The organism is Streptomyces rhizosphaerihabitans (assembly GCF_025399795.1).
Classification (GTDB): Bacteria; Actinomycetota; Actinomycetes; order Streptomycetales; family Streptomycetaceae; genus Streptomyces; species Streptomyces rhizosphaerihabitans.
On record NZ_JAODTZ010000005.1, the window covers coordinates 170,523 to 285,776 of the forward strand.

The following is a 115,254-nucleotide window of genomic DNA, read 5'->3' on the forward strand; positions in this document are numbered from 1 at the left end:
TTCGTGGACCTGCTGGCGGCCGCCGGCGTCCCGATGGCCGTGGCCTCCGGATCATCGCCCGAGGCCATCGAGGCGATCCTGGCAGGCACGGGCCTCGCCTCCCGGCTCACGACCGTCGTGTCGGCCGACGAGGTGGCGCACGGCAAGCCGGCCCCCGACGTGTTCCTGGAAGCGGCGCGCCGGCTGGGCGCCGCCCCGGCGGACTGCGTGGTCCTGGAGGACGCCGCGCCGGGCGCCGCCGCCGCTCGCGCGGCCGGCATGCGCTGCATCGCCGTCCCCTATGCCGCCGCACAGGCCGACGACCCCGCCTTCGCGCGGGCCGAGCTGGTGATGCGCGGCGGCCAGGCCGAGTTCACGGCACAGGCGGCGTACGACTGGCTGGCGAGCGGGGTCGCGCGTTCCTGAGCGGCGCACCTGCCACGACGGCCGTACCAGCCGTACCAGCCGTACCAGTCGTACCAGCCGTGACAGCCGTGACAGCCGTGACAGCAAGCGATACCGCGGGCTCCTTGCGGCCCGCCCGCCGCCGAGCCCGCCGCAACCGATTCATCTGGCCTCCGCCGTTGGTGTTCCGGTCCGGTCGTGATGGATCGGCGTCCCTGACCCGGTCAGCGGCATCCCCGTTCCGCCGCGCCCGGCCGCGACGATCTCAGCCGCGATGGACAACGCCGTCTCCTCGGGTGTACGGGCCCCGAGGTCGAGGCCGATCGGGGAGCGCAGCCGGGCCAACTCATCCTCGGTCAGGCCGACTTCGCGCAGACGTCGGTCGCGGTCCCGGTGGGTGCGGCGCGAGCCCATGGCACCGACGAACGCGACCGGCAGCCGCAACGCCACCTCCAGCAAAGGGACATCGAACTTCGCGTCGTGCGTGAGCACGCACACCACGGTGCGGTGGTCGGTCGCGGTACGCCGCAGGTAGCGGTGCGGCCAGTCGACCACGATGTCGTCCGCCTCGGGGAAGCGGCCGCGCGTGGCGAAGACAGGACGGGCGTCGCACACCGTCACGTGGTAGCCGAGGAACTTGCCCGTCCGCACCAACGCCGCCGCGAAGTCCACCGCCCCGAACACGATCATCCGGGGCGGCGGCACACTCGACTCGACGAACAGGGTCACCCCGCCGGGGCAACGGGAACCGTCCTCCGCGATCTCGACCGTGCCGGTACGCCCGGCATCGAGCATCGTCCGTGCTTCCCCGGCCGCGCTCCGGTCCAGCTCCGGACCGCCGCCCAGACCGCCGTCGTACGATCCGTCGGCACGCAACAGCAGCGCCCCGCCCAGTAGTTCGGCCGGTCCGCGGGCCACGCGGACGAGGGCTGCGGCCGCTCCCCGGACCACCGCCGCCGGCCACTTCGTGAGCACCGGCGCAGCGGCACGGACCGGCGTGACGAGCACGTCGATGACCCCGCCGCAGGTCAGGCCGACCGCGAACGCGTCCGCGTCGCTGTAGCCGAACCGCTCCAGCACCGTCCGACCGTCCCGGAGCGCCTGCGCGCACAGGTCGTACACCGCGCCCTCCACGCAACCGCCGGAGACGGAACCGACCGCCGTCCCCCCGGTGTCCACCGCGAGCGCGGCGCCGGGCCGACGCGGGGCGCTGCCGCCGACGGCCACCACCGTGGCCACGGCGAACTCCCGGTCCTCCTCGATCCACCGGCTCAACTCGCGGGCGATGTCAAGCATGTCCGCCCGCCCCCGCCGTCAGCACCCGGTCGGGCCGGATCGGCAGGGTCCGGTGGCGTACGCCGGTCGCGTGCCAGACCGCGTTGGCGATCGCGGCGGCGGCTCCCACGACCCCGATCTCGCCGATGCCCTTGATGCCGATCGGGTCGTGCGGATCGGGGTCGTCCAGCCAGTCGGCCTCGATGGCGGGTATGTCGGCGTGGGCGGAGAAGTGGTAGCCGGCGAGGTCGGCGCCGACATGTCCGCCGGAGGCCTGGTCCCGGATCGCCTCCTCGTGCAGGGCCATGGACAGTCCCCAGGTCATGCCGCCGATGAACTGGCCTCGTGCGGTCAGCGGGTTGACGATCCGGCCCGCCGCGAAGATGCCGAGCATCCGCCGCACGCGCACCTCTCCGCTGGTGACGTCGACGGCCACTTCGGCGAACTGGGCCCCGAAGGTGTGCCGTTCCATGTCCGGTAGCGCGCCGACGGCGGCCGAGGTGTCGGACCGCACGGTGATGCCCTCGGGCGGGACGGCCGCGCCCGGAACCAGCCGGTCCCGCAGTTCGCGCGCCGCGGCGATGATCGCCCAGGACCAGGAGCGGGTGCCCATCGAGCCACCGGCGATGATGGCGGACCCGAACTCGCTGTCCCCGATGCGCATCCGGATACGGTCCGGTGGCACCTCCAACGCGTCGGCGGCGACCAGGGTCAGCGCGGTCCGCGCACCCGTCCCGATGTCCATCGCGGTGACCCGTACGGTGAAAGTGCCGTCCGCCTCCGCCGTCACGGCCGCCGTCGAGGGGGCCGACAGGGTCGGGAACGCCGCTGCGGCCGTGCCGGTGCCGAGCAGCCAGCGGCCCTCGCGGCGAACGCCCGGCCGCGCGTCGCGGTCCGCCCAGCCGAACCGGCGGGCGCCCTCCTCGAAGCAGCCGCGGAGATTGCGGCCGCTGAACGGGAGTCCGGAGAGCGGGCCCACGGCCGGCTCGTTGCGGAGACGCAGGGCGATCGGGTCGATACCGCACTTCTCGGCGAGTTCGTCGAGCGCCGACTCCAGGGCGAACGACCCCGGCGCCTCCCCCGGGGCGCGCATCCAGGTCGGGGTGGGGACGTCGAGCGCGACCACCCGGGTGACGGTGTGGTGGGCGTCCGCGTCGTACAGCGGACGTCCGAAGTCGGCGCTGCGCTCGATGAATTCGTGCACCGTCGAGGTCAGACACTCCGCCTGGTGGTCGAGCGCCCGCAGCCGCCCGTCGGGGTCGGCACCGAGCCTGACGCGTTGCTCGGTGGGACTGCGGTAGCCGACGAGCGAGAACATCTGACGGCGGGTCAGTACGACGCGGACCGGGCGGCGCAGGACGGTCGCCGCCATTACCGCGAGCACCACGTGCGGCCGGGTCGCCTTGGATCCGAAGCCGCCGCCGACGTGTTCGGACCGCACCCGCACCGCGTCCGGGTCGAGCGAGAACAGCTTCGCGAGTTCGTCCGCCACCCACCTGCTGCCCTGGTTGGAGTCGATCACGTCGAGCCGGCCGCCGTCCCAGCGGGCGGTCGCCGCATGCGGTTCCATCGCACTGTGGTGCTCTTCGGGTGTGCTGTACCGCGCGTCCACCACGACGGCGGACGCGGCGAGTTCGGCCGCCACGTCGCCCTTGCCCTGCTCGGCCCCCTCCGGTGTGTACATCCCGGGGCGGTCGGCGAAGAACGCGACATCGTGCGGCTCCTCGTCGTACCGGACGACCAGCGCCTCGGCCGCTTCCCTCGCCTGCTCGGGCGTCTCGGCGACGACCAGCGCCACCGGTCGGCCGACGAACGGCACCCGTTCGTCCTGGAGGAGCTGAAGACCCCGGTCGGGCGGACCGAAGGGGGTCGTATAGGTTCCGTCGAGCCGGGGGGCGTTCCCGTGGTGCAGGACAGCGAGCACACCGGGCATGCCAAGGACGGGCGCGTCCTCGACGGAGCGGATGCGGCCCCGCGCGATCGTGGACAACACCAGCCATCCGTGCGCGAGTTCGGGGTGGGGGACCTCCGCGGCGTAGCGGGCCGTCCCGGTGACCTTGGCGACGCCCTCCACCCGCGTGTGCGCCGAGCCGACCGCCTTCGTCATGGTCGTGCTGTCGGTGGTGGCGCTCATCGTGAGGCCTCCTCTGCGAGTTCGGACAGGACGGCGACGACGAGGTTCCGCATCAGCTGGACCTTGTAGCCGTTGTGCGGCAGCGGTTCGGCGGCCGCCAGTTCGGCGTCCGCGGCGGCGGCGAAAGCCTCGGCACTCACCGGACCGCCGAGCAGGACCCGCTCCGCCTCCCGGGCCCGCCACGGCCGGGAAGCCACCGCCCCGAAGGCCAGGCGCACTTCGCGTACGACGCCGCCCCGGACATCGAGCGCGGCGGCGATCGAGCCGATGGCGAACGCGTACGACGCGCGCTCGCGAACCTTCCGGTAGCGGGACCGCTCGGCCAAGGGGCCGGGCGGAAGGGTGACGCCGGTGATCAGGGCGCCGGGCGGCAGCGCGGTCTCACGGTGCGGGGTGTCACCGACGGGCGGATACAGGTCGGTGAGCGGCAACTCACCTGTTCCGGAGGCAGTTTCGTAGGAGACGACCGCGTCGAACGCGGTGAGGGCGACCGCCATGTCGGACGGATGGGTCGCCACGCAGTGCGCGGAGGCGCCGAGGATCGCGTGGTTGTGGTGCTCGCCCGCGATGGCCGGACAACCGCTGCCGGGCGCCCTCTTGTTGCAGGGCTTCGCCAGGTCGGTGAAGTAGCCGCACCTGGTGCGCTGCAGCAGGTTTCCGCCGACCGTCGCCATGTTGCGCAACTGCCCCGAGGCACCGGCCAATACGGCCTGCGCCAACGCCGGGTAGCGGCGCCGCACTTCGGGGTGCGCGGCTAGATCGGCGTTGGTGACGGTGGCTCCGATCCGCAGGCCGGTAGCAGGGGTGAAGTCGATCCGGCCCAGGGGCAGTTCACGAATGTCCACGAGCCGGGCCGGCCGCTCGACCCCCGCCTTCATCAGGTCGACGAGATTGGTGCCGCCGCCGAGGAAGCGCGCGTCCGGGTCGCCTGCGAGCAGGGTGACCGCGGAGGAGACGTCGACGGCGCGCTCATAACCGAACTCCCTCATGCGACGCGCTCCTCGGTCTCGCCGAGCGGCGACTCGGCGGCACGCGCGACCGCCTGGGCGATCTGCACGTACGCGCCGCAGCGGCACAGATTGCCGCTCATGCGCTCCCGGATCTCCTCGGCGCTCAGCGGAGGCGGCTCCGCCTCCGGACGGACGTCGGCCGTCACGGCGCTCGGCCAGCCGTCCGCGTGCTCCGCGAGCATCCCGAGGGCCGAACAGATCTGCCCCGGAGTGCAGTAGCCGCACTGATAGCCGTCGAGTTCGAGGAAGGCCCGCTGCACCGGATGAAGCCGTTCGCCGTCCGCCACGCCTTCGATGGTGGTGATCGCCCGCCCCTCGGCGGCCACCGCGAGTTGCAGACAGGACAGCGCCCGGCGCCCGTCGATCAGCACCGTACAGGCGCCGCATTGCCCCTGATCACAGCCCTTCTTGGTGCCGGTGAGATCGAGGCGCTCGCGCAGGGCGTCGAGCAGGGTGGTGCGGTGGTCGACGGGCAGCGTGTACTTCTCGCCGTTGATGTTCAAAGTGATGGCACTGGACGTCGATGGGGCCATGGCCGGCCTTCTTTCGCGTGTGTGGTGCGCGTCGAAGCGTCGAATTCGTGATGGGTGAACAGAACTCGTACGGGAGCGTCGAGGTCGTACGTGAAATCGGGAGGTCCGCGGCCGAGAAACCCGCCGGGTGCGCAAGAATGCCGGTCGGCGACAGGTTCCGGCCATCCGCACGGAGCTGGTCAGCCACTAAAGTGGGCTCTAAGCGGACAGCTGTCCACTACCAGCGAACCTAGCGGACAGCTGTCCGGTTAGCAAGGGCGGTCCGGCCGTGGCCCCGGCAGGAATCCGGCCGTCGCTCCGGAAGGAGTACGCGTGCAGCCCAACAAGGACGCACCGGTGGGCGCGGGCGAGCCCGCACGTCCGGACGGACCTCTGCGCTCGGACGCGCAGCGCAATCGCGAACGCATCCTGGCCGTGGCCCTGGCGGAGCTGACCCGCTCGGCGGACACGCCGCTGAGCGCGATCGCGAAGAAGGCGGGGGTCGGACAGGGGACTTTCTACCGCAACTTCCCCCATCGAGAGGCCCTCGTTCTGGAGGTCTACCGCTACGAGGTGCAGCAGGTCGCCGACACGGCGCCGCACCTGCTCGCCACCCGCGCGCCGGACCGGGCGCTGCGGGAGTGGATGGACCGTCTCGCGCGCTACGCCATGGCCAAGGCGGGCCTGGCAGAAGCGCTGCGGACGGCCACCAGCGCACCCCGGGGCACGCTGACGAAACTCGGCCACGGGCCCATGAGTTCGGCTGTCGCGCTCCTTCTGAAGGCCAACGAGGACGCGGGCACCATCCGGCCGGGGGTGAGCCCCGACGACTTCATGCTCGCCATCGCGGGACTCTGGCAGCTCGACCCGCACGGGGACTGGCAGGCGCGCGCCCGACGCCTGCTGGACCTGGTGATGGACGGCCTGCGCGTGGGCGCGCCCGGACCGGGCACGCCCGCACAGGAGGACTGAGCCCGCGCTCGCGGCGCAGGGCACTGACCGGCTCACCGCCTGCGGGAGCAAGCCGCGGACCGGTCGCCGCCCGGGGGTGCAGGCCGCGGACCGGCCGCCGCCCCCGGGGCGGTGGGCGACGGAGCGGCCGGACCGGACCTGGAGGGCGGTCAGCGACGGAGCAGCCTGACGTGCGTCGCGGCCGGCGATCCGACCAGCTCGGCGACCTTGTAGCCGTCGATCCCGTCCCCCAGGTTGTCGAACAGGCGCTCGCCCCGGCCCAGGAGCCGCGGGACGACGGCCAGGTGCAGTTCGTCGATCAGCCCGGCACGCAGGTACTGCTGGACGGTGGCCGCTCCGCCGCCGATCCGGACGTCCTTGCCCGCCGCCGCCTCGAAGGCACGGGCGAGGACCGTCTCGATGGGTTCGTCCGTGAAGTGGAAGGTCGTTCCGCCCTCCATGACCACCGAGGGCCGCAGGTGGTGCGTGTGCACGAACACGTCGTTGTGGTAGGGAGGGTTGGGGCCCCACCAGCCTGTCCACGACTCGTCCTCCCACGGTCCGCGCTGGGGCCCGAACATATTGCGGCCCATGATGGTGGCGCCGATGTTCTCCTCGCTGCGCTCCACGTACTCGACGTCGATTCCCCCCTTGCCGTCGGCCAGGTCGCGCATCGCGGCGAACATCCATTCATGCATCCCTTCGAAGCCCTCGCCGAGCGGGTGTTCGAGACGCTGGTGGGGGCCGGCGGCATATCCGTCCACCGAAACGGTGATGTTGTGTACGCGCAGCTTGGGCATGACCGTGCTCCATGGGTTCGTGGTTTCCCGATCTCACCCGTGCGTCGAACGGGACACACCAGGATCGACAGCTTCTCCCGGAAAATCGCGACATCCCGCGCGACGCGGCCCGACGTCCATGTCGGCCGCACAACGCCCGATGCCGGCCTCCCGATGCCGGCATCGGCCGTCCGGCGCGGGCGGTGGGATCCGCGCGGGACGCGGCTCCCACCGTCAGCGAGCCGCCGAAGGAGGCGGCAGGCGCAGTTCCGCGAGGTCCGGCGGGATGGGGGTGTCGGGGCGGAAGAACGGGGCGGGCTCGCCGTCGGCGGCCGTTGCCGGTGCGTCGGTGAGGCGGAAGCGGTCGCGCAGCCGGCCGTAGAAGTCGGTGGGGTGCAGCCGGATGAGGCGCACCCGCTGCGGAGCCCGGAAGACACCGATCCAGTCGCCGGGGTCGAGTACACCGCGCAGCTGGCCGTCGATACTCACGGCTGCCTGGCCCGAGTGGGGCAGCACCCGCAGGGCGACGGGCTCGTCCGGCGCGGCGACCACGCTGCGGTTGAAGGTCATGTGCGGCGCGATCGGCGTGAAGACGACCGCGTCCATGTGCGGGGAGAGCACGGGACCGCCGGCGGCGAAACTGTAGGCCGTCGATCCGGTGGGGGTGGCGACGGCGAAGGCGTCCGCCGAGTAGGAGGCCAGCCGCCGTCCGGCGATGTAGACGCCGACACTGACCTGGCGGTCCCTGGCCAGTTTCTCCAGGACGACGTCGTTCAGGGCTGTGACGTCCAGGGCCACTCCCCAGCCGTCGCCCTCCGTCGTCTCGGCTCTGACCTGCGGCGGCGGCAGGGCGGGACCCCGTCCGTAGTGGAGCAGTGCCTCCATTCCCCCGGGGATCTCCAGGGCGCGGGAGGCCCGCATGGTCAGCGTCATGCGCTCCTCGACGGTGGCCTTCCCGTCGTGGACCGCCTGCAGCGCCCGTGTGACGTCGGCTGCCGGCACCTCGGTGAGGAACCCGACCTTGCCTAGGTCGACGCCCAGCACGTTCGCGCCGCTCTTGACGGCGATCCGGGCACCGCGCAGGAAGGTGCCGTCGCCGCCGAGCGTGACGACGAGGTCCGGGTTGCCGGCCGCTGCGGCTTCCGCGCGCCCGCCACGACGCTGCTGGTTCTTGGCCCAGACGTCGATCTCGGTGCACCGGATGCCTCGCGCGTCGCACCAGGCGTGTACGGCTCGGGCGACATCCCGGGCCGCCGTCCGCCCCTGGTGGACGACCAGGCCTACGCGGTGTACGGACACAGCAACCTCCACGTCCCCGTGAGACATGAGCACGTACCGCAGGCCCGGGGCCTGTGGCGGGCGGGCCGTGGCGGGCCACTTCCGGGCTCGGGCCCGGGACTGGACACGATCCTTCCACGAATGCGACATTCCGGTACCGGGAGAGGGCCGCCCGGCCGCGTCGGAACCGTCGGGGCCGAGGGGGAAATCCGCCGAGCGGGGCGACGGCCGTCGAGTTCCCGGTCGCCGGTTCCCGGCGCGTGCCACGTCGCGTTGCCGGCGAGCACATCGACGTATCTCCAGTGCGTTCGCAGTCGTGTTCCCGGTGAGTGCGTCGTCCTGTTCCCGGTGAGTGCGTCGGCTCCGGCCTCGAGGCCGGGGGCCGGGGTGGTGTCACGTTGGGACTCCAACTCCGCCCATGCGAAGCCGACTTCGCCGTGCACCCCGACCACGGGGGCGAGTTGTCGCCGCAGCCGGCTCCGGCCACAGCGTCCGCCGGACGGATTCCGGCCGTGTCCGTGCCGCCCGGACATGCCAACATCCTTGCCGTTCACGCGAGTTCGGGTGCGATGGACAGCCGGGCACCCGGCGCGGGAGCCGTCCCGCCCGCCGAGCGATTTCGGACACTTGGGCATCTCGCCGAACACTGAACGACTATCGTCTCGAATTGACGTCTCCTGAGCGACCTATAAGGCTCGGAGATCCCGTCACGGCCGCTTTCATCCGAATTGTGAAATAATCCGATAGCCCCCATGAAAGGTTTCTTTCGTGATCAACAGCAATCACGGGACTGATTACGAGAGCATCCGGCTCGACCGCAGAGGCCAGGCCGAAGCCTTCGACGCCATCGGCGACCGCTACGACGAGGCCTTTCCACACAAAGAAGGCCAGGTCACCGCAGGCGAGTGGCTGATCGAATCACTCGGCGCGGGATCACGGGTCCTGGATCTCGGCTGCGGCACGGGGGTGCCGACCTCGCACCAGATGACGGACGCCGGATTCGAGGTCGTGGGGGTCGACCTCTCCGGCGGCATGGTGAAGCTCGCGAGCACCTACGTCCCCGACGCGACGTTCCACCAACTGGACCTCGCCGACCTTCGGCCGGGCGGCCCGCGCGACCTCGGCCGGTTCGACGCCGTCGCCGCCTTCTTCTCGCTGCTGATGCTGCCGCGCGAGGAGATTCCGCTCGCCCTGCTGACCATTCGTCATCTTCTTGTTCCCGGTGGCCTGTTCGTCCTGTCGATGGTCGAGGCCGATGTGGACGACTTCTCGATCCCGTTCCTCGGGAACACGATCAGGGTCTCCGGTTACCTGCGGGAGGACCTGCACAAGGTCGTCGAGGAGGCGGGCTTCGAGATCGTCAAGGAGACGTCGTACACGTACGCCCCCGCGGTGGCCGATGTCCCGCCAGAGGAACAGGTGTTCCTCTGCTGCAGAAGGTGTGACTGAGGAGGCGGAGTCCGAGCCGCGGACCGCGCCACCCACCGGACGGGACAGAACGCGTGACCGAGCACCACACCCCCCACGAGGGCACCGCCCCGCCACAGGGCCGCCCCTCACCTTCCGCAGTGACGGACGGCCGCGTGCCGCAGACCGACCGCCTCCGGTATCTCGATGTGGCGACGCGGCGGATCGCCCGCGGGATGGATCTGGACGAGACGCTCCGGGAACTGCGGCAGGCAGCCGTGCCGGCGTTCGCGGACGCGATATTCATCCACCTCGACGATCCGCTGCCGGTGGGCACGGAGCGGTCGGCGGCACCCGTGGTGCTCCAACTGCACAGCGCCGACCGGGCGTTGCCGACGCCGCCGCACGGCGACGGGACCCCGCCACCGCCATCGCCCCCGTTCCCCGAAGTCGCCGAGCGGGTGGAACCTGTCGGCAGCGGACGGCTCGCGGAACTGCTGCGGGACGGACGTCCCGCGTTCGGTGACGCGCCGGGCAACGCGCCCGCCGTCGCCGAACTGCTCGCGGCGGGGGCGGACCCGCCGGGGACTCTGCCGCCGGGCCACCGCCTGATCATCGCCCCGCTGCACGGCAGCCATCACGTCATGGGAACGGTCGTCCTGCTCCGGAGCACGGACCGGCCCGTCTTCACCGGCGACGACCTGCTCGTCGCCTCGCAGCTTGCCACGCACACCGCGCTCGGGGTCCAGAAGGCGGTGATGTACGGCCACGAGGCAGCCGTGGCGGACACCCTCCAGCACACCATGCTCCCGTCGTCGCTGCCCGAACCCACCGGCGTCCGGCTGGCCAGCCGCTACCTGCCCGCCTCGAAGACCGCCCAGGTCGGCGGCGACTGGTACGACGCGATCCCGCTTCCCGGCAACCGCGTCGCCCTGATCGTCGGCGACGTCATGGGCCATTCCATGACGTCCGCCGCGATCATGGGCCAGCTGCGCACCATCGTGCAGACCCTCGCCGGTCTCGATCTGCCGCCCAACGAGGTCCTGCACCACCTCGACGAGCAGGCCCAGCGGCTGGGCAGCGACCACATCGCGACCTGCCTCTACGCGATCTACGACCCGATCTCGCACCGCCTGCTGATGGCGAACGCCGGCCACCCGCCCGCGGTACTGCTCCACGAGGACGGCCGCGCCGAAGTCCTCGGCGTCCCGCCCGGTGCTCCGATCGGCGTCGGCGGCGTCGTCTTCGAGTCGGTGGAGATGGCCGCGCCCACCGGGGCGACCCTGGTGCTGTACACCGACGGACTCGTCGAGTCCCGCGACACCGACATCGGAAGCGGCGTCGAGGCGCTGCGGGTCCGTCTCCAGAGCAGCGCCCAGAGGCTCGCCTCGTTGGAGGTGCTCTGCGATCACGTACTGGGCACCCTGAGCCCGGGGACCCGGGACGACGACATCGCCCTGCTCACCGCCCGGTTCGAGGGCTTCCCGCCGGACAGCGTCGGGTACTGGTACCTGGCCCCGCACCCCATGACCGCGGGGCAGGCGCGGCGGCTGACCCGCAGGGCCCTTCGCCGCTGGGGTCTCGAATCCCTGATCGACCCGACGGAACTCATGGTCAGCGAGGTCGTGACGAACGCCGTGCGGTTCGCCTCGCGACCCCTCTCGCTGCGACTGCTGCGCACCGACGTGCTCCGCTGCGAGGTGACCGACGACTCGCCCCAGGTGCCACGAATGCGCCACGCCGACCTCGGGGACGAGAGCGGCCGCGGCCTGTTCCTGGTCAATCAACTCGCCCTGCGCTGGGGCGCGACGAGACTGAGCAGCGGCAAGGTCGTCTGGTTCGAGCAGAAGATCCCGGCGAGGTAGCAGCCACTCCGCCCGGCGGGGTCCCGTGCCCTCCGGTCACGGCAGGACGGACTTCCGGGGTCACGGGTCACGCGGGTCACACCGTGACGGGATACGGGTCACGCGGTCAGACAACGCCGCGATTCTTGTCGTAGCGCCGAGGCATGCGACGGACGGCGAACCCGCCCACCAGCGCGACCTTCACCAGAACGACCGCGAGGAGACCGCCGACGGCCCATCCGGTCCACCGCCAGTTCGACAGGAGAACACCGCCCAGCCCCAGGTGTACGACCAGGACGAGTACGACGACGGCCACGAGGCCCATCGCCCTGAAGTGACCGCGGCGTGGCACGGCCTCCCCCGCCGGAGACTGGGCGGCAACTGCGGCGGCGACTGCGAGAGGCAGCGCGGGCGTCTCCGGGGATTGCCAGTGCACCCGCAGTCCGTCGCGTCGGCCGAACCTCTCGATGTGTCCGGCGACCAGATCCTGAAGCCGCCTCAGATCGTCGTCCGCGGCTGCCTCGACATGCAGAGACAGCACTCCGGGCGTGACCCGCAGAGTGATTCGACCCCAGGCGAGGACGACTTTCCCTTCGATGTCGGACCACTCGGCCTCCGCCTGCTCCGCGACGGTCCGCATGTCACGTAGCGCCTGCTCATCACCGCCCGCGTGGCCGTGGAGCCGGTGACCGAGGTGGCGGCCCTTGTTGGAGAAGTGCCGGCAGAGCTGGACGAGGTAGCGGCTCGGCCGGTCCGTCACGACGAGGGCTTCAGCGGTTGGCATGGGGTTCCTTTGTGCGGCCTGGTGACGTACAGCTCCTCCGGCCCACGCAGGACGGGACCGGGGGAGGGAGCGGAGCAAGGGAGCAGAGCAAGGGGAAGCAGGGCGGGTCTGGCCCTGTCGCGCTCTCCCGTCCGTCCTGACCGTCCGGGTTCCCGGACGCCTTCAGTTTTATCGAGACACATTGTCTCTGTCAATGCAAAGTGTCACGACAGCGCCGGACCGTACACTGAAGCCGTGCCCAAGCTCTGGAACGAGACGATCGACGCACACCGCGCCGCCGTACGGAATGCAGTCCTGGAAACCACCGCGACGCTGGTCGCCGAGAACGGACTGACGTCGGTGACGATGTCGCGGATCGCCAAGGACTCCGGGATCGGCCGCGCCACGCTGTACAAGTACTTCCCGGACGTCGACTCGATCCTTCTCGCCTGGCACGAGCGGCAGATCGGCCACCACCTCGACCACTTGGCCGAGGTCCGGGACCGGGCCGAGGGTGCCGGCGAGCGTCTCGAAGCAGTGCTGCGAGCCTTCGCCCTCATCTCCCGCGCATCACGCAGGCACCACGACGGCGACCTCGCGGCGTTCCTGCATCGCGACAGCCAGGTCGCCGAGGCGCAGCAGAGGCTCCACGGCATGATCGAGGAACTCCTGACCGAGGGCGCGCAGGCCGGAGTCATCCGCGGCGACATCGCGCCCGGTGAACTCGCGAGCTACTGCCTGCACGCCCTGACCGCCGCCGGCGACCTGCCGTCCGAGGCCGCGGTGCACCGCCTCGTCGCGGTCACCCTGGCCGGCATGCGTCCCAGCGCCACCGACACGGCGGAAGCTCCCCATCACACCGACGGCGGCACCACCCATCCGCCGCATCACCACGGCCCCGAAGGGCACCGCCGCTCCACCCATGGTCCGCTCGGCTGATTCTTGATCGACGGTTCCGGGGCACACATACCCATGCAGGGTATGGTGGCGGTCCTAGCTCGCAGGAAGTGCGGACGCCCCTGATGACGGTACGAAAGTTGCCCTGGGCCCGGTTCGGTGGCGCCGCCCGCTGGGGTCGCTGTCTGATCGTCACACCATGCCGCCTGGCCGCCTCACCGCTCCGCCATGAACTCCCCGACCCGACCGTCAGAACGATGTCGACGGCTCCGCCTCACATCATGTCGGAATCCGTCTGCCGACCTGCCGTTCCTCTCTCGACCGCGCACATAGGCCGCGCACCACGGCTTCCGGCGTCCCGCGACGCCGCCCAGCCGTGTGTGGACCGTCCCTGAACGCCTGTCGCGCATCGAGAAGAGGACTTTTCGTGAACAGCATCAACCGTCGCTCCGTCCTCGCCGGACTGGGAGCGGCAGGTACCGGCCTGCTCGCCGCCTACGGCAACGACGCCTCCAACAGTCCCTCCCTCCTCAGCCCCTCCGGTTCCCAGGTCGCCCACGCGGAGAAGAAGCGGAGCGGTACGGGCAGGGTTCAGAGCCTCAACGTGACCTCGGCGCCCGCCACCCTCGACCTGGGCGGCGGCGTCCTGGCCAAGTCCTGGGCCTTCAGCGGTCAGGTCCCCGGCAAGGAGATCCGTATCTCCGCCGGCGACACGCTCGCCGCCGAGCTGTCCAACCAGCTGCCGAACGCCACCACGACGTCCATCCACTGGCACGGCATCTCGCTGCCCGGCGACATGGACGGCGTACCGCCGGTCACCCAAGCCCCGGTGCGAGCCGGATCCAGCTTCACGTACCGCTTCATCACCAACACCCCTGGCACGTACTTCTTCCACCCGCACGTGGGCGTCCAGGTCGACCGCGGTCTGTACGCCCCGCTGATCGTCGAGGACCCCAAGGAGCCGCTGTCGTACGACGACGAGTGGGTCGTCGTCCTCGACGACTGGCTCGACGGCGTGACCGGGACGCCCGACGATGTCTTCGCCGAGCTCAGCCATCGCTCGCCCGGCATGGACATGAAAAGCACCGGCTCGAAGGGCCCGACGTCCTCACCGCCCCCGTCCCCGTCCGCGTCCTCCGGCGACGGCACGTCGACGAGGTTCAGGCTCAGCGGCGCCTCCAGCCCCCTGCTCGGCAGCGACGCCGGGGACGTGAACTACCCGTACCACCTGGTCAATGGGCGAGTGCCGACCGACCCGGCCGTCTACACCGGCAAGTCCGGCAAGCGTGTGCGCCTCAGGATCATCAACGCGGGCGCCGAGACCGCCTACCGGGTGGCGCTCGGGGGCCACAGGATGACCATCACCCACACCGACGGTTTCCCCGTCGAGCACCAGGAGGTCGACGCTCTGCTGATCGCCATGGGCGAGCGGTACGACGTTCTGGTCACCCTTCAGGACGGCGTCTTCCCGCTCGTCGCGGTCGCCGAGGGCAAGGACGTCGCCGGGATGGCTGTGGTGCGGACCGGATCGGGAAGGACGCCGGAGCCGACCGTGCGGCCGGCCGAACTGGACGGCCGGATGGTGACCGCCGCACAGCTGCGCGCGAGCGACGACGTACGGCTGGAGTCGAAGGATCCCGACCAGGTTATCCGCGTCGAACTGACCGGCAGCATGCGCGCGTACGACTGGGCCATCAACGGCAAGCAGTTCGACATGGCCGACCCGACCGCGAACCAGCTGCTCGTCCAGGAGGGCCAGCGGGTCCAACTCGACTTCGTCAACGCCACGAAGATGTGGCACCCGATGCACCTGCACGGCCACACCTACCAGCTCGACAGCACCGGCCCGCGCAAGGACACCACCATCGTGCTGCCCAGGTCGAAGGTGTCCGTCGTCTTCGATGCCGACAACCCCGGACAGTGGATGCTGCACTGCCACAACGCCTATCACAGCGAGGCCGGGATGATGGTGCTCTTGGCCTACGGAGCCTGAGCGTTCGGTTCCCCGCATGGGCGGAGCCGACCGACGGCGCTCGCTCTCCCGTCGTGCGGGCCACCGGGCGTGCCCCCAGTGGTCCGTACGACAGCCGATGCCCATGCCGCTCCCGTCCCGCCACCCGCCCTACCGCCCCGTCTTCCGCTCGCGCAGCCAGCTCTCGAACTCGACGGCGACGATCCGCTCGTCGTGCACGCCGGCCGCGTCGTCGGATGCCAGCCAGACGATGGGCGGGCCCATCACCGTGGGGTCCAGGAACGTCCGGCCCTCCCCCGGCACGGCGTCCGGGGGCAGCATCCCCGTGACGGTCGCGCCTCCGGGAAGCAGCCGGTTGACCGTGACACCGCTGTCCCGCAGGTCGGCGGCCATGATCCGGGACAGTGACTCGCTGCCGGCGCGCGAGGGCCCGTAGGGGACGAACCCGGCCCGGTGCATCGTCGTTTCGCTCACCGAGATGTTGACGATGCGACCGCCGCCGGGGGTGGCCAGCATCCGCGGTACGACCTCGCGCGCGACCAGGAAGTAGCCGGTCAGATTGGTCTCCACGACCGCACGGAAGCCGTCGACCGGTACCTCCCAGAAGCCCTGCGGGCGTGTCATGAAGTGCGGGTCGACGGTACGCATGCCGATCCCGGCGTTGTTCACCAGCATGTCGATGCCGCCGAGCCGCGTCTCCGCCAGGTCGACCGCCCTCGCCACCGAGGACTCGTCCCGCACGTCCAACTCGATGCCGATCGCACCCGGCAGCCCGGCGGCGACCGAACTCGCCCGACGACCGGATCGCCCGGTCAGCGCCACGGTCGCCCCCGCCTCGGCCAGAGCGGACGCCATGGCCAGTCCCAGCCCACTCGTCCCGCCGGTCACCAGCACCTTCATGGGGCTCCTCCCTCTCCGGGAACGACAGGCCCACGACACCGAGCCGGTCTCCTCAGCAACACCGCCGCACCGATCACCGTGACGCTAGGGCGTGGAGCGAACTCGAAGTCAAGCGACCGACCATGCCAAGGCCACGGCTCTGCATGGGCAGTTGGCACACCGAGGGCCACCGAGAACACCCGGGTTCACCCGGGTTCACCGGGGTTCACCGGGGTTCACCGGGGTTCACCGGGCATCCTGGCAGTCGCACGGGCCGGAGATCCATCAGCCACGACGTGATCACCGTGACCACGACCAGTTCGCCGGTGACGGAGCGGCCCAGCCAGACCGGCCAGGTCCCCTCGCCCTCGGTGCAGAAGGAGACCGGATCGCCACCGGTCTCCACGTCGGTGGCACGTAGGCAGCCGTCCGTGACGAACTCGGTGGCGCTCTCGTCGCCCTCCTCGTAGTGGCGTCGGATTTTCCCGGACAGCACCTTCCATCTCAAGGCGTCGGCGAAACCCGCCGCTGGCGCCGTCGGTGCCGAAGCCGTAGGCGTGGCCGTCCAGAAGGAATCGGAGCGTATATGCGTCGACAGGGCCCGCCGCGCCCGCCAAAGTGGCCTCCCATGACGAGCAGCGAACTGTGGAGCCGTGCGACCGCCGACCGCTACGACGCCGAGGAGAGCGAGAACTCCTCGGCCGCCGCTCTCGCACCGGCTCTCGCCTTCCTCGCCGAACTCGCCGGAGAAGGCCGGGCACTTGAGTTCGCCATCGGAACCGGACGAGTGGGCGTCCCGCTACGGGAAAGCGGCGTGCCGGTCGCGGGCATCGAACTGTCGGAGCACATGGCGGCCGTCCTGCGGCACAAGCTCGACGAGGACACGCTCCCGGTCACCATCGGGGACATGGCCACGACCGTCGTCCCCGGCGAGTTCACCTTGGTCTATCTCGTCTACAACACGATCACGAACCTGCTCACGCAGGACGAACAGGTCGAGTGCTTCCGCAACGCCGCACGCCATCTGACGCCTGGCGGCCGATTCGTCATCGAGCTCGGTGTTCCGCCGCTGCGGTTCTTGCCTCCCGGGCAGGTCGCAGTGCCGTTCGACGTCGCCGAACGGCACCTAGGCTTCGACACGTTCGACCTCGTCGAGCAGATCCTCGTCTCGCACCACCTCACCCGCGACGGCGACGACGGCCGCTATCGCCGCGACGCCTCCCGGCACCGGTACGCGTGGCCGGCGGAACTCGACCTGATGGCACGGATCGCGGGGCTCGAACTGGAACGGCGCGTTGCGGACTGGGACGGGGCGCCCTTCACCCAGGACTCCGCGAAGCACATCTCCGTGTGGCGCAGGCCGGCCTGAGGCCGTGGACCGGCCCCGCAGTCCTGGCCGCTCCCGGGCTACCCGAGAAACGACAACCGCACCTCACGGTTCGGATTGTCCCGGTTCGTGTCCACGAGGCACACCGACTGCCATGTCCCCAGCTCCAGACTTCCGTCCACCACCGGCAGCGTCGCGTGCGGCGGGACGATGGCGGGGAGGACGTGGTCGCGGCCGTGGCCGGGGCTGCCGTGACGGTGCTGCCAGCGGTCGTCCGCGGGAAGCAGGGAGTGCAGTGCGGTGAGGAGGTCGTCGTCACTGCCGGCGCCTGTCTCGATGATGGCGATTCCGGCGGTGGCGTGCGGGACGAAGACATTCAGGAGACCGTCGCGGCCCGCCGCGACCTCACGGAGGAAGGCCTCGCAGTCGCGGGTGAGGTCGACGACCGCCTCCGACGAACCGGAGGAGATGTTCAGGACCTGCGTGGTGAAGGCATCGGACATGCCTCAATCCTCTCCCATACGCCGGATTCCGCACACGATCGAGGCCGCCGCGGGGCCGGGCGGTGCGGTACCCGTGCACCCCGCAGACGTTGCGGGCGGCGCAGGCTCTCGCGCACGGTGCCGTCGGGGAACCGGACCCCGGCCCGGGACGACGGCGCGGTCAGCCCGTCGCGAGCGGCCCCCGACGCGGCTTCGTCGGGTGGCTCACACGAGGCGTCCGAGGGGAAGATCCCGGAACCCGGTCCGGTTGGTAGAAGCGTGAATGACACCGGGGTACGCGCGCGTGAAGTCGATGTGGTCGTCATCGGCGCCGGCCAGGCCGGTCTGGCCGCCGCCCATCACCTGCGGCGCACCGGCTTCGAGCCCGAGCGGGACTTCGTCGTGCTCGATCACGCGCCGCACCCCGGCGGAGCCTGGCAGTTCCGCTGGCCGTCGCTGACGTACGGCAAGGTGCACGGGATGCACTCCCTGCCCGGCATGGATCTCACGGACGCCGACCCGGACCGCCCGTCCTCCGAGGTCGTCTCGGAGTACTTCGACGCCTACGAGCGCGCCTTCGACCTACGGGTACGGAGGCCGGTCGACGTCACGGCGGTCCGGGAAGGACCCGGTGGGCGGCTACTCGTGGAGAGCGGCGACGGTACGTGGTCGGCCCGGGCGCTGATCAACGCGACGGGCACCTGGGACCGCCCGTTCTGGCCCCGCTATCCGGGCCAGGAGACCTTCCGCGGACGGCAGTTGCACACGGCGCAGTATCCGGGCCCGGAGTGGTTCGCCGGGCGGCGTGTGATCGTCGTGGGCGGCGGCGCCTCGGGCACCCAGCATCTGATGGAGATCGCTTCCCACGCGGCCGAGACCACCTGGGTCACCCGGCGCCCCCCGGTCTTCCGCGAGGGCCCCTTCACCGAGGAGTTCGGCCGGGCCGCCGTCGCTCTCGTCGAGGAGCGGGTCCGGCAGGGTCTCCCGCCCCGGAGCGTCGTCTCGGTCACCGGGCTGCCGCTGAACGACGCGATCCGGCAGGCGCTGGCCGACGGTGTGCTTGACCGGCGCCCGATGTTCGACCGGATCACCCCGGACGGCGTGAGGTGGCCGGACGGGCGGCACGTGGACGCCGACGTGATCCTGTGGGCGACCGGTTTCCGGGCCGCCATAGACCATCTGGCGCCGCTGCGGCTGCGCGAGCGCGGCGGCGGCATACGCGTCGAGGGAACGCGTGCGGTCGCCGATCCGCGGATCCACCTGGTCGGCTACGGGCCTTCGGCGAGCACGATCGGCGCCAACCGGGCCGGACGGGCCGCCGTGCGGGACATCCGGCGACTGCTGGCGGACGTGCCGGTCGCCGTGTGATGCCCGCCCTCCCATCAGTTCGTCGGAGTCACCGCGGATGTGACGGCGGATGTGACCGCGGGAGAAGTCAAGGGCGGGACCGCGGGAGAAGCCACGGGCGGGACCGCGGGAGAAGCCACGGGAGAAACGCTGGGAGAGGCCGCGGGTGGGGCCGTGGGGGAAACAACCGGAGAGTCCATGGGAGAGGCCGTTCGTGATGCCGTTCGTGATGCCGTGGGGGACGCGCTCCTGTGGTTCCGGTTGAACTCGGCGACGTTGCGCTGGTGCTCCTCGTAGCTGGCCGTGAAGCGCGTGTCGCCGGGCTTGACCGTGACGAAGTACAACCAGCCGCCCGGGGGCGGGTTGATCGCGACACGCATCGCCTCCTCGCCGGGGTTGGCGATCGGCGTGGGCGGCAGGCCCATGCGCCGATAGGAGTTGTACGGGCTGTTCAGCCTTGTGTCGGCCTGGCTGGTGCTCAAGGTGGAGCGGTTCAGTGCGTAGTTGATGGTCGAGTCCATCTGCAACGGCATACCGCGCTCCAGGCGGTTGTAGACGACCCGGGCCACCTTGCCCATGTCCGCCTTGGTCGCCGCTTCCGCCTGTGCGATGCTCGCGATGGTGACGGCCTGGTAGACGTTCATCGCGTTGCGCTGCGCGCCGGCCGCGATCGGCGCTCCGTTGAACTTCTTGTTCGCGGTGTCGACCATGAACCTCAGCATCGACTCGGGAGTCGCCTTCTCGCCGATCGGATAGGTCGCCGGGAAGAGATAGCCCTCAGGGTTGCCCCGGGCGTCGTTCGGAAGCTTCAGTTTGGCTTTGGCCAGGGACTTCTTGGCCGTGCCGGCGGGCACCCGGAGGGCCTTGTCGACAGCCGCGTAGACCTGTCCGGAGCGCCAGCCCTCCGGAATGACGAGCGACGTCGGGCGCGCGTCGCCGTCTCCCATGCTCAGCAGCGGCACCGCCACGGCGGTGGCCGCCACGACGGCTCCGGTCGCGATGAGGGCGCCCCGGCCCCGGCGCGTCAGTCGAATCGTGCTCCGTGGCGGAGTGTTCATCTGCATAACGGGCACGGTAGCCCTCTAATGCCCGCAAACCCGGCATATCGTCATCTTGTCGGCTCCAATTGGGCGTCCCGGTGGACGAGCGCGGCGTAGCGCCCCTCCTGCGCCAGCAGCTCTTCGTGCGTACCGCGCTCGACCGCGTGGCCCGAGTCGAGGACGACGATCTGGTCCGCGCTTCGGATCGTGGACAGCCGGTGCGCGATGGTGAGTGTGGTGCGGTTGGCCGACAGGGCGTCGATGGCCTCCTGGACGGCGTGCTCCGTGCGGGTGTCCAGGGCGCTGGTCGCCTCGTCGAGGATGAGCACGGGCGGATCGCGCAGGATCGTGCGGGCGATGGCGAGGCGCTGCTTCTCGCCGCCGGAGAACCGGTGGCCGCGCTCACCGACGACCGTGTCGTACCCGTCGGGCAGCGACGCGATGTGGTCGTGGATCTGGGCCGCCCGTGCCGCCCCGTGCAGTTCCTCGTCGGTGGCGTCCGGCTTGGCGAAGCGCAGGTTCTCGGCGACCGAGGCGTGGAAGAGGTACGTCTCCTGGGAGACGACGCCGATCGCGCGCGCGAGGGTGTCGAAGTCGAGGTCGCGGACGTCGACCCCGTCGAGGGTCACGCGCCCGCCCGTGACGTCGTACAGCCGCGGCACCAGGTAACTGAGCGTGGACTTGCCCGAGCCGGTCGGTCCGACGACGGCGAGGCTGCCGCCGGCCGGGACGGTGATGTCGATGCCGTCGAGGATCGGGGCGCCCTTGTCGTCGTAGCGGAACTCGACGTCCTCGAAGCGGATCTCACCCTTGACCTGGTCGAGGTGGACGGGGTTCTCGGGCTCGGTGATGTCGATGGGCAGGTCGAGGTACTCGAAGATGCGCTGGAACAGCGCGAGCGAGGTCTGGATCTGCACACCGGTGGACAGCAGGCTGACCGTCGGCCGGAACAGGCCCTGCTGGAGCGAGACGAAGGCGACGAGCGTGCCGATCGATATCGAGGGGCCGCCGAGCTGAAGGGCGACGCCCGCGGTCCAGTAGATGACGGCGGGCATGGCGGCCATGACGATGCCGATGACGGACATGCGCCAGCGTCCCGCCATGTTCGACCTCACTTCGAGGTCGACGAGGCCCTCGGACTCCTCCGCGAAGGACTTCGTCAGCGAGTCGGCCCGGCCCATGGTGCGCCCGAGCAGGATGCCGCTGACGGAGAGCGATTCGGTGACGGTGGCGGCCATCGCCGCCATCTGCTTCTGACGCTGGGTGGTGATCTTCTTGCGTTCGTTGCCGACCCTGCGGCTGATCCACACGAACACCGGCAGGAGAAGCAGGGAGACGAGGGTCAGGCGCCAGTCCAGGGCCACCATCGCGACGATCGTGGCGACCACACTGGTGAGGTTGGAGACCAGTGAGGTGGCGGTGGAGGTGACGGTCGCCTGCATGCCGCCGATGTCGTTGGCGATGCGGGACTGGACCTCGCCCGTGCGCGTCCTGGTGAAGAAGGCGAGCGACATGCGCTGGAGGCGGCCGTAGACCGCGGTGCGCAGATCGTGCATCACGCGCTGGCCGACGGTCGTGGAGATCAGGGTCTGCAGGACGCCGAAGACGCCGCTCAGGACGGCGCTCAGGATCATGCCGAGGGCGAGCAGGGTCAGCAGACCTGTACGCCCTTCGGGGATCGCGGTGTCCAGGATCGCCTTCAGCAGGAAGGGCGTGGCGACGCCCACCAGGGACGCGGCTCCCACCAGGACGCCGACGATCGCGAGGCGGCCACGGTAGGGCCGGAAGAGACTCAGGATGCGGCGCACTTGCCGTGGCTGTTCCTTGTCGGCAGGCGGGGGGCTCCAGGTCGGCTGTTCGGGACGCAATGGACTCCTAGGAAAACGGGACGACGGGGGAAATCGGACTACGAGGACATCAGTGAGGATCCGACGACTGACGGAGCCTAGCTCATTGTTACCTATACTCACAATGAACGGCATCCTGATATTGTTCCCGTATGACCACCCCCGATGCCGACGGCCTGCTCGCCGAGCAGTTGCTGCGTCTGACGCGCCGCGTGCACCGCATCCAGAAGCGCCATCTGGAGCAGCGCGAGCTGGGCATCACCCCCGCGCAGTCACGGCTGCTGCGTACGCTCGCGCATTACAGCTCACCGCCCCGAATGGCCGATCTCGCGGAGCGTCTCGAAGTGGTGCCGCGGGCTGTGACCACGCTGGTCGACGGCCTGGAGGCGAGCGGCAAGGTGCGCCGGGCACCCGATCCCACCAACCGCCGGGTGATCCGGATCGAGGTCACGGACGAGGGTCGCAAGGCGCTGAGGGAGCTGCGCGCCGCGCGCCGCGGCGCCGCGGAGGAGATCCTGGCTCCATTGACGGACGAGCAGCGCGAGGTGCTCGGCGGGCTGCTGGACACCTTGGTGGACGGCATGCCGAGGGTGGAGCACCGCTGCTGAGACGGCTCAGGGGGCGGAGGAACGCCGCCGAGACGGCTCGGCGCGGAGCACCGCTGCTGAGACGGCTCAGGGCGGAATGCCTCCCGCTGAGCCGGTTCTGGGCGGTGCCACGCCGCCGGGGCGGCTCGGGGTGGAATGCCGCCGCGGGCCGGTCGAGCACGGTGCACCGCGCCGCGCCGCCGGTCGGCAGCCGGGTGGCCGACTCGGTCGCCCGCCGCTGGACCGGTTGACGGCGCACCGCGGCGCCGCCGGTCAGCGGCCGACCCGGTAGGCCGGCGCCGCCGGTCGCCCGCGGCAGGCGGACGACCGGGCAGCGCTGCTCGGTGACCCCGTGAGGAGTGGTGCGCGATGCCTCTGCTGGAGCCCGACCCCGACGCACTGCGGCCCGACACGCGCCCCGAGGCCCCCGCGGCCGACCGGGTTCCCGAGGACCGGGCCGAGGGCACCCCCGAGCCGATGCGCGGTGAACTGACCGCACTGCTCGGCGCCGACAAGGTACTGACCGGGATCTCCGACCTCGTGCGGTACGCCTCCGACGCCAGCCCCTACCGCTTCGTGCCGCGGGTCGTCGTGGTCCCCGAGGACATCGACGACATCTCGGCCGTGCTCTCGTACGCGCACGGCAAGGGCCGCGAGGTGGTGTTCCGCGCGGCCGGGACCTCGCTCAACGGTCAGGCGCAGGGCGAGGACATCCTCGTCGACGTACGCCGGCACTGGACGGGGGTCGAGGTCCTCGACGGAGGCGCGCGGATCCGGATCGCTCCGGGCACGACCGTCGCCCGCGCCAACGCCGCGCTCGCCCGGCACGGGCGCGTGCTCGGTCCCGATCCGGCCAGCGCGATCGCCTGCACGGTCGGCGGCGTGGTCGCGAACAACGCCTCCGGAATGACCGCGGGCACCACCCGCAACGCGTACGTCACCCTCGCCTCGCTCACGTTCGTGCTGCCGACCGGCACGGTCGTGGACACGGCCGAGCCGGACGCGGACGAGCGTCTGGCACACGCGGAACCGGCCCTGTGCGCCGGGCTCATGGAGCTCAAGGCGGAGATCGGGTCGGACGCCGGACTGGTCGACCGCATCCGCGCCAAGTACGCGATCAAGAACACCAACGGCTACCGCCTGGACGCCTTCCTCGACGGTGCGACACCCGTCGAGATCCTGCGGGGCCTGATGGTCGGCTCGGAGGGCACCTTCGGCTTCATCTCGGAGGTCGTCTTCGACACCCTGCCCCTGGACCGCCGGGTGTCCGCCGCGCTGCTCTTCTTCGGCTCACTGCCGGCCGCGGCAGCCGCTGTGCCCCTGTTCACCGCCGCGGGCGCCTCGGCCGTGGAGCTGATGGACGGCAACACACTGCGTGCCTCGGTGAGCGTCGAGGGCGTGCCCGGCGACTGGGCCGCTCTGCCCGGTCCGACGACCGCGCTGCTCGTCGAGTTCCGCGCTCCGGACGAGGCCGCGCAGGAGGTCTACGAGGAGCGGGCCCGCGTGGTGCTGGAGGGGCTCCCCCTGGTGTCGCCCGTACCCTCGGTGACGAACTCGCTCACCCGCGATCAGCGGACCGTCGCCGGCTACTGGAAGGCCCGCAAGGCGTTCGTCACAGCGGTCGGCAGCGCTCGCCCGTCCGGTACGACGCTGATCACGGAGGACTTCGCGGTGCCGCCCGATCGGCTCGCCGAGGCCTGCGAGGCGCTGCTGGAACTCCAGACCCGGCACGGCTTCGACGCCGCCGTCGCGGGCCATGCCGCCCACGGCAATCTGCACTTCCTGCTGGCCTTCGACGCGTCCGAGCCGGCCGACGTGGAGCGGTACGCCGCCTTCATGGACGCGTTCTGCCGGCTCACCGTCGAACGCTTCGACGGCTCGCTGAAGGCCGAACACGCCACCGGACGCAACATCGCGCCCTTCCTGGAGCTCGAATGGGGGCCCAGGGCAACGGAGTTGATGTGGCGCACCAAACGGCTGATCGATCCGGACGGAGTGCTCGCGCCGCGGATCGTGCTCGACCGTGATCCGCGCGCTCACGTGCGGGGCCTGAAGACGATCCCGCGCGTCGAGACGATCGCCGATCCCTGCATCGAGTGCGGCTTCTGCGAACCGACCTGCCCCAGCAAGGACGTGACGACCACACCGCGCCAACGGATCGTGCTGCGACGGGAGATGATGCGCCAGCCCGGCGGCTCCCCGGTCGAGGACAGACTCCTGGAAGCGTACGGATACGACGCCGTGGACACGTGCGCGGGCGACTCGACCTGCAAGCTCGCCTGCCCGGTCGGCATCGACACGGGCGCTTTGATGAAGAAGTTCCGGCACGCGCGGCACTCACCGCGCGAGGAGAAGGCGGCCGCGCTGGCCGCGCGGCACTTCCGCGCGCTCGAGGGCTCCGCACGGCTGGCCGTCGCCGCCCTGGACCGGATCGGCGACCGGCGGGTGAACGCCGTGACGCGGGCCGTACGCAAGGCCGTACGCCCCGATCTCGTGCCTGAGTGGCTGCCACGGATGCCAGGAGCCGCCTCCGCCATGCCCGGTACCGCGCGCGTCGGGGCGGTCGCCGTCTACTACCCGGCCTGCGTCAACCGCATCTTCGGCGGTCCGGGAGACGTGTCGCTCGCCCAGGCCGTCGTCGCGGTCTCCGCACGCGCGGGAAAGCCCGTGTGGATTCCGGACGATGTGTCGGGGACGTGCTGCGCGACGATCTGGCACTCCAAGGGATACGACACGGGCAACGCCGTGATGGCCAACCGCGTCGTCGAGGCCGCCTGGGGCTGGACCGCCGGCGGCAGACTGCCGCTCGTCGTGGACGCCTCGTCCTGCACGCTCGGCATCGCGCGGGAGGTCGTACCGTATCTGACCGCCGACAACCGGGAGTTGCACGCCGGGCTGCTGGTCGTGGACTCGCTGGTGTGGGCCGCGGAGGAGCTCCTCCCCCACCTCACCGTGCACCGTACCCTCGGCTCCGCGGTGCTCCACCCGACCTGCTCCATGCGGCACTTGGACGACGAGGCACAGTTGCGCGCGGTGGCCGAGGCGTGCGCCGACGAGGTGGTGGTGCCCGACGACGCCGGGTGCTGCGCCTTCGCGGGCGACCGCGGAATGCTCCACAGGGAACTCACCGAGTCGGCCACACGCAAGGAGGCGGAGTTCGTGACCTCCCGCGACTTCGACGCGCATCTGTCGGCCAACCGCATGTGCGAGGTGGGCATGGACCACGCGACGGGCCGCGGCTACTACTCCGCCCTGCTGGCGCTGGAGCACGCCACCCGCCCCGGCGTCCGGCGGGCCGACCGGTCCTGATGCGAACCGGTCGGCCCGCCGGTAGCCGTGGCGCAGACCTCCGTCCGCTACTCGCCCTGGCCCCGGACGGCCGTGAGTCGCGCGGCCGGCCGGCGCGGGCGGCCGATGTCCGCGACGTCCCGCACACCGCGGACGGCCGGGCTCAACAGCGGACGCGGTCCTCCGTGAGCACCCCCTGCACGGTGACCAGGGAGCGGTCGTAGCAGCCGGCCGACCCGTACAGCCGATAGCGTTCGCTCGTCGTGGCGACCGCGTGGCGCTGGTCGCGCGGCACGTTCGCCGTGTACGTCGCGTCGCCCGTGTAGGTGTCGTCGAGCCGTGACCAAGCGGTGCGCAGGCCTCCCGCCGTCTCGGCCACGGCGGCCCGGTCGCCGAGCGTCAGGACGGTCCGCAGCCGGTCGTCCGCACCGAGGGTCGTCGTGCCGTCCATCGTGTACGTGCGCCGGGTTCGCGTCGTCGCGGCTGGTCCGCGTCCGTCGAATGTCACCGCCTCGTCGTCGGTCCATGTCGCCCTGAGGCCGTCCGTGTCCTCACCAGCGGTCCAGCGGTGCACGGAGCTGTGTGCCAGGGTGCGGCTGACCGTTGTCAGCACCCGGCCGTGCGAGGTGTCGAGGTATCCGGCGACCGTCAGCCGGTGCCTACCCGTGGTGTCGACTCGGTTCTCCGAACCGGGTGTGTACGTCGAGGAGTTGGCGAGGTCGCCCGCCTCGGCCCGGGTGAGGGCACCGCTCACGTGGGCGCGCCGCGCGTCCTGCCAGACGAGCACATTGACCGGCAGACTCCAACCGGTCTGCCCCTCGGGAACTCCCACGACGGAGACGTCGATCCGGTGCGGACGCCCGTCGTCGAGGAGTCCGGCGAACGGAGTCAGGTCGTACTCGATGGGCCTGACGTCGAAGGCGCGGGGCCCCGGAATCACGTACCAGAGGAAGGGGTTGGACCAGCCACCCGTCCACACGGTCGGGAACGGCTGGGCGATTCCGGCGAGTTGGCCGTCGACCTTGATCTGCACCTCGCGGTAGGGGCCGTTGTCCGCCTTGCAGGAGTACGGTGCCGTGTCCGGGACCGTCAGATACCAGAACTCCTCGCAGCCGCCCCCGGACCCGGTCGCGTACACCTCGGCGATCACGCGCTCGCTGTTGCGCGGGGTGGTCAGGGTGCCGTCCTGGAGGGTCAGGACGCGGTCGGGAGTCGTGGCGGGCCTGCCCGCGTAGAACGTCAGCGTGGCCTTGACGTCGAGAACGCCGGTGTACGTGTCGTCGACGACGTTTCCGATGAGCATCTCGACGTCGCGGCTCCGCCGGAACGTGTCGCTGTAGCGCGTCACGTCCTTCTCGACGGACCACGCGATCCCGTCGGGCGACGGCTCCGGGGTGGACGTACGGAGGATCTCCACTCCTCCGACGTGCAGATATCCGAGGCGGTCGAACTGGCGTCCCTTGACCTTGCCTTCGAGCCGGAGCACGACCTTGCTCCAGTGGTCGCCGCAGCCCGTCGGCGGGGTGTACGTGCCCGTGTAGGGCGTGAAGTCGCGGAACTGCGCCTCCGCGAGGGTCACTTCACAGGACGGTGCGGCGTACCTGCCGACAGGCGGGGCAGCGGTGACGGGGTCGTGCCAGTCGCTGCCGAACTCGGCGGGCACGTCGGTCGATCGAGCGTGGGCCGGCACGGCGGAGGCCGCGGGCACAGGAGCCGCGACGGACGCGGTGGCCGCCGGAGCCGGACCCGCTCCGAGGAGGGCGCTCGCCACGAGGACCACTCCGGTGAGCATGGACATGATGACCGGTTTACTCATGTGCGGTGTTCTACGGGGCCGTTGAGCTGACCGCAATGGTGCACCGGGCCGCTGGGCACCGCGCCCGGGGCTTGGGCAAGCTTGCGACTTTGGCGGCACCCGCAGGGACGAGCATGCGACTTGGGCGGCGCCCACCGCCTTGGACGGGCATGCGGCTCGGACGGAGCTCGCGGCTTGGACGGCATCCGCAGGGACGAGCATGCGACTTGGGCGGGCTTGGGCGACGGATCGGGGCGCGGCACACCGGGCCGACAGCGAACCCGGACCGCTCGGTGCCCCGCCTCGCGCCTCCGCCCGGTTCCGGCACGGGCCCCACCGGCTTCCGGCACGGACCCCCGGCCCGCTAAGCCTTCAGGTCCGCCTTGTCCCCCATCACCACGACAGGGTGCTGATCCGGGTCGAGTGTGCGCAGCAGGTATTCCATGGCGGGCTTGGACAGGCTCACGCACGCCGACGTGCCGCTTCCGTGGTCCATGTGCAGCCAGATACCGCCACCCTTCTCGTCGCCCCACGGGCGGGTCGGGTCGTCCGGCGGATTGCCCTTGAGTCGGTTGTAGTCGATGGCGATGACGTAGTCGAAGTCGTGCCAGTGCGACTTCGCCCAGTAGTGCGGCGCCTGGAAGCCCTGCGACTGCGTGTACGGCAGCCGGGCGCCCGGGTCGTCGAGCACTCCACCGGCGTCGCTGAGCGTGAACACTCCCACGGGGCTCCGCTTGTCGTCCTCGTGATGGTCGGCCGTCCAGCCCTTCTTCCCGTTGTGCGCGGCCCAGCTCCGGGTCTTCTCCCACGTCGTACCGGACTTCGTGTACAGCACGGCCGTGGAGTTCGCGGAGTCCTTGCCCTCGCCGTAGACCGCCAGGACCTGGCGGGAATCGGACGGAATCCGCCGCTGGAGCCGGTCACCCACATCGGGGATGCGTTTCGGGTCGACCGGTGGCACGCTCGTTCGGGCGACCGCGCCACCGGCCCCCGCCTGTCCCTTCGCACCGCTCCCGCTTCCGCCCCCCGAGCCACCGCAGGCCGAGAGGGTGACGGCGACGGCCCCGCAGACCATGACGGCGAGCCCCGTACGCATCGCACCGTTCTTTCGCATGCCGCCCATCCTCGCATCACGTCTCGGGCGAATCACCCTCCCCCGGCTTCCGGCCAGTCACGGTCGCTCCGGGCCGGTTCCTTGCCCCGGAGCGGAAAACCGTTTGCTTTCGACCACGCTGCGACGCGAACCTTTCACGGTTTGCTGCCGGCCCCCGCGGCCGGACGGTTGCCGAAATCCGCGGCTCCCTCCATTCCCTGACACGAGCCACTGGGACGTCATGCAGATCCAAGACCTTCCGTATCCCGACCCCGGTGTGCCCGACGCGCGCTCGGGTTCCCGATTCCTGTGGTGGCTCGGGCGGAATCAGCTCGGCGGACAGTTCAAGGCCCTGGCCTGGGGTCTGCTGCACTTCCTGGCCGTCTCCGCACTGCCGTTCTGCGTCGGTCTGGCCGTCCAGGCCGTCGTCGACCACTCCGGCACCCGGCTCGCCCTGACCGGCGCGCTGATGGTGTTGTGCGGCGTGTGCATCGCCCTGGGCGACACCATGCTGCACCGCACCGCGGTCACCAACTGGATCACCGCGGCCGCGCGCGTGCAGCAACTGCTGGCCCGCAGAACCGCGCTGCTGGGCTCCGCACTGACGCGTCGCGTCGCGGCGGGCGAGGTGGTCGCCGTATCCACCGGCGACGTCGAGAAGATCGGCTGGTTCGTGGAGGGCATGTCCCGGTTCACGGCGGCCGCCGTGACGGTGGTCCTGGTCTGCGTGGCCCTGGTCGTCTACCAGCCGGCGCTGGGCGTGATCGTCGCCGTGGGCGTGCCCGTGCTGGCGGTGTCCGTGCTGCCGCTGCTGCCCCGCGCCACCCGGCGCGCCGACTTCCAGCGGGAGAAGGCGGGCCGCGCCACCGAACTGGCCTCCGACACCGTCGCGGGCCTGCGGGTGCTCCGCGGCATCGGCGGCGAGGAGCTCTTCCTCGACCGCTATCGCCGCGCCTCCCAGGAGGTCCGCCGGGCCGCCGTGCGCAGCGCCCGTATGTGGGCGCTGATCTCGGCGATCCAGGTGCTGCTGCCCGGTCTGCTGATGATCGCCGTTGTCTGGCGCGGTGTGCACTTGGCCCGCGACGGACGGATCACGGTCGGCGAACTGGTCACCGTATACAGCGCGGTGATGCTACTCGCGTACCCTTTGCGGCATTTCGAAGAGATTGCCATGGCCTACTCCTTCTCGCGTCCGTCGGCCCGGCGAGCCGCCCGGATCCTGTCCCTGGAACGGGCCATGGACAGCGCTGGATCGCTCGCCGCGGACATCCCGGGCGGCGATCTGTACGACCCCGCGACCGGGCTGCTCGCTCCCGCGGGCCGGCTCACCGCCGTGGTGTGCGGCGACCCGGACGCGGCGGGGCTGCTGGCAGAGCGGCTCGGCGGCCATGCCGGCGAGCCGGGCGAGGAGGTGCCCGTCAGGGGCGCGCCGACCAGCAATTCGGTGGTCCTCGGGGGCGTACCGCTGGACGAACTGCCCCTGGAGTGCGCCCGTACCGCCGTCCTCGTCCAGGACAAGGACCCGGTGCTGCTGTCCGGCTCGCTGCGCGAGCTGCTCGACGTGCCCGCGTCGGGTCTCGTGAGCGCCGAGGCAGCCCTGTCCGCCGCGCAGTGCGGCGACGTGCTGGACGCGCTCGCCCAGGGCTCGCTGGACGCCGAGGACCCGATGGACGCCCGCATCACGGAACGCGGGCGCAGCCTGTCCGGCGGCCAGCGCCAGCGGCTCGCGCTGGCCCGGTCCCTGATCACGGATCCGGAGGTACTCGTCCTGGACGAGCCGACGTCCGCGGTCGACTCGCACACCGAGGCCCGGATCGCGGACGAAGTGCGCTCCCTGCGCGCCGGACGCACAACCGTGATCTTCACGTCCTCACCGCTCCTCCTGGACCAGGCGGACCGGGTCGTCCTGGTCCACGACGGCGAGGTCGTCGCGGTCGGCGTGCACCGCGAACTGGTGCACAGCGAACCGCGATACCGGGCCGTGGTGACCCGGGAGACCGAGGAAGAGTCCGCCGTCCAAGCCGCGGAACGGACCGCTCTCGGCGGCGTGCCCCTGGAGGACGCGGCCGTTCTGGACGGCGTACTGGAAGAAATCGAGGAGACCGCATGATCGGCGTGGCGCCACCGGCGTACGACCCGGCCGCCCCGACGACGGCGAACACGCTGCCTGTCGGCGCGCCCGCGACCGTACGCGCCTACGTGACCGAGCTGTTCCAACGGCACCGAAAGGCCTTCCTGCTCCTGGTCGCCGTCAACACCGTGGCCGTCGTGGCCTCGATGGCCGGGCCCTATCTGCTGGGCTCGGTCGTCGAACGCGTCTCGGACCACGCACGCGAACTCCATCTGGAGGCCACCGCAGCCTGTTTCGTCGTCGCGCTCGTCGTCCAGGCCGTGTTCGTACGGCAGGTGCGGCTGCGCGGTGCGATGCTCGGCGAGCGGATGCTTGCCGATCTGCGCGAGGACTTCCTCGTACGGTCGGTCGGTCTGCCGCCCGGCGTGCTGGAACGGGCCGGTACGGGCGACCTGCTGTCCCGCATCACCACCGACATCGACCGGCTCGCCAACGCGATGCGCGAGGCCGTGCCGCAGCTGGCCATCGGTGTGGTGTGGGCGGCGCTGCTGCTCGGCGGACTCGCCGTGACCGCCCCGGCGCTCGCCCCCGCCGTGCTTGTCGCCGTTCCCGTGCTGGTGGTGGGGTGCCGCTGGTACTTCAAGCGCGCGCCGTCCGCCTACCGCTCCGAGGCGGCCGGCTACGCCGCCGTCGCCGCCGTCCTCGCCGAGACGGTCGACGCCGGACGTACCGTCGAGGCCCACCGCCTGAGCAGGCGCCGCATCGAGCTGTCGGACCGTCGGGTCCAGGAATGGACGGCGTGGGAGCGGTACACGCTCTGGCTGCGGTCGGTTCTCTTCCCGGTTGTCAACGTCACGCATGTGACCGTGCTCTGCTCGGTCCTGATGATCGGCGGGTTCCTCGCGCTCCAGGGCTGGATCGGGGTGGGCCAGCTGACGACGGGCGCGCTGATCGCGCAGATGCTCGTCGACCCCGTAGGGCTGATCCTGCGCTGGTACGACGAGCTGCAGGTCGCCCAGGTCTCGCTGGCACGGCTGGTCGGTGTCCGGGACATCGAGCCGGACGCGGGCGATCCGGCCGTGGCTCCGGACGGACGTGACGTCCACGCGGACCGGGTGCACTTCGGCTACCACGAGGGCGTGGACGTGCTGCGGGAGGTCTCGCTGGCGGTCGCGCCCGGCACCCGGCTCGCCCTGGTCGGCCCGTCCGGCGCGGGCAAGTCCACACTGGGCAGGCTGCTCGCCGGGATCTACGCGCCCCGGGACGGCCGGATCACGCTCGGCGGCGCCGAACTGTCCCGGATGCCCGCTGAGGCGGTCCGCACGCACGTGGCCCTGGTCAACCAGGAGCACCACGTCTTCGTGGGCTCCCTGCGCGACAACCTCCTGCTCGCCGTCCCTCCATCCCGGCAGCGCACGGACGAGGAGGCTCCGGCCGATGGTGTCGACTCCGTCGACGCCCGGCTGTGGGCCGCTCTCGGCGCGGTCGACGCGGACGGCTGGGCCCGGGCGCTGGACGACGGTCTCGACACCGAGGTCGGCTCGGGCGGGTTCGCGCTCACTCCGGCCCAGGCCCAGCAGATCGCGCTGGCCCGGCTGGTACTGGCCGACCCGCACACCCTGGTCCTGGACGAGGCGACCTCGCTCCTGGATCCGCGGGCGGCCCGCCATCTGGAACGCTCGCTGGCCCGCGTCCTGGCGGGCCGAACCGTCGTCGCCATCGCCCACCGCCTCCACACCGCCCATGACGCCGACGTCATCGCCGTCGTGGAGAACGGCCGCATCAGCGAACTCGGCAGCCACGAGCAGCTGGTAGCGGCGGACGGAGCCTACGCGGCGCTGTGGAGGTCCTGGCACGGGTGAGCGGGGTGCCCTGCCGGGATCACCGGCCGGGCGGGGTGCCCTGCGGACACCACCGGCCGCCCCGTGTGAGCCGGATGCCGAGCGGGGCCACAGGACTGCCGCACACGAGCCGAGTGCCGACCGGAGCCACCTTGCCGCCGCACATGAGCCGAGTGCCGACCGGGGGCGTCCGGACCATGCGGCATCGGGCCGGTCCGTTCCCGCCCTCACGGCGGGCCGGACCGGCGCAGAACCGTCCGCTCGGCGCAGCGCGCCGGTGTCCTCCCGCAGCTCAGCGGCGTGGGCCGACGGCAACCGGCCCCGGTAGTGAGCTCGGCCGGTGCGGTCCGGCTTCTCGCCGGGAGCGGAGTCGCGCCCGCCCTCGGCGCACCCCGCAAGAGGGCGGCCGGGCCGGACGTCGGCCCTTGTGGCGCTGCTGGTCGGCCCCTGTGGCGTTGCGCGGTGCCGAAGGGGGGTGGAAGTCTGGACGTGGGCACCCGCTCGGGGGACTCCCGGGAACCACCCGGTTCGCGCGGGGCGACACCTGTGTCCTCGGGCCCGCGCGCCCGTCGTCGAGTACGGCGGCTCCGGTCCCGTCCTCACCCCCTGGAGGTACCCGTGGACAGCGCCGACGGATGGGGAGACGACGTCTACCAGCCCGACGGATCCGAGGTACAGGACGACGCGGGGCTGCTCGACGCCGAGGACACACTGGTCACCGACGGCGTCAGTGACCCCCTGGACCGTGGCTGGTCCCCGCCGGAGCGGCCGTGGGCGGTGGAGCACCGCGGGGTGACCGCCTCGGAACGCCGGGCGGGCGAGACCCTGGACCAGCGCCTCGCCGACGAACTGCCCGACATCGCCGAACCCGACGGAGACGGCATCGGCGACTGCCAGGGCACCGACGGAGAGCCCCTCGACAACGAAGTGGGTGCGCTGCGCTCCGGCCGTCTGGTGGCCCCGAACGAAGGAGCGCACGAGGACGAGGAGAGCGGGCTCATCGCCACGGACATCGGCATCGACGGCGCCGCGGCGTCGGCGGAGGAAGCCGCGATGCACATCGTCGACGAGGACGCCGTGTCCGGCTGACCGACCCCTGTATCGCGCCTGCCCCAAGGAGTTCCCATGCAGCAGGACAAGCAGCCCGACTACCACCCCGTGGTCTTCCGCGACCGCACCGCCGGCTACGCCTTCCTCACGCGCTCCACCGCGACGAGCGACCGGACCATCGATTGGGACGACGGCGAGACCTACCCGGTCGTGGATGTCGAGATCTCCTCGGAGAGCCACCCGTTCTACACGGGCAAGGCCCGCACGGTGGACTCGGAGGGCCGCATCGCCCAGTTCGAGCGACGGTTCGGAGGCGCGGAGCAGGGGTCCGGCACCGGGGAGAACGGCTGAGCGGTACGGGCGCCATCCCCTGAGTGATGGACGTCCCGCCGCCCGAGCCGGGCACCCGGACGGACCGCCGCTCCCGCCACCGCCCGCGGACACCGCGGGCCCGAGCCGCCCGGTGCCGGCCGGCGAGACCGATGAAGCCGAGCGCCGGGGCGGCCAGGGCGGCACCGGCCGCCGACGTGGCCCGGGAGGAGCCGAGCGCCGACGTGGCCCGGGGGCCGCCGAACTCAGATGAAGTTCAGAGCCGCCGCGCAGCCCACGGCGCCCAGCAGCATGAACACCGGCGTCAGCACCTTGAGCTCGACCCAGCTGCCCGCGCGAAAGCGCATCGCCTTGGGCGGGCCTATCGGGTACCAGCGCTTGCGGCCGACCGGGATGGGCCACAGGATCGGGCAGCCCGACACCGTCAGCGCGTCCCCGATGCAGTGCACCAGGGCGCCGAGGACGACCGGCAGTCCGAGCCACAGGTACTCCTGGCCCGGCGCCGTGAACAGCCAGTTCGCGCCGTTGCCCGGCTTGTCCAGGGTTTGCGCGAGGATCCACGAGGTCGTCGCGGCGAGCAGCCAGACCAGTATGTCGCTGCTGGAACCGCGGGCGGCCCGCCACAGCAGACCCTCGATGGCGAGCACCATGTGCACGAAGAGAATGGCCAGGACCGCCCAGCGGCCGCAGGTGATCGCCAGCACCGCAGTACCCGAGCCGATCATCACCGCCCACAGCCAGGTATGGGTCAGCGTGCGGTGACCGCCGCTGCGCCGGGGGTCGCCCGCCTTCCTGGTCCCCTTGTAGGCGGCATAGGAGAGCTTGTCGACGATCTCGCACAGCCTTCGCGACACCGGTCCGAAGGCGTTCGAGATGGTGGCGGCCTTGTGGTCCAGGTCCGGGGCGAGAGCGGCGCCGGCGCAGATCAGGGCGCCGACGAGCAGGACCGGCCAGGGCATGGTGTGGCCGGCTGCGGCGGCCGCCGCTCCGACGCCTAGCCAGGCCGCAGCCCCCGACAGTGAGTGTGCTGGTCCCATCATGGCCGTTCCCCGCCCCATTCCTCTTGTACCGCTGTCCAGTTGTCCGTGCACGCTGAAGCGTCGCCGGCGCCACAGCGTAGCGGTCGTGATCTTTCCCCGAGCATCCGATTCCCCCATCACGTGTATCGACAGGCAAGATGGGGGCGTGACCCTTATCGATCAGCTGCCGCAGACCGCAGACCCCGACGCCCTCTACGAAGCCTTCGAGTCGTGGGCCGGGGAACGCGGTCTCACGCTCTACCCCCATCAGGAGGAAGCGCTGATCGAGGTGGTCTCGGGTGCGAACGTGATTGTCTCGACACCCACAGGCTCGGGCAAGAGCATGATCGCCGCCGGTGCGCACTTCGCCGCGCTCGCCCGGGACGAGGTCACCTTCTACACGGCGCCGATCAAGGCGCTCGTCTCGGAGAAGTTCTTCGAGCTGTGCAAGATGTTCGGCACCGAGAACGTCGGCATGCTCACCGGCGACGCCTCCGTGAACGCCGACGCTCCGGTGATCTGCTGCACCGCCGAGGTCCTGGCGTCCATCGCGCTGCGGGACGGCAAGCACGCCGACGTCGGTCAGGTCGTCATGGACGAGTTCCACTTCTACGCCGAGGGCGACCGGGGCTGGGCCTGGCAGATCCCGATCCTGGAACTTCCCCAGGCGCAGTTCATCCTGATGTCGGCGACACTCGGCGACGTCTCGATGTTCGAGAAGGACCTCACACGACGCACCGGCCGCCCCACCTCGGTGGTCCGCTCGGCGATCCGGCCCGTCCCGCTGTCCTACGAGTACGTGCTCACTCCGCTGACGGAGACGCTCACCGAACTGCTCGCCACCAAGCAGGCCCCGGTCTACATCGTGCACTTCACCCAGGCGCAGGCCGTGGAGCGGGCGCAGGCGCTGATGAGCATCAACATGTGCACGCGCGAGGAGAAGGACCGGATCGCCGACCTGATCGGCAATTTCCGCTTCACCACCAAGTTCGGCCAGAACCTCTCGCGCTACGTACGTCATGGGATCGGTGTGCACCACGCCGGCATGCTGCCCAAGTACCGGCGGCTGGTGGAGAAGCTGGCCCAGGCCGGTCTCCTGAAGGTCATCTGCGGTACGGACACCCTCGGTGTCGGTGTCAACGTGCCCATCCGCACGGTGCTGTTCACCGCGCTGACGAAGTACGACGGCACGCGGGTGCGCACGCTGCGCGCCCGTGAGTTCCACCAGATCGCCGGCCGGGCCGGGCGCGCGGGGTTCGACACGGCGGGCTACGTCGTGGCTCAGGCGCCGGAGCACGTCATCGAGAACGAGAAGTCGCTCGCCAAGGCGGGCGACGATCCGAAGAAGCGCCGCAAGGTGGTGCGCAAGAAGGCTCCCGAGGGCTTCGTCGGCTGGACGGAGACCACCTTCGAGAAGCTCATCACCTCCGATCCCGAGCCGCTGACCTCGCGCTTCCGTGTGACGCACACCATGCTGCTCTCGGTGATCGCCCGGCCCGGCAACGCCTTCGAGGCGATGCGGCATCTGCTGGAGGACAACCACGAGCCGCGAAAGCAGCAGCTGCGGCACATCCGGCGGGCCATCGCGATCTATCGCTCGCTCCTCGACGGCGGCGTCGTCGAGAAGCTCGACGAGCCCGACCCGACCGGCCGCATCGTGCGGCTCACCGTCGATCTCCAGCAGGACTTCGCACTCAACCAGCCCCTGTCGACGTTCGCGCTCGCCGCGTTCGAGCTGCTGGACCTCGAATCCCCCTCGTACGCCCTGGACATGGTGTCCGTCGTGGAGTCCACGCTGGACGATCCTCGGCAGATCCTCGCGGCCCAGCAGAACAAAGCCCGTGGCGAGGCCGTGGCCGCGATGAAGTCCGACGGCGTCGAGTACGAGGAGCGCATGGAGCGGCTCCAGGACGTGTCGTACCCCAAGCCGCTGGAGGAGCTGCTCTTCCACGCGTACAACACCTACCGCACGAGCCATCCGTGGGTCGGCGACCACCCGCTGTCGCCGAAGTCCGTCATCCGTGACATGTACGAACGGGCAATGACCTTCACCGAGTTCGTCTCCAACTACGAGCTCGCCCGCACCGAGGGCATCGTCCTGCGCTACCTGGCCAGTGCCTACAAGGCCCTTGAGCACACCGTCCCGGACGACCTCAAGTCCGAGGACCTGGAGGATCTGATCGCCTGGCTCGGCGAGATGGTGCGCCAGGTCGACTCCAGCCTCCTCGACGAGTGGGAGCAGCTCGCCAACCCCGAGGTGGTGACGGCCGAAGAGGCCCAGGAGAAGGCCGACCAGGTCAAGCCGGTAACCTCGAACTCCCGTGCCTTCCGTGTTCTCGTCCGCAACGCGATGTTCCGCAGGGTCGAGCTGGCCGCGCTGGACCATGTCCGCGAACTCGGCGAGATGGACGCCGACGCCGGCTGGGACGCCGACGCGTGGGGCGAGGCGATGGACAAGTACTGGGACGAGTACGAGGACCTCGGTACCGGTCCCGACGCTCGTGGCCCCAAACTGCTGTCGATCGTGGAGGAGCCGCAGAACGGACTGTGGCGCGTCCGTCAGACGTTCGCGGACCCGAACGGCGACCACGACTGGGGCATCAGCGCGGAGGTCGACCTCGCGGCCTCCGACGCCGAGGGCCGTGCCATCGTCAAGGTCACCGACGTCGGACAGCTGTGAGCACAGGAGAATCCCACCGATGACGAACCCTGCCGAGAAGCTTGTCGACCTGCTCGACCTGGAGCAGATCGAGGTCAACATCTTCCGTGGCCGCAGCCCGCAGGAGTCCCTCCAGCGGGTCTTCGGCGGCCAGGTGGCGGGCCAGGCGCTGGTCGCCGCAGGCCGCACCACCGAGGGCGACCGGCCGGTGCACTCGCTGCACGCGTACTTCCTGCGTCCGGGCCGACCTGGCGTCCCGATCGTGTACCAGGTCGAACGGGTGCGGGACGGACGGTCGTTCACCACCCGCCGGGTCACCGCTGTGCAGCAGGGCCGCACGATCTTCAATCTGACCGCCTCCTTTCACAAGCCCGAGGAAGGGAGCTTCGAGCACCAGCTGCCGCCGGCCCGCGAGGTGCCGGACCCCGAGTCCCTGCCGACGGTGACGCAGGAGATCGAGGAGCATCTGGGCGTTCTTCCCGAAGCGCTGGAGCGCATGGCGCGACGCCAGCCGTTCGACATCCGCTACGTGGACCGGCTGCGCTGGACGCCCGAGGAGACCAAGGGCGCCGAGCCGCGCAGCGCGGTATGGATGCGTGCCGTCGGTCCGCTGGGCGACGACCCGCTCGTGCACACATGCGCTCTCACCTACGCGAGCGACATGACTCTCCTGGACGCTGTCCGCATACCCGTGGAACCGCTGTGGGGTCAGCGCGGTTTCGACATGGCGTCGCTGGACCACGCCATGTGGTTCCACCGGCCGTTCCGGGCGGACGAGTGGTTCCTGTACGACCAGGAGTCGCCGATCGCGACGGGCGGCCGCGGCCTGGCCCGCGGGCGCATCTACGACCGGGAGGGACGCCTGCTCGTCTCGGTCGTGCAGGAAGGCCTTTTCAGGGCGCTGTAGGCGGACGCGCGTCCGGGCTCCTGCGCCGCAGCCATCCCAGCAGTCTCCGTGACCGCATGGACTCCGTCGTCGTGAGCGGATCGTCCACGGCTGCGTGCCGTTCTCGCGCGGCGCGCGGAGCACTGGTCGGTGACGGCGGGGCTGCCGGCATCGGAGCCCCTGCCGGCCGGCCGACCAACGCTGTGGGCGCCGACTCCGGGGCTGCGACGATCGAGGCACGGGGTGTCGGGCGGGGCGCCGGGCGGTCCTCCCTCGCTTCGCAGACACTCTGACCCAGGTCGGCCCTGAGCCAGCTGATCTCGTCGGGGGCGTCAGCCGTCGTGATGCGCTCGGCGATCCGGGCCCCGGGCGAGTCCGGCGCGGCTTGTGAAACAGGCGCGGGCCGGAGGCGGTTGAGATGGGCGCGCTCGTAGGGATCCTTGACGATCTCGGCCACTTGGACCGGGCCGAGCAGGGACGCCACCACGGCGGCACGGGCCCAGGGGTCCTCCGTCTGCCTCAGCAGGAACCCCATGTGACGGCCACGCCAGTTGCGAGGACGGAGGTCCAGGCCTTCGTCCAGCTGATCGCGGAGACCTTCGGGCGTCCGGCCGCTCAGCAGCCGCGCATTCTGCTTGTCGGTCGCGAACTGCCGCAGTTCCTCGGCGAGGTAGAGCCAGACGACCACCCGGTAGCGGTTCAAATAGAATTTGACCGGCACCACCAGCCCCAGGCGCGCGAGGCGGGTGAACCGGGTGCTCGTGACACCCATGAGAGCGGCGCCCTCCGTGGTGCCGACGGCCTTCACCCGCTCGCGCAGCGCCTCCGGGAAGCCGGCTTCGGCGCGCACCCGGTCGATCTCCGCGCGAGCGACCCGGCGTCCCCCGCCTCCCTCGTCGGGAACCGAGCGCACGCAGCCGAGGTGCAGAGCGAGGTCGAACTCACCGCGCCTGAGCTCCAGTTCCCGTGCGGCCCGACTGAGCGAGGAGGTGGCGGACTGCGTGATGGTGCTGCCGGACATGACGGTCTCCCCTGTGCTGTCGGAGGCTCGCGCCGGTGTGCGCTCGCCTCGGGAAAAACCGTATCCGGCTCGTCGGACATCGTGGCGAGCCTGTGGAAAACTCCGGCCGCGACGGAATACCAGCAGGTCAGAGATCTGAAGCGGGCTTGCCTTCCGGCTGTCGCGCATCCACGCGAAGGTGTTCGCCGACGCGGTTCACCAGCAATGTCATCTCGTAGGCGACCTGGCCGATGTCCGCCTCCGCCCCGCTGAGAACGGACAGACAACTCCCGGCGCCGGCCGCGGTGACGAAGAGCACCGCGTCGTCGAACTCGACCATCGTCTGCCGTACTTGCCCGGCACCGAAATGGCGGCCGGAACCCTTGGCCAGGCTGTGCAGGCCCGACGACACCGCGGCGAGGTGTTCGGCGTCCTCACGCCGGAGCCCTGTGCTCGCGCCCGTCACCAGTCCGTCGTTGGACAGCACCAGCGCGTGCCGAACGTGCTCGACGCGCTCGGTGAGGTCGTCCAGCAGCCAGCCAAGTCCCGTGTTCTGTTCCATGATCCGGTCTCCCCGTGTGTCGTTCCCCCCTGGCCGGAGGATTCGACCAGCAAGCCTTCCCCACAGCCGCCGTCCGGGCAAGGCGGATGGGTGGCATGGCAGAGAAGATGGCCGACGAGCAGGCGCGAGCGGTCGCACCACAGGGAAGCCGAGCGATGGCGCCGGGGGCCGAGCGGGGCCGGAACCGATATCGGCGAGGGCCTCAGCCGACGGACTCGAGCAGCCGGGCGGTGTGTACCCTCCCGGCGTATTCGACGAGCCGGATCAACACCTCCTTCCCGGAGTCGCGGTCACGGGCGTCACACAGGACGACCGGCGTACCTCGGTCGAGGTCGAGAGCGCGGGACACGTCCTGGGCTCCGTACGCGCGAGCGTCCGCGAAGCAGTTGACAGCCACCACGAACGGGATGCGCCGGTGCTCGAAGTAGTCCACCGCGGGGAAGCAGTCCTCGAGCCGACGGGTGTCCGCGAGGACGACGGCGCCCAGGGCACCCGTCGACAACTCGTCCCACAGGAACCAGAAGCGGTCCTGGCCCGGTGTTCCGAAGAGATAGAGCGAAAGGCCGGACCTGATGGTGATGCGTCCGAAGTCCATGGCCACGGTCGTGGTGACCTTCCGGCCCACTCCGTCGGTGTCGTCCACCGACTGACCGGCCTCGCTCAGCAGTTCCTCGGTGCGCAGCGGTCGGATCTCGCTGACCGCGCCCACCAGGGTGGTCTTTCCCACGCCGAACCCACCGGCGACCAATATCTTCAATGCCAGGGCGGTCGAGTCGCCACCCGAGGCATCGGAGTTCTCGGAGACCATCGATCACTTCTCTCGGGAGTGCCGACAACTGTCGGCATCGGTGCGTCTGTACGGGTGCTCGAAGACAGCATCATGACAACTGCGGCTCCGGCGAACAGGATTGGACCGCACATTGCCTCTTGCGAGCGGAACACGCCCGTTCAGTGCCCAGGAGTGAACGCGAAGAGTCGCAGCGCCGACCGATGTGGATCACCTAAAGGGCCCTCAGTCCCTCGATCACCTCGCGGAGGATTCGTTCGTCAGGCAGTTGGGCGGGGGGCACCGGGCGGCTCACAGTGACGCAGCTCCGTTCCAGGAGGTCGCCCAGGAGCACTCTGACCACACCCACGGGAAGATCGGCTCCTGCGGCCAGTTCGGCGACCGACTGGGTCTCGGTACGGCACAGTTCGATCAGGGTCCGGTGCTCAGGTCCGAGCGAGGTGTCCTCGTCGGCTCCCGGCGCGGCTCTGTCGAGCGTGACCAGGGCGATCAGATCGAAGTGCATCCCGGCCGGACCGGCTTTGGTGCGGCCACCCGTCATGGCGTAAGGACGGACGAGTGGTCCCGCCTCCTGGTCGTACCACTGGCTGCCCGGCTGTGGCGGGGCGCCCGGTGTGTCCTCGGTCATCTGCACAGGCCGCCCTCGGTCATCCTGCCGCGGGGGGCTGCGCGGCGACCCGCGGCGGGGCGTGGAGATGCTCGCCGACGCGCTTGACCAGAAGCGCCATCTCGTATGCCACAAGGCCGATGTCGGCGGTGACGGCGGTCAGAACGGCGAGACACGAACCGTCCCCCGCCGCGGCGACGAACAGGAAGCCCTCGTCCATCTCCACCATCGTCTGGCGTACCCCGCCCGCGCCGAAGTGGCGGCCCGCTCCCTTGGCCAGACTGTGGAATCCGGAGGCGACGGCCGCGAGGTGTTCGGCGTCCTCGCGCCGCAGGGCAGTGGACGCGCCAACCGCCAGTCCGTCGTTCGACAGCACCACGGCGTGGCGTACTTCGGTCACGCGCACCACCATGTCGTCCAGCAGCCAGTCGAGTTCGCCGGACCGCTGGGCTCTTCCCGTGCTCGGGTCCTGGATCATGCGGGGTCCCTAAGAATGTAGGCGGTCCGGGAGGACCGGGTGTGGCTGATGCGGAGTTGCCGTTGATGGCTCAAGGAGAATGGCCGCCCGGTCCTCCGGGACGCTCCGACCACTGATTGAGAACTGCGGTCATCGCTAGTTAGGGACCTGTCGGCGGGGTGTTCTTCGGACCATGGAGTGCTGGTCACGAGAGACAGGGAGCGACAGGCTTGAGTGCGGCGCACAAGCGGATATGGGTCGGCGTCGATGCCGGCAAGGGGCATCACTGGGCGGTCGCGGTCGACGCCGACGGCGAGACGCTGTTCTCGACGAAGGTGATCAACGACGAGGCCCAGATCCTCACCCTCATCGACACGGCCCGCTCGCGGGCCGGTGAGGTGCGGTGGGCGGTGGACATCTCCGGCCGGGCATCCACCCTGCTGCTGGCCCTGCTGGTCGCTCACGGCCAACAGGTGGTTTACGTCCCCGGCCGCACCGTCAACCGGATGACCGGCGCCTACAAGGGCGAGGGAAAGACCGATGCGAAGGACGCCCGGGTCATCGCTGACCAGGCCCGCATGCGCAGGGACTTCGCCGCGCTGGACGCACCCCCGGAGCTGGTCTCCAGCCTTCGGGTGCTGACGAACTACCGGGCCGATCTGATCGCCGACCGGGTCAGGCTGATCAACCGGCTCCGTGACCTGCTGGTCGGCATCTGCCCCGCACTGGAGCGGGCTTTCGACTACTCCGCAGCCAAGGGCCCGGTCGTCCTGCTGACCGAGTACCAGACCCCGGCCGCCCTGCGCCGGATCGGCGTCAAGCGGCTGACGACCTGGCTGGAGCGCCGCAAGGTCCGCGGCGCCGACACCGTCGCGGCCAAGGCCGTCGAGGCTGCCCAGTGCCAGCAGATCGCGCTTCCCGGGGAAAAGCGGGCTGCGAAACTGGTCTGCGACCTGGCCCACCAGCTCCTCACCCTGGACGAGCGGATCAAGGACAACGACCGGGAAATCCGCGACACCTTCCGCACCGACGAACGCGCCGAGATCATCGAGTCCATGCCCGGCATGGGCCCCATCCTCGGCGCCGAGTTCATCTCCATCGTGGGTGACCTGTCCGGCTACCTCGATGCCGGACGTCTGGCCTCCCACGCGGGACTGGCCCCAGTCGCCCGAGACTCCGGCCGGCGGACCGGCAACTACCACCGGCCTAAGCGCTACAACCGGCGCCTGCGGCACATCTTCTACATGGCCGCACAGACTGCGATGATGCGGCCCGGCCCCTCCCGGGACTACTACCTCAAGAAGCGATCCGAGGGCCTGCTGCATACCCAGGCCCTGCTCTCGCTCGCCCGCCGCCGGGTCGACGTGCTCTGGGCGATGCTGCGTGACAAGAGGCTGTTCACCTCCACCCCGCCGGTCACGCAGACGGCTTGACACGGTCATTGAGATTCTCCTTCGCTGCTGTCGCTGCCCGCTTCGGGGCCGGGGGTGGCGCCGATGCCGGGTGACCGGCCGCCGCCGCGTACCCAGCCGGCCCGGTACGCGGCCATACGCGCCCGTACGAGTTCGGGTGTGCGCTCGTCGTCCGCCGTGGACACCGGAGCCTCCGTCGGCTCCTCGGAACGCTGTCCGCGCAGTTGGGGGGCGAGGTTCGCCTGGCGGACACGCCGTGGAAGTTCGTCGGAGCCCTCGGATTCGTCCTGGGCACGGTGCAGACGGAGCGCCGCGACTACCGGAGTCCCGGTCTCCTTCGAACCTCTCGCCGGGGGCAGGGTCTCCCGTGAACCGTTCGTCGGGCCTTCGGAGGCTTTCGGCCTCGGGGGGACCAGCGCGGGCCGTTCGCTGGGGGCCTGGACGGCGTCGTGCTCGGGAGCGGCCGACACGCGCGCGTACTGCCTTTCCAACGGCCTGTCCGTGTCGCCCTTGCGGAGGGAACGTTCCGCCGGGCCGTCGTACAGGAGCGCCGTGGGCAGCAGGACGACCGCGGTCGTGCCCCCGTAGGGCGAGGTCTGCAGGTGCACTCTGATGCCGTGCCTGGCCGAGAGTCTGCTGACCACGAAGAGGCCGAGCCGGTCGCTGTCGAACAGGTCGAGTGCCTCGGACTGCTCGATGCGCCGGTTGGCCTCGGCGATCCTCTCCTTGCCCATGCCCAGCCCGCGGTCCTCGACCTCGATCACGTAGCCGTTCCCGACCGGTTCGCCGGTGATCCGCACTCTGGTGTGCGGGGGCGAGAACTGGGCGGCGTTCTCGACGACTTCCGCCAGAAGATGGGTGAGGTCGGCGACCGCTCCGCCGACCACGGCCACCTCGGGAAGTTGCCGTACCTCCACGCGCGCGTAGTCCTCGACTTCGGAGACGGCCGCGCGGACCACGTTCGTCAGCGAGACGGGCCTTCGCCAGGCCCGCCCGGGGGCGGCTCCGGAAAGGATGATCAGACTCTCCGCGTGACGTCGCATCCGTGTGGTGAGGTGGTCGAGCCGGAACAGGTCGCTCAGTTCGTCCGGGTCCTCGGACCTGCGCTCCATGGCGTCCAGGAGATTCAGCTGGCGGTGCACGAGCACCTGGCTGCGCCGGGCGAGATTGACGAAGACCCCGGAGATGCCCCCGGCCAGCTCCGCGCGCTCGACCGCGGCACGCAGGGCGGCTCGGTGCACGGTGTTCAGAGCCTGGGCGACCTGTCCGGTCTCGTCCTCCGAGGGCCGTCCCAGCGGGGCCTCGTCGTCCACGTCGACCGCCTCGCCCGCGCGCAGTCTGCGCATGGCCTCGGGGAGCTTTCGGCGGGCGATGTCCAGTGCGCTGTCGCGCAGGCCGACGAGTTCGACGACGAGGTCACGTCCGATGCGTACCGAGATGATCAGCGAGGCGATGACTGCGGCGAGGCCGAAGAGGACCGCGGCACCAGCGGGGGTGAGCAGGGCGTGCCCGAGCGGGTCGGTCCCGTCCGCGACACCACGGCCCGCGTCGGCCTCGACCGTGCGCATCCCGTCGCTCACGCGCTCGTGAGCGATGTTCCAGACGGTCTCCGGCGCGGCGTCGAGGGCCTTGGCGCCGGGGCGCGAGACCAGCACCTTGTCCTCGACGGCGCGCACATCGTCGTACGCGCTCCCCTCCACGAGGTCGTTCCAGGCAGCTCCTTCGGGCCCGCCGAGATCCGGCGCGGCGGTGTCCGTCAGGGTGCGGCGGGTGCCTACTGCACCCGTGAACAGCCGTAGCCGCTCGCCGTCAAGGGTCCCGGCGAGCCGAGCCCCACCGAGCACGGCGTTCTCCTGGGCGAGCGCCTCCCCCGCCCGGGAGAATTCGAGCAGGACGCGCGCGTCGGAGTGCAGGCCCGCACCGGAGATGCCGGTGAGCGCTCCGTCGACACCGAACGCCGTCGAAATGGTTCTGGTGTACTCCCCGTACGCCTCGTCCCATCCGGTACGGCGTTCCAGTACGCCAGTGCGCAGCGACCGCAACCGCTCCGCCTCGGCGACGAAAGCGGTGAGCCGCCCGGCGACTCCGGCAGACAGGTCTGCGCCGTCGGCGACGGTGTTGTGGTCCCCCAGGCGGAGCTTCGCGACGGCGCGGTCGGTGAGCCGTGAGAGGTCCTTGAAGTCGCTGGGCGGCACCGTGGCGGGGTCGGTGGCGTAGCGGACGGCTTCCGCCCGTTCGGCCTGGAGCGCGGCGATCGCGGCGTCGACGGGGGCCCGGACCGTCGAGTCCACGCGTTGCAGCTGCCTCAGCCGCGCGACGTCCTGCGCCGTGCTCACCGTGGCGTAGGCCCACAGAGCGAGCAGGGAGACGATCGGCACCATCAGCAGGCTGACGATCTTGGCCCGGACGGTACGGGGCCTGATGTGCCACCGCACCGCGCGGGCGAGTGCTTCCGGCGAAGGCTCGGCGACGGGCTCGCCGATGTCCGCGCCCTCGTCGGCCGGCGGTCCCGCGTGCGCCCGCCGACCGCGCAACGGGGGCGGTGGCTGGACGCCGGCTCTGGTGGTCCTACGGGGTGTACGCATGGCCTCCTCGATCGGAGAGATTCGGGGCGTGCCGTCCGGGCCGCGGCGGCTCCGGAACCGCCGTCAGGGGGCGACGCTCTCGACCGGCCGCTGGGCCGACGCGGACGCTGCAGACCGGCCGGACATCGGGGACAGCGCGACGAACGCCGCCGTCAAGAAGAGGTAGGACCCGAGACCGACGGCGAGGGGGAAGATGAACTGCATCGCCGTGGCTCCGGGCAGTGAGCCGCCGGAGGGGTTCACACTTACGCTCACCGCCATCATTCCGGTGTAGTGCATGCTGCTCACCGCGCCGCCCATGACGAAGGAGGCGACGGCCACCGCCACGGGGGACCTGATGGCGAGGGCGGCCCACAGGGCAGCGGTCGCCGCGATCACTCCGATCACGACGGAGAGCCCGACGAGTGCCGGGTCGTAGCGCACCTGGCCGTGCAGCCGCAGCGCCGCCATCCCCAGGTAGTGCATGCTCGCGACGCCGAACCCGGTGGTGAGGCCGCCGAGGACGAGTGCGCGGTGCCGGTCGCGGCCGTAGCCGACGGCGAAGAGGCCCGCGCCGACGACACCCATGGCGACCAGCAGGCTGAAGATGGTCAGCGGCACGTTGTAGCGGATCTCCGTGCCGGTGACACCGAAGCCGAGCATCGCCACGAAGTGCATCGTCCAGATACCGGTGCCGATCGCGGAGGCCGCCGCGAGGAGCCAGTTGCGGCGCGACCGTCCGGTGGCGTCGAGTGCGCGGACCGCGCAGCGCAGCCCCAGCGCGGAGCCTATGCAGGCCATCGCGTACGACAGAACGGGGGTCAGCCAGCCGAAGGCGGCGTGGTCCATGTGTCCCATGACCCAGGGACGCTAGTGCGCGCTGGGGCGCACAACTGGGGCGCATTTCGAAAGCTGTTGCAAAGTGACGAAGAGGTGCACCTGAGCGATCGCGTCGGGCTCGAACGTGTGCGCCGCGTCATCCTTCGTGTCGGTGAGAGATCATGCGGCACATGAGCGACGACCACACACACGTCCAGGAGTTCTTCGGCGCGCGCGCCGCCGACTGGGACAGCCGGTTCCCCGACGACGGGCCCGCGTACGCGGCCGCTGTGGCGCGCATGCGACTGCACGCGGGTGACCGCGTGCTCGACGCGGGCTGCGGCACCGGGCGGGCCCTGACTCCGTTGCGAGCTGCCGTGGGCGGCACCGGGCTGGTCGTCGGAGCCGATCTGACGCCGGCCATGCTGGAGGCTGCGGTCCGGGCCGGACGGGCCCGCGACGGACAGCTGCTGCTGGCCGATGTCACCGCGCTGCCGCTGCGTACGAAGTCGCTGGACGCGGTGTTCGCGGCCGGACTCGTCGCCCACCTGCCGAACCCGGGTGAGAATCTGCGGGAGTTGGCCCGAGTGGTGCGGCCCGGCGGCACGCTGGCCCTCTTCCACCCGATCGGCCGGGCGGCTCTCGCGGCCCGCCAGGGACGGCAGATCACTCCGGACGACCTGCGTGCCGAGGCCAACCTAAGGCCCTTGCTGGCCGGTTCGGGCTGGGACATGACCTCGTACGTGGACGAGGACGCCCGCTTCCTCGCGCTGGCCGTACGCCGGGGATGACCGCCGACCGGATCCGGTGATCGGCCGTCAGGCCGTGTCGGCGACGGCCTCCGCGAACGCATCGGGGTTGTCGAACATGATGTTGTGTCCGGCGCCCGGCACGGTCACGACGCGCACCCCGGCCGTCTCCAGGCCTTCCGTGCCCGGCAGTTCACCACTGAGTTCGCCCTGGAGGTAGACGCGCTCCGCTGTCAGTCCGACGAGCATCTGACGCATCGTCGGACTGGTGCCCTGCCTGAGCCCCTTCGCCGTACGGTGCAGGGCGCGCGGATCGGCGAGGCGCATCGTCGCGGCCCAGGAGGGGCCGACCTTCTCGAGCACGCGCGCGTGACCGCCGTTCTCGACGTAATCGTCCTCCTCGTAGGAGGCGATGCCGCTGCTGCCCGGGGTGAGCGGAGGGTACGGATCGAGGTTGGCCTCCACGAGGACGAGCCGTGAGACGAGCTCGGGACGTCGATGGGCGAGCACGATGGCGACGGCACCGCCCATGCTGTGTGCGACCAGTTCCGCCCCGGCGACCTGAGCGGCGTCCAGAGCGACCGCCAGCGCCCCGGCGTGGTCCTCAAGGCTGTATCCGAAGTCCGCGGGCCGGTCACTGATGCCGTGGCCGGGCAGGTCGACAAACAGGGTGCGGCGTCCCGCCAGTTCGGGCCGGGCCGCGATGTGGGCGTTGTAGACCGTCGAGGCCGACCCCAGACCGTGCACGTACACACGCGCGGGTCCGCCGCCCGCCGCCTCGGTCCAGCGGATCATGCTTCCCCTGCCGTCGAACTCGGCCTGCCTCATAGCGCTCTCCCCTGTCGCCGTTCCTTCGTTCCCACTCCTCCACGAGGATACATCGGTTCCGATGTATAAAAGAAGCGATGTACAACGTCGGTGCGGCAGAATGTGTGCATGCTGGAGCTGGCCATCCTCGGATTTCTGCACGACACCCCGCTGCACGGCTATGAGCTGCGCAAACGCATCACCGCACTGACGGGCCATGTGAAACCGGTGGCGGAGAGCACGCTGTATCCCGCGATCAAGCGGCTGGAGAACGCGCAGTTGCTGGAACGGGCCACACAGCCCGGATCGGTGGCCGCCCCGCGTCACGTCCTGACACTCACGGAGGAGGGCGGGCGCGAACTGCGCCGCAGACTCGCGGACCCGGCGCGGCGGGACATCACGGACGAGAACCGCTGGTTCACGGTGCTCGCTTTCCTCCGGCACCTGGAGGACCCCGAGGCGCAGGCCGCCGTACTGCGCCGCAGGCTGGCGTTCCTGGAGGAACCCGCGAGCTTCTTCTACGACGGTGACCGACCACTGCGGGCCGAGGAGCTGGACGACCCCTTCCGGCGCGGCATCCTCACCATCGCGCGGGCCACCAGCCAGGCAGAACTGACCTGGCTGCGGACCACCCTCGACTCACTCGACGCGGCCGGCCACTGACCCGGACCAGAGCTTCACCGGGCCGCCCCTCTTCTGCCGCCGCGACTCCATCTCTACGTTGAGTAGCAGCAACTGCACGATCAGCGATCACGCAGGGGGATGGTGACCCGATGTCCGGCATATTCGGCAGACTCCGCACGATGGGGCGCAGGAAGACGGCCGAACGGCCCGAGGGGCGCCCGCAGGAGACAGCTCGCAAGGAGAGAAAGCGCACATACAACCTCTTCGAGGCTGCCGCGGCGTACGTGTCCGCGTGCGCGGAGGACAATCAGGAGCAGATCGACGAGGCGGCTGCCTGGGTGTCGCCGGAGGCGCTGTCCTTCGGGGTGAACGAGCTGGCCTGCCGGGCCGTCATCGCGCTCGCCAGGGAGCGCGACGAGTCGCCGCAGGCGGTCGCCCGTACGCTGCTCGGACTGCCCGCGGCCTGACCTGGGCGGGCCCGCGGGGGCGTTTCGCCCCTGTCCAGCCGGATAGCTGCAGCTCCGCACGCGTTTCGGGCCCGTGACAAGCGCCTTCCGGTCGCTTAGGGTGCGCCGACAGATGGAGCGATCGGGAGGCTGGAATGGCCGGGACGGACGAAGACGCCGTCGCCACCGGGGACGACGACGCGCTGTATGTGCTGACGGCGGTGTTGCTGACACCGGCGAAGTTCCCCAGCGTGCTCGGGGACGACTACCCGGAGGCATGCGCGACGCTCGACCTCGCGCCTCTCGCGGAGGGGTACGGGCTGGTGCTCGGCCAGGACGGAGAGGGTGCGCGGTGGACCGTCATCATCGACGACGTCTCCCTGGTCGCCGTCGCCATCGCGTCCTGGGACTGCGGAATGGAGCACGAGCTGTCGCCGGACGAGCGGACGGTCGTCGCCGCGCTGCCCGGCTGGCCCCTCGAAGTGGCCGTCTCGGCCCCCGGGGTCCCGGCTCCGCACGACCCGTCGGCCGAGCTCACGGACCGGCCTCCGCTCAGCCCGCCGGACACCGCCACCTGGGGTCCTGCCCAGCGGCGCCTCGGCGCGGACGAGATCGCGCTCCAGTGGGCGATGTGGCGCGAGCAGATCGACGACAGTGAGTTCGCGCCCTCGGACGGTGCCGAGCGGGCCCCGGACGACACCGAGGACGCTCCGGACAAGGACAGCAAGGGCGGAAACCGCTCCGGCATCCGCCGCGTTCTCGCCGAGGCGCGCTCGTACGTGGACACACCACCCCCACTGGGCCGTGTCCGCTCATCCTTCGCCACGAGCGACGCTCGCACCCTGCGCGCCGACGGCCCCGGCTGGTCTCTCGTCGCCAGGACCGACGACATCGCGTTCGTCCTGCTCGACGAGGAGCCCGGCGAGGTCCTGCCCGTCGGTCGCGGACCGGAGCTGCCCGGCCTCCTGGAGGCCCTGGACAAGATGGCGGTCCGCCCCAGCTGAGTGACCGCGTCACACGGGATCGGATCCCGTGTGACGCGGCCCTGATCAGTCCCCGGTTTCAGTTGTGTCTGTCTCCGGCCCTCACCAGCCGCGGTGAACGGAGGGGCTGCCGCCGGATGGGCGGCCGCTCCTCAGCGGCCGAGCTCCTTGCGGGTGGCACGACGCAGCCTGCGCCGCTGCGAGGGGTCCAGCGCCAGATACGCGGCCGCCGGAACTCCCAGCACGATCAGGAAGGCGGCCCACCAGGGCAGCCAGATCAACAGAATCAGGCCGACCGCCACACCTCCTGCGGCGATCTTCGCGTTCTTCGACATGTGTCGCCTCCTCCGCGGCTACTGCCGCTCTCTGTCCTGAGAACGGGTCCCCGTGTCCCACGGTTCCGGACCGCGACCCTGATACGTCCCTGACGCGTGCCCCCTACTCAACCCTGAGAGGCTCCCCGGTCTCACGCACAGGGCACAACAGGGCCTGCCTGCCTGCCTGCCTGCCGGTAGGAGTCGACGAGCCCGGTCTCCGCACAGGGAATACCCAACTCCAGACAGTGCGCACGCACCAGGGGATGAACGCGGCGCGATGAGATCCGGGCGCATGCCTCAAAGTGGCGTGGCGGCTCCGGGACGGGCGTGAAGGGGCCGAAGGCGCGGGATGGGTGGGGAACGGCGTCGGGGCGTGGCATCGCGACGGCTCCACGCTGAGGATGGCGTGGGCGACGCCCATGCCGTCCCGCACGCTCACCGGGAGAAAGTGTTTCTCGCCCGCGCAGCCGAGCCTTCCGGTGACCACGACCTTGTGGCCGATCACCTCCACGCTCAGGACGGATCCGACCGGCGCTGACGCGCTCAGACTGTGCCGCGGTCCGGTCGGCCGCACTGCACGGACGACGTGAACGCCGCCCCTGCCGTGACCTCGATCCGTGACGGAGAGAGGATCATGAAGCCTTTCGCGCCATGACCCTTTGTCTGAGTTTGCCTGTTTGTCGGCCATGCCGTCATTGTGCGCCTCCGCCACGGAGCCGGGAAGGCGGCGGGCCCTCGCGCGAGGGCCCGCCGGGTTCACACAGAGGCCGCTCGGCCCGGCGCCGAAACCGCTCTGAATCGGCTGCCCGGCCGGCGAACGTCGCGGTCGCGTGGCACTCGGTGCGGGACGTGGGGAGGCAGGACGCCTCGCCGTTAAGGGCCCGGCGGTACGGGGCGCGGCACTGTCGGCCCTCCAGGAGGAGTTGGCCGTCGGCGGAGAAGGACTGGCACGCGCGCGTGCCGCCCTGCGTGTGGCCGCGGCGAGGGCGAAGGGCGAGCACCCGAGGCTGCGGGCGGCCCACAGCCGCTGGACGGCGGTCGGTACGGCCGCGCACCTGCGGCCAGGACGCGACGGCAGGTGGTGGCCTCACGGCAAGGAGCAAGACTGCTGGACTCCAACGGGAACGCGGCGAGTGACCCTGCGCATGCCCTCGCCACGGCCGAGGACGAGCCGACGAGTGGTTGCCCCCCTGCGTTCATCTCCAGGTCGCACACTGTTCGGTGTCGGGGCCAACTCTGGCCGCTGTCAACGAACTTGTGCCTCAGGAGGCCTGATGTCCCCGCATGCCGTCGGCAGACGCCACGTCCACCGATCCGTCGTCCGGGGCGTGCCGCTCGCCGTGCTGGCTGCCTTCCTGGTGGCCGGCACCGCGAACGCGACGTCCGGACCCGCACAGCCGCACGTGACGCACACCGCGGCGCTCGGCGACCTCCCCCTCGGCGCGTTCAGCAACGCGCTGCTGCCCGGCACGGTGGACAACGACCGCGGTGTCGACCTCGGCGGCATCGGCAGCGACATCTACCCGGCCGGACGCCAGGGTGAATTCTGGACGGTCACCGACCGGGGACCCAACGGGCAGATCAAGGTGGACGGCAAGAAGCGCCGGACGTTCCCGGTTCCGGGCTTCGACCCGGCGATCGTGAAGATCCGGGTATGCGGTGACACCGTGAAGGTGCTCGACGCGATCCCGATCACCACGTCCTCGGGGAAGCCGGTCACCGGGCTGTCCAACCAGGCGGGACGCGACGAGGCCCCTTACTCCTACGACGCGCAGACCCCGCTCGCGTACAACCCGAACGGTCTGGACACCGAGGGCATCGTGCGGGCGAAGGACGGTTCGTTCTGGCTCGTCGACGAGTACAGCCCGTCGCTGGTCCATGTCTCCGCGCGCGGGAAGGTACTCGCACGCTATGTGCCCAAGGGTCTCAACCTGACCGGCACGGATTACCCGGTCGTCGAGGCGCTGCCCGCGATCCTGCTCCACCGCAAGGTCAACCGCGGCCTCGAAGGGCTCGCCCAACTCCCCGACGGTGACCTGGTGATGGCCCTGCAGAGCCCGCTCGCACTGCCGGACGGGGATGCGGGAGACGCGTCGCGCACCACACGGCTGCTGCGCTTCTCACCCAAGAAGCGGGCCGTGACCGCCGAGTACGCGTACCGCTTCGACCCGGTGAACGTGGTCGACCCGAGCGAGGACGACACGTCCGAGCTGAAGATCTCCTCCGTGGTGGCCGTCGGCCGCGACCGACTGCTCGTCGAGGAGCGCACCGACAAGGCGGCCCGTCTGCAGTCCGTACGGCTCACCCGCGACGCGGACATCCTCGGCGGCCCCTGGGACAGCGACACCACGTCGCCCTCCCTGGAGCAGCTGGACGACCCGGCATCGGCCGGAGTCCCGGTGCTGGGCAAGCGTCTCGTCGTCGACCTGGGCACCATCGCGGGGGTACCCGGCAAGATCGAGGGCGTCGCACGCGTGGACCACGGCACTCTCGCCCTCATCAACGACAACGACTTCGGGATGACCGACGGGGCGGGTGCCTTCGACACGCAGGGCCGGCTCGTGGACAGCGGTATCGAGACGACCGTCACCTACGTGCGGCTGCCGCATGGGATCTGATCCCGGAGCCCCTTGAACTCGGCACGCGTGCGTGGACGATGGACAGCGACCCCGCACGCGTGTCGCTCACTTCAGCGGCCCGGTGAGCTTGTGGGCGCCCTTTCCCAGGTCAGCGGCCAGGCTGCAGGCGACCTTGTCGATGCCGGTCCTGTAGCCGCCGGTGTCCGGATACTGCACGAGAGTGTCGCGCACCGTACCGGCGGTCTGGTCGGCCGCCTTTCGCTCCAGAGGAGCCTTGCACAGCGCGGACGCGGCCTTCTTGAGGGCGGCGTTCGTCGTGTAAGTGCCGTTGAGTTCGGAGACCTTCACGACCTCGGCGTCGTGCGGTTGGGTGCAGAGGCGCTTGGCGGCCTGTCCGGGAAAGCTGACGTCCGCGTCGAAACAATCGCCCTTCCGGAGCATGTAATAGGGCACCTCGTCGTCCGCGAGGGACGGGAGGAACGACTGCAGGTCGCTGGGCAGCAGCCCGCTGGGCAGGTCCGAGGGAAGCGACGGTACGACACTGGGCAAGCCCGAGGGAAGAAGCGACTGCAGCTCGGACGGGAGGCTCAGGGAGGGGCTCGGCGACCGCCCAGTGCTCTCGGTGGGGGACTTCTTGTCCTTGCCGCCGCCGCCCGCGGCCGCCACGGCCACGGCCACGATGACACCGACACCGACGATCACAGCGATGACGAGGAGCAGGGTGTTGCGGCGCCGCCCTCCGCGGTGACCGCCGGGCCCGTCCGGCGGTCCGGGCGGCGGGGGCGGCGGCCATCCCCCGTCGCCCTGCCCGGGAGGCCGATCGCCCCCTTGTGACGACTGACCGTAGTCCCCGGAGGGAGGGCCGCCGCCCCTCGGAGGAGCGCCGTAGCCGCCCGGGGGAGGACCGTAACCACCCGAGGACGGAGGGCCATAGCCGCCGGAGGACGGAGGACCGTAACCGCCGGAGTGCGGCGAGCTGTAGCCCCCGGAACGCGGGCCCTGAACATCACCCCCGGAAGGATGCGGGTCGCCCTGCGACCGTGGAGGCTGAGGCGGTTCGGGCGGCATGGCCATACCGCCAAGAGTCGCCTCGAACCGGTCATCGCGCGACCCCTATGCGGAAGTTGATGCGGACTCATGCCATGGATCGCATGATTCCGGGAAATTCCATGCGGGATCAGCCGTCAGGGAGGGCGGGCCGGACCCGCCGGAAGGCGGGTCCGTGCCCTTGGGGGCGGCCCGATCAGCCCCGCGCGCCCAGGAGATGGTCCATCGCCAGCTGGTCCAGCTGCTCGAACGCCATCCCGCGCGCGGCCGCGGCCTCGACGTCGAAGTCCTCGAAGGCGGCACGGTCGGCGAGCAGCGCCGCCAGGCCGTCCTCCGCGGTGGGCTGCGCCAGCTCGTGCAGACGCGAGGCGCGCAGCGCAGCCTGGACCTCGGGATCGGCCCGGAACGCCGCCGCACGCTCGCGCAGGATCAGGTAGTTGCGCATGCAGCCCTCCGCCGACGCCCAGACGCCGTCGAAGTCCTCGGTCCGCGGCGGCTTGAAGTCAAAGTGCTTCGGGCCCGCGTAACCGGCGCTCTCCAGGAGGTCGACCAGCCAGAACGCGGACCGCAGGTCGCCGGCTCCGAACCGCAGGTCCTGGTCGTACTTGATGCCGGACTGGCCATTGAGGTCGATGTGGAAGAGCTTGCCCGCCCACAGGGCCTGCGCGATGCCGTGCGTGAAGTTCAGCCCGGCCATCTGCTCGTGGCCGACCTCCGGGTTGACTCCGTACAGCTCCGGACGCTCCAGGCGCTCGATGAACGCAAGGGCGTGGCCGACGGTGGGGAGCAGGATGTCGCCGCGGGGCTCGTTCGGCTTGGGCTCGATCGCGAACTTCAGGTCGTAGCCCTGGGAGATCACGTACTCACCGAGGAGGTCGAAGGCCTCCTTCATGCGGTCGAGGGCGACGCGTACGTCCTTGGCCGCGCCGGACTCCGCTCCCTCCCGGCCGCCCCAGGCGACGTACGTCTCGGCGCCGAGCTCGACCGCCAGGTCGACGTTGCGGATGGTCTTGCGCAGTGCGTAGCGGCGCACGTCGCGGTCGTTCGAGGTGAACGCGCCGTCCTTGAAGACGGGGTGCGTGAACAGGTTGGTGGTGGCCATCGGCACCTTGAGGCCCGTGGCGTCCAGGGTCTGCCTGAACCGCTTGATGTGCGACTCACGCTCGCTGTCGGAGGACCCGAAGGGGATCAGGTCGTCGTCGTGGAAGGTCACTCCGTAGGCGCCGAGCTCGGCCAGGCGCTGCACCGTCTCGACCGGGTCCAGGGCGCGCCGGGTGGCATCGCCGAACGGGTCCCTTCCCTGCCAGCCGACGGTCCACAGGCCGAAGGTGAACCTGTCCTCGGGGGTGGGCTGGTAGTTCATGTCGCGGCTCCTTGCTAGCTCCGACGATTTCGTCATGGCGGTTTACAAATTAGTATGCGGGAGCTTATCTGGGAAGAGACGAAGTACGTAACCCTGGTCATGCCGGTCCAGGGACGAAGTGCGGGACCCGGGCCGTGACGGTCCGGGCGACCCCGTGACCAGCACAGATTCCGCAGACCCGCGGAAGAGGGAGAGCCGATGTCAGCAGCCGAGGGTCCGCTCGTCGTCGGGGTGGACTCGTCCACCCAGTCCACCAAGGCCCTGGTGGTCGACGCGTCGACCGGACAGGTGGTGGCGAGCGGACAGGCGCCGCACACCGTCTCCACCGGGGCGGGCCGCGAGAGCGATCCCCGCCAGTGGTGGGACGCGCTCTGTGAAGCTCTGCGCCAGTGCGGTGACGCCGCGCACGAAGCCGCGGCGGTGTCGATCGGCGGGCAGCAGCACGGGCTCGTGACACTCGACGTCCGGGGCGAGCCCGTACGCCCGGCCCTGTTGTGGAACGACGTGCGCTCGGCGCCGCAGGCGCGTCGGCTGGTCGAGGAGCTCGGCGGCCCGAAGTCCTGGGCCGAACGGACCGGCAGTGTGCCCGCCGCGTCCTTCACGGCCACGAAGTGGGCCTGGCTGGCCGAGCACGAGCCGGAGGCCGTACGGGCGACCGCGGCGGTCCGGCTGCCCCACGACTACCTCACCGAACGGCTCACCGGGCAGGGCACCACCGACCGCGGCGATGCCTCCGGCACGGGCTGGTGGGCCTCCGGGAGCGAGGCGTACGACGAGGAGGTTCTCGCGCACATCGGTCTCGACCCCGCCCTGCTCCCCCGCGTCGCCCGGCCGGGCGAGGTGGTCGGGACGGTGCACGCCAGGGGTGAGCTCCCGTTCTCCAGGGGCACTCTGGTGGCGGCCGGGACCGGGGACAACGCTGCAGCCGCGCTCGGCCTCGGGCTGCGCCCGGGAACGCCGGTGGTGAGCCTCGGTACCTCGGGCACGGTGTACGCCGTCTCGACGAACCGCCCCACCGACCCGTCCGGCACGGTGGCGGGGTTCGCGGACGCGCGCGGCGACTGGCTCCCGCTGGCCTGCACGCTGAACTGCACGCTGGCCGTCGACCGGATCGCCGCGCTGCTCGGCCTCGACCGCGAGGCCGTCGAGCCCGGCTCCTCGGTGACGCTGCTGCCCTATCTGGACGGCGAGCGCACACCGAACCTGCCGCACTCCGCCGGGCTGCTGCACGGACTCCGGCACGGCACGACGGGCGGGCAACTGCTCCAGGCCGCGTACGACGGCGCTGTGCACTCCCTGCTGGGCGCCCTCGACCTCGTGCTGGACGCGGACGCCGACCCCACGGCGCCGTTGCTGCTGATCGGCGGCGGCGCTCGGGGCAAGGCCTGGCAGCAGACCGTACGCCGGCTCTCGGGGCGGCCCGTTCAGGTGCCCGAGGCCAGAGAACTGGTCGCGCTCGGCGCCGCCGCCCAGGCGGCGGGCCTGCTGACGGGCGAGGACCCCGCGGCGGTCGCCCGGCGCTGGGGCACCGCCCGCGGGCCGGTGCTCGACGCCGTGGAGCGGGACGAGGAGACGCTCGCGAGGATCACCGAGGTACTCTCCGACGCGGCCCCGCTGCTCGAACGGGAGCCGGACAAGAACTGACCAGGACCGACCCGGCCGCCCCGGCGTGACCGGCTCTCATGAGTGGTGTCTCGCGTGAGCGGTACCGACCGGGGCCGCCCGGTGGGGCCCGCACGACGCGGAACCGCCCTGTGGGGACCGTGCACCGACACAGGCCGACGGGACCGGCCGGACGAGGATTGACGGAGGCATGACCGCACCACTGCACGAGGCCCACCCGACCGGTTCCGGCCGGCGACTGCCCGACACCCAGCAGGGCATGCGCCGCCGCAACCTCTCTCGGGTCATGCACACCGTCAGCGACGAGGGACCGTTGTCGCGTGCCGCCGTCGCCTCCCACATCGGCCTGACCCGGGCCGCCGTGTCCACCCTGGTCGACGAGCTGATCCGCGCGGGGCTTCTCGAGGAACTGGGGCCCGAGCGGCCCGGCAGAGTGGGGCGGCCCGGCTCCGCTCTCGCCGTCAGCGGGCACGGTCCCGCCGGAATCGGCGCGGAGGTGGGCGTCGACCATCTCGCGGTGTGCGCGGTCGATCTCCGCGGCGCCGTGCGGGCCCGCGCCGTACGCCACGGCACGAACCGCGGCCGGCCGGCCGGGCCCGTGATCCGGGAGCTGGCGGCGCTGGTGCGCCAGGTCGTCGCCGAAGCCGACCGGGAAGGGCTGTGGCCCGCGGGCCTCGCCGTCGCCGTCCCCGGACTCGTGGCACGCGACGCCCGGACCGTGGTCCGAGCCCCGAACCTCGACTGGCACGACACGGACCTCGGTGAGCTGCTGCCCTCCGAGCTGCCACTGACCGTGGACAACGAGGCGAACTTCGGCGGTCTCGCGGAGCTCTGGCTCGGTGACGCGACCCCACGCGACTTTCTGCACGTGTCCGCGGAGATCGGCATCGGTGCCGCGGTGCTCGTGGACGGGCGGCTGCTGCGCGGGACCCGCGGCTTCGCGGGCGAGTTGGGACATATACCAGTGCGTCCGGAGGGACCGGAGTGCCCGTGCGGCGGACGCGGGTGCCTCGAACAGTACGCGGGTGAGGAGGCCGTTCTGCGCGCCGCCGGTCTCGAACCGGGCGAGGACCGGGTCGGGCTGCTGTCCCGGCGCGCCGCCGAGGGTGATCCGAACGTACGCCGCGCCCTGCGCGACGCCGGAACCGCTCTGGGCATCGCCCTGACCGGAGCGGTCAACCTGCTGGACCCGGAGACGGTCGTGCTGGGCGGGGCCCTCGCCGGTCTCGCACCCTGGCTTCTCCCTTCGCTGGAGGGCGAGTTGGCACGACGCACGGCGGGCCCCGCCATCCCCGTGCACGTCTCCCGACTGGGATCCGAGGGGCCGCTGCTGGGAGCGGCGCATTCAGTGGTACGAGGGGTGCTCGACGACCCGGCGGCGGTGGCCGGACGGGCGTAGTCGGAACACGGCCGACGCCGCAGGCGGAAAACGGGGCCCGACAGGCGTGGGCGGAACGCGACCCGACGGGCGTGAGCGGAACACCGCCCGACGGTCGCGCGCAGGGCCATCCCTGCTGCTCACTTGGTCGTGTCCTTTCCGCCCCGCGTACGCTTCCACCACTCGCGGAACGACTCCGCCGGAACCGTGGGCAGCTCACGGGTCGCGCTCCACGCCCGGCCCGCACGTCAGGCGTCGAGGCTCGCGCATCGCACGAAGGCCGTTCCCTCTTGAGGGTTATCGGTGTGTCCACAATCCTCGGGCTGTCCACGGACTCGCGCCTCGCTCTTCCTGCCCAACCGGCAAGCGCCGTACCGTAATTCACGCGAGGCACAGCCGTCCTGCCGATGGCTGTGTTCCGGTCGAATCGGGGGGACACATGTCGGAGGGGGCAGTTCCGGGGCTGCGGCGCGAGGCGATCGGCCTGCGCGAGGTCCTGTTCCAGAGCATCACGGCCATGGCGCCGGCCGCGGCGGTCGCCGCGTCCATTCCGTCCGGCGCGGCGTTCGCGGGCGGCAGTCTGCCGCTGTCCGTACTGATCGCCCTGGTGGCCTGTCTGTTCACCGCGTCGTGCGTGGCCGAGCTGGCACGGGAAATGCCCGCCGCCGGGTCGGTGGCCACCTACACCGCACAGGGGCTGCATCCGTCCGTCGGATTCCTCGTGGGCTGGGGCTACGTGTTCGTCGAAGCCCTGGTGCCGCCTCTGCTGCTTCTTCAGCTCGGGTTCACCACGGCGGGCACACTGCACCAGGAATGGTCCTCGTATCCGGACGACCTCTGGTGGCCCTGGTCGCTCGCGGGCGCGGCGGTCATCGCGGTAGCGGGGTATCTGGGAGTACGTGCCTCGGCCCGCTTCGGAACCGTCCTCGGCGTCTTCGAAGTACTGGTCTTCCTCGTCTTCGCGGTGTGGCTGATCGCCAAAGCCGGCGGGAACAACACGCTGTCGGTGTTCGGGACATCCCACACCGCCACGGGGTACGAAGGGATCAGTGGTGTGTTCGCGGGGTCGGTGTACACCGTGCTCGCCTTCGCCGGGTTCGAGGCGGCGGCCCCGCTCGCGGAGGAGACCAAGGACCCACGCCGCACGATGCACCGGGCCGTCCTCGGCGCGGCGCTCGCGATCGGTCTCGTCTACGTCCTGACGACGTACGCCATGTCGGTGTACTTCGGGCCCGACCGGTTCGCGGGGTTCGGAGCCTCCGGCGCCGCCTCGTGGGAAGGCGTGGCACGCGCTTCGTTCGGGCTGTTCTGGGTGCTGGTGTTCCTCGCGGTGGTCAACTCGACGATCGCCAACGCCAACGCGTGCGCCACCGTCTCCACGCGAACGGCCTTCGCCCTGGCTCGGATTCGGATCTTCCCAGCGCTCTTCGCGCGCGTGCACCCGAAACACCGCTCCCCCGCGGCCGGGGTGGCCGTGCAGTGCGCCGTGGCCGTGGCGGCCATGCTGGGGCTCGGTCTGTCGTACGACCCCGTGACCGCGTTCCTGCTCCTCGCGACAGTGATCGTCACCGTGGTGATCGGCGTGTACATCGTGGTCAATCTCGCCTGCGCGGGCTACTTCCTGCGCCGCAGACGCGAGTTGTTCAAGCCCGTTCGGCATCTGGTGTTCCCGCTGCTCGGCATCATCGCCTTCGTTCCAGCGCTGCTGACGGCCGCGGGTCTGCCGGTCTTCGACTTCGTGACCGAGCTGACCGCGCCCGTGTCGTACGCCGGGCCGGTCGTGGGTGCCTGGATGTCGGCCGGTGTCGTGATATTGATCTTCCTGCTGCGCCGCCACCCGGGGCGCATAGCCGAGACCGCCCGTGTCCACTTCGACGAGAACTCCACCCCCGCCCCTTCGCAGAGCGGAGCCGTGCAGCCATGAGCGACCCCCGGATCCTGACCGTGCGCCCCGCGCCGGGCGAGTTCGCCTGGACGTTCGGCGGCGCGCCGCCCGTGGCACGCATCGCGCCGGGCACCGTGCTCGATCTCTACACCGAGGACTGCTTCGCCGGACGGGTCCGCTCCGAGAAGGACTTGGTGTCCGAGGTGTGCGAGTTCCCGTTTCTCAACCCGCAGACCGGTCCCTTCCATGTCGAGGGAGCGGAGCCGGGCGACACGGTCGCGGTCCACTTCGTCTCGATCGAGCCGGCCCGTGACTGGGCGGCGTCGACGACGGTCCCCCTCTTCGGCGCCCTGACCTCCACACACACCACCGCGTCCCTCCAGCCGCCGCTGCCGGAGACCGTGTGGATCTGGCAGCTCGACCGGGAGCGGCGGACCGCGCTGTTCAGCGCGCGGGACAGCGACATCCGGATCGAACTGCCGATGGATCCGATGCACGGCACCGTCGGTGTGGCGCCCGCGAATCTGGAGGTCCGTTCCGCTCTGGTGCCCGACGCGCACGGCGGAAACATGGACACGCCGGAGATGCGGGCCGGAGTGACCTGCTACCTCGGGGTGAACGTCGAGGGGGCCCTGCTCAGCCTCGGCGACGGGCACGCACGGCAGGGTGAGGGCGAGACCTGCGGAGTCGCCGTCGAATGCGCGATGAACACAGTGGTGATCGTCGAACTCCTCAAGGGAGTCGCCACCCCCTGGCCCCGCATCGAGTCCGACACCCACATCATCTCGACCGGCTCGGCACGCCCGCTGGAGGACGCTTTCCGGATATCCCAGCTCGACCTCGTGCAGTGGCTGGTGCGCGACTACGGGTTCAGCGAGCTGGACGCGTACCAGTTCGCGACGCAGACGGTCGAGTCTCCTGTCGCCAACGTCTGCGACACCAACTACACATGCGTCGCCAAGCTGCGCAAGGAATGGCTGCCCCCGCGTGAGACCCATCGCGGACTGCACGCCCGACTGCGTGAGACGGCCGCGTCGCTCCGGCACTGATCGAGCGGCCCGCGTGCGACAGGCCCTTGACCGACACGCCGCTCCCGACACCCGACTCCGGTTGTGACTCCCGGCTCCCGCCCCTCCGGTTCCCGGCCCCGCCCGGTTCCCGACTCCGGGCCCCCTCACAGCTTCTGGCTCGGGGGGCCCGGCTCCAGGGATCCAAGCCCCACGGTCCGGGGCTCCGGACCCAGAGTCCGCGCTCCCGGCTCCCAACTCGTTCGCCCAACCTGCAACCTTCAGGCCTCAGCCCACCGACGTAGAGCTCAAGCCCCCAACCCCCCACCGACGAAAGGCCAACTCTCCATGGAGCGAGCACGGTCGTTCCCGAGCCGGCGGCAGCTGCTCAAGGGCGCAGCCCTCGCGGCCCTCCCGTACGCGTTACTCCCCGATGCCAAGGCGACGGCGCAGTCGGCGGCCGTCGACTATCCGGGCGCCGAGTGGACTCCGGCGACCAGCTCCAACTACACGGCGTCCGATCGCCCCTACAGCTACGAACTCGACTATGTGATCATCCACGTCACACAAGCGACGTACACCACGACTCTGTCCATCTTCCAGAATCCGCAGAAGAAGGTGTCCGCCCACTACCTCGTACGCTCGGCCGACGGCCAAGTCGCCCAGTGCGTGAGAGAGCGCGACGTCGCCTGGCACGCGGGCAACTGGGACTACAACACCAGAAGTATCGGAATCGAGCACGAGGGCTGGGTGGACCAGCCGGCCTACTTCACCAACGCCCTCTACGAGGAGTCGGCCAAGCTCACCGCCACGATCTGCGACCAGTACGGGATCCCCAAGGACCGCGCCCACATCCTCGGTCACTACGAGGTGCCGGGCACCGATCACACCGATCCAGGGCCGAACTGGGACTGGACGCGCTACATCAGGCTCGTCAACTTCGCCTGACCAGGGGCGGCCTCGCGGTGGCCCGAGCGGACACGCCGCGAGGCACCGGCCGGAAGGGGAGCGTCACACGGGTTGTCGGGGCCCGCACCGGGAGTGACGATGGACCCAGCCGCATCGCCTTCCGGGAGGCCGAGTTGACCGATCCTTGGGTGGCCCTGGAACCGGGGACCGATCCCGCCGAGCGGGTTCGGCTGCTGCGCCGCGCGTACCAGTCGTTCACCGAGGCCGGGACGGTGCCGCGGCCGGTGCGTGCCGTGGTGGCGGAGTCGTGGCGGCGTTCGGCACGGGCGGGCGTCGTTCCGGAGGGCACCGCGAGGGTCGAACTCATGGACGGGGAACTCGGCTCCTACCGGGCGGAGCATCCGCTCGCGCGGGTGATGCCGCTGTTCCGGGAGCTCATGGGAACGTTCGCGGCGGACGGCGAGCATCTCCTGGCGGTCTGCGACGCGCAGTGCAGGCTCCTGTGGGTCGAGGGACATCCGGGGACGCGGCGGCAGGCCGGACGGATGAACTTCGTGCCGGGCGCGCGGTGGTCGGAGACGGCGGTCGGTACGAACGCGCCGGGCACGGCGGTCGCCGTCGACCGTCCGGTGCAGGTGTTCGCGGCCGAACACTTCATCCGGCGTGTGCAGCCCTGGACCTGTGCGGCGGCCCCCGTGCACGATCCGCGCACCGGGCGGGTACTCGGCGCGGTCGACATCACGGGCGGGGACGGGCTGGCCCATCCGCACAGCCTCGGCTTCGTACAGGCGGTGGCACGGGCCGCCGAGGCCCATCTGGCGCTGCTCGCACCGCCGCAGGCCATGGCCGGCGCCCTCCAACTGACCGCGCTGGGACGCGACGAGGCTCAACTCGTCGCGGACGGCAGGAAGATCAGGCTCAGCCGCAGGCACAGCGAGATCCTGGTCCTGCTGGCGCGGCATCCGGAAGGCCTGACGGGCGACGAGTTGCAGTGCGCGCTGTACGAGGACGAGTCGGTGACGCCGGTGACCTTGCGGGCCGAGTTGGCGCGGTTGCGCAGAATCCTCGGTCCGGGCCTGCTCGGATCGCGGCCCTACCGGCTCACCCGGCCGGTCGAGTCCGATGTGGCGGTGGTGGAGCGGCGGCTCGGCAGCGGCGCGGTGACGGCGGCCGCGGCGGTGTACGCCGGTCCGCTGCTGCCGGGTTCGACGGCGCCGTCGGTGGTGCGGCTGCGGCGAAGGCTCGCCGACGGGCTGCGGACGGCGATCATCGCCCGGCGGGACCCCGACCTGTTGGCCGACTGGGCCCGTGCGCCGTGGGGCGAGGACGATCTCGACGTCTGGCGGGCGCTGTCCGCGCTGCGCCCGGCGGCGGCCGTGCACGCGCGCCTGGCGGAGCTGGAGTCCGAGCAGGCCGCACCGGCCGGATGGGCGCACTCCGCACGCGTCGGCCGTATGCGACCGTCACCGCGCTGAACGGAACGGGCACGGCACCACCCTGTGGAACGGGCACGGTTCCACCTCCGGATCGGGCACGGCTCCACGTGCGGAGGGGACGTGGCCCCATCTGCGGGGCGGGGCCGAAGACTTCGGAGCCGCGCAACGTCGATGCAACGTCCGGGTTCCTAGCCTCGCGGCGAGAGCTGCCCAACGGCGGGCAGCACTTCTCCGGGAGGCAACCAGCATGACCCGTTACGCGGCGCCCGGCAGTGAAGGCGCGATCATCTCCTACCAGGCGCGTTACGACCACTTCATCGGAGGGGAGTACGTCGCGCCGGCTCGCGGACAGTACTTCGAGAACCCGAGCCCGTTGAACGGACAGCCGTTCACGGAGGTCGCGCGAGGCACCGCCGAGGACGTGGAACGCGCACTGGACGCGGCACACGCGGCGGCACCCGCCTGGGGGCGTACCTCGGTGACCGCGCGCGCCGACATCCTGCTCAAGATCGCCGACAGGATGGAGGCGAACCTGGAGAAACTGGCGGTCGCCGAGAGCTGGGAGAACGGCAAGCCGGTACGCGAGACCCTGGCGGCCGACATCCCGCTCGCGATCGACCACTTCCGCTACTTCGCGGGGGCGATCCGCGCCCAGGAGGGTTCGCTCGGCGAGGTCGACGACGACACCGTCGCGTACCACTTCCACGAACCGCTCGGCGTGGTCGCGCAGATCATCCCGTGGAACTTCCCCATTCTGATGGCGGTGTGGAAGCTCGCTCCGGCGCTGGCAGCGGGCAACGCGGTAGTGATCAAACCGGCCGAGCAGACGCCGGCGTCCATCCACTACTGGATGAGCCTGATCTCGGATCTGATCCCGCCGGGTGTGGTGAACATCGTCAACGGCTTCGGTGTGGAGGCGGGCAAGCCCCTGGCGTCGAGCCCGCGGGTAGCGAAGGTCGCGTTCACGGGCGAGACCACCACGGGGCGGCTGATCATGCAGTACGCCTCCGAGAACATCAAGCCGGTCACCCTGGAGCTCGGCGGCAAGTCCCCGAACATCTTCTTCGACGACGTGTGGGCGCAGAACGACGACTTCCGCGACAAGGCGCTCGAAGGCTTCACGATGTTCGCGCTCAACCAGGGCGAGGTCTGCACCTGCCCCTCGCGCGCCCTCGTCCAGCGCGGCCACTACCGCGAGTTCATGGAGGCGGCGGTCGCCCGCACCGAGCTCATCAAGCCCGGCAACCCGCTCGACACCGACACGATGATCGGCGCCCAGGCGTCCAACGACCAGTTGGAGAAGATCCTCTCCTATCTGGACATCGGTCGGCAGGAGGGCGCCAAGGTGCTCACCGGCGGTGAACGCATCGAGCACGACGGGGAGTTGAAGGGTGGATACTACGTCCAGCCGACGATCTTCGAGGGCGACAACCGGATGCGGATCTTCCAGGAGGAGATCTTCGGCCCGGTCGTCTCGGTGACGTCGTTCGACGACTTCGACGACGCCATCAAGATCGCGAACGACACGCTGTACGGGCTCGGGGCCGGCGTGTGGACGCGGGACATCAACACCGCATACCGGGCGGGCCGTTCCATCCAGGCCGGCCGGGTATGGACCAACTGTTACCACGCATATCCGGCACATGCCGCATTCGGGGGCTACAAGCAGTCCGGCATCGGCCGCGAGAACCACAAGATGATGCTGGAGCACTACCAGCAGACGAAGAATCTGCTGGTGAGCTACTCGCCGAAGAAGCTGGGCTTCTTCTAGGCCCTGAAGTCGGGTGCCTGAAGCCAACGTTGCACCTCAGGCACCCGACCGCCAAGGCCGCTTTCCACAACGAGACAGGGACGGTCTGACACCGCTCGGCCGCAGGCGGCAAGGATCCCGGACCGGCCACGGACCAGATTCGATCTCCCGGTCACCCAAGATCGACGCAGGGACGAGATCATGCAGGCCGACGGCACGTACGTCGCCACCGGCTCGACCTTGACGTGCAGAGCGGGCGCCGCCCCGAACAGCGGCGCCAGAGCCTCGTCTGCCCCCATGGGCGACCACCTGGCTCTCGTCGCCGTTCCAACCTGCGCTCCAGAGTCTCCATCGAACCCGGAACGGTTCACGCCGCGCTGAAGTGCATCTACGTGGCTCTGATGAGCCTGGACCCGACAGGGAAGGGCCGCAAGCGGTGGACCATGCGCTGGAAAGCACCCTCAACGCGTTCCGAATAGCCTTCGAAGGCCGCCTGGCCCCGAGCAACAACTGACACTCGACAACCAAGATCAGCCGTTTGCCGTTTCAAGCACCTTCTATTGCGCAACTCACGTGCGGCTGACTTCTATGGTGGCCAAAGCCTCCCGTACTACCGCCGTTCTCGGGTGGGTCGGACCGAGGATGCGCGTCTGCACGTCGAGAAGACTCCGGAGTTCTGCAATCGCCTCTTCGGCCCTGCCTTGGCCGATTAGCGTCTCGCCGAGCGCGAGTCGGGCGTCTCCTACGAGATGGTGCTCGGGCCCTAGCACTCGGTTCTCGACCTCGATGACCGCCCGCAGTTCTGCCTCTGCCTCCCTGTGACGTCCCTGCGCGCACACCGCCCGTGCAAGTTCGTAGCGGGCGTCGAGTACGTTCACGTGCTCTTCTCCCAACACCCGTAGTTCCGCCTCCAGCACGTCGCGTAACTCATCCTCTGCCTCCTGCACCCGGCCGAGTTCTGTCACGACCGAGGCGCGGTTGGCACGGGCTTGCAGCGTGTACGGGTGATGGGAGCCAAAGACACGCAGGCGGGTCTCGACGAGTTCGCTGTACATCTGCTCCGCCTCTGCGAAACGCTCCTGATAAGCGAGTTGCAGGCCCAGGTTGTTGTAGGTCATCAGGGTGTAGGGATGTTCAGGACCAAGCACCCGGGTCCGAGTGCGCAGTAGGTCGCGGTAGCCGGCCTCGGCTTCTGCATAACGTCCTCGCTCTCCGACAGCCCGCAGCAGCCAGTGACGCGTGGCCAGAGTCTCCGGATGCTCTGGCCCCAGCACCCTGAGTTGGTCACGCAACACATCGCGGCAGGCGCTCTCGGCCTCGGTCAGACGCCCCTGTTCCACAAGTAGATGTGCCGATTCATGGCGTGTAGCCAGCGTGGCGGGATGATCCGGACCCAAGGTGTTGAGTTGAGCCGTCAGAATGCCGCTCAACTGTGATTCCGCTTCAGCATGGCGTCCTTGGTACAAGGCGGCGAGGGCTCGTTGATATCGGAGACAGAGCACCGCCTCGTGATCCGGGCCGAGAGATTCCGCTTGACGCAGAGCGTCGCATGTCAGCGCTTCCGGGGCCGACCACGCCCCACTCCACCTCAACGCCGAGCAGCTGCTCACAACAGCCCATGCGATCGCGGCAAGACCCCTGTCGTCCAGTGCAGCCGGGGGAAGGCACAGCAGGGAACGCACATGGGGCAACAGCCGCAGCCAGATGGGCCAGTCCTCGGGGTCGTCCGGTCGTAGTCGACCGGTGGCAACTCGCAGTGCGCGGGCGGCTGCTGTCGTGACGTGAACGTCCAAGTGCTGCCGGCTGGCGGCCGCTACCATCGGGTGAACGACCACGCTGGCGACTTCGTTGGGATCAGGCGTTGCCCCCAACTCAAGTAGCCCCACGGAGAGCAAGGCCTCCAGTCCGCTTCGGACCGACGTATCTGCCATGCCGAGGCCGTCCCCCAGTACCTGCAGGTCCAGCAGCGCGGAGGTGATATCCGCAGATGAGGCAAAGCAGGAGAGGATCCTCAGCAGCGGTCGGGCCTGGGCTCTGTCCTGTGCTGCCAAGGCGTCGAGGGACAGCTCCCATGTATGCGTCACGCCCGATCGGGGACCACTCGCCTGACCCATGAGCAGGGGGAATCGATCGTCAAGTGCCTCCAGATAGGAGGTGAAGGTGCGTTCCAAGGCGAAGGGAGATCCCAGATACACCCCTGCTTGGTGAATGCCCAGTGGGAGGCCGCCGAGGCGTTGGGCAAGTGCTTGCGCCTCAGCCGGAGCACCAGCGCACGGAGCGAGATCCTGAAGGACCCGGGCGCCGGCTGCAGCGTCCAGGCAGGGAACTGGCACCACGGCACCGTGGCGGCCCCACTCTCTTCGATCCTTGACCCGGCTGGTCACAACAATCAGGCCGGTCAGCGTCGCGCGGAGCCAGCCGCTGCCGTCTCGCGCAGGGGCGTCACCGAGCGTCAAGGTGGCAGTATCGTCGGCATTGTCGAGGACGAGTAGCCATCCTCGCTCCGCCTCCAGGCGCTCCCACAGAACATCGGCTGGGTTGCGAACTCCAGCTCGTGCCTCTTCCACTTGTGCAGGCGGTGCGCCCAAGGTGAGAGCCAGGCCGAGGAGGGAACCCAACAGTGACCTCTACTCCGTGGCAGACACCCACCACACTTTGCGCCCTTGGCGTTTTGCGCGCTCTGCCAGCGCCAGAGCCAGCGTTGTCTTTCCTGCGCCTCCCATACCAGCCAGCACCTGAAAGCGGCCGTCCGGCGCGGAGAGTCGACTGCTCAACAGCTCCAGCACGTCATCTCGGCCGTGGATCTGCCCCAGCCGTCCAGTGGGAGGATGAAGAGTTCGCGCGATTGGCACCGCGCTGGGGGCCGATGGTGGGGAGGCATCAGGAGCTCCCAGGGGTGGTTCTCGCCTCGTGCGGTCTTCTGGGATCGGACCTGGGCCAGTAGCCGGTGCAGGATTGGATGGCTGTCGGCCCTGGACGAGCGCCACCACAACGCTTATCACGCCCGCGAAGGTTCCCACCACGGTGAGTGCTGTCACCAGGTCCACACAGTAACTGTAGGGGGATGGCAGGCACCGCAGCGAGGATGCCGGATCCTGATCGGAACTCACGCCCGGATAGCTGTTGTCCTTTCGATCTTGCGCGGTGCCGGTCCAACGCGGCTCCCGGTTGGATGATCCGCGGTGAGGAAGGGCCTCCTACAGCAGTCCGCGGGTATCAAAGATCGACAGGCAGGACGAGAACTTCGAGCCGCGCCAGGACGCGTCTTCAAAAGATCTTGAGTGGTGGATCATGGTCGGGTGATACGTCACCATGAACTGTCCGATGCCGAGTGGGAGTTCGTCGGACCGCTGCTGCCGGTGTCGCCACCGCACCGACGGCAGCACGGCGCGGAGGCCCCGCCGACGCGCAACGCGAGCGAGCGCGCCCCGGTCCCCGGCTGCGTCCGCGCCGCCCATCCCGCCCTCCCACTCCTCAACTCCAGCCAGGGACATGGGCAAAAGCAGCCACAACGGGGATGTCGGCACCCCGACCATGCTTGTACGCCCGTGGTGACCTGGGCGAACTCCAGGGCGCTGCGAGGGGCCGCGCAACATCTACCGCAACCCCCGACGCAACACCTGCCGCAACCCGACGCGGTCCCGTGCTCCTGGGCAGCCGAGGGCACCCGGGCGTTCTTCAAGCGGCCCGCGCTGCCCGAACCCTTCGCACTGGCGCTGCGAGCCGCCGAGAACAGCCTCGGCCCGCATCACATCCCCAACCCGGGTGTCCTGCCCGGCTGACAGGCCGGCACGCGGAAAGCGAACGCCCCGACGCCTGATCAGGCACAGGCGAAAGCCTCCTCGGGGACATCGTCGAGGACGAATCCGTTGTCGAGCCGGACGCGGACCGTGACGCGAAGCATCTGCCGCTGGTAGGCGACCCACTGCTCTTCCAAGGCCCCCACCTGCTCCTCAAGTTGCTTTCTGCTCGCCGACGGCATCTGGTGGCCGAAGTCGCCGAGGAGCGACTTGAGGCGCAGGTACTCACGGACCTCGTGGCTCTGCTGCCGGTCATGCTCGTCCACACGCTCGACAGTGCCCTCGATGCCTGCCGCCAGGGCCACAGAGCCGGCGAAGGCACCCGTCTCCTCCGCCGGCTCCCCGGCCGGGGTCACCGACCCGGCCAACCGGAGATCCGCCGCCAGCCGCACCCGTTGGCCCACGTTCAGCGTCATCGATCCTTCGTCCTCCTCGTCGGTCACCAGCGATCCGGTACACAGGGCGCCGCCAGGCGTACCGGAGAGAACAGGATCATCCCACCCCCACCCCCACCTCCGGTCCGACACGATCGAAGCCCTCGCCGACCCTCGCCTGCGCACCGCACGACGGGCGAACAGGAACCCGAAGACGGCCTGTCGGACGGTGGCGAGAACGACCTGGAGAACATCGAAGCTGAAGTGGAGCGGATGTCGGTGCGAGCGACGGAGGTGCTGCAGCTCAGCAAGGATCGTGACCCGGCCGCGCTGACGCAGTTCCTGCAGTTGCGTGCAATCGACCCTGAGGGCGCGTACTGGCGGCGGGGTATGGAGGCCGCTGCACGCCGACTGCGCGAGACGGGTAGCACCGAGCTACGGGTGCCGTTCACGTATGTCACCGGAGAACTGGGGGGCGCATCCGCCGGGGGGCTGGGTGGCGGATCAGCGCCGCTACCACGCCGACGGAACCCGGCCTCGAAGTCGCCCGCTCCTACGCCGCCGTCCACAGCCGCTTCCTCCCGCCGGCCACAGCGGATGTGGGAGGGAGCAGCGGTGGGGGTTCGCCAAGAACGCTCACACGGCCGCCAGGAAGACGGCGGAGAACGCCCAACAGCGTGCCCGCGAGGAAAAAAGCCAGACGTGTCCTATAGCGGTGAGCTGTCAGAGAGCCGTATGGCGGCTCTCGCGGAGATCGATCCGGGGTGGTGTCCGGCGTGGGAGATCGGGTGGCAGCGCAGCTACCGGCTCACCCTCGCCCACGTCCGCGCCGGAGGCCTGTTGCCCACGCAGGCGGGCGAGGTGGTCGTGCAGGGCGAAGACCTCGGGGCATGGATTGCCGGGCAGCGCGCGGGCCGGGACAAGCTGATGGCCGCGCAGCAGTACCTGCTCGAGACGATCGGTGTCGAGCCCGTGGCGGAGGGCGAGGCGATGGTGCCGGCCAAGCGGTCGCAGGATGAGCGGTGGGCCGTCAACCTCGCTGCCGCCCGGCAGTTCCACGCCCGCGAAGGTCATCTGCGGCCGGCCCGCAAGCACGCCGAGCTGGTCGATGGAGAAGAGATCAAGCTGGGCGCTTTTTTGGATAACGCCCGGCGAAGGGCCGGGAAGCTCGGTGAGCAGCGACGCGCGGCGCTGGATGAGTTGGGGATGCGCTGGTAGGCCTGTGGGTGCCGGCGAGGGGGCACTGCGAGGTGTTCTCCGTCCGGCGCCCTGGGAGGTTACGCCTTGACCGGGCTGCTACCCCGCTCCTTTGCGATGCGATCGCCGACCGCGATCGACTTCCACAGCCCACGGTCGATGCGCACCTTCATGAACTGGCCGTCCGCACGCCTCACCTTGACGAAGTGGTACATGTTCGCACCGTCGAGCATGCCCCGCGACTTGTCCTCGACAATGCCTTCCCAGGCATCGTCCGGTCCTGGTTTGTGAGATTTGAACATGCCGCAAGCCTACGGAGGTCGACAGGCGTGGTGCAGGGTCAAGAGGCACACATACTGCAGTACAGGTGTCGCACAAGCAGCCCTACAAATGTCCTGAGCAGCGCAACGACGACAGTCCTCAGGAACTGAACCGGCAGCCACGACACGCAAGCCATGGCCAACGACTTCCTCGGTGCAGTTGTCGACCTCGATGAACAGCAGCGGTACATCGTCCGGGGCGATCACAACGACGTCGGCGCGGGCGCTGCCGATAGCGGGGTTCTTCCAGGTGCCCTTCACCGCGAGCGCGACCTCGGTGGCGTAGGAGGTGAGGGCACCGATCTCCTTGGGTGCGTCGACGGCGGCCTGGGCGACGGCCTGGGCTTCGGCACGCTGCATTGTGAGCAGGGCGAGGTCGGGCTTGGGACGGATCATCGCGATGACCGTCTCGTTCACCGTCATCGCGTGGGGGCGCCCGAGCGGCACCGCCCATCTCCTCCGGCGCCCGGCCCACGTCGATCGCCGCAGCGGCCAGACCGGCCGCGGTGAGCAGACGGACCTCCTCACCGCCCCGGGACCGACCGCCGTCGACAACCAGGCCGTGACGCCGCAGATCGTTCGCCGCGCCACGGTGGGAGGCGGTGCGCGCTTCCTTCCGCGCCGACGCCGTCTCCTTCAACGTGTGCCGGAAGGTCAGGTGCGGCGAGGACAACCGCTGGATCTGGTCCGCGATCGCGACGTTCAAAACCCCAAGGACGCACAGCACGTCGCTGCGCAGACCGTCCGACGATCCCGCCTCGTCCGCCCTGCGCTCGCCTGGCATCAGCCGCGGCACCGGCTTCTGGGGGCCGCCGTTCCGCGTCTTCGCCCCCAGCCAGATCACCCTGCTCGTGCCCCGCTCCCCGCACCTGTCCACCTCGCCGTAGCCGTGGACGGGCCGGCACATCCGCCTGGAGCCGTCCACGAGTTGCGGGTACGGCGTCGGCAGACTCCCGGCCGAGCCCGGCTTGCACGCTGACTCCCTGTCGTAACGCGCCATGGACCAGATCATGCAGGCCTGCAGCACGTACGGCGCCGCGGGCTCGACCCTGACGTGCAGAGCGGGCGCCGCCCCGAACAGCGGCACCAGAGCCTCGCCTGCCCCATGGCCAACCGACTCCTCCCCCGGTACGCGCAGGCGTCGCTACGCCTACGCCCTCCGAGGAGCGCAGCCCTTGGAGCACACACCCTGGGCGTGAATCCCTGAGCCCGCAAGGAGACAGATCAAACCTTCACGTGCCGGGCCAGCCAGGACATCATGTCCCTGAGCTCCCCGATCGCTTCGAGGACGACGTCCACCGCCTCCGGGGTGTGCAGCCAGGCATCGCATCCCAGCGGTCGAGCGGCGATCAACGAGCGGTGCAGCAGGAGTTCGGCGCGGGGATGATCAGCTGGGTAGTCCCGGGGAACTCTCTTCATGAGATCCCCGGTGACCCCGTAGTTCCGGTCTCTCAAATCCTCGACAATGGCGACAAGTCTTCGACCACTGTCTTCCGCGGCTACCGCCTGCCGGAACATTTTGATCTGCTCGGGAACGGGGTACCACCAGGCCCCTTGGATCCGCAGGCCGTCGAGATCGAAGCGGAGGCCTATTTCGACATGGCGCGCAAGCCGGATCACCGCACTCTGGTGTTGCCACCACCAAGAATTTGTGCGGTAGTGCCAGACGGAGAAGTCCTCGTATTCCAGGTTGGTATCCGCGACTTCGTTCAGCAGCGCGATCATCGGCTGCCGTACCAGCCGCTCGCGATCCTTTCGGCACTCCTCACGCAGAGACTGCGAAGGCTCGCCCTGCAACCGCATCAGGACGTCGAACGCCCCCTCGGACCATCCCGCGAAACGTCCGCACATGCGGGTACCCTAGCCCGCCCCATCCGGTCGCCCTTCACCGTGGGAGGCGCAGGGCGACCGGATGGGGCGGCAGGTGAGTTTCGCCATCGTGGACGAGTAATCCCAGAAATGATAAGAGGCAACGCGCCGAGGACTGCCTATTCACCCTGATCCGACTCGTCCGTTGCGCAGGCTCGTCGAACAGGACCGAGACGAACATCCGGGCAAGCGGCGCAGGTCGGCCTGCGTGCCCGACGCGCAGAGCGCCAAGACTCCACCAGCGTCCTGGTCTCCAGCCAGGGCATCGGCATCGGGGAGAAGACCGTCGGCCGGCTACCGCCCCGGCTTCGCTCTCAGCGGGTCGTGCCGGACCAGTCCGCGTATCGGACGCGCTCGATCTCACGCACCGCGCCCAACGTTCCCCACTCGTCCTTGCCGAGCCGGGCCAACGGCCGCAGTCGGTCGATCTCGGGATGTCCGTTGACGAGCACCTTCTGGTCGACGGCAGCGTGGACCACGCGGCCGAAGACGACGGTGGAGTCACCCAGCCGCACGGTGCTGTGCAACTTGCACTCCAGTACGGCCGGTGAACCGGCGACGCGGGGCGGCCTGACCCGAAGACTCGGCTCGCGCTCGATGCCGAGGACATCGAACTCACTGACCCCCCGCGGAAAATCCGTGCTCGTGGCGTTGATCGCCTCGAAGTGCTCCTCGCCGGCGAAGTTCACGACGAACTCACCGGTCTCCTCGACGTTGCGGAGCGTGTCCTTGCGCTGAACCGAACTGAACTGCACGATCGGTGGCTCCACACACGCGATGGTGAAGAACGAGTGGGGCGCCAGGTTGTCCACACCATCAGCCCCGATCGTCGATACCCACGCGATCGGCCGGGGCACCACCAGAGCTGTGAGAAGCCCGTAGAAGGCCCGAGACGTCAACTGATCCGGGTCGAAAGCATTTCGCATCCCACCATTGTCGGTTGCCCGACCTGTCGATCCGTACGAAGGGGCCGCGCCCGCTGAGTGAGTTCGCTGCTGAGCCCCCACGGCTAAGGGCTGTCCCGTAATCCCCGGCGGGCGCACGACGACAGCTACGGCACTCCCCCAAGCTCTTCGAGCAGGGGGGACCCCCACGCCGCGTTGTCGGATCGCCCGAATACGCCCAGTATGAGGACGACCCTCCGCCTTGCGATGCACCGCATCTGACGCCGCGCGCTGATCCACCGGGGATTACGGGACAGCCCTTAGCGCCAACTGACAGGGTTGCGGTAGCTGGTGACGCACTCGAGGCGGCGCCAGCGGGCCTGGGGGTGGCCGTCGCCATGCGCGGAGCGCGGCTGCGCGGAGCGCGGCTGCGCGGAGCGCGGCTGCGCGGAGCGCTGGGCCGCTGCCACGCGGGCCAGCAGGACGGCGGTGAGCGCGGCGAGTTCGTCGTCGGCCGGCTCGCCTTTGACGATCTGGACTGTCGGCATGGTGCCGTGGCGGGGCCCCACTACGAGGCCCCGATCCACGCGACCTGGCGGCGCAACGCTCAGCACGCCCCCGGACTGCTGCCCTTCCTGGACGCCGCGCGAACGCTCCTGGGCCCGTGCCCCGCGACGGGCCGGCCCCAAGAAGATCACCCGATATACGACATACCGAATGCATCACGCCCCGGACTCGTGGGCCGTTGAGTCCGGTTGAGGTGGAGCGGCGCCGTTCGCGGGCGGCTGATCGGCGCTGCCATGTCGACCGGCAGGAGGTACGGCGATCCCCCCGCCACCCGCTTCCCTGCCGCCCGCGTGGCCCTGAAGCACTTCAGGGCCGCCCGGACCGGAGCAGGCAGGGGAAACCGCCGCTCACCGGCGAGGGGCTTCGTACCCTTCTCCACCACGGTCGTGTTCCCCATAAAGGTTCGGGTGTCGGCGACGGCCGAGGTCGCCTCGCTCGGGTCAACGTCGGCCCTGCGCATGCCGCAGACCTCCGCCGGCCGCAGGCCCGACAGCGACAGCAGAAAAGGTGCGTACAGGCGGTCGCCCTTCACCATGCGTGCGAAGGCATGGACCTCCGCACGTTCCAGGGCCGCACCAGCGCCTTCGTCTGACGCTCCGCCTTGCGCGCTTCCGAGGGATCGCGCCCCTCCAGCCACGTTCGCGGCGAGCAGGCGACGCGCGACTGCCCGGTTGGACAACTCCTTCAGCCGCGCAAGGGACATCACCCCGACGGTCGCGCCGCGAAGCCCCGGCACGACCCGCAAAAGGTGGAGGTCCGGGTCACGCCGACCACCTTCACCACGGACCGGTCGCTTCGCCGCGACGTTCGAGGAGTCCTCCCGCTGGCCGGAAATGAACGCGTCGAGCCGGACCGGCCGAAGACTCCGACGCAATTTCTTCACAAACGGTTTCTATGCGCCGCCTTCCGCGACTCGGCGATAATCTCCGCCGCACCGCACGCCGTCATGACATGCGAGGTTTTACCCGAATCAGCACACCGGATGCCCCCGGCATATACAACATCACCGCCGGAGGGGCAATTGAATTTTGATTCCAGCAGCCATCGCCGTCATGAATCAAGCCACGTAAATAGCTAGTGATCTGGGCCACACCGCCTTGCTCCGGCCAACTCCCGCTGGATAGCTTGATCACGACTCAGGGGGATGCGCTTACGTCGAGCTGCCGGGAACGGGAACCCTTTCGAACCGCGGCAGAATCATTCGTGGCCAAGTTACGGGGAAATAGAAATAATGTTAGGCGATTCTGCCGTGAATTCTACGCACAATACACTTCTCGATGCCTTCGCATCATCCGTCGAGCGCTTTCCTCAACGCCTCGCCGTGAAATTCAGAGAACAGACCCTCACCTATGAGGATCTCGACCGCCGCTCTGACGAGTTAGCAGCGGCCATTCAGGCCCACGCTTCCCTCTCCGACCAGCCGATCGCCATTCTGCTCGAGCGATCCCCGGAGATGGTGATCGCGGCACTCGCAGTTCTCAAAACCGGTTCCTGCTACGTCCCATTGGACCCGGAGTCCCCGAGCGCGAGGCTCGATGTGATCCTCGAGGATGCGGCACCCGCGCTCATCCTGACCTCGAACGTCCTGGTCAGCACAGCGCCGGCCGGACATACGGTCCTGTCCGTGGACGACGACCGGAACGACGCTCTGAAGCCTTTCCAGCCGCCCGTGGTCGCTCCGTCCGACCGCGCGTACATCATCTTCACCTCCGGAACAACTGGACGCCCCAAGGGCGTTCAGGTCACGCACGACAACGTTGTGCGGCTGTTCACCGCCGGCGACCCGCTCTTCGGTTTCGGGCCGGACGACGTCTGGTCCATGTTCCACTCCTTCGCCTTCGACTTCTCCGTGTGGGAAATATGGGGCGCTCTGCTGCACGGTGGAACTGTGGTGATCGTCCCGGGAGAAGTGGCAAAGGATCCGCAGAGATTCCGTGCGTTACTCCGTGACGAGCGGGTGACGATGCTGAGCCAGACACCCACGGCGTTCGCCCAGTTGATCGCCGAGGAATCACGGAACGAGGACAGACTTCCCCTCCGGTACGTGGTGTTCGGCGGAGAGGCCCTCAAATTCTCCGACCTGGCGCCCTGGTTCGAAAAGTACGGAGACTCCGCCCCCGAACTCGTCAACATGTACGGCATCACCGAAATCACGGTGCACGCCACTCACCGGCGGGTCACACAGGAGGATCTCGGCCGGGAAGGCAGCCTCATCGGCGTTCCCCTTCCCGATCTCGACATCCTTCTCCTGAACGAAGACCTCGGTCCCGTGCCTGACGGGGAGACCGGGGAGCTCGTGGTCACCGGCCCCGGCGTGGCCCTGGGATACCTCGCCCGGCCCGAGCTGACCGCGGAACGCTTCGTCGACGTCACCGCCCCGGACGGCCGCACGGTGCGCGGCTACCGTTCGGGCGACTTGGCGCGACGCCTGCCGGGTGGCGACCTGGAGTACCGCGGGCGGCGCGACGAGCAGGTCAAGATCCGGGGCTTCCGGATCGAACTCGGTGACATCGAGACGGCGTTGACCTCGCTTCCGGCTGTCGGACAGGCGGCCGTCGCCGTCAAGGACGTGGACGGCGAGCGGGAACTCGTGGGCTACGTGGTCCCTGCGCGCGGCGACGCACACGGAGACGCACCGGACGAACCCATGCTGCGCAGCCGACTGTCCGAACTGCTGCCCGCCTACATGGTGCCCGTGGCGTTCGTGACGATGGACGAACTGCCGATGACGGTCAACGGCAAGCTGGACCGGGCGGCGCTGCCGAAGCCGGACCGGAGGCTGCCCGAGTCCAGCAACGGCCGCGGAAGCAGGCCGACGGACGGAGCGGCCCCGCGGTCGCTGCGTGAAGAGCTGCTCTGCGAGCTGTTCGCACAGGTCCTCAACCGCCCCTCGGTGAACTCCGACGACGACTTCTTCGCCCTGGGCGGCCACTCCCTGATGGCGATCCGCCTGGTCAACCGCATCCGCGCATCGGTCGGCCTCGAGGTCGCGGTCAAGGATCTCTTCGAAGCCCGAACCCCCGCGGCGCTCGCGGCCGCAGGTGCGACGGACTCCAGCCGCCCGGCGCTGCGACCGCGCCCGCGCGGCAGCCGGAGCCCTCTGTCGTACGCACAGCAGCGGCTGTGGTTCCTGCAGCAGGTCCACGCAGGCTCCCCCGCGTACCACATTCCGCACGCCCTGCACCTGACGGGCCGTGTGGACACGGAGGCCCTCGGCGCGGCCCTGCGGGATGTCGTCCTGCGGCACGAAGTGCTACGGACCGTCTACCCGGAACAGGACGGCACGCCGTACCAGCACATCCTTCCGCCCGACGAGCTCGGCACGCCGCTGTCCGTCTCGCACACCACCCCCGACCGCCTCGACACCCGGGTGACGAACGCGGCACGGGCCGCATTCGACCTGGCCGCCGATCTTCCCCTGCGCGCGGAACTGTTCGTGCAGGACGAGGAGAAGAGCGTGCTCCTCCTCGTCCTGCACCACATCGCGGGCGACGGCTGGTCGCTCGAGCCCCTGGTAGGTGACCTGGCGCGTGCCTACACGGCGCGGCTGAGCGGACGGGCGCCGGACTGGGAGCCGCTGCCCGTCCAGTACGCCGACTACGCGGGGTGGCAGCAGGAACTCCTGGGCGACGAGGACGCTCCGGCCGCGCGTCTCTCCCGGCAACTCGGCTTCTGGACCGAGGCGTTGCGGGACTCCCCGGAAGAGCTCGACCTGCCCTTCGACCGGCCCCGCCCCACTGCCGCGGACTTCTCGGGCGATCTGGTCGGCATCGACCTGGACGAGGATCTGCACCGTGCGATCTCGCAGCTGGCGCGGACGACGGGCACGACCGTCAACATGGTCCTGCAAGCCGCCGTGGCCGGGCTGCTCACCCGCCTGGGAGCCGGCACGGACCTGCCGATCGGAACCGCTGTGGCCGGCCGGACGGACGATGCCCTGAGCAACCTGGTCGGCTTCTTCGTCAACAGCCTGGTGCTGCGCGCGGACACCTCCGGTGACCCGAGCTTCGTCGAACTGCTGCAGCGCATACGTGCCGTGAGCCTGGCCGCCTTCGACAACGAGGACCTGCCGTTCGAGCGGCTGGTGGAAACCCTCAACCCGACCCGTTCCGCGGCGCGTCACCCGCTGTTCCAGGTCATGGTCGCCTCGCAGAACAGCATGCCCGACGACTTCGGTCTGCCGGGACTCTCGGTGGACGCCCGCCCCGTGTCCGGCGGCACGGCCAAGTTCGATCTGTCGTTCAAGTTCGACGAGCGCCGCGACCTCGAAGGGAACGTGCTCGGCATCGGTGGCGGCCTGGAGTTCAGCACCGCCCTCTTCGACCGCGCGACGGCCGAGGCGATGGTCGGCAGGCTGGTCACGCTGTTGCGGGCCGCGTGCGCGGAGCCCGGCAGCCGGCTCAGCCAGGCCGACCTCCTCTCCGGCGAGGAGCGACGGCTGCTCGCGGAGTGGAACGACACGGCACAAGCCCCGGCCGTACTGCCCGACACCGCGGCGATGGTCGAGCGGCAGGCCGGGCTGACCCCGGACGCGGTGGCCCTGGTCCAGCGGAACACCCGCTGGACGTACCGTGAACTCGACGAGCGGGCCAACCAGTTCGCCCACCGGCTCGGCGAACTCGGCGTCTCCGCCGAAAGCCGGGTCGCCCTGTGTCTCTCCCGCGGCCCGGAGGCCGTCGCGGCGATTCTCGGCATCTGGAAGGCTGGGGCCGCCTATGTGCCGCTGGATCCCGAACACCCCGCGGAACGCCGTTCCTTCATGTTCGCCGACAGCGGCGCCTCGGTCCTGCTGACGGAGACGGACCTGGCCGGCGATTTCGACCTGCCCGCAACCGCGCATGTGCTGCGCGTGGACAGCGACGAGCGGCTGCGTACGGCGGCGCCGGACCGGCCCGCGATCGTGGCCCGTGCATCCGGCCTCGCGTACATCATCTACACCTCCGGCTCCACCGGCACGCCGAAGAGCGTGATGATCGAGCACCGCGGTGTGGTGAGCAGGCTGCGCGACGTCGTCGACCGCTTCCGGCTCACCCCCGGGGACATCAGCCTGCAGATCACCGCGCTGGGTTTCGACCCGTCCGTGCGTGAGCTCTTCGCCCCGCTGTCCGTCGGCGCCACGGTCGCGCTGCTTCCGCCGGAAGGCGCGCGGGACCCGCGGACCGTCATCGGTGAAGTCCGTACCGCACGGCCCTCGGTCATCCTGTTCATCGTGCCGTCGCTCCTCGAAGCCGTACTCGCGGAGGGGGCGGATCCGGCCGTCTTCTCCTGCTTGCGGCTCGTCGCCACCGGCGGCGAGGCCCTGCGCGCACCCGAAGCCGAAGCGCTGCTCGAGTCCTGGGGCTGCGAGGTCATGAACCAGTACGGCCCCACGGAGAACACGATGATGTCGTGCGTCCATGCCGTACGCCCGGAGGACCTGCGGACCCGTATTCCCGTCGGGCGGCCCCTGTCGGGCACCCGGGTGTACGTGCTCGACGAGCATCTCAATCCGGTTCCGCCGGGAGTCACCGGCGAGGTCTACCTGGCGGGCGTCGGCGTCGGCCGCGGGTATCTGGGGCGCGCCGGGCTCACCTCGGCCCACTTCGTGGCCGATCCGTTCGGCCCACCGGGTGAGCGCATGTACCGCAGCGGCGACCTGGCGCGCCGGCTCCGGGACGGTTCACTCGACTTCATCGGCCGTGCCGACGGTCAGGTCAAGCTCCGCGGCTTCAGGATCGAACTCGGCGAGATCGAGGAAGTCCTGGCGGAGCATCCGGCGGTATCGCGCGCGGCCGTGATCGTGCGCGAGGACCAGCCGGGCGACCGCCGTCTCGCGGCCTACGTCGTACCGGCCGGTGACAGCCCCGTGCCCGGCCCGGGTGAGCTCAGGGACCACCTGAGCGGCCGACTGCCGGACTACATGGTTCCGGCCGCGTACGTGGAGATGGAGACGCTGCCGCTGCGCGGCAACGGAAAGCTGAACCGCTCTCTGCTGCCCCGGCCGTCCCTCACCGGCACTGTCGGCTCCCGGGCCCCCCGGCATCCGCGCGAGGAAGTGATGTGCGGCCTGTTCGCCGAAGTGCTCGGCGTGCCGCATGTGGGCATCGACGACGACTTCTTCCAGCTCGGCGGTCATTCGCTGCTCGCCGCCCGCCTCATCTCCCGTGTGCGCACGACGCTGGGGCTCGAACTCTCCATGCGCAGCTTCTTCGAGGCCCCCACCGTGGCCGGTCTCGCCGAACGTGCGGGCGTGGACAGCGGAGCGGACGCGCTGGAGGTCGTCCTGCCGCTGCGCACCGGAGGGGACCTGCCGCCGCTGTTCTGCATCCACCCCGGAGGCGGCCTGGCCTGGAGCTACTCGAGCTTCATGAAGTACGTCCCGCCGGGCATGCCCTTCTACGGCATCCAGGCCCGGGGACTGCTGCACCCGGACGACATGCCGGCCACCGTCGAGGAGATGGCAGCGGCCTATGTGGCCGAGATCCGCCGCATCCAGCCGGAGGGCCCGTACCACCTGCTCGGCTGGTCCTTCGGCGGCATCGTCGCCTTCGACATGGCGACCCGGCTCCAGGCGGACGGCGCGGAGATCGGCCTGCTGGCCATGCTGGACTGCTATCCGGGCGTGCCCGACCACTACCGCGTCGACGAACAGAACATGGTCGCCGCGCTGTTGGACCCCTCCCGGCCGGGGGTGGTGCCGCAGGCGGGATCCAAGGAGATCTCCGGCGTGCTCGAGCTCCTGAAGCAGGACACCGGTGCGCTGGCGAGTCTCGACGAGGACCAGCTGGTGGCGCTGCTCACCGCCATGTCCCACAACCGGCACATCGTCAAGGACCATGTGCCCGGCCGCTTCGACGGCGATCTGCTGTTCTTCCTGGCCACCGAGGGCCGCAACGAAGGCGCGCCGATGCCCGACGTCTGGGAGCAGTACGTCAGCGGCGCCGTGCGCTGGCACGCCGTCGATTCCACTCACACCGCAATGAACCAGCCCGGGTCGCTGGCGCAGATGGGGCCGGTCCTGGCCGCGGCGCTGGCCGATCTCCACGCTTCCGACCGCAGCCATACGCAGGGGGACGCACGATGACCAATCCTTTCGACCACCCGGAGGGCCGGTTCCAGGTCCTGCTCAACGGTCAGGGCCAGCACTCGCTCTGGCCCGTGTTCGCCGAGGTACCGGCCGGCTGGACCGTGGTGCACCCGGCCGGCTCGCGGGATGCCTGCCTGGCCTACGTCGAGACCCACTGGACCGACCTGCGGCCGACGGCTCCGGCCCTGGCCTCCTCCCCTGCCAGTGAAGGGACCCGCAGCGCATGACGGGCGATTTCGCGATCCTCAAGGATCGCTCGGTACTGGCACTCTTCAGCGCCCGGTCCGTCTCACTCCTCGGTAACGCCATCACACCGATCGCCCTCGCTTTCACGGTGCTGCACCTGCCCGGGGGATCTCCCTCGATGCTGGGCGTGGTGCTGGCGGCGAGGCTGCTCAGCCAGGTCATGTTCGTCCTGCTGGGCGGTGCGTTCGCGGATCGGTGGCCCAAACTCCGCGTCATGATCTCCGCCGACATCGGCGCGGGACTCACCCAGGGCGTCGCGGCCACCCTGGTCATCACGGGGCACGCGACACCGTGGATTCTCGCCGGGTTCGCCGCGCTCAGCGGTGCGGCGACGGCCATCTTCGAGCCGGCGTCACGTTCGGCCATGCCCCAGCTGGTGTCCAACGACGCCCTGCAGTCCGCCAACGCCCTGCTGAAGCTGTCCATGCGCGGCGGCAGCATCCTCGGCGCCGCGCTGGGCGGTGTGCTGGTCTCCACCATGGGCGCGGACAAGACCATGCTCGTGCCCGCCGGGACCTTCCTGCTGTCGGCGCTGCTGCTGCTCGCCGTGAGGATCACCAATGCGGTGGTGCCCGCCAAGGGCCCGGCGCTGATCCAGCAGATCCGGGACGGCTGGAAGGAGTTCACGGCGAAGCAGTGGGTGTGGGTGATGGTCTCCCAGCTCGCCTTCGTGAACGTGCTGCTGGCCGGCAGCTTCTACGTCCTCGGTCCGGTGGTGGCCGACAAGTCCCTCGGCGGAGCCTCCGCATGGAGCACGGTCCTGGTCGCGCAGGCGGCGGGGTTCGTCGTCGGCAGCGGGGTCGCCATGAAGATCAGGCCGCGTCGCCCCGCGCAGGCGGCAGCCCTGCTGACCATGGGATTCCCCCTCTCGGTCCTGCTGATGGCGGCTGAGGCACCGCTCGCCGCCATCGCCGTGGCCACGTTCCTCGCCGGCGTGTGCATCGACGTCTACGAGGTGACCCTGGACACGGCACTGCAGAAGCACGTGCCGCCGGAGGCTCTTTCGCGCGTCATGTCCTACGAGTCGCTCGGATCCTTCGCTCTGGTCCCCCTCGGCATGGCGGGCGCGGGCCCCATGGCGGACCTGGTGGGGGTCGACACGGCCCTCTTCGGCGCCGCCGCACTGATCATGCTGGCGGGACCGGCCGTGCTCCTGCTCCGTTCCGTACGCAGCGTGACCGAGAAGACGGAGTCCGACCGGACGGCCGGCACCGCGGCCTCGGAGGTGGCGGCATGACTGCTCCCGCCCCCGCCAAGTTCACCCGGTCGCTGCTGCGACGCCCCTCGCAGGAGGCGGCGGCCCGTATCTTCTGCTTCCCGTACTCGGGCGTCGGCGCCTCGATGTTCAACCAGTGGCCCCGCATGATCGGCGACGTGGAGGTCTGCCCCGTTCAGCTGCCGTCGCGGGAGAACCGTATCCGCGACGACCACTTCGGGACGTACGAGGAGCTGGCCGAGGTTCTGGCCGAGGACCTGGCTCCTTATCTCGACCGGCCGTCGGTGTTCTTCGGGCACTGCGCCGGATCGCTGCCCGCGTTCGAAACGGCTCTGCGACTGGCCGCCCAAGGTCTGCCCACACCGGTCGAGGTCGTCGTATCGGCTCAGGTCGCGCCCCACGAGTGCCCCAACGACCGGTTCCTCCACATGACGGACGCGGAACTGTCGGAGGAGCTGAGCCGGCTCGTGGTCGCCCGGGGCGGTGCGCCGCATCCGATGCTGATCGAGCTGACCCTGAGCGTGCTGCACCGGGATCTCGAAGCCAACCGCGCCTATCACCGGCCGCAGGCGGTAACCGTCCCGTCGGGCATCACCGTTCTGCACTGGAGCGAGGACCCGGAGATCGAGCCGTCCCAGATGCACGGCTGGAGCACGTACTCGGAGCGCGTCACGTTCACCGAACTGCCCGGTGCCCACTACGCGTTCCTGTCCGCGCCTCCCGAACTGCTGCGGACGCTGCACTCGCTGGCCCTCCCCGAGGGTCAGCCGCCGGCACCGACGGCCGCAGCCCACGAAGGGAATCCGTCATGACCTGCACGATCGATGCCCTCTTCGCCCGCAGGGCAGCCGCATACCCCGACCGCATCGCCGTGCACGGTGACGACGGCCGACTGACCTACGCCGAACTCGACGCGCAGGCCGGCCGGTTGGCCCACCTGCTGGCCGAGTCCGGAGTGCGCCCCGGCGACGTCGTGGCGGTGTGCGCCGGCCGTTCCGCCCAGAGCATCGTCATGCTGCTCGCCGTCCTCAAAGCAGGGGCCGCCTACCTCGGGCTGGACTCCAAGCAGCCCGCGGCGCGACGTGACCTCATCCTGCGGGACGCCTCCGTAAGGGTGGTGCTCGCGGACAAGAGCTCCGCGACCGGCCTCGGTGGCGAGGACCGCACGGTCATCGTGCCCGGCGAGGAACAGGACGCGGCACGTGAACGCCCGCCCGCCCGGCCGACCCTGGGCTCCGGCTCCGACTCCGACTCCGACCGCACCGCGTACGTCGCGTACACCTCAGGGTCGACCGGTGTGCCAAAGGGTGTGTGCATACCCCACCGCGCCGTGCTGCGGCTCGTCGTCGGCGCCGACTTCATCAGCATGGACAGCACCGACACGTTCCTGCACTTCGCGCCCGTCGCATTCGATGCCTCGACGCTGGAGATCTGGGGCGCGCTGCTCAACGGCGGCACCCTCGCCGTCGCCCCCTCCGGTGACCTCTCCCTGACCGAACTGCTGCGCTTCGTACGCGATGAGCGGATCAGCGTCATGTGGCTCACCGCCGGCCTGTTCCACCGGGCCGTGGACCAGGGCCTGACGGACCTGCCCCACCTGCGTCATCTGCTCGCGGGCGGTGACGCCCTGTCGGTCGCGCACGTCAACCGTGCCGTGGCCGCGCTCCCCCACACCGCGGTGACCAACGGCTACGGGCCGACGGAGAACACCACCTTCACCACGACCCACACCATGCGGGAGCCGGTGGACAGCGCGACCGTACCCATCGGCCGGCCCGTCTCGGGCACGGGCGTCCTGGTACTCGACGACCGTCTCCGGCCCGTCCCTGACGGAGAGCCGGGCGAGCTCTACGCCACCGGAGAAGGTCTGGCCCACGGCTACCTCGACAGGCCCGGCATCACCGCGGAGCGCTTCGTCGCCAACCCCTACGCCGACGTCCCCGGCCGGCGCATGTACCGCACGGGCGACCTGGTGCGCCGACAGGCCGACGGAAGCCTGGAGTTCATCGGCCGCGGCGACGGCCAGGTGAAGATCCGCGGCTTCCGTATCGAGACCGGTGAGGTGGTCGCCGCGCTGACCAGCCTTCCCGGAGTGAGCCGGGCCGAGGTCGTCGCACAGCGCCGGCAGTCGGGCGACCGGCGTCTGATCGCCTACGTCGTGGGCGCCGAGGGCGCCAAGCCCTCCGCTCTGGAGATACGCAGGCGGCTCACCGAGATCCTGCCCGACTACGCCGTGCCCTCCCTGGTGCGTACGGTGGACGAACTGCCCCTCACCGCGAACGGCAAGGTGGACAGGGCGGCCCTCGAGCGCAGGGACACGGCTGAACGACCGGAGGTCAACGCCGACCACCGGGCTCCCGAGGGACATCTGGAGACCGCGGTCGCCGGCATGTGGTCGGACCATCTCGGATTCGACGGGATCGGCGCCGACGACGACTTCTTCGAGCTGGGCGGTCATTCACTGATGGCCGTGGCCATCATCGCCGAACTGCACCGGGAGTTCGGGGTCGAGATCTCGCCGATCGACTTCTACCTCGATCCCTCCCCTGCGGGTCTGGCCCGGTCCGTCGAGAAGGCGGGGGTCACGCCATGAGAATCCCGGAAGTCACCGAGACCGGCATGGCGGCCGTCGACCTGTCCCAGGTGAACCTTTTCGACGCGGACTTCCACGCCGTCCAGGATCCGCACACGGTCTGGGCGGTCATGCGCGAGCGCGCCCCGCTCCACCGCCAGGAGCTGCCGGACGGTCGTTCCTTCTGGTCGGTGACCCGGTACCACGACGCGTGCCGCGTGCTGGGCAACCACCGGGAGTTCACCTCCGAGCGCGGCAGTCTGCTGAACCAGCTCGGCCACGCCGAGGCGGCCTCCGGCAAGATGCTGGTCGCCACCGACCCTCCCCGCCACGGTGAACTCCGGCGGCCGCTGAACAAGCTGTTCACCGGCCGTGGACTGGTAAGGAGCGAGGACCGTATCCGGGAAGCGGTGCGGACCCTGCTCGCCCCGTCGCTCGACGGCGGCGAGTGGGATCTCGCGCAGCGAGCCACCATGCTGCCCATGGCCGTGGCCGGGACGCTGATGGACCTGCCGGAGCCGGACTGGGACGACCTGGTGCAGTGGACAGGCATGGCCGCCGCGCCGGACGACCCGGTCTTCATGATCCGCAACGCGCACGCCACCCTCGCCATCGCCCACCATCAGCTCTTCAAGTACTTCTCCGAGCAGTACGAGGCCCGCAAGGGTGCCGAGGGCGACGACGCGATCGGTGTGCTGATGACGATGCGCGACGGCGAACTCACCCCTGAGGAAGTCGTCGTCAACTGCTACAGCCTGCTGCTCGGGGCGAACGCGACCACCCCGCACACAGTGGCCGGTACGGTGCTGGCCCTGCTGGAACGACCCGAGCAGTTCCGGGCCGTCCGCGAGAACCCCGCCCTCGTCCCGGCGCTCGTCGAGGAGGGCCTGCGCTGGACCTCCCCGGCGAGCAGCTTCCTTCGCTACGCGGTGGAGGACGTCGAACTCAGCGGCGGCGTCGTGCCCCGCGGGGACGCGGTCGCCGTCTGGGTCGGCTCCGCCAACCGCGACGCGGACGTCTTCGCGGACCCGTACCGCTTCGATGTGACGCGGCAGGAGAACCGGCACATCGCGTTCGGGTACGGGGCGCACTACTGCCTGGGCGCCACGGTGGCACGCATCACCCTGCGCATCTTCTTCGAGGAAGTTCTCCGCTCCACCGAGGACATCACCCTGGCCGGCGAACCGCGCCACCTCGCATCGAACTTCGTCGCCGGTCTCACGAGCCTTCCCGTACGCGCCACACCGCGCCGCCCGGGGGCGGCCTTCGGCGGTCGGACGGAAACGGCACTGAGCGCATGAACGAGAGGACCAGCACCATGCAGAACACTGACGCCGACGTCCCGGCGGCAGCTGCGACGACCGATCTGCCCGCGACCCTGACGGCCGTCCTCAGCGAGCACCTGTCGGGGCAGGACGTCGGACCCGACGACGATTTCTACGCGCTCGGCGGCGACTCGCTCATCGCCCTGCGGGTCGTGGCGTCCGCGCAGCAACACGGCATCGCCATGACCCTCAAGGACCTGCTCTACTACCCCACGGTGCGCGAGCTCACCGAGTATCTGTCCTCGTCGGCGGCCGGGCCCCCGCCCGGCGCGGCGCAGTCCGCTCCCGGCCCGGCGGACGGCGACAGTCTCCTCGCCGCGGGCGATCTGGCCCTGGTGCCGACGGGTGTGGAGACGGCCCTGCCCGCCTCCACCCTGCAGGTCGGCATCATCTACCTCTGTGAGACCAGCGGCGACCCCGAGCTCTACCACTCGGTGGTCGGATGGGAGACGGTCGCCCCGTTCGACGAGGCCGTCTTCCGCTCGGCCCTCGGCCGGCTGTGCGAGCGCCACGCGGCGTTGCGCACCTCCTTCGACCTGGGCACCTTCTCCGAGTCCGTACAGCTGCAGTGGTCGGGCATCGAACTGCCCCTGAAGATCGAGCAGTTGCCGGAGTCCGATCCGGTCAAGGCGCGGGAGCTGGTCGACGCGTGGAAGGAGCACGGCCTCCAACTGCCCCTGGACTGGAGCCGCGCCCCGCTGTTCCGCTGTCATGTGGTGGCCCAGCCGGACTCCTTCCACATCGCGGTGGCCACCCACCACGCCGTCATCGACGGCTGGAGCTACGGCAGGCTGATCGTGGACCTTCTGGAGCTGTACGCCGCCGGCCTCAAGGACACGGAGGCCCGGCTACCCGAGCTGCCGGCCGCGGGGGAACGCGACTTCATCGTCGCTGAGCGCGAGTTGCTCGCCTCGGCGGAGGCCGCCGACTTCTGGCACCAGCGGGCGGACACCACTCCGTTGCTTTTCGAACGGGGCCAGTTCGGCGGCGCGGCCAACGCCGTGGCGAAGACCGGGTTCCCGCTGAGCCCCGAGGTTCTGCGCGGTCTGCGGAACACGGCCCGTACGGCCCGCACGTCTCTCAAGTCGGTCGCTCTCGCAGCGCATGTCCGGGCGCTGTCGGAGTGGACCGGGCGCCAGAAGGACCTGGTGACCGGTGTCGTCGTCAACACCCGGCCGGAAAGGGCGGGGTCGGACCTGATGGTCGGGCTGTACCTCAACACCGTCCCGTTGCGTTTCGTGTCTCTGGACGAGTCCTGGGCCGACATGGCACGCCACGCGTTCGACCTCGAGCGTGAGGCGGGTCCCTACCGCGCCTTCCCGCTGGCCCGGATCGAGAGCCGGCTGGAGCGGGCTCCGTTCGACACCGTGTTCAACTTCATGGACTTCCACGTCTACCAGGACCTTCCGGCCACGGTCGGTGTGGAGACCCGCTCCTGGTGGGTGCGGGGAAAGCCCAGCTTCCCCTTCCGTGTCGACTTCGAGGTCGAAGGTACCGAGGCGGGCAGCCGCGTCGTCGTCGCCTACGACCCCGCGCTGCTGGAGGAACGAAGCGCCGAACAGTACGCACTGCACTTCGAGTCCGCCCTGGCCGACGCCGCCTCGCAGGTGGTGGCATGAGCCGCGGAGGACGGACCCTGGCCGTCGTGTACGACGAAGGCGCGGCGTCCGCGGGAGAGATCGGTGTGGGACTGGGAGACCTGGGGCGTGTGGTCTTCCTCGTACCCGACACCCCCCACAACCGCCTGCTGCGCCCGGTCATGGAGAACCTGGGTGACGTCGTCGCGCTGTCCGGCTCGTCCCGGGAAGACATCGACCTCGTGCGAAAGGTGGCCCCGGACGCGGTACTCACCTACAGCGAGCGGATGATCCGCAAGACGGCCGAGCTCGCGGAGGCGATGGGGCTTCCCTCGCACTCCGCGGACGTGGCCCATGCCCTGACGGACAAGGTGCGCCAGCGTCGGATCCTGCGGACCCGGGGCGTCGACGAAGTCCGCTCCCATCCGTTGCGCTCGCCGGAGGAGTGGCCGACCGCGCTGGCGACGGTGTCCCTGCCCGCCATCATCAAGCCCGTCCAGGGTGGAGGCAGCCGGGACACCTATGCGGTGACGACGGACGCCGAGGCGGCGGAGGTGCTGGCGCTGCTCTTCTCGGGAGAGAACGAGACGGGCTCCACCGAGTTCACCGTCGAGGAGCTGCTGGAGGGCAGGCCGAGTCTGCCGTACGGCGACTACGTGTCGGTGGAGAGCGTGTGCACCGAGCAGGGCGTCGTCCACCTGGCCGTCACGGGCAAGTTCCCCCTCATGAAGCCGTTCCGGGAGCCGGGCAGGTTCTGGCCCGCCCACGTGCCCGAGGACGAGGAGCGGGCGATCCTGGACCTCACGTCCCGTGCGCTCCAGGCCCTCGACGTGACCTACGGCCTCACCCACACCGAGCTCAAGCTGACGGCCTCCGGCCCCCGCATCATCGAGATCAACGGTCGGCTGACCGGCCATATGAATCTCACGACGCGGAGCACGTTGGGGATCGACCTGGTACGCCTCGGCGGGCTGCTGGCGCTGGGCGAGCGGCCCGGCACGGGCCCGCTCGACTTCGGTGGGCAGGTGCACTTCCAGTTCAACACCATGGCTCCGACTCAGGCATGCCGACTGGAGCGCATACACGGGGCCACCGAGGTCCGCCGGATACCGGGAGTCGTCGGGTACCGGAACTACGCCAAGCCGGGCACGGCCATTCCCGGTGGCGTCATGACGTATCCACTCGATGTCATCTGGGGCACCTGCGACGATCACCCGTCCATGATCGAGGTGGTGCGGCAAGCGCTCCAGGCGCTGTCGTACGACTTCGCCTTTCCCGGCGGACCCGTCCGCCGCATCACGGCCGAGGTGCTCACGAACGCTGCGTGAGCCGGTATCAGTGCCGGGCCCTGAACCGGAGCGTCGGATCCGCTCGTTGACACACCCTCAGCCGGCTTCGTCCGGCAGCCGAACCGCCCCCCATGTGGTTCGGCTGTCGGTGAACGCCGTTTCCCTCCCGGGATCCTTGGACAGCGTCCGGACATGGTCGATCACCGCATCTTGCACGTCGGACGGATCCGGCTGGCCTGTCAGATCTCCGGTCCGCCGGAGGCTCGGCCGCTCGTCCTGCTGCACGCGCTCGGCAAGGATTCGACGGACTGGGACACCGTGACGCCCGTCTTCGCTCGGGACCGGCGGGTCCATGCCCTCGACCTCCGGGGACATGCCCGGAGCGACTGGCCGGGGTCCTACTCGCTGGAACTCATGCGGGACGACGTCCTCGGCTCCCTGGACGCGCTCGGACTGGCGAAGGTGGATTTGATCGGCCACTCCATGGGCGGGGTGGTCGCCTACCTGCTCGCCCAGGAACATCCGCAGCGCGTGGACCGTCTCCTGCTGGAGGACGTTCCGCTGCCACGGCCCCGCAAGCCCACCTCTCTGACCCGACCCGACGGGGAACTGAATTTCGACTGGGAGATGGTCACGGTCGTCAAAGCGCAGATCGACACTCCTGATCCGGCGTGGCTCGAGCGGCTCGACGAGGTCACCGCCGAGACCCTCGTCGTGGCCGGCGGGCCGCAGAGCCACGTCGCCCAGGACGGGGTGGCCGAGTTGGCCTCCCGCATCCCTCGTGGTCGGCTCGCCGTCGTGCCCGTGGGGCACCTGATCCACGAGGCGGCCCCGCAGGCGTTCATGGACCTCGCTCTGCCGTTCCTGCGGGCGGGTGCGTCATCCCGGTGACACCATCGCCGAAGTCGCAGTCCCGGTACGGAAGTTCACCGGTGCCGCGGTTCGCCGGGGTACCCCCGCACTTCGCACCGGCTGTTCTTGTCCGCGCCCCCTCCATCAGCGCCTGGGCCGACACCGCGGCATGCATCCGGATCCTGAGGCGGTTTGCGCTCGCACTTGGACATGCCGCCGAACACCCGACACGATCACGTCGCACACCTCCTGTCCGGGGCGATCGCCCCGCCCTGCCCGGGCCCCCGCAGCGGCACGCCGTAGTGCACGAACAGCGGGAAGTCGTCGCCGGACCAGGCGCCGCAGAAGGCCCGCTGCGGCTCGCCGATCACTACCGCGCAGCAGCCGCGCCCGGGGGCCGGGCGAGCCGCTGGAGCGCGCGGTGGCGGCAAGGCACCCGCAGGCGGTCACCGATCGGCGGAGCCAACATCGAAGCTTGAGCACAAATTACACACATCCCCCTCTTCATACCGGCCCTGATGGTCTAGATTGACCGTGCTTCAGCTGTTCAGACACGAGGCGACCAATAATGATCTATAGGTCCGGTGCTACGGGAAGCCAGCAGTCGCGTCCCTGGCGCCAGACGTGGGGGTGATCAATTCCTGGAACCCGAGAAGGGGGCCCTGGGTGCGGGAAGCATCCGAGGTTTCGACGGTTCCAGCGCACCTCGAGAGTCCGGCAGGACACGCGCGTCCGCTGCCGCCGGGGTGGGTCGTTCACGTAGCTCTGGAATAGCCGGGATGTCATGCGGGGGGCGGGGGCCTCCCGGGGGGAAAGGGGGAAGAACAGCGCGAGGGGGGCGGGGGCCTCCCAAGGGGAGGAACAGTGCGGGGGGCGGGGGCCTCCCGGGGGGAGGAACAGTGTTAGGCGAACACGTCGAACCACTGCGGGACCTGGGGGGTTCTGTGCGGCAGGGGGGACTGGCCGGCCCGTTACCGTCGACGCGCGAGCGTCTGGCGAACGGCGCGATCAGGCAGCCCGCGACCGAATGGGAGCAGCGGTACCGCCGTGCCGTGGTCACCAGCGATACGGTGGCCACCGCCTTCGTGGTGGCGGCGATCGGCAACTTCTTCGGGGCCCGGGACGCGGCCAACTGGCATGAGAAGTGGGGGATTCTCGCATTCGGCACCGAGCTGCTGGTGCTGGGGGCCCTCGCGGTGAGCCGGTCGTGGGCTCCGGCCGTACTCGGTCAGGGCGCCGAGGAATTCCGTCGGCTCGGACGCTCGCTGTTCACGGCGACCGTCGTGCTGGCGCTCGGCGGGATCGCCCTCACCTCGCGCAACATCAAGCTCTGGATCTTCGTCGCGATCCCCGCGATCGCACTCATCACCATGACCGCGCGGTATCTGCTGCGCCTCTGGCTGCACAAACAGCGCAAGGAAGGTCGCTGCCTGCGACCGGTGCTCGCCGCCGGGAGCCTGGCCACCGTGCGCGACCTGATCACCCGAACCCGCAAGTTCCCGCACCTCGGCTGGCGGGTGGACGCGGTGTGCACGACGGACGGTCTCGGGGTCGACGGTGACCAACTGGACGGCGTGCGGGTCGTCGGCCGGCTGACGGACGTCGCGGGCCACGTCCGCCGCGACGGCTACCGTGTCGTCGCGGTCACACCGGACCCGCACTGGTCACCGGACCGGCTGCAGCGGCTGGCCTGGAACCTCGAAGGCAGCGACGCCGAGATGATCGTGGCCCCCGTGCTGATGGAGGTGGCCGGCCCGCGACTGCACATCGACGCGGTGCTCGGGATCCCGCTGCTGCGGGTCAGTATGCCGACCTTCACCGGGGGCCGCCGGGCGATCAAGGGGGTCGTCGACCGAATAGGCGCGGCGATCCTGCTGATGCTGTTCGCGCCGCTGATGGTGTTCGTCGGACTGCTCGTGCTGGCGGACAGTCGGGGTGGGGCGTTCTACCGCCAGCGCAGGGTCGGCAAGGACGGCCGTGAGTTCACCATTCTCAAGTTCCGCACCATGGTCGCCGGGGCTGACGGGGCACGTGCCGAGCTGGCCGACCGCAACGAGGGCGCCGGCCTGCTGTTCAAGCTCCGCCGGGATCCGAGGGTGACCCGGCTGGGAACGGTGCTGCGCCGGTACTCGATCGACGAGCTCCCGCAGCTTTTCAACGTGCTCACCGGATCGATGTCGCTCGTCGGTCCGCGGCCTCCGCTACCGGAGGAGTCCGCTGCGTACGGCCCGGACATCCGGCGGCGCCTGCTGGTCAAACCCGGACTCACCGGCCTGTGGCAGATCAGCGGACGCAGCGACCTGTCGTGGGAGGAGGCGGTCCGGCTGGACCTGCGGTACGTGGAGGACTGGTCGCTCGCCCTGGACACAGTGATCTTGTGGAAGACGCTGCGTGCGGTGCTCTATGGGCAGGGGGCCTACTGATGCGCGGAAGTCGTCGTCCGGCCGACGCGCGGACCGCAGGCCCGAAGGGCCTGCCTGGGGGGAGGAACGGGTCATGAGAGTCAGCGTTTTCGGGCTCGGCTACGTGGGCTGCGTGTCGGCCGCGTGCCTGGCCAGCATGGGTCACGAGGTCATCGGGGTGGACGTGAACCAGGTGAAGGTCGACCTGGTCAACGACGGCAAGGCCCCGGTGGTCGAGGAGCGTATCGGCGAGCTCATCGCCGATGTCGTGCGGACCGGAGCGTTACGCGCCACCGGCGACGTCCGCGAGGCGATCATGGGCAGCGAGATATCGCTGGTCTGCGTGGGCACGCCGTCGGAGCCCAACGGCAGCCTGTGCACCACGTACTTGGAGCGGGTCACCGAGCAGATCGGTGCCGCGCTGGCCGAGCGGGGTGGGCGGCACACCGTCGTGTTCCGCAGCACGATGCTCCCGGGCACCTGCCTGAACCTGCTGGTACCGATCCTGGAGAAGTCCGTCGGCGGGATGGCCGGGGTGGACATCGGGGTCGCGGTCAACCCGGAGTTCCTGCGCGAGGGCACGAGCGTGCGGGACTTCTTCGACCCGCCCAAGACCGTCATCGGCGAGCTCGACCCGGCAAGCGGCGAAGCGGTGCTGGCACTGTACGACGGCTTGCCCGGCGAAGTGTTCCGGGTGCCGGTCCCGACGGCCGAGGCGATCAAATACGCCGACAACGCGTTCCACGGTCTCAAGATCGGCTTCGCGAACGAGCTGGGCGCGGTGTGCCAGGCGCTCGGGGTGGACTCGCACCAGGTGATGGACGTGTTCCTGGCCGACCGCAAGCTGAACATCAGCCCCGCCTATCTGCGGCCCGGCTTCGCCTTCGGCGGCTCCTGCCTGCCCAAGGACCTGCGCAGCCTGGTCCACGCGGCGCAGCGGGCCGACGTCTCGGTGCCCATCCTCTCCCATGTGCTGGCCTCCAACTCCGACCATCTGCAGCGCGCCGTGGACCTGGTCGAGCGCACCGGCAAGCGCCGGGTGGGCCTGTTCGGGCTGTCCTTCAAACCCGGCACCGACGACCTCCGCGAGAGCCCGCTCGTCGAGCTGGCGGAGAGGCTCTTCGGCAAGGGTTACGACCTGCGGATCCACGACGCCAACGTGAGCCTCTCCCGGCTGCTCGGCGCGAACCGCGAGTACGTCGAGACCCGGCTGCCGCACCTCGCGCAGCTGCTCGCGGATTCCGTCGACGAGGTGCTCGATCACGCCGAGGTGTGCCTGGTCGGAACCAGGGATCCGGCCGTGCTGTCGGCGCTGCCCCATGGCGCCGACGGCCCGGTGATTGTCGACCTCATCCACCTTCCCGACGCCGACGCGCGCCGGGCCGAACCGGGGTACATGGGCCTTGCTTGGTAATACGACCAGCGACGACCGGCCGGACCGGCGTGCGCTGATCCTGGTCGAGAACCTGTCGGTGCCGTTCGACCGGCGGGTGTGGCAGGAGTGCACGACCCTGCGCGACGCGGGCTGGGAGGTGCACGTCATCTGCCCCCAAGGGAGTAAGCGGGACACGGAGCCGGAGGCGGAGATCGACGGGGTGCGGATCCACCGCTACCCGTTGCGCGCGGCCACCGGAGGGCCGGCCGGCTACCTGCGGGAGTACGGATCGGCGTTGTGGCACACGGTCCGGCTGGCCCGGAAGGTCGGCCCGGTCGACGTGGTCCACGCCTGCAACCCGCCCGACCTGCTGTTCCTGCCTGCACTGTGGCTGAAGCGGCGCGGGGCGCGGTTCGTCTTCGACCAGCACGACCTGGTACCCGAGCTGTACCTCTCCCGGTTCGACCGCGGCGAGGATCTGCTCTACCGCGCCGTGTGCGCGCTGGAACGGCGGACCTACCGGGCCGCTGACGTCGTGCTCGCCACGAACGAGAGCTACCGGGACGTCGCGGTGCGCCGTGGCGGTCAGCGGCCGGAGGACGTTTTCGTGGTGCGCAGCGCACCCGACATCGACCGGTTCCACCCCGTACCGCCCGAGCCGGAGCTGAAGCGCGGCAAGCCTCATCTGCTGTGCTACCTCGGCGTCATGGGCCCGCAGGACGGCGTCGACTACGCCTTGCGGGCCCTCGCGAAGCTGCGCGACGAGTTCGGGCGGACCGACTGGCACGCGGTGTTCGTCGGCGCCGGCGACACCTTCGACGCGATGGTGGAGCTGTCCCGGGAGCTCGGGCTCTCGGAGCAGGTGCAGTTCACGGGGCGGATTCCGGACGCCGATCTGGTGCGCTACCTGTCCACCGCGGACGTGTGCCTCTCCCCCGACCCGCACAATCCGCTCAACGACGTGTCGACCATGAACAAGGTCCTGGAGTACATGGTGATGGGCCGGCCGATCGTCTCGTTCGACCTCCGGGAGGCGCGAGTCTCCGCCGGTGACGCCGCCGTCTACGCGCCCGCCAACGACGAGGCCGAGTTCGCCGGGCTCATCGCGCTGCTGCTGGACGATCCCGAGAAGCGGGCCCTGATGGGCAAGATCGGCCAGGAGCGGATCAGCGGGCCGCTCTCCTGGCGGAACTCCCAGCGAGCGCTGCTCGCCGCCTACGCCGCTGCCTGCAGTGACCGGACTCCGGTGGCTGCGGGCGACCCGGACCGCGCAGGGCGGAGGCCGCACCGTTGAACGACGACACGATACGCCTGGTCACGATCGGACGGATCATCCGTCGGCGCTGGCGGCTTCTCACCATCCTCGCCGTGGTGGGTGCGCTCGTCGGCTACGGCACCTCGTTGCTGTTTCCGCCGCGGTACACGACGTCGGCATCGGTACTGCTGCCGGGGGCGTGGGAGGAGCGCGAGCTGCTGACTCAGACGGAGGTCGCGACCAGTTCGGTGGTGATCGACCGCGCGGCCGCCACGCTCCACTGGCATGGGGTCAGCGGCAGAGAGCTGCAGGATCAGGTGAGCGCCAAGGCAGCCGACGGGAACATCATCAAGATCTCGGGCACGGCGGACACCCCGGAGCGCGCACAGCAGCTCTCCGACCAGGTTGCCCGGCAGTTCGTCACATTCGCCGCGCGGATCGTGGACGACAACACCGACCCCGAGGCAGCGGCGCAGCTCGAGGCACTGCAGCAGATGGTGGTGCAGACCAACCGCCGCATCACCGACCTGGCCGATGCGGCAGATCCGGGGCAGACCGTGGAGAGCGTGCAGACCCGCACCGAGCTCGAGAAGCTGCGTACCTCTCTGCAGGAGGCCATCACCAAGCTGGACCAGGCCGGCCCGACCGCCAACAAGGCCAACATGGTCGTCATGGGGTCGGCCGCCCGGCCGGCCGGCGAGGCCCCGCCGACGAGGGTGCAGCTCGTCGTCGGCGGGGCGCTGCTGTTCTTCCTGCTCGCGGTGATCGGTCATCTCACCGCCGCACGGGTGAGCCGCCGACTGCGCACCCAACCGGAGATCGCCGCGGCGCTGGGATCGGCGCTGCTGGGTACCGTCGACGTACCCGGTGCACGGTCCGCGTACCGGCCGGAAGGCCGTGGCCCTCGGGCCCTGATCCGCCGGCTGCTGGGCGTCGACGTCCGGTGGGACATCCCGACCCCGCAGACGTCCGGCGACGAGGCGAGCAGACAGATCCGCTACCGGCGGGTGTGCGCCCGCCTCCGGGACCAGCTGCCGGCCCCTCGGAGACTGCTGGTCGTCGTCCCGGACGGCGACGAGATCGCCCGCCGGGCCGCCGGGCAGCTCGTCTCCGAGGCCGGGAACGATCCGATGCTGCGGGTGGTGGGGGTCTCGGTGTCCCAGCCGCTGGTGCCGGACCGCGACAACGAGTCCGGTGCCCTGGTCGTGCTCAGCGCGGGCGCCTGGACCGCGGTTGAGCTCGCCGGCATCGCCGAGGCGTGTGCGGACGCCAAGCACGAGGTCGTCGGCATCGTCCTCGCCGGCCCGGTCCGGGCCCGTGCGACGCAGTCCGCCGGCCGTCCTCCGGATGCCGCCACGCCGGTGCTCGCGGTGGGCAACGACGGGAAGGGAAGTTCACGGTGACGACGAGTACGACTGCGGAGTCGTCGGCCGCCGCTCCGCTGCTCGACCTGCAGGCGCTGGTGGTGGCAGTGCGGAGGCGGCGCCGCCTCTGGTCCTCCATGGCGCTGCTGGGGCTGCTCGTCGGCACGGCGGTGGCGGTCCTGCTGCCGCCGCCGCCGACCGCCGTGGCCAAGGTGCTGGTCGCGCATCAGGAGGACCAGCCGAACGATCCCGGAACGCTGATCCGCACCGATGTCGGACTGCTGCAGACCACGCGGATCGCCGCCAAAGCCCTGCAGTCCCTCGGGTCCCCGGAAAGACCGGAGGACTTCATGAAGGACTACGGGGCCGTCGGCCTGACCAACAACCTGCTGCAGATCACTGTGACAGGTGACAGCGACGCGCAGGCGGTGGCCCGCGCCAAGGCGCTGGCCGACGCGTTCGTCGTGGACCACGTGACGCGGATAAAGAACGCCGCCGACGCCGAGGCGAAGGCCCTGCTCGACCAGCGTGACCGGATGCAGGGCGAACTCGCCCAGGTCAACAAGGCGATCGGGGAGGGCTCGTCGCAGAGCGGGCCGAAGGCCTCGGCGAACCTGGAGTCGCTCTTCGCCAGCCGGGCCGAACTCACCTCGCGGATCACCGATTTCAGCCAGCGCGCCGCGGAGGCGCGCATCGGCACGCCCCAGCTCATCGCCGGCACACAGGTCGTGGACGCACCGCGCGCGGTGCGGCAGTCCCTGCCCAAAACCGCTGCCACCAACGGCGCGATCGGGCTCGTCCTCGGGCTCGTCCTCGGGCTCGCGGTGGCCGCGGTCGGCACGGTGGTGGCGGACCGCCCCGTGCTGCGCCGGGAGATCGCGGCGAACCTCGGCGCCTCGGTCATCGCGGAGCTGCCCCGCCGGTCGGCCAGGCGGTGGCGACGCCGACGGATCCGGGCGGCACGCGAACGGCTCACAGCGTCGCTGGCCCGCATGCACAGTTCCGCGGAACCGGTGTCGCTGCTGGAACTGGGCTGTGCGCGCAGCACGAGCGTGATCGCCCTGGACCTCGCCAGGGCACTGGCGGCGGAGGGGCCGGTGGTCATCGTCGATGGTCTGCCCGGCCTGCAGCTCGCCAAGCGCCGCCCGAAACCAGGAGACCCGACCGTGGTCAGCGGCGAGGGTGCCGCGGCCGTGTCCCCTCAGGAGCGCCGGCTCGGCGTCGGCTCGGTGGCGCCCGGCACGGCGTGGACCGACCTCCAGTACCTCGGCACGCAGACCGTGCTCGTCGTACGGGCCGGGCACGGCAGCGCCGCATGGCTGCACACCGTGGCGCGGCAGCTCGCGGACCAGCGCATTCCGGTGATCGGTGTGGTGCTGATCGACCCCGATCCGCGTGACCGGACCGACGGCACGCTGTGGGACGGGCTGCACACCGCGCTGCGCGGCCAGAACGAGCTGTCGGCCCGGCAGAGCGGGACGGGCCGGCGGCGGAACGAGCGGCTGCCGATGTGGGCGGCACGCGTCCCGGACAGCGACCAGGAGGCGCGGTAGACATGTGTGGCATCGCAGGTACTTACCGGTGGCCGGACGGGAAGGTCGTGGCCGACCGGCTCACCGATACCCTCGCCCATCGCGGTCCGGACGGGTCGGGCCGGTACAGCCACCCTCTCGGTGACGGCGAAGTGCACCTCGGGCACCGCCGGCTGGCCATCATCGACCTGTCCGAGACCGGCGCTCAGCCGATGGTCTCCGACGGCCTCGTCCTGACGTACAACGGCGAGCTGTACAACGCTCCCGAGCTGCGTGCCGAGCTGGCGGCCGCCGGCGTGCGCTTCCGCGGTACCTCCGACACCGAGGTGCTGCTGGAGGCCTGGCGACGCTGGGGCACGGACTGCCTGCCCCGGCTGCGCGGCATGTTCGCGTTCGGGATCTTCGACGAGCGGACCGGTGAACTGGTGCTCGCCCGGGACCAGTTAGGCATCAAGCCGCTGTTCCTGCTGCGGCGCGGCGGGGGTCTGGTGTTCGCCTCCGAGCTCAAGGCGCTCGCCGCCGTGACCGGTGGGTCGCTGGAGGTGGACCATGCGGCGCTGGTGGCCTCGCTGCTGTACTACTGGGTGCCGGACTCTCGGTGCGCGTTCCGCGAGGCGGAGAAGCTGCCGCCGGGGAGCTGGCTCCGGTTCCGCCCGGACGGCCGGGTGGACAGCGGCCGGTACTGGAACCTCAAGGACGTCGCCGCCGAGGGACGGGAGCGGTCCCGCAGCGGCGAACTGCCGGACATCGCCGCCGTCGTCGAGGAGTCGACCCGGCGTCATCTGCTCTCCGACGTACCCGTGGCGACCTTCCTCTCCGGCGGTCTCGACTCCAGCTACCTGACCGCGCTGGCGGCCCGCGACCGACCCGGGATCTCCGCCTACACGATCGGGTTCCGCGCCGAGGACGCCAAGTTCGAGGCGATGCCGGACGACCTGCGCTATGCCCGGCAGGTGGCCGAGCAGTTCGGCGTCGACCTGCACGAGATCGAGATCGCTCCGAATGTGCTCGACCTGCTGCCGCAGATGACGTACCACCTGGACGAGCCGATCGGCGACCCCGCCGCGATCAACACGTTCCTGATCTGCTCGGCCGCCCGGGAGGCCGGGGTGAAGGTGATGCTCTCGGGGATGGGTGCCGACGAGCTGTTCGCCGGATACCGCAAGCACCTGGCCAACCTGATCGCGCTGCGCTACCAGCGCGTCCCTGGGCCCCTGCGGCGCGGCCTGTCCAGGGCCGTGGACCGGCTGCCGGTCGCCACGGCCCGCCGGGGGTACCGGTCGGTGCGCTTCGCGAAGCGGTTCCTCTCCTTCGCCGATCTGCCGGAGGAGACCGCGTTCCGGCGCAGCTACACCATGTACGACCAGGACGAGCTGCTCGCCCTGGTCAATCCGGACCTGGCCGGGACGGTCGAGGACGTGCTGACCGAGCATGCGGACATCTACCAGGACAACGACCTCGACGACTTCGTCAACCGCATGTGCCTGGGCGACGCCCGGATGTTCCTGCCTGGCCTGAACCTCGCCTACACGGACCGGTCGAGCATGGCCGCCTCGACCGAGGTGCGGGTGCCGTACGTGGACGTCGAGGTGGTCAAGGCGGCGTTCGCCGTACCCGGCGATCGCAAGATCGTCGGACGACAGGGCAAGGCCGTTCTCAAGGAGGCGGCCACCTCGATCCTGCCCCGGGAGATCGTGTACCGGCCCAAGGGCCTGTTCAGTGCCCCGCTGCGGGCCTGGATGAGCCGCGATCTGGCACCGCTGGTGCGCGAGGTGGTCAACGACGGCGTGCTCGTCAGTTCCGGGCTCCTGCGCCGCGACGCGCTGGCGCGCATGGTCGCCGAGGACGCCGCCGGGCAGCGGGACTTCTCCAAGCATCTGTGGCATGTGCTGACCCTCGAGTACTGGTACCGCGACGCGACCTCCGGGTCCGGCCGGAGCACTCGCTCGGCGGCGTAGAAGACGGCGTAGAAACAAGGGGACTTCGGGTGAAGCAGGTTGTACAGAACTACAAGAGCGGCGAGCTGGCGGTACTCGACGTACCGGTGCCGGGGTGCAAGCCGGGCGGGGTGCTGGTCCGCAGCGCCTACTCGCTGATCTCCACCGGCACCGAGCTCATGAAGGTGTCCGAGGCCGGCATGTCGATGCTGGGCAAGGCCCGCTCCCGGCCGGACCAGGTGGCCAAGGTCATGCAGAGCGTGGCCACCAACGGGGTGCCCGCCACCTACCGCAAGGTGATGGGCAAGCTGGACTCGTACACACCGCTGGGCTACTCGCTGTGCGGGGTGGTCGAGCAGGTCGGCACCGGGATCGACGACGTGAAGGTCGGCGACCTCGTCGCCTGCGCCGGCAACGAGCACGCGCTGCACGCCGAGCTGAACTGGGTGCCGAAGAACCTCTACGCCCCGGTGCCGGACGGCCTCGCGCCGCGGCACGCCGCCTTCGGCACCGTCGGGTCGATCGCGATGCAGGGCGTGCGCCAGGGCGAGCCGCAGCTCGGCGAGGTGGCGCTGGTCATCGGCCTCGGGCTGATCGGGCAGCTGGTGGTGCAGCTCCTTACCGCCTCGGGGGTCCGCGTCGTCGGGGTCGACCCCGACCCGGCGCGCTGTGAGCTCGCCGAGCGCCTGGGTGCCGCCGCCTGCGGCGATCCAGCGTCCGCGGCCGTGGAAGCCGCCGTCGCCGAACTCACCGGCGGTCACGGCGTGGACCAGGTGTACCTGGCCGCCGGAGGCGGCAGCAACCAGCCCGTCGAGCTGGCCGCCCGGCTCTGCAGGGACCGCGGCCGGGTCGTCGACATCGGAAAATGCCGCCTGGACCTGCCGTGGAACGCGTACTACGAGAAGGAGCTCGACGTCCGGTTCTCGCGCTCGTACGGCCCCGGTCGCTACGACCCGGAGTACGAGCTCGAGGGGCGGGACTACCCGATCGGCTACGTGCGCTGGACCGAGCGCCGCAACCTGGCGTGCTTCCTCGATCTCCTCGCCCGCGGCCGCGTCGACGTGGAGCCCCTGGTCTCCCACGTCGCCGACTTCGACGACGCCGTCGAGACGTACCGGCGCCTGAAGGACGGCGACCTGAAGGCCGTGGCCGTGCTGTTCCGGTACCCCGGGCAGAAAGAGGAAGCGGGGGGAGCGCAGGCCCCGGCGGTGACCGTGCCCGCGGTGCGACGCGGCGGAGCGTCCGCCCCGGCCCGGTCCGCCAACAGGCCGGTGCGGCTGGCGTTCCTCGGGGCGGGAAACTACGCGACCTCGATGCTGCTGCCGCACCTGGCACAGCGCGACGGCGTCGAGTTGTCCACGGTCGTCACCACGACGGCGCTGTCCGCGGCCAACGCGCAGCGGAAGTTCGGCTTCGCCGAGGCGACCACCGATCTCGACGCCGTGCTCGGCGACAAGTCCATCGACGCGGTGTTCGTCGTCACCCGGCACAGCTCGCACGCCGAACTGACCCGAAGGGCGCTGCTGGCCGGCAAGACGGTGTTCGTGGAGAAGCCGCTGGCGCTCACCGAGGACGAGCTGGCCGGTGTGCTCGCGGCGGTGGAGGAGTCCGGCAACGACCGGCTGCAGGTGGGCTTCAACCGCCGGTTCGCGCCGCTGCTGCAGGAGGCCAGGAAGCGGTTCGGCGCCCGGACCGGTCCGGCGAGCCTCCGCTACCTGGTCAACGCGGGCCGCCTCGGACACGGCAGCTGGTACCTCCAGCAGGACACCGAGGGCTCGCGGTTCGCCGGCGAGGGCGGACACTTCATCGACACGGCGAGCTGGCTTCTCGAGGCCGACCCGGTCTCGGTGTACGCGGTCGCCCCGTCCGGCAACGAGGACCTGCAGGTCGTGCTGCGCTACCCGGACGGATCCACCGCCACCATCAGCTACGTCACCAACGGCGCGGCCGGCTTCCCCAAGGAGACGCTGGACCTGGTCGCGGACGGCAAGGTGCTGCGGCTCGACGACTTCGTCCGTGCCTCGCTGTATTCGGACGGCACGGCCGGCCGCAAGCGGTGGGTCAGTTCGCGGCTGCCCAAGGCCCGGGACAAGGGCCAGTCCGCCGAACTGGCCGCGTTCATCAAGGCCGTGCGGACCGGCGGGCCGATGCCGGTGCCGCTGGAGTCGCTGGTCGCCACGACGTCGGCCACCCTCGCCGTGCAGGCCGGCCTGGTCGGCGGCGCGCCGGTGACGCTGGCGAGGGCTCGATGACCATGAGCGCGGGCTGGTACCTGCGGCGGCTGTCCCGGATGGGACCGCTGGAGGTCGGCGGCCGGGCGGGCGACGCGGTGCGCAGGCGGCGGTGGCGGTCGGCGCGGCCACAGTGCCCGAGCGTGACCGGCGCACGGTTCACCGCGGTACTGCCCGCCGGGACGATCGCGGCGATACCTCCGGACGCCGCGAAACGTCTCGTCGCCGAGGCGGACCGGCTGATGGACGGGCACGCCGAGTATTTCGGGGTGGTCCGCGACGACCTGGCCGACCCGGACTGGTGGTGCGACCCGAAGACCGGACGCCGGGCACCGGAGGGCTACGCCTTCGACGTGCCGTACCGGAACGAGGACGCGGTCGGGGACATCAAGCAGATCTGGGAGCTGTCCCGGCATCAGTACCTCACCGTGCTCGCCGCCGCCTACGCGATCACCGGGAACGAGCGGTACGCCGAGCGAGTGGCCGAACACCTGCGGTCCTGGTGGACGGCCAACCCACCGCTGCGCGGCGTGCACTGGACCAGCGGCATCGAGCTGGGCATCCGGCTGCTGTCCTGGGTGTGGATCCGCCGGCTGCTCGACGGCTGGCCGGGAGCGGCCGGGCTGTTCGAGGGCAATCCGGTGGCGCTGAACCAGATCTGGCACCACCAGCGCTGGCTGGCCGCCTTCCCCAGCCGGGGGTCCTCCGCGAACAACCACGTCATCGCCGAGGCCGCCGGGCAGTTCGCCGCGGCCTGCGCGTTCGGGTGGTTCCCCTCCTCGGCGCGTTGGCGAGGCGGCGCGCTGCGGTCGCTGGAGCGGCATCTGCGCGGCAACACCTTCGGCTCCGGCCTCAACCGCGAGCTGGCCACCGAGTACCACGGACTGGTGCTGGAGCTCGGCCTGTCCGCGGTGGCCGAGGCGGATGCCGCCGGCGTACCGGTCCCCGAGTCGATCCGGCTGGTCCTGCTGCGGATGACCGACGCGCTCGCGGCCATCGTGGACGGCCGGTTACGGCCGCCGCGCCAGGGGGACTCGGACGACGGGCACGGCCTGGTCGTGGACGGCGCGGGCACCGACCGCTGGGGCTCGCTGCTGGCCACCGGGGACGCCGTGTTCGGTCGGCTCGCCTGGTGGCCGGCGGTGACCGGCACCGATGTGCGCACCCCGCTGCTGGCCGCGCTCATCCGGCCGTACCCGAAGAGTGGAACCGCACCGGCCGTGACCCGCCCGGCAAGCCGCCCGGCCCATTTCGCCGACGCGGGCATGACCATCCTGCGCGGTCCGGCGGAGATCTGGTGCCGCTGCGACGGTGGTCCGCACGGCTTCCTCTCCATCGCCGCGCACGGCCACGCGGACGCGCTGTCCGTGGAGGTCCGGCACGACGGGGTCGACGTGCTCGCCGACCCGGGGACGTACTGCTACCACGGGCAACCCGAGTGGCGGCGGTACTTCCGGTCGACCCTCGGCCACAACACCCTGCAACTGGACGGCAGTGACCAGTCCGTCTCCGGCGGCCCGTTCCTGTGGACCCGGCATGCCCGCAGCCGCGTCCTGGCCGCGGACACATCCGACGCCTCCGACGGGGGGACGGCCCGCTGGTGTGCCGAGCACGACGGTTACCAGCGCTCCGTGCACCGCCGCCGGGTGGAGCTGACGGCCGCGAGCCAGGAGCTGCGGGTGGTCGACGAGGTGCGCGGCCCGCGCCGGGCCGTACACCTGACGTTCCACCTCGGCCCGGCGATCGCCGCGGACCTGACGGACAACCGGGCCGTGCTCACCTGGACCCGGGACGGCGAGGACCGCTCCGCGGTGCTCGACCTGCCCGGGCAGCTGCGCTGGCGGGCGCATCGCGGCGAGAGCGACCCGCCGCTGGGCTGGTACTCCCCCGGCTTCGGGCGCAAGGAACCCACCACAACGCTGGTCGGCACAGGCTTCGCCGACGGCACGGAGGGGTTCACCACCGTACTCAGGTTCCGCGGCTAGGGGGGCGCGTGGGAATCAAGAGGCGGCACTGGGCGTCGGCGGCGGCACCGCTGGCGCTGGCCCTGCTGGCGGCGACCGGCTGTGAGAGCACGCAGGGCGCCGGGACGGAACCGAAGGCCGCGCCGTCCACGTCTGCGGCCCGATCCGTGGCCCGGGTGTGCGCCGAGCCCGCGGCCGGGCCGGCCGAGGCACCGGCGGGCGCGGTGACGGTCGACCCCAAGGTGGTCGGCGACCTGGCGGCGAAGACCAGGAGCAGCCCCCCGAACACCACGTTCTGGCTTCGACCGGGCAAGCACAGGCTCGAACCGGACCGCTACGCCCAGGTCATCCCCAAGGAGGGAGACCGCTACCTCGGTGCGCCGGGCGCGGTGCTCGACGGCCGGAAGAAGAACCAGTACGCGTTCGGCGGCAGCGCCCGCGACGTCACCATCCGCTACCTGACCGTGCAACGTTTCATGGCGCCCCCCGACGAGGGTGTGGTCAACCATGACTCGGCCGACGGATGGGTGATCGAGCACGCGACGATCCAGGACAACTCCGGCGCCGGGCTGATGGCCGGTGCCCGCCAGCGGGTCCGCGCCAGCTGTCTGCGCGACAACGGTCAGTACGGCATGAACGCGTACAAGGGCACCGGCCGTATCACCGGCCTGGTGGTCGAAGGCAACGAGATCGTGGGCAACAACACCGGCGACTGGGAGCGGCGGCGGAAGGGCTGCGGCTGCACCGGAGGCATCAAGTTCTGGGCCGTCGACGGCGCTGACATAAGCGGCAACTGGGTGCACGACAACCGCGGAACCGGGTTGTGGGCGGACACCAACAACAACGACTTCCGTATCGAGAACAACGTGCTCGAGGACAACGACGGTGCCGCGCTGATCTACGAGACCAGCTACAACGCGGTCATCCGGAACAACATGATCCGTCGGAACAACTGGGTCGAGGGCCGCAGGGAAGCCGACCGCGGCGACACCTTCCCGTACGCGACCATCTACCTGTCCGAGTCCGGCGGCGAACCACGGATCCCGGCCCGCACCGACAAGATCGAGATCTATCGGAACGTGCTGGAGAACAACTGGTCCGGGATCACCCTGTGGGAGAACGCCGACCGGTTCTGCAACAGTCCGGCCAACACCTCGTCCGGTGACTGCACCTTGCTGGTGCGGGACACCGACCGCTGCGCGGAACCGGCGATCGCCACGGCACCGCTCTACGCCGACTGCCGGTGGAAGACCCAGCGGGTGGACATCCACGACAACCGCTTCGTGCTGGACAAGTCCGTCGTCAAGTGCACGGTGAAGTGCGACCGAATGGCGGTGCTGGCCAACTACGGCACCTATCCGGACTGGTCGCCGTACCAGGGCAAGCGGGTGGCCGAGGCGATCACCCACAAGCAGCACAACCGCTGGCACGACAACGTCTATCTCGGACCATGGAAGTTCGTCGCCCAGGACCCGAGCCGGGTGCTCGACTTCGGGCAGTGGCAGGGAATGCCCGACCAGCAGGACGCCGGCAGCACCCTCGACCCACGGGCCGGTGGTTGAGATGGGCGGGGACCTGCGGCGCGGCGGGCTGCCGGACGGACCGGACACGGCGGACACGCGGCCCGGCGCCGAACAGCGCCCTGCCGGCGCACCGAAGATCGTCGGGATCGTCTGGGGGCTGCTGATCCTCAACACGCTCGGCTCCGCCGGGGCCAAGACCATCGTCCCGCTGCCCCGCTCCCTCATCCAGATGGTCACCATGGGCGCGCTGGTCGCCGCATTCGCGCTGGCGCTCGTGGTCAATCTCCGGCTGCGGATCCGGGCCAGCGCCTTCGTGTTCCTGCTCACCCTGCTGCTGGTGCTGAGCGTGATCTCCAGCGCGAACCTGGAGGCCGGGTTCGGCGCGCTGTTCCGCTGCGCCCGACTGGCCCTCTTCGTCGGCACGCTGTGGCTGCTCAGCCGCTGGTGGGACGGCGGCCTGACGTTCGTCCGGCACCACATCCGGCTGTACTTCGCGGTGCTCGGGTCGGTGGCCGCCGGCCTGGTCATCTCACCGGGCGCGGCCCTGCCCGACCTCTACGGCGGGCGGCTGGTCGGCGCGTTGTGGCCGCTCACCCCGCCGCAGATCGGACAGTACGCCGCGGTGATCATCGGGCTCACCGTGCTGCTCGTTCTGGGGCACCGGACCGACAGGGCCGGCGCGGCGGTGGTCATCGTGCCGTCACTCGTCCTGCTCGCGCTGACCCATACCCGGACGGCCACGCTCGGCCTGCTCATCGGGCTGGCGCTGGCGATCGGCTCGCTCATCCTGACCAGCGCCGCCGCCCGCCGGTTCTTCGCCTGGGCGGTGCTGTGCGCCGCCGTGGCCGCGGTGGGCTTCGCCTCCGTGCTGCAGGCGTGGTTCCTGCGCGGACAGAGCCAGGAGAACTTCACCAGCCTCACCGGTCGGGCCAAGGTCTGGGACGCCCTGCTGGCAGCACCCCGGACGACGTCGGAGTACCTGTTCGGCGCGGGTCTGGGCGACAAGTCGTTCGGCGGGCTGCCGATCGACAACAGCTGGCTGGCCGTCTACAACGAGCAGGGTGTGACCGGCGTCGTCCTGGTGGCGGCGATCATCATCGTGTTGGGCGGCGTCGCGTTGCTGCGGCCACCGTCGCTGTCGAGGGCCTGCGCGATCTTCCTGATCAGCTACTGCGCGATCGCGTCGTACACCGAGGCCGGGCTGGGCGACGCCTCGCCGTATCTGCTGCATCTGGCCCTGGCCGCCTCGCTGCTGGCGACACCTGCCGCGGCCACTCCCCTCTCGGCGCCCGAAATCCCTCGACGACGCGTCCCGCGATGGGCCCAGAGATCGGAGGTGACCTGAGCATGCACGTCCTCGTGGTGCACAACCGCTACGCCTCGGCGCAGCCGAGCGGGGAGAACAAGGTCGTCGACCAGGAGGTGGAGCTGTTGCGCGGGGCCGGCCACCGGGTCGAGGTGTTCGAGCGGCGCAGCGACGACATCGCCGCCCGGTCCCTGCTGGGCAAGGCCGCGATACCGCTGCTCGTGCCGTGGAACCCGGCGGTCCGCGCGGAGCTCGCCGCCAGGCTGCGCACCGAGCGGCCGGACGTGGTGCACGTCCACAACGTCTTCCCGCTCCTGTCGCCGGCGGTGCTGGCCGCCTGCGCCGACGCCGGTGTACCCGCCGTCGCCACGCTGCACAACTACACCCAGGTCTGCCCGCCCGGCACGCTGCAGCGGGACGGCAGGCCGTGCACCGAGTGTGTCGGGTCCACGCCGCTGCCCGCCGTCCGGCACGGCTGCTACCGGGGCTCCCGGCTGGCTACGGTGCCGCTCGCGGTCAGCCTGTCGGTCAACCGGCGGCGTTGGTGGTCCGGTGTGGAGCGGTTCTTCTGCATCTCCGGGGCGCAGCGCGACGTCCTGGTGCGGGCCGGCATGCCACCCGAGCGACTGGCGGTGAAGCACAACTTCGTGCCCGAACCGGGCACGCGCCGGACGGACGCCGGTGAGCATGTGCTCTATCTCGGCCGGCTCGCCGAGGCCAAGGGCGTGCGGCTGCTCATGGCCGCGTGGGACGAACTCGCCGCCGACGGCGGGGTGGGCGTCCCGCTCGTGATCGCCGGTACGGGGCCGCTGGAGCCGGAGGTGACCGCCTGGGCAGCGGGCCGGGACGACGTCCGGTACGTCGGCCTCTATGACACGGCGGAGTGCCGGACGGCCATCGCACGGTCGGTCGCCGTGGTGGCTCCCTCCACATGGCTGGAGGCGTTCGGCCTGGTGGTCGTGGAGGCGATGGCGGCGGGGGTCCCGGTCGTCGCCGCCGGTCACGGCGCCTTCGTCGAACTCGTCGAGGACGGGGTGAGCGGGCTGCTGCACCGGCCGGGCGAGTCCGCGTCGCTCGCGTCCTGCATACGCCGGATCGCGGCCGAGAAGGACCGCAACCGGGAGATGGGCCAGGCGGCCCGGCGCCGTTACGAGCAGGGGTTCAGCCCGGCCGTCGGCCTTGAGCGCCTGGTGGAGGGGTACCGCACCGCGATCGCGGGTCGGTCCGGCGGCGGGGACAGCCCGTCGCCGTTGGGGGACAACAGCACCGGCTCGCGGCGGGGACACCTGCGCGAGCGGGATGGGGGCAGTAGATGACACGATGCCGACTCTGCGGCTCGGCGGCTCTGGTGAGCGTCGTCGATCTGGGGGCGACCCCGCCGTGCGAGAGCTTTCTCGCCGCGGACCAACTGGACAAGCCGGAGCCTGCGTACCCGCTGCACCTGCGGGTCTGCACCGACTGCTGGCTCACGCAGATCCCTCCGCTGATCACGCCGGAGGAGACGTTCAGCGAGTACGCGTACTTCTCCTCCTTCTCGACCTCCTGGGTGGAGCACGCGCGCACGTTCGTCGCCGACGCCGTACAGCGAGTGGGGCTCGGTCCCGACGCCTTCGTGGTCGAGGTCGCGAGCAACGACGGGTACCTGCTGAGGCATGTGGTGGACCGGGGGATCCGCTGCCTCGGCATCGAACCGTCGGTGAACGTCGGCGCAGCGGCGCGGGACGCGGGTGTGCCCACGCTCACGGAGTTCCTGTCCCCGGACACCGGCTCGGCCGTCCGCGCCGAGCACGGCCCGGCGGACCTGGTCGTGGCCAACAACGTGTACGCGCACATCCCCGACGTGGTCGGGTTCACGCAGGGGCTGCGCGCTCTGGTCGCCGACGACGGCTGGGTCTCCATCGAGGTGCAGCACCTGCTGACCCTGATCGAGGAGAACCAGTACGACACGATCTACCACGAGCACTTCCAGTACTACACGGTCGCGTCCGCGATCCGGGCGCTGGCAAGCGGCGGACTCACGCTCGTGGACGTCGAGTTGCTGCCCACGCACGGCGGCTCCATCCGGCTGTGGGCCCGGCCGGCCGAGGTGGCCGGGGAGCCGAGCGGGAAGGTGGCCGAGGTCCTTGACCGGGAGAAGGCCGCCGGGCTCCAGGACCTGTCCGGGTACACCGAGTTCTCCGGCCGGGTGGCCAAGGTGCGCCGGGACCTGCTGCGGTTCCTCATCGAGGCGGCCGAGCGCGGCGAGACGGTCGTCGGCTACGGCGCCCCGGGCAAGGGCAACACCCTGCTCAACCACTGCGGCATCCGGCCCGACCTGCTCACCTACACGGTCGACCGCAACCCTTACAAGCACGGCAGGTTCACCCCGGGCACCCGTATCCCGATCCTGCCGCCCGAGCGGATAGCCGCAGACAAACCGGACTACGTCCTCGTCCTCCCGTGGAACCTGCGGGCCGAGCTGGTCGAGCAGCTGTCCTTCGTGCACGAGTGGGGCGGCCGCCTTGTCTTTCCCATCCCGGAACTGAGCATTGTCGAGGTCAAGTCATGAAGGTCGTTCTGTTCTGCGGCGGCTACGGGATGCGTATGCGCAACGGCACCTCCGACGACGTGCCCAAGCCGATGGCGATGGTCGGCCCGCGTCCGCTGATCTGGCATGTCATGCGCTACTACGCGCACTTCGGACACACGGAGTTCATCCTGTGCCTCGGGTACGGGGCGCACCACATCAAGAACTTCTTCCTCACCTACGAGGAGACGACGTCCAACGACTTCGTGCTGCGGGGCGGCCGGGCCGAGCTGCTGTCCACCGACATAGCCGACTGGACGATCACGTTCGCGCAGACCGGTATCGAGTCGCCGATCGGGGAGCGACTGCGCCGGGTGCGGCACCATCTGGACGGCGACGAGATGTTCCTCGCGAACTACGCAGACGTGCTCACCGACGCCCCGCTGCCGGAGATGATCGACCGGTTCGCCCGGCGCGACGCCGGTGCGTCGATGATGGTGGTGCCACCGCAGTCGTCGTTCCACTGCGTGGACCTGGGCGAGGACGGCCTGGTGGGGGGCATCACCGCGGTGAGCGACATGCCGCTGTGGGAGAACGGCGGCTACTTCGTCCTCCGCCAGGAGGTCTTCGACCACATCCCGGAGAACGGGGACCTGGTCGCCGACGGATGTGCCCAACTGGCCAAGCGCGGACGGCTGGTGGCGCATCAGCACCGCGGCTTCTGGAAGCCGACCGACACCGTGAAGGAGCGGGCCGCGCTCGACGACGCCTACGCCCGGGGCGACCGCCCGTGGGCCGTGTGGGAACGGGACGGCGCGGGGGCGAGCGCGACCGGCAGCAGGGACGGCGCCGGAGCGAGGGCGTGATCGGGCTCGGCGCCAAGCGCCTGGACCGGATCGTCGCGGTGGGCGCGCACTGCGACGACATCGCCATCGGCGCCGGCGGCACGCTGCTGACGCTGTGCCAGGCGCGACCGGGTATCCGCGTCGACGCGCTGGTGCTATCCGGCGGTGGCAGCGAGCGGGAACAGGAGGAGCAGGCCGCGCTCGCCGCCTTCTGCCCGGACGCCGACCTGCGGCTCACCGTGCACAAGCTGCCGGACGGCCGGATGCCCGGGCACTGGGACGAGGCCAAGGCCGCGGTCGAGGAGCTGCGTCTGCGGACCGAGCCGGATCTGGTCCTCGCCCCGCGTACCGACGACGCGCACCAGGATCACCGCGGTCTGGCGAAACTGATGACCACCGCGTTCCGCGACCACCTCGTGCTCGGCTACGAGATCGTCAAGTGGGACGGCGATCTCGGCCGTCCGTCGGCGTACCAGCCGCTGTCGCCGGAGACCGCCGAACTGAAGGTGCGGCTGCTTCAGGAGCACTACCCCTCGCAGCAGCACCGGCCCTGGTACGACCGGGAGGCCTTCCTCGGGCTGGCCCGGATCCGCGGTATCGAAAGCAACGCGCGTTACGCCGAGGCGTTCGCCGTCACCAAACTCACTCTCGACCTGGGGGAATGAACCTTGCGCGTACTGCTGACCGGGCACCAGGGCTATCTGGGCACCGTCATGGCCCCGGTCCTCGCGGCCGCCGGGCACGAGGTCGTCGGTCTTGACGCCGGCCTGTTCGCCGACTGCGTCCTTGGCCCGGTGCCCGCCGACCCGTCCGGGTATCGGGTCGACCTGCGCGACGTCACGGCCGAGCACGTGGCCGGGGTGGACGCCGTGATCCACCTGGCCGCGCTGTCCAACGACCCGCTGGGATCGCTGGCGCCGGAGCTCACCTACGACATCAACCACCACGCGTCCGTACGCCTTGCCCGGCTGGCCCGCGAGGCCGGGGTGCGGCGCTTCCTGTACGCGTCGACGTGCTCGGTCTACGGCGCCGCCGGCGGCGACGAACTGGTGGCCGAGGACGCCCCGCTGCGCCCGGTGACGCCGTACGCGGAGTCCAAGGTGCGGGTGGAGGACGACCTGCACGCGCTGGCCGACGACGACTTCACCCCGGTGTTCATGCGCAACGCCACCGCCTTCGGGTACTCACCGCGGCTGCGCGCCGACATCGTGCTGAACAACCTGGTGGGGCACGCCCTGTTGTCCGGCGAAGTCCTGGTGCTCTCCGACGGCACGCCCTGGCGCCCGCTGGTGCACGCCGCCGACATCGCCCGGGCCTTCACGGCCGCGCTGACCGCGCCGCGGGAATCGGTGCACGACCGGGCGTTCAACATCGGCAGCGAGTTCAACAACGTCACGGTCGCCGAGATCGCCGACCAGGTCGCCGAGGCGGTGTCCGGCGCGAAGGTGGTGATCACCGGGGAGAACGGTGCCGATCCGCGGTCCTACCGGGTCGACTTCTCCCGGTTCCGCGCCGCGGTGCCCAGCTTCGACTGCGAGTGGACGGTGAAGCGGGGCGCGCTCGAACTCGCCGACGCCTACCGGAAACACGGGCTGACCCGGGAGAGCTTCGAGCAGCGCTTCACCCGCCTTGCCGTGCTGCGCGCGGCGACCGAGGCCGGCACCGTCGACGACACCCTGCGGTGGCGCCGATGACCGAGCTCGGCCACGAGATGCACGCTCTGGTGGAGCGGATGTACCCGCTCTGCCGGAGCATCACCGGCGACGGGGTGCGCGCCACCCTGGACATCGTCGGCGAGCACATCCCGCTCCAGGTGCACGAGGTGCCGACCGGGACCCAGGTACTCGACTGGACGGTGCCGCAGGAGTGGAACATCAAGGACGCCTACATCGCCGACGGTTCCGGCAGGCGCGTCGTCGACTTCGCCGCGTCCAGCCTGCACGTGCTCGGCTACAGCGTGCCGGTGTCGGCGACCATGCCGCTGTCCGAGCTGCGCGAGCACCTGTACACCCTGCCCGACCACCCGAGCTGGGTGCCGTACCGCACCAGTTACTACAAGCCGGAATGGGGGTTCTGCCTGGCCCAGGAGACCCTGGACGCGCTGCCGGAGGGCGACTACGAGGTGCGCGTCGACTCCACGCTCGCCGACGGGCACCTCACCTACGCCGAGCACGTGGTCCCCGGGCAGATCGCCGACGAGGTGATCGTCTCCTGCCACGTCTGCCACCCGTCACTGGCCAACGACAACCTGGCCGGCATCGCGGTGGCGACGTACCTGGCACGGGCGCTGGCGGAGCAGAACCCGTACTACACCTACCGGTTCATCTTCGCGCCCGGCACCGTCGGGGCGATCACCTGGCTGGCCCGCAACGCGGAACGGGTGGACCGGGTCAAGCACGGGCTGGTGCTGGCCTGCGCGGGCGACCCGGGCCAGCTGACGTACAAGCAGAGCAGGCGCGGCGACGCGGAGATCGACCGGGTGATGCGGCACGTGCTGGCCTCCTCCGAACGCCCGCACCAGGTCAACGAGTTCACCCCGTACGGGTACGACGAGCGGCAGTTCTGCTCGCCCGGGTTCGATCTCGGCGTGGGCTCGCTCAGCCGGACCCCGTACGCCGGCTACCCCGAGTACCACACCTCGGCGGACAACCTGGACTTCGTCTCCCCGGAGGCGATGGCGGACACGCTCGCCGTGTGCCGCGAGGCGTTCGCCGTCCTGGACCGCAACCGGAGCTACGTCAACCTCAGCCCCTACGGTGAGCCCCAGCTCGGCCGGCGCGGGCTGTACGACTCGCTCGGCGGCCGCAGCGACGCCAAGCAGGCCCAGATGGCGATGCTCTGGGTGCTCAGCCTCTCCGACGGCGAGCACACACTGCTGGACGTCGCCGAGCGGTCCGGGCTGCCGTTCGACACCGTCGCCGCCGCGGCCGGCGCCCTGTGCGGCGCCGAATTGATCAAGGCATGAAGCCGATGACCACCGAGGGGGAGAAGACGACGGCATCGGCGGTCCCCGCCGGACCCGCCCGGCAAACCGCCAAGCGGGCCATGGTCGGCCGGCTGTCCTGGGGACTGGCCGACCAGGCGGCCTCCAGCGTGAGCAACTTCGCGGTGGGCATCTACGTGGCCCGCTCGCTGGGGGTGACCGCGTTCGGCGTGTTCAGCCTCGCCTGGGTGACCTACGGCGTGGTGCTCAACGTCTCCCGCGGGCTGGCCACCGATCCGCTCACGGTGCGCTTCAGCGGCCCGCCCGGCACGGCCTGGCGCGGGGCGGTGGGCCGCTCGACGGGCACCGCGCTCGGCGTCGGCGGCGCTCTCGGCGCGGTGTGTCTGGTGGCCGGGCTCGGACTCGGCGGCCGGGTCGGGCCCGCGTTCGCCGCCCTCGGTGTCATGATGCCGGGGCTGCTGCTCCAGGACGCCTGGCGGTACTCGTTCTTCGCCGCGGGCACCGGGCGGAAGGCGTTCTTCAACGACGTCGTGTGGGGTCTCGCGCTCGTCCCCGCCATGGTGGTGGCCGCCCGCGTCGGCACCGTGGCCGCCTTCGTGTTCGCCTGGGGCGCGTCCGCCACGGTGGCCGCGGGCTACGGCTGCGTCCAGTCCGGCATCCGGCCCCGGATGGCCGAGGCGCGCGGGTGGCTGCGCGAACAGCGCGATCTCGGCTACCGGTACCTGGTCGAGAACGTCAGCCTCAGTGGCGCGAGCCAGTTGCGGGCGTACGGGCTCGGCGTGATCGTCGGGGTCGGCGCGGTCGGCGCGGTGCGGGGCGCCGAGCTCCTGCTCGGCCCGTTCCTGGCCGTGCTCATGGGGCTTTCGCTGGTCACCGTCCCGGAGGCGGCACGGGTGCTGCGGCAGGCCCCGCACCGACTGGGCAGGTTCTGCCTGCTCCTCGGCGGGGGGCAGGCCGTCGGCGCGCTGCTCTGGGGCTCGGCGCTGCTGCTGGTGCCCGGCCGGCTCGGCGAGACGGTGCTCGGCGACGTCTGGCACTCCGCCTCCCAGCTCATCGTG

89 protein-coding genes and 4 pseudogenes (1 of these 93 cut by a window edge) are annotated in these 115,254 nt (G+C 70.4%); 58 read left to right on the forward strand and 35 right to left on the reverse strand.

Features of this window, described 5'->3' with window-relative positions; all coding sequences use genetic code 11:
- Positions 1-405, forward strand: a pseudogene (locus N4G66_RS07190) (HAD family hydrolase) (it extends 290 nt beyond the left edge of the window).
- A gap of 141 nt (positions 406-546) precedes the next feature.
- Here N4G66_RS07190 and N4G66_RS07195 read toward each other — a convergent pair.
- The 4 genes from N4G66_RS07195 to N4G66_RS07210 are packed head-to-tail and all read right to left on the reverse strand — an operon-like array spanning position 547 to position 5,336.
- On the reverse strand, positions 547-1,680 hold the full coding sequence (locus N4G66_RS07195; RefSeq protein WP_261703116.1) for an XdhC family protein: 1,134 nt from the start codon (positions 1,678-1,680) through the stop codon (positions 547-549).
- Positions 1,673-3,793 carry a xanthine dehydrogenase family protein molybdopterin-binding subunit gene (locus N4G66_RS07200; RefSeq protein WP_261703117.1) on the reverse strand — a complete coding sequence of 707 codons (2,121 nt, stop codon included), beginning with the start codon at positions 3,791-3,793 and terminating at the stop codon, positions 1,673-1,675. Before N4G66_RS07200 ends, N4G66_RS07195 begins: the two co-directional genes overlap by 8 nt.
- Positions 3,790-4,782: an FAD binding domain-containing protein gene (locus N4G66_RS07205; protein WP_261703118.1), complete on the reverse strand. Its 993-nt coding sequence runs from the start codon at positions 4,780-4,782 to the stop codon at positions 3,790-3,792. The genes N4G66_RS07200 and N4G66_RS07205 overlap by 4 nt, the downstream gene beginning before the upstream one ends.
- On the reverse strand, positions 4,779-5,336 hold the full coding sequence (locus N4G66_RS07210) for a (2Fe-2S)-binding protein (protein ID WP_261703119.1): 558 nt from the start codon (positions 5,334-5,336) through the stop codon (positions 4,779-4,781). The genes N4G66_RS07205 and N4G66_RS07210 overlap by 4 nt, the downstream gene beginning before the upstream one ends.
- A gap of 312 nt (positions 5,337-5,648) precedes the next feature.
- Here N4G66_RS07210 and N4G66_RS07215 point away from each other — a divergent pair, with 312 nt between their 5' ends.
- Complete coding sequence (locus N4G66_RS07215; RefSeq protein ID WP_391858768.1) at positions 5,649-6,287, forward strand: TetR/AcrR family transcriptional regulator; 639 nt, start codon at positions 5,649-5,651, stop codon at positions 6,285-6,287.
- Positions 6,288-6,436: 149 nt separating this feature from the next.
- On the opposite strand, the gene N4G66_RS07220 is transcribed toward N4G66_RS07215, so the two are convergent.
- Positions 6,437-7,066 carry a dihydrofolate reductase family protein gene (locus N4G66_RS07220; protein WP_261703120.1) on the reverse strand — a complete coding sequence of 210 codons (630 nt, stop codon included), beginning with the start codon at positions 7,064-7,066 and terminating at the stop codon, positions 6,437-6,439.
- Between the two features lie 213 nt (positions 7,067-7,279).
- Positions 7,280-8,344, reverse strand: a complete 1,065-nt coding sequence (locus N4G66_RS07225) for an NAD(+)/NADH kinase (RefSeq protein WP_261703121.1) — start codon at positions 8,342-8,344, stop codon at positions 7,280-7,282.
- Positions 8,345-9,091: 747 nt separating this feature from the next.
- Here N4G66_RS07225 and N4G66_RS07230 point away from each other — a divergent pair.
- Both N4G66_RS07230 and N4G66_RS07235 read left to right on the forward strand, forming a co-directional pair.
- Entirely contained in the window at positions 9,092-9,772 is a 681-nt protein-coding gene (locus N4G66_RS07230; protein WP_261703122.1) for a class I SAM-dependent DNA methyltransferase, read from the forward strand.
- 134 nt (positions 9,773-9,906) lie between these two features.
- A complete protein-coding gene (locus N4G66_RS07235; RefSeq protein WP_391858769.1) occupies positions 9,907-11,595 on the forward strand; it encodes a SpoIIE family protein phosphatase in 1,689 nt (562 codons plus the stop codon).
- Positions 11,596-11,701: 106 nt separating this feature from the next.
- Here N4G66_RS07235 and N4G66_RS07240 read toward each other — a convergent pair whose 3' ends face one another.
- Positions 11,702-12,358 carry a DUF2218 domain-containing protein gene (locus tag N4G66_RS07240; protein WP_261703123.1) on the reverse strand — a complete coding sequence of 219 codons (657 nt, stop codon included), beginning with the start codon at positions 12,356-12,358 and terminating at the stop codon, positions 11,702-11,704.
- A 234-nt stretch (positions 12,359-12,592) separates the two neighbouring features.
- On the opposite strand from N4G66_RS07240, the gene N4G66_RS07245 reads away from it, so the two are divergent.
- Together N4G66_RS07245 and N4G66_RS07250 are read left to right on the forward strand one after the other, a co-directional pair.
- Positions 12,593-13,276, forward strand: coding sequence for a TetR/AcrR family transcriptional regulator (locus N4G66_RS07245; protein WP_261703124.1), 684 nt, complete (start codon positions 12,593-12,595; stop codon positions 13,274-13,276).
- Positions 13,277-13,661: 385 nt separating this feature from the next.
- Positions 13,662-15,227 carry a multicopper oxidase family protein gene (locus N4G66_RS07250; protein WP_261703125.1) on the forward strand — a complete coding sequence of 522 codons (1,566 nt, stop codon included), beginning with the start codon at positions 13,662-13,664 and terminating at the stop codon, positions 15,225-15,227.
- 129 nt (positions 15,228-15,356) lie between these two features.
- On the opposite strand, the gene N4G66_RS07255 is transcribed toward N4G66_RS07250, so the two are convergent.
- Complete coding sequence (locus tag N4G66_RS07255; RefSeq protein ID WP_261703126.1) at positions 15,357-16,106, reverse strand: SDR family NAD(P)-dependent oxidoreductase; 750 nt, start codon at positions 16,104-16,106, stop codon at positions 15,357-15,359.
- 205 nt (positions 16,107-16,311) lie between these two features.
- On the reverse strand, positions 16,312-16,593 hold the full coding sequence (locus tag N4G66_RS07260; protein WP_261703127.1) for a hypothetical protein: 282 nt from the start codon (positions 16,591-16,593) through the stop codon (positions 16,312-16,314).
- Positions 16,594-16,713: 120 nt separating this feature from the next.
- Here N4G66_RS07260 and N4G66_RS07265 point away from each other — a divergent pair, with 120 nt between their 5' ends.
- The gene (locus N4G66_RS07265; protein WP_261703128.1) at positions 16,714-17,454 is read left to right on the forward strand and encodes a methyltransferase domain-containing protein; all 741 of its coding nucleotides are present in this window, start codon (positions 16,714-16,716) and stop codon (positions 17,452-17,454) included.
- A gap of 38 nt (positions 17,455-17,492) precedes the next feature.
- Here N4G66_RS07265 and N4G66_RS07270 read toward each other — a convergent pair whose 3' ends face one another.
- Positions 17,493-17,915, reverse strand: coding sequence for a secondary thiamine-phosphate synthase enzyme YjbQ (locus tag N4G66_RS07270; protein ID WP_261703129.1), 423 nt, complete (start codon positions 17,913-17,915; stop codon positions 17,493-17,495).
- A 258-nt stretch (positions 17,916-18,173) separates the two neighbouring features.
- Here N4G66_RS07270 and N4G66_RS07275 point away from each other — a divergent pair, with 258 nt between their 5' ends.
- A complete protein-coding gene (locus N4G66_RS07275) occupies positions 18,174-19,262 on the forward strand; it encodes an NAD(P)/FAD-dependent oxidoreductase (RefSeq protein WP_261703130.1) in 1,089 nt (362 codons plus the stop codon).
- A 209-nt stretch (positions 19,263-19,471) separates the two neighbouring features.
- Here N4G66_RS07275 and mltG read toward each other — a convergent pair.
- Positions 19,472-20,305: pseudogene (mltG, locus tag N4G66_RS07280) on the reverse strand (endolytic transglycosylase MltG); the annotation flags it as partial.
- A 44-nt stretch (positions 20,306-20,349) separates the two neighbouring features.
- Positions 20,350-22,149, reverse strand: coding sequence for an ABC transporter ATP-binding protein (locus tag N4G66_RS07285; protein WP_261703131.1), 1,800 nt, complete (start codon positions 22,147-22,149; stop codon positions 20,350-20,352).
- 131 nt (positions 22,150-22,280) lie between these two features.
- Between N4G66_RS07285 and N4G66_RS07290 the strand changes: the two genes are divergently transcribed.
- Complete coding sequence (locus tag N4G66_RS07290) at positions 22,281-22,736, forward strand: MarR family winged helix-turn-helix transcriptional regulator (protein ID WP_261703132.1); 456 nt, start codon at positions 22,281-22,283, stop codon at positions 22,734-22,736.
- 348 nt (positions 22,737-23,084) lie between these two features.
- Positions 23,085-26,024, forward strand: coding sequence for an FAD-binding and (Fe-S)-binding domain-containing protein (locus N4G66_RS07295; RefSeq protein WP_261703133.1), 2,940 nt, complete (start codon positions 23,085-23,087; stop codon positions 26,022-26,024).
- A 142-nt stretch (positions 26,025-26,166) separates the two neighbouring features.
- Here the strand turns inward: N4G66_RS07295 and N4G66_RS07300 are convergent, their stop codons facing one another.
- The gene (locus N4G66_RS07300) at positions 26,167-27,819 is read right to left on the reverse strand and encodes a peptide-N4-asparagine amidase (protein ID WP_261703134.1); all 1,653 of its coding nucleotides are present in this window, start codon (positions 27,817-27,819) and stop codon (positions 26,167-26,169) included.
- Between the two features lie 343 nt (positions 27,820-28,162).
- On the reverse strand, positions 28,163-28,912 hold the full coding sequence (locus N4G66_RS07305; protein WP_391858770.1) for a L,D-transpeptidase family protein: 750 nt from the start codon (positions 28,910-28,912) through the stop codon (positions 28,163-28,165).
- Positions 28,913-29,132: 220 nt separating this feature from the next.
- On the opposite strand from N4G66_RS07305, the gene N4G66_RS07310 reads away from it, so the two are divergent.
- From N4G66_RS07310 to N4G66_RS07325, 4 genes are all read left to right on the forward strand, one after another.
- Positions 29,133-31,001 (forward strand): ABC transporter transmembrane domain-containing protein, encoded by a 1,869-nt coding sequence (locus tag N4G66_RS07310; protein ID WP_261703135.1) that lies wholly within the window; start codon positions 29,133-29,135, stop codon positions 30,999-31,001.
- The gene (locus N4G66_RS07315; protein WP_261703136.1) at positions 30,998-32,824 is read left to right on the forward strand and encodes an ABC transporter ATP-binding protein; all 1,827 of its coding nucleotides are present in this window, start codon (positions 30,998-31,000) and stop codon (positions 32,822-32,824) included. Before N4G66_RS07310 ends, N4G66_RS07315 begins: the two co-directional genes overlap by 4 nt.
- A gap of 597 nt (positions 32,825-33,421) precedes the next feature.
- Positions 33,422-33,892: a DUF5709 domain-containing protein gene (locus tag N4G66_RS07320; protein ID WP_261703137.1), complete on the forward strand. Its 471-nt coding sequence runs from the start codon at positions 33,422-33,424 to the stop codon at positions 33,890-33,892.
- Between the two features lie 36 nt (positions 33,893-33,928).
- Positions 33,929-34,204 (forward strand): type B 50S ribosomal protein L31, encoded by a 276-nt coding sequence (locus N4G66_RS07325; protein WP_261703138.1) that lies wholly within the window; start codon positions 33,929-33,931, stop codon positions 34,202-34,204.
- Between the two features lie 224 nt (positions 34,205-34,428).
- Here the strand turns inward: N4G66_RS07325 and N4G66_RS07330 are convergent, their stop codons facing one another.
- The gene (locus tag N4G66_RS07330; RefSeq protein WP_261703139.1) at positions 34,429-35,223 is read right to left on the reverse strand and encodes a metal-dependent hydrolase; all 795 of its coding nucleotides are present in this window, start codon (positions 35,221-35,223) and stop codon (positions 34,429-34,431) included.
- Between the two features lie 145 nt (positions 35,224-35,368).
- Here N4G66_RS07330 and N4G66_RS07335 point away from each other — a divergent pair, with 145 nt between their 5' ends.
- Positions 35,369-37,882 carry a DEAD/DEAH box helicase gene (locus N4G66_RS07335; RefSeq protein ID WP_261703140.1) on the forward strand — a complete coding sequence of 838 codons (2,514 nt, stop codon included), beginning with the start codon at positions 35,369-35,371 and terminating at the stop codon, positions 37,880-37,882.
- A 19-nt stretch (positions 37,883-37,901) separates the two neighbouring features.
- Positions 37,902-38,768 (forward strand): acyl-CoA thioesterase, encoded by an 867-nt coding sequence (locus tag N4G66_RS07340; RefSeq protein ID WP_261703141.1) that lies wholly within the window; start codon positions 37,902-37,904, stop codon positions 38,766-38,768.
- On the opposite strand, the gene N4G66_RS07345 is transcribed toward N4G66_RS07340, so the two are convergent.
- The 5 genes from N4G66_RS07345 to N4G66_RS07365 form a co-directional block, all read right to left on the reverse strand.
- Positions 38,755-39,768, reverse strand: a complete 1,014-nt coding sequence (locus tag N4G66_RS07345) for a DUF6397 family protein (protein WP_261703142.1) — start codon at positions 39,766-39,768, stop codon at positions 38,755-38,757. The genes N4G66_RS07340 and N4G66_RS07345 overlap by 14 nt on opposite strands.
- A gap of 127 nt (positions 39,769-39,895) precedes the next feature.
- Positions 39,896-40,309 (reverse strand): roadblock/LC7 domain-containing protein, encoded by a 414-nt coding sequence (locus tag N4G66_RS07350; RefSeq protein WP_261703143.1) that lies wholly within the window; start codon positions 40,307-40,309, stop codon positions 39,896-39,898.
- A gap of 202 nt (positions 40,310-40,511) precedes the next feature.
- Positions 40,512-41,117, reverse strand: a complete 606-nt coding sequence (locus tag N4G66_RS07355) for a GTP-binding protein (protein ID WP_261703144.1) — start codon at positions 41,115-41,117, stop codon at positions 40,512-40,514.
- 193 nt (positions 41,118-41,310) lie between these two features.
- Positions 41,311-41,724: a DUF742 domain-containing protein gene (locus N4G66_RS07360; RefSeq protein ID WP_261703145.1), complete on the reverse strand. Its 414-nt coding sequence runs from the start codon at positions 41,722-41,724 to the stop codon at positions 41,311-41,313.
- Between the two features lie 19 nt (positions 41,725-41,743).
- Positions 41,744-42,181, reverse strand: coding sequence for a roadblock/LC7 domain-containing protein (locus tag N4G66_RS07365; RefSeq protein ID WP_261703146.1), 438 nt, complete (start codon positions 42,179-42,181; stop codon positions 41,744-41,746).
- A gap of 209 nt (positions 42,182-42,390) precedes the next feature.
- Between N4G66_RS07365 and N4G66_RS07370 the strand changes: the two genes are divergently transcribed.
- Entirely contained in the window at positions 42,391-43,593 is a 1,203-nt protein-coding gene (locus tag N4G66_RS07370; RefSeq protein WP_261703147.1) for an IS110 family transposase, read from the forward strand.
- Positions 43,594-43,598: 5 nt separating this feature from the next.
- Here N4G66_RS07370 and N4G66_RS07375 read toward each other — a convergent pair whose 3' ends face one another.
- Both N4G66_RS07375 and N4G66_RS07380 read right to left on the reverse strand, forming a co-directional pair.
- Positions 43,599-46,157 carry a sensor histidine kinase gene (locus N4G66_RS07375; RefSeq protein ID WP_261703148.1) on the reverse strand — a complete coding sequence of 853 codons (2,559 nt, stop codon included), beginning with the start codon at positions 46,155-46,157 and terminating at the stop codon, positions 43,599-43,601.
- 63 nt (positions 46,158-46,220) lie between these two features.
- The gene (locus N4G66_RS07380; RefSeq protein WP_261703149.1) at positions 46,221-46,994 is read right to left on the reverse strand and encodes an MHYT domain-containing protein; all 774 of its coding nucleotides are present in this window, start codon (positions 46,992-46,994) and stop codon (positions 46,221-46,223) included.
- A gap of 143 nt (positions 46,995-47,137) precedes the next feature.
- Here N4G66_RS07380 and N4G66_RS07385 point away from each other — a divergent pair, with 143 nt between their 5' ends.
- Positions 47,138-47,746 (forward strand): class I SAM-dependent methyltransferase, encoded by a 609-nt coding sequence (locus tag N4G66_RS07385; RefSeq protein ID WP_261703150.1) that lies wholly within the window; start codon positions 47,138-47,140, stop codon positions 47,744-47,746.
- A 27-nt stretch (positions 47,747-47,773) separates the two neighbouring features.
- On the opposite strand, the gene N4G66_RS07390 is transcribed toward N4G66_RS07385, so the two are convergent.
- The gene (locus N4G66_RS07390) at positions 47,774-48,532 is read right to left on the reverse strand and encodes an alpha/beta fold hydrolase (RefSeq protein WP_261703151.1); all 759 of its coding nucleotides are present in this window, start codon (positions 48,530-48,532) and stop codon (positions 47,774-47,776) included.
- Between the two features lie 108 nt (positions 48,533-48,640).
- On the opposite strand from N4G66_RS07390, the gene N4G66_RS07395 reads away from it, so the two are divergent.
- The 3 genes from N4G66_RS07395 to N4G66_RS07405 all read left to right on the forward strand — a co-directional run bounded on the left by N4G66_RS07395 (position 48,641) and on the right by N4G66_RS07405 (position 50,585).
- Positions 48,641-49,174 carry a PadR family transcriptional regulator gene (locus N4G66_RS07395; protein ID WP_261703152.1) on the forward strand — a complete coding sequence of 178 codons (534 nt, stop codon included), beginning with the start codon at positions 48,641-48,643 and terminating at the stop codon, positions 49,172-49,174.
- Between the two features lie 110 nt (positions 49,175-49,284).
- A complete protein-coding gene (locus N4G66_RS07400) occupies positions 49,285-49,602 on the forward strand; it encodes a hypothetical protein (protein ID WP_261703153.1) in 318 nt (105 codons plus the stop codon).
- Between the two features lie 134 nt (positions 49,603-49,736).
- Positions 49,737-50,585 (forward strand): hypothetical protein, encoded by an 849-nt coding sequence (locus tag N4G66_RS07405; protein ID WP_261703154.1) that lies wholly within the window; start codon positions 49,737-49,739, stop codon positions 50,583-50,585.
- Between the two features lie 131 nt (positions 50,586-50,716).
- Here N4G66_RS07405 and N4G66_RS07410 read toward each other — a convergent pair whose 3' ends face one another.
- Positions 50,717-50,899 (reverse strand): hypothetical protein, encoded by a 183-nt coding sequence (locus N4G66_RS07410; RefSeq protein WP_261703155.1) that lies wholly within the window; start codon positions 50,897-50,899, stop codon positions 50,717-50,719.
- A 1,256-nt stretch (positions 50,900-52,155) separates the two neighbouring features.
- On the opposite strand from N4G66_RS07410, the gene N4G66_RS07415 reads away from it, so the two are divergent.
- The gene (locus N4G66_RS07415) at positions 52,156-53,499 is read left to right on the forward strand and encodes an esterase-like activity of phytase family protein (RefSeq protein ID WP_261703156.1); all 1,344 of its coding nucleotides are present in this window, start codon (positions 52,156-52,158) and stop codon (positions 53,497-53,499) included.
- Between the two features lie 66 nt (positions 53,500-53,565).
- Here the strand turns inward: N4G66_RS07415 and N4G66_RS07420 are convergent, their stop codons facing one another.
- Together N4G66_RS07420 and xylA are read right to left on the reverse strand one after the other, a co-directional pair.
- Entirely contained in the window at positions 53,566-54,162 is a 597-nt protein-coding gene (locus N4G66_RS07420; RefSeq protein ID WP_261703157.1) for a hypothetical protein, read from the reverse strand.
- Positions 54,163-54,703: 541 nt separating this feature from the next.
- Positions 54,704-55,870, reverse strand: coding sequence for a xylose isomerase (xylA, locus tag N4G66_RS07425; protein ID WP_261703158.1), 1,167 nt, complete (start codon positions 55,868-55,870; stop codon positions 54,704-54,706).
- A 198-nt stretch (positions 55,871-56,068) separates the two neighbouring features.
- Here xylA and xylB point away from each other — a divergent pair, with 198 nt between their 5' ends.
- From xylB to N4G66_RS07465, 8 genes and pseudogenes are all read left to right on the forward strand, one after another.
- On the forward strand, positions 56,069-57,514 hold the full coding sequence (xylB, locus tag N4G66_RS07430; RefSeq protein ID WP_261703159.1) for a xylulokinase: 1,446 nt from the start codon (positions 56,069-56,071) through the stop codon (positions 57,512-57,514).
- A 169-nt stretch (positions 57,515-57,683) separates the two neighbouring features.
- Entirely contained in the window at positions 57,684-58,892 is a 1,209-nt protein-coding gene (locus N4G66_RS07435) for an ROK family transcriptional regulator (RefSeq protein ID WP_261703160.1), read from the forward strand.
- 418 nt (positions 58,893-59,310) lie between these two features.
- Entirely contained in the window at positions 59,311-60,795 is a 1,485-nt protein-coding gene (locus N4G66_RS07440) for an APC family permease (protein WP_261703161.1), read from the forward strand.
- Positions 60,792-61,805: an acetamidase/formamidase family protein gene (locus tag N4G66_RS07445; protein WP_261703162.1), complete on the forward strand. Its 1,014-nt coding sequence runs from the start codon at positions 60,792-60,794 to the stop codon at positions 61,803-61,805. The genes N4G66_RS07440 and N4G66_RS07445 overlap by 4 nt, the downstream gene beginning before the upstream one ends.
- A gap of 306 nt (positions 61,806-62,111) precedes the next feature.
- Positions 62,112-62,711: an N-acetylmuramoyl-L-alanine amidase gene (locus N4G66_RS07450; RefSeq protein WP_261703163.1), complete on the forward strand. Its 600-nt coding sequence runs from the start codon at positions 62,112-62,114 to the stop codon at positions 62,709-62,711.
- A gap of 134 nt (positions 62,712-62,845) precedes the next feature.
- Complete coding sequence (locus N4G66_RS07455) at positions 62,846-64,147, forward strand: helix-turn-helix domain-containing protein (RefSeq protein WP_261703164.1); 1,302 nt, start codon at positions 62,846-62,848, stop codon at positions 64,145-64,147.
- A gap of 208 nt (positions 64,148-64,355) precedes the next feature.
- Positions 64,356-65,879 carry an acetaldehyde dehydrogenase ExaC gene (gene exaC / locus N4G66_RS07460; RefSeq protein WP_261703165.1) on the forward strand — a complete coding sequence of 508 codons (1,524 nt, stop codon included), beginning with the start codon at positions 64,356-64,358 and terminating at the stop codon, positions 65,877-65,879.
- Between the two features lie 350 nt (positions 65,880-66,229).
- A pseudogene (locus tag N4G66_RS07465) lies at positions 66,230-66,372 on the forward strand (IS256 family transposase); the annotation flags it as partial.
- Positions 66,373-66,427: 55 nt separating this feature from the next.
- Here the strand turns inward: N4G66_RS07465 and N4G66_RS07470 are convergent.
- On the reverse strand, positions 66,428-68,314 hold the full coding sequence (locus tag N4G66_RS07470; protein WP_261703166.1) for a tetratricopeptide repeat protein: 1,887 nt from the start codon (positions 68,312-68,314) through the stop codon (positions 66,428-66,430).
- Between the two features lie 1,364 nt (positions 68,315-69,678).
- Positions 69,679-70,074 (reverse strand): hypothetical protein, encoded by a 396-nt coding sequence (locus N4G66_RS07475; RefSeq protein WP_261703167.1) that lies wholly within the window; start codon positions 70,072-70,074, stop codon positions 69,679-69,681.
- Between the two features lie 693 nt (positions 70,075-70,767).
- On the opposite strand from N4G66_RS07475, the gene N4G66_RS07480 reads away from it, so the two are divergent.
- The gene (locus N4G66_RS07480) at positions 70,768-71,250 is read left to right on the forward strand and encodes a helicase associated domain-containing protein (protein WP_261703168.1); all 483 of its coding nucleotides are present in this window, start codon (positions 70,768-70,770) and stop codon (positions 71,248-71,250) included.
- 59 nt (positions 71,251-71,309) lie between these two features.
- Here the strand turns inward: N4G66_RS07480 and N4G66_RS07485 are convergent, their stop codons facing one another.
- Together N4G66_RS07485 and N4G66_RS07490 are read right to left on the reverse strand one after the other, a co-directional pair.
- Complete coding sequence (locus N4G66_RS07485) at positions 71,310-71,531, reverse strand: DUF7489 domain-containing protein (protein ID WP_261703169.1); 222 nt, start codon at positions 71,529-71,531, stop codon at positions 71,310-71,312.
- Positions 71,532-71,540: 9 nt separating this feature from the next.
- On the reverse strand, positions 71,541-71,996 hold the full coding sequence (locus N4G66_RS07490) for a hypothetical protein (RefSeq protein WP_261703170.1): 456 nt from the start codon (positions 71,994-71,996) through the stop codon (positions 71,541-71,543).
- Positions 71,997-72,295: 299 nt separating this feature from the next.
- Between N4G66_RS07490 and N4G66_RS45850 the strand changes: the two are divergent.
- Positions 72,296-72,436: pseudogene (locus N4G66_RS45850) on the forward strand (metallophosphoesterase); the annotation flags it as partial.
- Positions 72,437-72,773: 337 nt separating this feature from the next.
- Here N4G66_RS45850 and N4G66_RS07500 read toward each other — a convergent pair.
- The 4 genes from N4G66_RS07500 to N4G66_RS07515 all read right to left on the reverse strand — a co-directional run bounded on the left by N4G66_RS07500 (position 72,774) and on the right by N4G66_RS07515 (position 75,752).
- Positions 72,774-73,400, reverse strand: coding sequence for a DUF2461 domain-containing protein (locus N4G66_RS07500; RefSeq protein WP_261703171.1), 627 nt, complete (start codon positions 73,398-73,400; stop codon positions 72,774-72,776).
- Between the two features lie 332 nt (positions 73,401-73,732).
- On the reverse strand, positions 73,733-74,344 hold the full coding sequence (locus tag N4G66_RS07505; RefSeq protein WP_261703172.1) for a flavin reductase family protein: 612 nt from the start codon (positions 74,342-74,344) through the stop codon (positions 73,733-73,735).
- A gap of 278 nt (positions 74,345-74,622) precedes the next feature.
- The gene (locus N4G66_RS07510; protein WP_261703173.1) at positions 74,623-74,850 is read right to left on the reverse strand and encodes an acyl-CoA carboxylase epsilon subunit; all 228 of its coding nucleotides are present in this window, start codon (positions 74,848-74,850) and stop codon (positions 74,623-74,625) included.
- Between the two features lie 146 nt (positions 74,851-74,996).
- Positions 74,997-75,752 carry a hypothetical protein gene (locus N4G66_RS07515; RefSeq protein WP_261703174.1) on the reverse strand — a complete coding sequence of 252 codons (756 nt, stop codon included), beginning with the start codon at positions 75,750-75,752 and terminating at the stop codon, positions 74,997-74,999.
- Positions 75,753-76,100: 348 nt separating this feature from the next.
- Between N4G66_RS07515 and N4G66_RS07520 the strand changes: the two genes are divergently transcribed.
- The 9 genes from N4G66_RS07520 (at position 76,101) to N4G66_RS07560 (ending at position 91,051) form a co-directional block, all read left to right on the forward strand.
- The gene (locus tag N4G66_RS07520) at positions 76,101-81,932 is read left to right on the forward strand and encodes an amino acid adenylation domain-containing protein (protein ID WP_261703175.1); all 5,832 of its coding nucleotides are present in this window, start codon (positions 76,101-76,103) and stop codon (positions 81,930-81,932) included.
- Positions 81,929-82,162, forward strand: a complete 234-nt coding sequence (locus tag N4G66_RS07525) for an MbtH family protein (protein WP_261703176.1) — start codon at positions 81,929-81,931, stop codon at positions 82,160-82,162. The genes N4G66_RS07520 and N4G66_RS07525 overlap by 4 nt, the downstream gene beginning before the upstream one ends.
- Positions 82,159-83,418, forward strand: coding sequence for an MFS transporter (locus tag N4G66_RS07530; RefSeq protein ID WP_261703177.1), 1,260 nt, complete (start codon positions 82,159-82,161; stop codon positions 83,416-83,418). The genes N4G66_RS07525 and N4G66_RS07530 overlap by 4 nt, the downstream gene beginning before the upstream one ends.
- The gene (locus N4G66_RS07535; protein ID WP_261703178.1) at positions 83,415-84,209 is read left to right on the forward strand and encodes a thioesterase II family protein; all 795 of its coding nucleotides are present in this window, start codon (positions 83,415-83,417) and stop codon (positions 84,207-84,209) included. The genes N4G66_RS07530 and N4G66_RS07535 overlap by 4 nt, the downstream gene beginning before the upstream one ends.
- Positions 84,206-85,990, forward strand: coding sequence for a non-ribosomal peptide synthetase (locus tag N4G66_RS07540; protein WP_261703179.1), 1,785 nt, complete (start codon positions 84,206-84,208; stop codon positions 85,988-85,990). Before N4G66_RS07535 ends, N4G66_RS07540 begins: the two co-directional genes overlap by 4 nt.
- A complete protein-coding gene (locus N4G66_RS07545) occupies positions 85,987-87,270 on the forward strand; it encodes a cytochrome P450 (protein ID WP_261703180.1) in 1,284 nt (427 codons plus the stop codon). Before N4G66_RS07540 ends, N4G66_RS07545 begins: the two co-directional genes overlap by 4 nt.
- Positions 87,271-87,287: 17 nt before the next feature.
- Positions 87,288-88,913, forward strand: a complete 1,626-nt coding sequence (locus N4G66_RS07550; protein ID WP_261703181.1) for a condensation domain-containing protein — start codon at positions 87,288-87,290, stop codon at positions 88,911-88,913.
- A complete protein-coding gene (locus N4G66_RS07555) occupies positions 88,910-90,199 on the forward strand; it encodes an ATP-grasp domain-containing protein (RefSeq protein ID WP_261703182.1) in 1,290 nt (429 codons plus the stop codon). The genes N4G66_RS07550 and N4G66_RS07555 overlap by 4 nt, the downstream gene beginning before the upstream one ends.
- A 153-nt stretch (positions 90,200-90,352) precedes the next feature.
- A complete protein-coding gene (locus N4G66_RS07560; protein WP_261703183.1) occupies positions 90,353-91,051 on the forward strand; it encodes an alpha/beta fold hydrolase in 699 nt (232 codons plus the stop codon).
- A 194-nt stretch (positions 91,052-91,245) separates the two neighbouring features.
- Here the strand turns inward: N4G66_RS07560 and N4G66_RS07565 are convergent, their stop codons facing one another.
- Positions 91,246-91,383 carry a hypothetical protein gene (locus N4G66_RS07565; protein WP_261703184.1) on the reverse strand — a complete coding sequence of 46 codons (138 nt, stop codon included), beginning with the start codon at positions 91,381-91,383 and terminating at the stop codon, positions 91,246-91,248.
- Positions 91,384-91,956: 573 nt separating this feature from the next.
- Here N4G66_RS07565 and N4G66_RS07570 point away from each other — a divergent pair.
- The 17 genes from N4G66_RS07570 to N4G66_RS07650 form a co-directional block, all read left to right on the forward strand.
- Complete coding sequence (locus N4G66_RS07570) at positions 91,957-93,435, forward strand: sugar transferase (protein ID WP_261703185.1); 1,479 nt, start codon at positions 91,957-91,959, stop codon at positions 93,433-93,435.
- Between the two features lie 73 nt (positions 93,436-93,508).
- Positions 93,509-94,828, forward strand: a complete 1,320-nt coding sequence (locus N4G66_RS07575) for a nucleotide sugar dehydrogenase (protein WP_261703186.1) — start codon at positions 93,509-93,511, stop codon at positions 94,826-94,828.
- Positions 94,818-96,083 carry a glycosyltransferase family 4 protein gene (locus N4G66_RS07580; RefSeq protein ID WP_261703187.1) on the forward strand — a complete coding sequence of 422 codons (1,266 nt, stop codon included), beginning with the start codon at positions 94,818-94,820 and terminating at the stop codon, positions 96,081-96,083. Before N4G66_RS07575 ends, N4G66_RS07580 begins: the two co-directional genes overlap by 11 nt.
- Positions 96,080-97,447 (forward strand): Wzz/FepE/Etk N-terminal domain-containing protein, encoded by a 1,368-nt coding sequence (locus N4G66_RS07585; protein ID WP_261703188.1) that lies wholly within the window; start codon positions 96,080-96,082, stop codon positions 97,445-97,447. Before N4G66_RS07580 ends, N4G66_RS07585 begins: the two co-directional genes overlap by 4 nt.
- On the forward strand, positions 97,444-98,961 hold the full coding sequence (locus N4G66_RS07590; RefSeq protein ID WP_261703189.1) for a Wzz/FepE/Etk N-terminal domain-containing protein: 1,518 nt from the start codon (positions 97,444-97,446) through the stop codon (positions 98,959-98,961). The genes N4G66_RS07585 and N4G66_RS07590 overlap by 4 nt, the downstream gene beginning before the upstream one ends.
- 2 nt (positions 98,962-98,963) lie before the next feature.
- Positions 98,964-100,898, forward strand: a complete 1,935-nt coding sequence (gene asnB, locus N4G66_RS07595; RefSeq protein ID WP_261703190.1) for an asparagine synthase (glutamine-hydrolyzing) — start codon at positions 98,964-98,966, stop codon at positions 100,896-100,898.
- A gap of 29 nt (positions 100,899-100,927) precedes the next feature.
- Positions 100,928-103,129 carry a bi-domain-containing oxidoreductase gene (locus N4G66_RS07600; RefSeq protein WP_261703191.1) on the forward strand — a complete coding sequence of 734 codons (2,202 nt, stop codon included), beginning with the start codon at positions 100,928-100,930 and terminating at the stop codon, positions 103,127-103,129.
- Positions 103,126-105,093, forward strand: coding sequence for an alginate lyase family protein (locus N4G66_RS07605; RefSeq protein WP_261703192.1), 1,968 nt, complete (start codon positions 103,126-103,128; stop codon positions 105,091-105,093). The genes N4G66_RS07600 and N4G66_RS07605 overlap by 4 nt, the downstream gene beginning before the upstream one ends.
- Before the next feature lie 8 nt (positions 105,094-105,101).
- Positions 105,102-106,634, forward strand: a complete 1,533-nt coding sequence (locus tag N4G66_RS07610) for a right-handed parallel beta-helix repeat-containing protein (protein WP_261703193.1) — start codon at positions 105,102-105,104, stop codon at positions 106,632-106,634.
- A gap of 1 nt (position 106,635) precedes the next feature.
- Complete coding sequence (locus N4G66_RS07615) at positions 106,636-107,940, forward strand: O-antigen ligase domain-containing protein (protein WP_261703212.1); 1,305 nt, start codon at positions 106,636-106,638, stop codon at positions 107,938-107,940.
- 2 nt (positions 107,941-107,942) lie between these two features.
- On the forward strand, positions 107,943-109,217 hold the full coding sequence (locus N4G66_RS07620; RefSeq protein WP_261703194.1) for a glycosyltransferase: 1,275 nt from the start codon (positions 107,943-107,945) through the stop codon (positions 109,215-109,217).
- A complete protein-coding gene (locus N4G66_RS07625; protein WP_261703195.1) occupies positions 109,214-110,449 on the forward strand; it encodes a class I SAM-dependent methyltransferase in 1,236 nt (411 codons plus the stop codon). The genes N4G66_RS07620 and N4G66_RS07625 overlap by 4 nt, the downstream gene beginning before the upstream one ends.
- A complete protein-coding gene (locus tag N4G66_RS07630) occupies positions 110,446-111,273 on the forward strand; it encodes a glucose-1-phosphate cytidylyltransferase (protein ID WP_261703196.1) in 828 nt (275 codons plus the stop codon). The genes N4G66_RS07625 and N4G66_RS07630 overlap by 4 nt, the downstream gene beginning before the upstream one ends.
- A complete protein-coding gene (locus N4G66_RS07635; protein ID WP_261703197.1) occupies positions 111,270-111,917 on the forward strand; it encodes a PIG-L deacetylase family protein in 648 nt (215 codons plus the stop codon). Before N4G66_RS07630 ends, N4G66_RS07635 begins: the two co-directional genes overlap by 4 nt.
- A gap of 3 nt (positions 111,918-111,920) precedes the next feature.
- Positions 111,921-112,946 carry an NAD-dependent epimerase/dehydratase family protein gene (locus N4G66_RS07640; protein WP_261703198.1) on the forward strand — a complete coding sequence of 342 codons (1,026 nt, stop codon included), beginning with the start codon at positions 111,921-111,923 and terminating at the stop codon, positions 112,944-112,946.
- The gene (locus N4G66_RS07645; RefSeq protein WP_261703199.1) at positions 112,934-114,217 is read left to right on the forward strand and encodes a DUF4910 domain-containing protein; all 1,284 of its coding nucleotides are present in this window, start codon (positions 112,934-112,936) and stop codon (positions 114,215-114,217) included. The genes N4G66_RS07640 and N4G66_RS07645 overlap by 13 nt, the downstream gene beginning before the upstream one ends.
- Positions 114,218-114,222: 5 nt before the next feature.
- Positions 114,223-115,254, forward strand: a 1,032-nt coding sequence (locus N4G66_RS07650) for a hypothetical protein (RefSeq protein WP_261703213.1), incomplete at its 3' end; no start/stop codon positions are given.

Excerpts from the sequence above, each read along its gene's own strand:
- N4G66_RS07195 (WP_261703116.1), bottom strand. The coding sequence starts at position 1,680 with ATGCTTGACATCGCCCGCGAGTTGAGCCGGTGGATCGAGGAGGACCGG.
- N4G66_RS07200 (WP_261703117.1), bottom strand. The coding sequence starts at position 3,793 with ATGAGCGCCACCACCGACAGCACGACCATGACGAAGGCGGTCGGCTCG.
- N4G66_RS07205 (WP_261703118.1), bottom strand. The coding sequence starts at position 4,782 with ATGAGGGAGTTCGGTTATGAGCGCGCCGTCGACGTCTCCTCCGCGGTC.
- N4G66_RS07210 (WP_261703119.1), bottom strand. The coding sequence starts at position 5,336 with ATGGCCCCATCGACGTCCAGTGCCATCACTTTGAACATCAACGGCGAG.
- N4G66_RS07220 (WP_261703120.1), bottom strand. The coding sequence starts at position 7,066 with ATGCCCAAGCTGCGCGTACACAACATCACCGTTTCGGTGGACGGATAT.
- N4G66_RS07240 (WP_261703123.1), bottom strand. The coding sequence starts at position 12,358 with ATGCCAACCGCTGAAGCCCTCGTCGTGACGGACCGGCCGAGCCGCTAC.
- N4G66_RS07255 (WP_261703126.1), bottom strand. The coding sequence starts at position 16,106 with ATGAAGGTGCTGGTGACCGGCGGGACGAGTGGGCTGGGACTGGCCATG.
- N4G66_RS07265 (WP_261703128.1), top strand. The coding sequence starts at position 16,714 with ATGACGAGCAGCGAACTGTGGAGCCGTGCGACCGCCGACCGCTACGAC.
- N4G66_RS07270 (WP_261703129.1), bottom strand. The coding sequence starts at position 17,915 with ATGTCCGATGCCTTCACCACGCAGGTCCTGAACATCTCCTCCGGTTCG.
- N4G66_RS07290 (WP_261703132.1), top strand. The coding sequence starts at position 22,281 with ATGACCACCCCCGATGCCGACGGCCTGCTCGCCGAGCAGTTGCTGCGT.
- N4G66_RS07295 (WP_261703133.1), top strand. The coding sequence starts at position 23,085 with ATGCCTCTGCTGGAGCCCGACCCCGACGCACTGCGGCCCGACACGCGC.
- N4G66_RS07300 (WP_261703134.1), bottom strand. The coding sequence starts at position 27,819 with ATGAGTAAACCGGTCATCATGTCCATGCTCACCGGAGTGGTCCTCGTG.
- N4G66_RS07305 (WP_391858770.1), bottom strand. The coding sequence starts at position 28,912 with ATGCGAAAGAACGGTGCGATGCGTACGGGGCTCGCCGTCATGGTCTGC.
- N4G66_RS07310 (WP_261703135.1), top strand. The coding sequence starts at position 29,133 with ATGCAGATCCAAGACCTTCCGTATCCCGACCCCGGTGTGCCCGACGCG.
- N4G66_RS07315 (WP_261703136.1), top strand. The coding sequence starts at position 30,998 with ATGATCGGCGTGGCGCCACCGGCGTACGACCCGGCCGCCCCGACGACG.
- N4G66_RS07325 (WP_261703138.1), top strand. The coding sequence starts at position 33,929 with ATGCAGCAGGACAAGCAGCCCGACTACCACCCCGTGGTCTTCCGCGAC.
- N4G66_RS07330 (WP_261703139.1), bottom strand. The coding sequence starts at position 35,223 with ATGATGGGACCAGCACACTCACTGTCGGGGGCTGCGGCCTGGCTAGGC.
- N4G66_RS07340 (WP_261703141.1), top strand. The coding sequence starts at position 37,902 with ATGACGAACCCTGCCGAGAAGCTTGTCGACCTGCTCGACCTGGAGCAG.
- N4G66_RS07345 (WP_261703142.1), bottom strand. The coding sequence starts at position 39,768 with ATGTCCGGCAGCACCATCACGCAGTCCGCCACCTCCTCGCTCAGTCGG.
- N4G66_RS07350 (WP_261703143.1), bottom strand. The coding sequence starts at position 40,309 with ATGGAACAGAACACGGGACTTGGCTGGCTGCTGGACGACCTCACCGAG.
- N4G66_RS07355 (WP_261703144.1), bottom strand. The coding sequence starts at position 41,117 with ATGGTCTCCGAGAACTCCGATGCCTCGGGTGGCGACTCGACCGCCCTG.
- N4G66_RS07360 (WP_261703145.1), bottom strand. The coding sequence starts at position 41,724 with ATGACCGAGGACACACCGGGCGCCCCGCCACAGCCGGGCAGCCAGTGG.
- N4G66_RS07365 (WP_261703146.1), bottom strand. The coding sequence starts at position 42,181 with ATGATCCAGGACCCGAGCACGGGAAGAGCCCAGCGGTCCGGCGAACTC.
- N4G66_RS07375 (WP_261703148.1), bottom strand. The coding sequence starts at position 46,157 with ATGCGTACACCCCGTAGGACCACCAGAGCCGGCGTCCAGCCACCGCCC.
- N4G66_RS07380 (WP_261703149.1), bottom strand. The coding sequence starts at position 46,994 with ATGGGACACATGGACCACGCCGCCTTCGGCTGGCTGACCCCCGTTCTG.
- N4G66_RS07385 (WP_261703150.1), top strand. The coding sequence starts at position 47,138 with ATGCGGCACATGAGCGACGACCACACACACGTCCAGGAGTTCTTCGGC.
- N4G66_RS07390 (WP_261703151.1), bottom strand. The coding sequence starts at position 48,532 with ATGAGGCAGGCCGAGTTCGACGGCAGGGGAAGCATGATCCGCTGGACC.
- N4G66_RS07395 (WP_261703152.1), top strand. The coding sequence starts at position 48,641 with ATGCTGGAGCTGGCCATCCTCGGATTTCTGCACGACACCCCGCTGCAC.
- N4G66_RS07400 (WP_261703153.1), top strand. The coding sequence starts at position 49,285 with ATGTCCGGCATATTCGGCAGACTCCGCACGATGGGGCGCAGGAAGACG.
- N4G66_RS07405 (WP_261703154.1), top strand. The coding sequence starts at position 49,737 with ATGGCCGGGACGGACGAAGACGCCGTCGCCACCGGGGACGACGACGCG.
- N4G66_RS07410 (WP_261703155.1), bottom strand. The coding sequence starts at position 50,899 with ATGTCGAAGAACGCGAAGATCGCCGCAGGAGGTGTGGCGGTCGGCCTG.
- N4G66_RS07415 (WP_261703156.1), top strand. The coding sequence starts at position 52,156 with ATGTCCCCGCATGCCGTCGGCAGACGCCACGTCCACCGATCCGTCGTC.
- xylA (WP_261703158.1), bottom strand. The coding sequence starts at position 55,870 with ATGAACTACCAGCCCACCCCCGAGGACAGGTTCACCTTCGGCCTGTGG.
- xylB (WP_261703159.1), top strand. The coding sequence starts at position 56,069 with ATGTCAGCAGCCGAGGGTCCGCTCGTCGTCGGGGTGGACTCGTCCACC.
- N4G66_RS07435 (WP_261703160.1), top strand. The coding sequence starts at position 57,684 with ATGACCGCACCACTGCACGAGGCCCACCCGACCGGTTCCGGCCGGCGA.
- N4G66_RS07440 (WP_261703161.1), top strand. The coding sequence starts at position 59,311 with ATGTCGGAGGGGGCAGTTCCGGGGCTGCGGCGCGAGGCGATCGGCCTG.
- N4G66_RS07445 (WP_261703162.1), top strand. The coding sequence starts at position 60,792 with ATGAGCGACCCCCGGATCCTGACCGTGCGCCCCGCGCCGGGCGAGTTC.
- N4G66_RS07450 (WP_261703163.1), top strand. The coding sequence starts at position 62,112 with ATGGAGCGAGCACGGTCGTTCCCGAGCCGGCGGCAGCTGCTCAAGGGC.
- exaC (WP_261703165.1), top strand. The coding sequence starts at position 64,356 with ATGACCCGTTACGCGGCGCCCGGCAGTGAAGGCGCGATCATCTCCTAC.
- N4G66_RS07475 (WP_261703167.1), bottom strand. The coding sequence starts at position 70,074 with ATGACGCTGAACGTGGGCCAACGGGTGCGGCTGGCGGCGGATCTCCGG.
- N4G66_RS07480 (WP_261703168.1), top strand. The coding sequence starts at position 70,768 with ATGGCGGCTCTCGCGGAGATCGATCCGGGGTGGTGTCCGGCGTGGGAG.
- N4G66_RS07485 (WP_261703169.1), bottom strand. The coding sequence starts at position 71,531 with ATGTTCAAATCTCACAAACCAGGACCGGACGATGCCTGGGAAGGCATT.
- N4G66_RS07500 (WP_261703171.1), bottom strand. The coding sequence starts at position 73,400 with ATGTGCGGACGTTTCGCGGGATGGTCCGAGGGGGCGTTCGACGTCCTG.
- N4G66_RS07505 (WP_261703172.1), bottom strand. The coding sequence starts at position 74,344 with ATGCGAAATGCTTTCGACCCGGATCAGTTGACGTCTCGGGCCTTCTAC.
- N4G66_RS07510 (WP_261703173.1), bottom strand. The coding sequence starts at position 74,850 with ATGCCGACAGTCCAGATCGTCAAAGGCGAGCCGGCCGACGACGAACTC.
- N4G66_RS07520 (WP_261703175.1), top strand. The coding sequence starts at position 76,101 with ATGTTAGGCGATTCTGCCGTGAATTCTACGCACAATACACTTCTCGAT.
- N4G66_RS07525 (WP_261703176.1), top strand. The coding sequence starts at position 81,929 with ATGACCAATCCTTTCGACCACCCGGAGGGCCGGTTCCAGGTCCTGCTC.
- N4G66_RS07530 (WP_261703177.1), top strand. The coding sequence starts at position 82,159 with ATGACGGGCGATTTCGCGATCCTCAAGGATCGCTCGGTACTGGCACTC.
- N4G66_RS07535 (WP_261703178.1), top strand. The coding sequence starts at position 83,415 with ATGACTGCTCCCGCCCCCGCCAAGTTCACCCGGTCGCTGCTGCGACGC.
- N4G66_RS07540 (WP_261703179.1), top strand. The coding sequence starts at position 84,206 with ATGACCTGCACGATCGATGCCCTCTTCGCCCGCAGGGCAGCCGCATAC.
- N4G66_RS07545 (WP_261703180.1), top strand. The coding sequence starts at position 85,987 with ATGAGAATCCCGGAAGTCACCGAGACCGGCATGGCGGCCGTCGACCTG.
- N4G66_RS07550 (WP_261703181.1), top strand. The coding sequence starts at position 87,288 with ATGCAGAACACTGACGCCGACGTCCCGGCGGCAGCTGCGACGACCGAT.
- N4G66_RS07555 (WP_261703182.1), top strand. The coding sequence starts at position 88,910 with ATGAGCCGCGGAGGACGGACCCTGGCCGTCGTGTACGACGAAGGCGCG.
- N4G66_RS07560 (WP_261703183.1), top strand. The coding sequence starts at position 90,353 with ATGGTCGATCACCGCATCTTGCACGTCGGACGGATCCGGCTGGCCTGT.
- N4G66_RS07575 (WP_261703186.1), top strand. The coding sequence starts at position 93,509 with ATGAGAGTCAGCGTTTTCGGGCTCGGCTACGTGGGCTGCGTGTCGGCC.
- asnB (WP_261703190.1), top strand. The coding sequence starts at position 98,964 with ATGTGTGGCATCGCAGGTACTTACCGGTGGCCGGACGGGAAGGTCGTG.
- N4G66_RS07605 (WP_261703192.1), top strand. The coding sequence starts at position 103,126 with ATGACCATGAGCGCGGGCTGGTACCTGCGGCGGCTGTCCCGGATGGGA.
- N4G66_RS07615 (WP_261703212.1), top strand. The coding sequence starts at position 106,636 with ATGGGCGGGGACCTGCGGCGCGGCGGGCTGCCGGACGGACCGGACACG.
- N4G66_RS07620 (WP_261703194.1), top strand. The coding sequence starts at position 107,943 with ATGCACGTCCTCGTGGTGCACAACCGCTACGCCTCGGCGCAGCCGAGC.
- N4G66_RS07625 (WP_261703195.1), top strand. The coding sequence starts at position 109,214 with ATGACACGATGCCGACTCTGCGGCTCGGCGGCTCTGGTGAGCGTCGTC.
- N4G66_RS07630 (WP_261703196.1), top strand. The coding sequence starts at position 110,446 with ATGAAGGTCGTTCTGTTCTGCGGCGGCTACGGGATGCGTATGCGCAAC.